This window comes from Nocardia sp. NPDC058058 (assembly GCF_042885355.1).
GTDB lineage: Bacteria > Actinomycetota > Actinomycetes > Mycobacteriales > Mycobacteriaceae > Nocardia.
The window spans coordinates 56993-168354 of the sequence record NZ_JBHVSA010000003.1; the positions used below are offsets into that span (position 1 = coordinate 56993).

Sequence of the window (111362 nt, forward strand, 5' to 3'; positions counted from 1 at the left end):
GAACTCATGGTCTTCGATGCGCGGAATCTGGCGGGCGGGCCGCTGGCGCGGGTGGTGATCCCGTTCGCGATTCCGAGCGGGTTCCACTGCAATTACTACGCCGTGGACAATCCGCTTTATGGCCAAGCCATGCCCGGTGTGGATCAGATCCGATGAACAGCGACAAGAGCGTCGCCCTGTTCGATGTGGTGAATCCTGCCGACGGCCGCCCGGCCGGACAGGCGATCGACCATGGTGCGAGCGCGGTAGCGGAGACCGTCGCCGAATTGCGGCGGAGCCAAGTCGAATGGGAGCGGATCGGCGTCCGCGCCCGCGCGAAATGGTTGCTGCGCTACCAGGATTGGCTGATCGACAATGCGGCCCGGCTCACCGATACGGTGCAAGCCGAGACGGGCAAGACCCGGTTCGACGCCGAGATCGAGGTGCCCGCGGCCATCGACCTGCTCAAATACTGGGCGAGCCATGCCGAACGGTTCCTGGCCGACGAGCACCCCACACCGCACAGCCCGATAGGCATCACCAAACGCCTGCTCGCGACCTACCGGCCGCATCCGGTCGTCGGAATCATCACGCCCTGGAATCTGCCGCTGCTCAACCCGTGTTTCGACATGTTCGCGGCGCTGATGGCCGGATCGGCGGTGCTGGTCAAACCGTCCGAGGTGACGCCGCTGAGCGCAGTCGAATTGGCGCGCGGCTGGACCGAAATCGAGGCGCCACCGGTGTTCTCGGTGCTCACCGGCCACGGGGAGACCGGGCGGGCGGTGGTGGACACGGTCGATTTCGTGCAGTTCACCGGCTCCACCCGCACCGGCCGGGCCATCGCGGTGGCCTGCGGCGAACGACTGATTCCGTACAGCCTCGAACTCGGTGGCAAGGACCCGGCCATCGTGCTCGCCGACGCGAATATCGAAAGGGCGGCGGCGGGCATCGTCTATGGCGCGCTGTTCAATTCGGGGCAGGCGTGCATTTCGGTGGAGCGGGTGTACGTCGAAGCGCCGGTATACGACCGGTTCGTGACCACGCTGGTGGATCGCGTGCGCGCGCTTCGTCAGGGCGCGGACGGCCGAGACTTCGCCTTCGACATCGGGGCGATGGCGACGGGCACGCAACTCGATATCGTGCGCGGCCATATCGAGGACGCCCGAGCCAAGGGTGCGCGAATCCTGCTCGGCGGCAACGCGACCGGCGCGGGCCTGTTCTTCGAGCCGACCGTGCTGGTCGACGTCGATCATTCGATGCGCTGCCTCACCGAGGAGACATTCGGCCCGATCATTCCGGTGATCAAGGTCCGCGATGCAGCCGAAGCCATTCGGCTGGCCAATGATTCGGACTACGGCCTGTCCGCCACGGTGTGGACCGGTGACCGCGTTCGCGGCGAACGCATCGCTCGTCTGCTGGAGGTGGGCGCGGTCAATATCAACGACGCATACGCGAACCTGATGAATTTCGCCCTGCCGATGGGTGGTTGGAAATCCTCGGGGATAGGCGCGCGCTGGGGCGGGGCCGGGGGCATCCGCAAATACTGCCGCCGGCAAGCGATTACCGCACCCCGCGGGCCTTTGCTCGCCCGTGAGCCACTGTGGTATCCGGCCTCGCGGTTCCGCTCACGCCTCGTCACGACCGTGATGCGCGCGGTGGACGCGCGCGGATGGCGGCGTGTGTCGTTGCCGCTCCGGCGCGGTCGCTGATCGGTGCGCCCATGCTCTACAGACTCCTGAAATCGACAGTGTGGCAGTACTGTCTGCACGGATTGGTTGCCCTCGCCGCCGAGTCGGCGATCCCGGCCGAGGTGTGCGCGGAATTCGAACGGGATCGCCGGTGCGCGGTGGCGCGCTGGGACTGGTCGGTGCCCGAGCGCTGGCTCGAACAGTCTCGGCCGGACCCGCGGGGCTAGCGGGTCAGATGGGTGCGCAAGAAATCGAGGGAGTTCGGCAGTGAGGCCAGGAATGCTCCGCTGTGATCCTGGCCCGGGTACTGGGTGACGGCCACCTCGATTCCCGGGTTGATCGTTCGGAGGTGTTTACCGAATTCCTCTGTGTAAGTGGGCGGTACATCGATATCCGCGGTGCCGTAGCCGATGGACACGTCTACCGGGAAGCTGTCGGTTCGAAAGCCTGCCAGGGCGGCGATATCGGCTTCGAATGTCGGTGTGGGGGAGTCGGGGTCGGCGACCAGTGCCGCCGGACGTCGCCCCTGCGCCGCGGCGGTGAGGTTCGCCAAACAGGTGGAAGCCGCCTGCGCCACGAAATCTCGGCCGAAATCCGAGAGGAACGGTGTCACCCGCTCGGGATGCAGCTGTTGCATTGCCGCCAGATAGTAAGCGGCGTAGGAGATTTGGTTGGCCGAGCCGGTCGAGGTGCGCTGGAACATGGTGCGCAGACTCGGTCCGGGGTCGGCGCGCAGTCCGGTGACGACCGCACCCCGCAGGCCCCCTGCGCGCCCGGTGGGATCGTAGAGCGAGACCGCGCTCAGGGCCGCGTGTGAGCCTTCGGATTGGCCGATGACGACCCAATCGCGGGACAGCGGAACGGGTGTCGCGCGGATGGCCGCTACGGCGTCGAGGATCGAACTGCCCTCGACCAGGGTGTTGTAATAGCTGAACCCGCCGCCGGTCCCCAGCCCCTGGTAGTCCGGTGCCAGTACGGCGTAGCCGTTGTTGAGGATTTCGTCGAAATAGGTGCGGTTGCGCTCGGATTGGGGCTGGCGCGAGGGTGCGCAGGCGTCGGCGATTCCGGTCGTGCCGTGTGCCCAGACCACCAGCGGCCAGCCGCCTGCGGGCGGCAACCCGGGCGGCAGATACAGCCCGGCCGAGGCGGGCGCTGCTCGGGCGTACTGATTCGTCGTCGTGTACCGGAGTTCGATCGCGGCCGCGGCTGCCGGGAATGACCATGCCGAATCGAGTAGTCCGAGCCCGGTCAGTTGGCCCATCCCCGCTTCCTCGGCGGTGGCCGCGGGACTGACGAGACCGGCCGCGAGCGCCAAGCAGGAAGCGGCCACAATGTAGGCCGCCTTGCGCAACGACAGTGCGAACATGCTCCATAACGGTAGTTCCCGAGCCGCTCATAAAGCCGCCACCGCTGAGAAACACGGCGCGCCGGATGGTCGCGGACACAGCTGATACCTTGCGTGGAAGCTTATTTGGACTGGTGTCCGAATTGGATTGCCGCCTCGAAGGAGACAGCCGCATGCACACGGCCGCACAGTGGTTCACCGGCCCGAACAGGCGTCGAAGCTGGATCGCGGTGCTGGTGGTTGCCGTCGTCGTGGGTGTAGCGGCGTTCGTGGTGGCGGACCGATCACCGAAGGCGTCCCAGCAGGCAACGCCGGTGGTGGGCGGCAAGTTTCGTATCGAGCCCGTACTCGACTCCGCACCCGCGCCACGCTGGACCGTGCGCGCCGCCGATCTGTCCACGGACCCCGGCGCGGTTCTGCTGTCGGTTCCGCACGGTCTGGACGTCTACTACGGGAACGGCACGCCGATGGACGCCGGGACCACGATCGTGGCGGCCACCGGGGTGCCGGAAAGCGCAGGCGCCGGGGCCGGGCGGCCGGTCCCGGCGGTGCGACTGCACGGAATCGACCCCGATACCGGAAAACCGCGCTGGTCAACCGATATCGGCGCGATCGACACCTGCGCCGAAGAGGTCTTCCAAGGCCTGCTGAGCTGTTGGGGCACCCATCGGGTCCTGATCGTGGACAGCGCGACGGGCGCGATACGCACCGACCACACCACCGATTTCGAGGTGCAGGAGGTAGATGCCCGCGACGGTGTCGTCACGGTGGCGGGGCGGACGGAGGATAATCAGACCGCCGTCTTCACGCGCGGAACCGTTTCCGATACCGCGGCGAACTGGCGCAAGACATTTCCCACGGTGGCTCCCGGGCAGCCGGTTCTTCCCACCCTCTTCCCACCGGACTACTTCCGATACGGGCGCGACGGCAATGAGCAGCTCTACGATTTGCGTACGGGCGAGCCGCTTTTCGCCGGACCGGTCAGCTATGTCTTCAACGGTGGCGTGATCGCCTCGCAGGTGATCGATCGCAGCGGCACCGCGGGAAAGGTCGTCCTGCTCGGTCGCGATGGGCACCGCATCACCGAGGTCGACAATGCCAGTTTCCTGCTCGAGTGGTATCCGGTCGCCACCGCGTCGCCACTGCCGATCATGACCGGCCAGAGCGCCTACGACCGCACCACCGGTGCGATCCTGTGGACCAACCCCGATATCGGCATGTACGACACGGCCGGGCGCAAGGGCGCGATCGAGGGTGTGGTGCGGGATTCGGTGATCGTCCGATCACTCGATGGCACAGTGCTTTCCGGGCTCGATCTCGCCGACGGGCATCGAATCTGGCAGCGGCCCTCGCCGTTCGAACACGCCACCAGGTTCACCAGCTACGACGGCATCACCGACGCGACCCATCTCATCCTGACCGACGGTGTCACCGTGCAGGCGATCGACGGCGTCGACGGAACCGCGCTGTGGTCGATACCGTTGCCGCCCAGCGGGGATCCCAGAATCCGCCCGCAGGTGCGGGCACTGGGTGGGCGCATGGTCACCACCACCGCGCAGGACTTCACCGGATACGGTGCGTGAGGGCATGGGACTCGATCTGATCGTCGTCTCGACCGAACTCGAACCGATCGAGCACGCGGCCGTCGCGGCGCTCGAACAGCGCCTGGGTGTCGCGCTGCCCACCGGATACGCCGAGATCATGGCGACCTACGGCCAGGGCAGCATCTGCAATATCTTCGATGTGTGGGGGCCCGCGCGAATTCTGGACAGCCTCGACGGGGCGCGCGAACTGTTGGCGGAGTACTGGTTCTGGGAACATCCGGAGCTGGTGCAGGCTGATTTCGCCGATGCCGTGCCGGTGGGCGGGTCGTCGAACGGTGACCAAATGGTGTTGGTGCCGGGACGCGGTCTCGTGGTCCTGCCGCGCCATGCGACCGACGCGATCGACGTGGGCACCTCGTACACCGATGCGGTGCGCTGGTTCTGCACCTCCGGGCGACTCGTGGCGGCGAGTGCGGTGCTGTGGTTCGAGTCCTGGACTCGGCTGAGCTGCTATGAGAACTGGGCGGGCGGTGAACTCGGGCGGGTGCGGGAGGCGATCTCGGCACTGGGGTTGCATAGCGCGCTCGATGAGTCCCGCCGGGACACCGGAACGTTCCTGATCCCGGCCATGGGCGGTCACGTGTCCGTGCTGGAAACCTCCGGTGATGGGGACTTGTATGTGCATGTGCGCTTCGAGCCGGAATTCACCGCGCTTCACGCGCGGATCGAAGCGGCGCTGATCGGAGCCGATGTGCGCCGACTTGCGCGCTGGGGAGCGGAACCGGTGATCTAGGCTCCCTTGGCCGTGCACCGCGGGCGCACGGCCGAGGACTCTGCTCAGTGCGCTCCGACGGCGACCGCGGGTAGGAATCCCGATGCCGTGAACTGCTCGAGATAGTGGTTCAGCACCGCTCGATCGATGAGCGGGCAGTGGATGTTCTTCTCGCGCAGTGCCTCTCGGGTGTGAGCGTCATCCCATCGAGTGTGTCCGGCGAGATCGCCGAAGGTGGCGGCCAGCACTGCCGCGCGGGCGAGGGAGTCGTCGCCCCCGGCCGCGCGGGTGGCCGACTGCCGATTCAGCTCGGCCAGCACGAAGTCCATCGACCGTTCCCGGACCAGATAGCCTTGTTCGCGTAGGCATTCCAGCACCTCACGCACCGCGAGCGGGGTGTGGTTGACCTGGTGGAAGACGGTCTGCGCGCGGGGACTCGACGCGATCGCGACAATCGCGCGGACGACGTAGTCGACCGGGACCAGGGAGACGGTGGCGGCTCCCACGTCGGGCGTCACGCCGAGCACCGCGGCGGCGCGCACCATATTCCAGAAGGCGTCATCGGGATTGTTGACGCCGGTGCGGGTGTCGCCGCAGATGGTGCCCGGCCGGTGGATGCTCACCGGTACCCCGCGCGCACCGGCCTGCCGAATCAGTTCCTCGCCAACCCATTTCGAGGTGAGGTAGCCGTTGGATTGGAGTTGATCCACGTTCAGTCGGTCATTCTCGCCGACGACCTCGGGAACCGCGCCCGCCGGGATCGCGGCTCCCAGGGTGGAGATGTAGTGCACCGCCTTCACCCGTGCGGTGGTGGCCAATTCGAGCACCGCACGCGTGCCCTCGACATTCGCCGCGCGCAGCCGCTCATACGGATCGACATGGTTGACCTTGGCGCCATTGTGATAGATGACGTCGATTCGTTCGGCGAGCAGTTCGAACTGCATGGCGTCCAGGCCCAGGTGCGGCGCTGTCAGATCGCCGCGCACGGCTGTCACCCGGTCGGTGACGCCGTCGGTGGGGAGTCGGAACCGTGCCAGGGCCAACAGGATTCGATCCAGCGGGTCGTCGTCACCCTGCGTGCGCACCAGGCACCAGATTCGAGCCCGGGTGCGGGTGAGCAACTCGTGCAGCAGATGCGCGCCGAGGAAGCCGGTCGCGCCGGTGAGCAGGATATCGTCCACGGTCCGCCGGGCGAGCGCGCAGCCCGCGAGCGAGATGGCCGGATCGAGAACCGCATCGGTGGCCGGAGCGTGCGCCGGAAGCGGTTGGCGGACGCCGCTCACATACGCCGCGAGTCCGGCCACAGTCGGTGCGGCCAGGATCGCGGACATCGGGACGTCGCAGTCCAATCGCTCCGAAAGGCGCTGGTGCAGTATGAATATCAGCAGTGATGAGCCGCCGAGTTCGAAGAAGTCCGACCCCGAGCCGACGCTCGAAACGTCGAGAATCTCCGCGAATACCTCCGCTATCGCCATCTCCAGCGGGGTGCTCGGCGCGATCACGACCTCGTCGGCGAACACCGGTGCGGGCAGCGCGGCCCGGTCGACCTTGCCGCTGGTGTTCACCGGCAGCGAGTCGAGCACCATCACCGTCGCCGGGACCATATAGCCCGGCAGCAGTCCGGAAACGCTGTGCCGCAGCGCCTTCGGCTCGATGGTGACGCCCGCACGCGGCACCACGTAGCCGATCAGCCGATCGTCCTGACCGTCGCGGCGCACGGTCACCACGGCCTGGGCCACGCCGGGATCATCGAGCAGCGCGGATTCGATCTCACCCAGCTCGATGCGATGGCCGCGCACCTTGACCTGAAAGTCGGTGCGGCCCAAATACTCCAGCACTCCATCGGGCCGGAACCGCGCCAGATCGCCGCTGCGGTACATCCGTGATCCCGGTGGCCCGAACGGACTGGCCACGAATCGACTCGCCGTCAGTCCCGGGGCGCGATGGTAGCCGCGCGCGAGCTGATCGCCCGCCAGCACGAGCTCACCGGCGACGCCGGGGAAGAGCCCATGCAGTCTCGCATCGAGCACACCGCATTGCGAATTCCACGCGGGCACCCCGATCGGCATGACCGCCGCGTGCCGATCTGCCTCGGCCACATGGTGTTCGGTAATACTGACCGCGGCTTCGGTGGGTCCGTAGAGGTTGTGCAGTTCGGCCCCCGTGACCTCGGCGAACGCCTGCGCGGTCTCGGGCGCGAGTGCTTCGCCGATGACGAACACCGCGCGCAGCGTCTCCAGATCCGCGGAGGTCGCCGCACGGGCCACCAGGGTGAGCATGGTCGGCACGAAATCGGTCAGTGTCGCACCGTGATCCGCGATCAACCGGCAGATGGCAGCCGGGTCTCTATGTTCATCGGGTCCGGCCAGCACCAGTCGCGCACCGGCACCCAGCGGCAGGAAGTAGCCCCACAGCGAGACATCGAAGGTGGCGGCGGTCTTGTGCAGGTAGACATCCCGCGCTTGCACGTCGTAGCGAACGCGCATCCAGTCGAGCTGGTTGACGATCGCGGTATGGGTGACGACCACACCCTTGGGTTTGCCGGTCGATCCGGAGGTGTAGATGACATAGGCGGGGTGATCGCCCCGCAGCGGTGTGGTCCGCTCGTCATCGCGGACCGGACCGGCGGAATATGCCGTGACGTCGACGGTATCGACGGCGCAGGGGTCGCCCAGGCTGAATCCATCCCGAGTTGTGGTCAGAACACAGTGCGGCGCAGCGGAATCCAGGATGTATCCGATGCGGTCGGCGGGATGGTCGGGATCGATCGGCACCCACGCCGCGCCCGCCTCCGCGACCGCGTACAGCGTCACGACCTGTTCGATGGATCGGCGCATCGCCACCGCGACAAGGGATTCCGGACCGATGCCCTGCGCGATCAGCCAGCGCGCGCGGCGGGTGGCGCGATCGTAGAGCTCGGCGAAGGTGAGGGACTCGTCCGCGCCGACCAACGCCACCGCGTTGGGCCGCTCTGCCACCTGGCGCGCGATCGCGGCGGTGAGATGCTCGCGCGCGACGGCCACATCGCCGCCACGCCGCACATCACCATCGTCGATCATCGCGAGATCGCCGACCGCCGTCTGCGGGCCGGACAGGATCGATTCCAGCAGCCGGGTATAGGCGTCCACGAACCCTTGAACCGTCGAACGATCGAAAAGATCTGTGCTGTAACCGAATCGCAGCGCGATGGGACCGAGCGCGCCCTCGGCGTCGCGGGTGTCGATCACGCCGATATGCATATCGGTCTTGACCGTATCGGCTTCGATCTCGAAGACCGACATATCCGTCGCGGTCATCTCCAGATCCGCCGGTGTGAAGTTCTGGAACGCGAATCCGATCTGGTACAGCGGATGTCGCCCCGGCGAGCGCACCGGGTCGACCGCGTCCACGACATGTTCGAACGGCACATCCGAGTGCGCGAAATTGGCCAGGTCGCGATCTCTGGTGCGGGCCAGCAGCGCGTCGAAGCTCTCCGCCGCATCCACTCGGGTGCGAGAAACGGTGGTATTGACGAACATTCCGACCACGCCTTCGAGGGCGGGCTCGGCGCGATTGGTCATCGGCACGCCGATCGCGATGTCCTGGGTGCCGGACAGGCGCGCGAGCAGCACCGCGAGCGCGGTGCGCATAACCATGAATACGCTCGCATGCCGTGCCCGAGCGAAGCTCAGCAGTTGCTCGTGGGTGGTGGCGGGCAGCAGTTGATCCAGCGTCGCGCCGCGCAATGACGCGATCGCGGGCCGCCGCCTGTCCGTCGGCAGATCCAGCTGATCGGGCAGCCCGTGGAGCTCCTCGGTCCAGTACCGGAGCTGTTGCGCCAACAGCGATTCCGAGTCCGCACGGGAACCGAGCAGGGTCTGCTGCCACAGCGCGTAATCGGCGTACTGCACCGCGATAGGACGCCAGGCCGGAGCGGTGCCGCCGCAGCGCGCCGCGTACGCCAGTCCCATATCCCGTGCCAGCGGAGCCATCGACGACCCGTCGGCGCAGATATGATGCACCGCGCAGACCAGCACCTGCTCGGTCGGCGTGCGCAGCAGCCGCATGCGCAGCGGCACCTGCGCGGTGACATCGAAGCCTTCGCGAATCACGCGATGCACTCGATCGGACAGCTCGTCCGCGGCGATATCGTGCACGGCGAAGCCGTCCATCACCGCGTCCGCGTCCACAATCTGCTGGTACGGGCCATCGGCATCGGCCGGATAGCGGGTGCGCAGCGCCTCGTGCCGGGCGATCACATCGCGCAGCGCCCCGCGCAGCGCATCCACATCCAGGCCGGTGAGCCGCAGCGCGAATCCGATATTGTCCACCGCCGTGGCCGTATCGAACTGATTGCGCAGCCAGAACCGAAGCTGGTTCGGCGACAATGGAATTCGATCCGGGCGCAATCCCGCCAACAGCGTCGGCCGCGCGGTGTCGAACTGCTGCGAACGAATGGCCTTGGTCAGGGTGGCGACGATCGAATGGTCGAACAGCAGCTGCGGTGGAATCCGCACCTTCCAGATCTCGCTGAGCCGGGCGGCCGCCTGCGTGACCAGCAGCGAATTGCCGCCTGCCGCAAAGAAATCACTGTCCGCGCCGACCCGCTCGACACCGAGCACCTGCGCGAACACCTCGGCGACCAAATCCTCCCCGGCACCGGTCACGCGGCGCCGGCCCGACTGTCGCACCGTCAGGGTGCGCAGTGCGCTCCGGTCGATCTTGCCGGATTCGGTGAGCGGGAACTCCCGCACCACCACAACGGCATTGGGCAGCATGTAGCCCGGTAGTCGCGTCGCCAGACCCGCCAGCAGATCCGCGCTGTGCGGGTGCGCATCGGGATCGGCCAGCACGAAGGACACCAATTCGGTGTCTCCGGTGGGGGTTTCGCGGTCCACGGTCACCGCGCTCGCGACCCCCGCCGAATCGGAGAGCGCACTGTCGATTTCCCCGAGCTCGATGCGCAGACCACGCACATTGACCTGATGATCGACCCGTCCGACATACTCGAGCTCATCTCCGCCATTGCGGCGCACCAGATCTCCGGTGCGATACATCCGCGTCCCCGGCCCGCCCTGCGGATCCGCCACGTAGCGCGCCGCGGTCAGCCCGGGTAGTCCCGGGTATCCGCGCGCTACTCCGGGTCCGGCGACATACAACTCGCCCACCGATCCGATGGCGACAGCACGCAGCCGTGCATCGAGGATTCGATGTGTCGCCCCTTGCACCGGTCCGCCGATCGACACGGGGCCCTCGGCCGACAGGGGACCGCTGAGACTGGCCGCGACGGTGGTCTCGGTGGGGCCGTACGCGTTGTGCACGCGCCGCCCGCCGGTCGCCCATCTGCTGATCAACGCCGGGGGAGACGCCTCCCCTCCCACCACGATCGTGCCGAGCCCCTCGAGCCCGGCCGGTTGTACGGTGGCCAGCACCGAAGGCGTCAGGAAGGCATGGGAAACCTTGTGCCGGTGCAGGAATTCCGCCAACTCGCCGCCACCGATGATCGCGGGCGGCGCGATGACCATCGTCGCGCCCGCCCCGATCGCGAGCAGTAGCTCCAGCACCGACGCATCGAAGCTCGGCGAGGCGAAGTGCAGGCATCGGGACTCGGCGGTGGTCGCCAGAGTCGTCTGGAGATCAGCGCACAGCGCGGCCAAACCACCGTGCGTTACGGCGACCCCCTTGGGCTGCCCCGTCGATCCCGACGTGTAGATCAGGTACGCGATATTCGAATTGCGGACCAGCGCGGTTCGATCGAGATAGGAGATCGGATTCGGCGATTCCTCGGCCAATTCGGCCAGCACCTTCGGATCGTCCAATGCCAGCCAGAGCACATCCTCGGGCAGCTCACCCTGATGATCACGATCAGTCACCCCGACCACGCTCCCGCTGTCCCGGAGCTGATACTCGATCCGCGCCCGCGGATACGCCGGATCCAGTGGCACGAACGCGGCCCCCGTCTTGGCGATCGCCCACACGGCCGCCACCGACGCGATCGACCGCGGCAACGCGATCGCCACTCGATCCTCCGGCCCGACCCCGAGCTGAGACAGCATGCGCGCCAACCGATTTGTACGCGCATCCAACTCGCGATAACTGACCCGCACCCCATCGGCGACAACCGCGACCCCGTCGGGATTGCGCTCCACCGCCGCCGCCAGCAACGCCGCTAGACTCCGGCCACCGGTCCCGCTGTCGCGCCGACGTCGAGTCGAGCGTGAAGAGGGAACATGGCTGCCGTCGCGCATAGGTGTCCTGCCGTTCGGGTCGAATGCTGGGATGATGCTACGACTACCCCGATACCCTTGCCACAGCAGAGAAATGGACAGTTGACCTGACCGTCGCCGACCGACTCCGGCTCTGCGATCGCGACGGAAGGTTGCTCGGAACGTTATGAATCGGACCGGAGTAGAGGTCAATTCCTGACCTCTACTGCCGTCAAGATCGGATGCATCCGGAAATCCTCCGGAAGACATCGATCAAGGAGAGCCCATGACCGTCGCCGCTGTCACCCATCTCAACTTCGCCGGTGAGGCGCGTGCCGCGCTGAGCTTCTACCAGCAGGTATTCGGTGGTCAGCTCACCGTGGCGAGTTACGCGGACTTCGGCATGCCCAAGGACGTGCCCGGTGCGGACAATGTGGTCTTCGGCCAGGTCGTCGCCGAGAACGGGTTCGCCATCATGGCCTATGACGTACCCGGCCAGACCGATGCCCCGGAGCCCGCGTGGACGCGCCGCGAAAACGGCACCACCCTCACGAACTCGCCGTTCTTCGTCTCCCTGCGCGGCGAGACCGTCGACGAGGTCTCGGCCCTGTGGGCCAAACTGTCCGACAACGCCAAGATCATCGAAGACTTCGGCCCCGCCCAGTGGGCCCCGGCATTCGGCATGCTGACCGACCGCTTCGGCGTCACCTGGATCCTCGACGTGGCCGCAAGCTACTGACCCGAACCAACCAGCGATGGCGGGGCCGGGTGACCGGACCCGCTATCGGCGGGGGCCGCGTTGTATGCGGGCGATCATCCAGTCGACGTAGCGGGCGGTGAGTTCCGGTGCGGTGGTGGTGATTCGGCGCAGGATGCGGGTGGCGAGGTTGGGGAGGACGGTGGGTTTGCCTGCGGCTGCGCCGATGAGGAGGGCGCGGGCTACGGCGTCGGCGGTCATGGGGGTGCCGGCGGAGAGGGCAGAGAGTTCTCGGGGTTTGGTTGCGGCTTCGGCGGCCAACTGGGGGGTGTCGACGTCCGGGGGATAGACGACGGTGACGGTGACGCCCGTGGGCTTGAGTTCTTGGCGTAGGGCTTCGGCGGCGGCGCGGACGAAGAGATGGCGGTGATGCTGGCTCGGTCGGCGGTGAGCATGTCGGGTAGGGCTTCGCGGATGGGGGTGAGGGTGCCGAAGTAATTGACTTCCATGTGGTTTCGGAAATCGGATTCCGAGAGTTCGGTGAAATAACCGGGTTTGGCGATTCCGGCGCAGGCGATGACCGCGCCGATGGGTCCGTGCTGAGAGCGGGCACCGTTGAGCGCGGCGCGGATCTGGTCGGGTGAGGTGACATTCGCGGTGAACGTCGCGAGCCTGCCGTCGTACTCGCCGGTGCGGGCGGCGAGCGCGGTCATGGCGGGGTCGTCCAGGGCCAGCACGCTGACCCGGGCGCCCGCGCCGAGCGCCAATTCGGTTACGGCGAGGCCGATTCCGCTGCTGCCGCCGGTGATGACCACGTGGCGGTCCGCCCAGTACGCGGCGGTGGCGGCGGGCAGCTGGACCCGAGTCGAATCATTCTGCTGTACACGAGTATTCATGACCGTCTTCCATTCACTCGATGGTTGCTTCGTCAGATACGTGCTTGATAGCGGCGGCCCGGGGTGCGGAGGCTGCCGATCTGGGCGGTACGAACCGATTGCGTACGCGGGCACCGATATTCGCGTCGAGCCGATCGGCGCGCCGGACGCGCCGGGTGCGAACCGGGACATGGGTGAGGAACCACAGCCCGCGGGTGGGGTAGGGCGATACCGCGGCGATGATGTCGACCGCGCCGCGAATGATGAGCCAGCAGCCCATCCATTCCAGCGAGGTCCACACCGTGGTGTTCGGCCGCAGTAGCGCGTTCAGCCCGACACCGATGCCGAATATCCGGATCCCGAACGTCGTCGATACCGTCCACGACTCCTCGCGCAGAGCGCCGTGGTCGGCGCCCAGCCCGGCCAGCAGAGCGGCGATGCCATCGACCAAAAGGTAGGCCGCGGTGATCACCAGAGCGGTGATCACGGTGTCATCGGTCGACAGCGCCGCGAGCAGTCCGAGCCCGAGTGCCGCCATACCTTCGACAACGAAGGCGCGGATCATGCGGCGCGATCCGGTCATTGCTTCCTCCTGTCGTCTCGGTACCGCACCAGTATCAAGTCAATCGATCGACTAAGTCAAATGACCAAGTTGAGTGAATCTCCCTCTCACGCCGTCGGAATGGCCGGGACCAGCTGATATAGTCAAGTCGATCGACTGATCAAGTCGATCGATCCAATCCTGGAAAGGACGGTATGGCCCACGTGCCCGCCGCGGTCCGCCGCGCGCAGATCGTCGAAGCGGCAAGCGCGGTCATCGCCCGCGACGGCGTCGCCGGAACCACCACCCGCGCGATCGCCGGGGAAGCGGGGTTATCGCTGGCGACCCTGCACTACGTGTTCGCGGGCAAGGACGAAGTGCTGGCGGCAGTACTGGAAGCGCTGCTGGCAGAGGGCAAACAGGCCCTCGAAGCCAGCACCCCGCAGGCCGACGACGCCCCCATCGGACTGTCCGACGCGCTCTACCACCTGGCCCGCACCTACTGGCAGGGGATCCAGAGCGACCCGGGAACCCAACGCGTGCAATACGAACTGACCCTGTACGCCATGCGCACCCCCCAGGCCGCCCACCTCGGCCGCGCCCTGTACGAGTACTACCTCGACGCCACCGAAACCCTCATCCGCGACGCCTGCGACCGCGCCGGCGAGACACCCCGCACACCGGTGCGCGACCTGGCCCATCTCGCGGTATCGGGCATCGACGGAATCCTGCTGCAATACCTGGTCCTCGGCGACGACGAGCAAGCCCGCCGCAGCCTGGACAACCTCATTCACGGCATCCTCGCCCTGGCCACCGCGCCGGATTCGAGCGATCAGCAAATCTGACAGCCGAACCGCGCCGACCTCATTCGTTCGCGCCGAGACCGCGGAAGAACGCGCGCACATCCGCGACGAACAGCTCCGGCTGCTCCATCGGCAGGAAGTTGCCGCCGCGCTCGAGCTCGGTCCAATGCGTCACCGGCGCATCGCGTTCGGCGAAGCGGCGAATGGTGATATCGGTGGGGGCCAGGGCGACACCCGTCGGCACGGTGCCGGTCGGCCGGGGCGTCCACGCGTCCGGGTTGTGCCCGTTCTCGTAGTACAGCCCGGCCGAGGATCCGGCGGTGCCGGTGAACCAGTACAGACTGACATTGGTCAGCAGGTTGTCCCGGCCCACCGCGTCCTCGGGCAGTTCGCTTGCGGGATCGGTCCATTCGCGGAACTTCTCCACGATCCACGCGAGCTGTCCGACCGGGGAGTCGTGCAGACCGTAGGCCAGGGTCTGCGGGCGGGTGGACTGCTGGATGGCGAAGCCCATCATGTCGTCGCGGAAATGCTGGAGCTTGCCCAGGCGGCGCATCTCGTCCTCGGTGAGGCCGTCCATTTCACCATCCTGCCCGAGCGGAAAGGTGACGTGACCGTTGACATGCACGCCGACAACGCTTTCCGGGGCCTGGCGACCCATCTCCACCGCGTCCCACGCGCCGCCGCCCTGTCCCTGCACGCCGTAGCGCGAATATCCCAGGCGCGACATGAGTTCGATGAACGCACCGGCGATCTTGCCCGCGTGCCAGCCGGTGCTGGTCAACGGACCGGAGAACGCGATGCCCGGAATATTGGGGATGACAAGGTGAAAATCCCGGGACAGCGGTGCGACGACCTCGCGGAAGATCATGAACGAGGCGGGCCAGTCATGCAACAGCAACAGCGGTACCGCATTCGGGTTATCCGAGCGCACATGCGCGAAATGCAGAGTCTCGCCCTCGATTTCGGTGGTGAACTGGGGCAGCTCGTTGAGTGCGGCCTCCTGCGCGCGCCAGTCGTACTCGTCCGCCCAGTAGCGGGCGAGCTGCTGGAGGTAGTCCAGCGGTACCCCGCGATTCCATTCCTGGCCGGGAACCTCGCCGGTCCACCGGGTGCGGTGCAGGCGATCACGCAGGTCATCGAGGTCGGACTGGGGGATGTCAATCTTGAATGGCTGAATTTCGGTCATATGAGTAGTGTTCGCCGGGCAGGTGCTCGGCGGCAGTGTCCGGTGCAGCAATGCGGGTGCAAAATGCACATTCCTGCGCGATGGTTACGGCTGGTTCTGGAGGCGAGCGGTGGGCCGACAGCCCGGATGGATACTTGTCGCGGTCATGCTCGCCGGGCAGCTGGTGGCCCGGATCGGCGAACTGATCAGCGGGGCATCACGATTCACCCTCATCGGGTCCGCTGTCCTGGTGGTGATCATCGTGCTGCAAGGTCTGATCAGCATCGGCCGCTGGCATCCCAGGCTGTTGCTGGGTGTGCAGGCGGTATTGGTGTTCGCGCCCTATCCGTGGCTCGGCACGGCGTGGGGTCCGGTCGCGGGTCTGCTCGGGGCGGGCATCGTGCTCACGCTGCGGCCGCGTCTGGCCTGGCCGTTGTTCGGTGCGGTGCTGATCGCCGATATCACGTGGAATCTATTGCTGGACAGTGCGTTTTCCGCGGTCACCACCACCGTCGTCGATCTCAATGTGGGTTTCACCTTCTTCGCCGCGGTCTATCTGGTCCGGCAATTGGAGCGCACGGCTCGTGAACGCGAGCGCGTGGCCGCCATGGCCGTGACCACCGAACAGTTGGACACGGCGGCACGGTTGCATCAGACCCTCGGCGCGGAGCTCGGTGCGATCATTCGGGAGATCCGGCGGGCACCCGGCCGCGCGGATCTGATTCGAATCGCCGAGTCGAGCAGATCGGCGCTCGGTACCGTTCGATCGGTCGCGGACGCGCAGCGCGCCGTGATGCCCGCGCCCGCCGACACCGCGCAGCAGCCCTCGCAGGCTCGGTTCGCCTGGTGGTTTCTGCTGTTCCTGCTGCTCAATTGCAGTGCGATGCCCTTGGCCAATCTCACCCAGCTCCATGTCGATTGGCGCGGTTTCGCGCTGATCACCGCACTGATGATCGTCTCGGGCGCGCTCCAGCTGCATCACGGCGCACCCCGGGAATCCGATGCCGAACCCCGGGCCTGGCGCTGGACGCTCGCGCTGCACGCGGTGGTCGTGGTGCTCGCGCTGGTGCTTCCGTCGTGGCCCGCGGCGTCGACGATCGCACCGTTCTTCCTGATGTTCGGTGCGGTGGTGGTTCGAATCCGGACAGCTTGGGCGTGGGCGTTGATCGTGGCCTGCACGCTGGTGGCCGCGTGGACGTTCCAGTGGCACGGTATTCATTTCGGGTGGCGCATCTATTGGAGTGTGACCTCGGTGGTGGCGGCCGTGTACGTGTATGTGCTGTGCCGCATCCCCGAAGTGAATCGGGAGCTGTATCGGACCCGGGCGCGGGCGCTGCGGATGGCCGTGGTCGCCGAACGGCTTCGCATGGCCCGCGATGTCCACGATCTGCTCGGGCAGACCCTGTCGGCGATCACCCTCAAAGCCGAACTGGCGGCGCGCCGATCCGAGGATCCCACCGAGGCGTTGCGCGAGCTGGGACAGCTGGCCGACCAGGCGCTACAGGAAGTCCGCTCGATCACCAGGGGACCCGCCGAGCTGTCCTTGGCCGCGGAGATCGCCACCGCCCGTTCAGTTCTGGAGGCGACGGGGATCGAGGTCGATGTGGACGTGGCCCCTGCCGCGTCGGACAGTCGGGTCCTGGCCATCGTTCTGCGGGAGGCGGTGACCAATATCGTGCGTCACTCCGAAGCGGATCGGGCGTCGATTCAGGTGCGCGCCGATGCGGGTTCGATGCGGCTGGTTGTCACGAATAATCGCGTGTCACCGGGCAACGAAGGGTCAGGACGTCAGGGCACCGGCCTGTCGAATATGTCTTCCCGGCTCACCGATTCCGGCGGAGTCCTTGCGACTGAACGAGATTCGGGCCGGTTCACCCTCACCGCCACACTTCCGCACGCGGTGGAGTCGGCGACCGGACAGGTCACAGCCAGCCCGCTGCTGTCGCGAGTTTGATCGCGTCCACCCGATTGCGAGCATCGAGTTTGGTCACCGCGGCGGCCAGATAGTTGCGTACCGTCCCATAGCCCAGGTGCAGGGTGGCCGCGACCTCACGCGGTGATGCGCCGGTGGCCAGTTCGCGCAGCACATCGGTCTCGCGTTCGGTCAACGGGCTGTCGGCCACATCGAGCGTCGCGTAGGCGAGCTGCGGATCCAGCACGCGGCCGCCGCCCGCGACCGTGCGGATCGCGTCGATGAGTTCCTGCGGGCGGGCATCTTTCAGCATGAATCCGGCCACCTGCGCGGCGATACCCCGGCGCAGATTGCCGGGCCTGCCGACACCGGTGAGGATGAGCACCCGGCACGAGGGCACCCGATCGCGCAGCAGCGCCGCCGCTTCCAACCCGTCGATCCCGGGCAATTCGATATCGAGTACCGCCACGTCGGGCCGGTGGGCCAGCACCGCGGGGACAACCGCGTCTCCGGTGTCCACCCCGGCCACCACCTCGATGTCCGGCTCGAGGGACAGCAAACCGATCAGCGCCTCCCGCAGGATGCGCATGTCCTCGGCGACCAATACACGAATCACCGTTGCATCATTCCCGACCGTGTTCGCGGTGACCGCAGGGCGTGGCGCTAGGACAGGACCGGCACGCGGAGGTAGCTGGGCTCGGCGTCCGGGGGGACGGTGCCGGCCAGGGTGAAAGGTGTCGCCGCCGATCGCAGTTCGATCAGTTGCCGGGCGTGTTCGTCGAGCGCGCGGTCTTCGTCGGACACCGGTTCCCAGGAGCGGATGGGCTGCGCTTTTCCATCCTCGGCCAGCGCCACGACGACGGCGAGTCCGTGGGCGGCGAGGGTCGGTTGATCGGAGAAGGTGTCGGTCGAGGTGACGTGGACGCTCATATGCATGCTGCGCGGACCGGTGTGGATCAGGCGTGCGGTCACCTCGATCACGTGGCCGATGGAGATCGGGCGGTAGAACCGGATGCCGCCGAAGTACGAGGTGATCACGGGCTGTCCGGCCCAGCCCGCGCCGCAGACGTAGGCGGCCTCGTCGATCCAACCCATGGTGCGCCCGCCGTGTACTCGGCCGCCCCAGTTGATATCCGACGGCGCGGCCAGGAATCGCAGGGTGGCGTCCGGGGCGGTGCCCGCGCTGGTGTAGCGCTGCGCGCTCATCGCCTCCTCGATTCGGCGGCGCACCGAAATGCGTTCGCGCGCTTGGCGACTGCGCTGCTGTTCGAGGATGGTCGTCGGATTCCATTGTGGGACTTCGACGGCGCGACGGTGGTCGTCCATCGCGACGAAGATCATCAGGCATTGGGTGGTCTGAATCGGTTTGGCCCGGGTGGGATCGGTCGAATAGACCGTCACCAGAATGTGCATGCTGGTGCGCCCGGTATGAACCAGATTCGCGTGCAGCTCAACCAGTTCGCCCACCGCGATCGGACGGTCCAGGTGGATATTGCCGACATAGGCGGTCACGCAGTACCGGCCGCTCCACTGGGCCGCCGCGGCATAGCCGACCTTGTCGATCCACTCCAGCAGCCGCCCGCCGTCCACGGGCCCGGCGATGCCCGCATCGTCGGGTTTGACGAGAAGTCGATGGATTGAGCTGGTCACCGTCGGATCCGTTCGGTAGCACCTGTCGCGTACGCGCTTGCTCGACCGCGTTGTCCCGCAGCACGATAGGGCTTCGCCGGGTTTACGGGCGAGTAGCGGTATTCCCAGACGGTCTGGTCAGCCGACGGCCGGTTCGATATGGCGGCGTTTGATCAGCAGGATGATCGCGAGCAGCGGGTAGACCAGGATCGGCAGCAGCGTGCCGGGATAGAAGGTCTGGTCGGCCAGAATCGCGGTCCCGGACAGCAGCGTGAAATCGAAGAGCCCGTGAATGATCGAGTTCGCGGCATTGCCCCGTGACCCGCCGGATCAGATAGAAGAAGTACCCCGCCAGGCTGACCATGATCGCCTGCGGCAGCGCCGAAGCGCCGTGGCTGATGGCATTGGTCAGGTGCACCGCCCCGAAGATGATGCTCGACCAGAGCGCGACCCGGCCTTCGGTGAGACCGTGCTCGCGCAACATCACCACCCCGATGCCGCGGAACATGCCCTCCTCGCCCCAGCCCACGAACTGCGTAGCGATAAGCAGCACAACGACATACAGCCACCCCTGCTGCGCGAGCGCGCTGTACGCGATGCCCCCGGCGATGGCGACCAGGAAAACGATCGGCACCACGCGCACCCACGACCGCGTAGGCCGGTCATCACGCAACACCGGCCGCAGCCACCCGAGATAGCCGATCACCCCGTACGTGAACGCCAACGCCACACCGAGCGGAATGATCATGCAGTAGAACACCGCCCGGGTGGACAGGAAATCGTCCTCCCCGGTGAGGTGCTTCATGAGAAGCCCGCCGCCCTGGATGAGGGCGAGGTAGATGACGACGATGACAGCAAACATGGGGTACGACAGGCTCCGGCCGGTGCCGACGGCCGAAGTCTGCGTGTGGGGCGCGCTCATGAGCCAAAAGTAGTCGCGTTCACCCCGTCAAGTCGGACATTTCGCGCTTGCTCGCCATTCGCTGCATGGAGCGTGCGGTAGCCGTAGTAGTACACGGTCAGTTGCAATGCCCAGGTGGACAGAGCCCCGATGTAGAACAGCATGTGGTCGGCATCATCGCCGGGGATGTGGACCATGTCGTAGACAACAGCGACCACCGCGCCCAGAATTGTCGCGATGAGCGCCCAAATCGCCTGTGCGCGTGCGTTTATCGACCACAGTCGTAGCGCGAAATAGAGCAGATAGATCGTGGTGAGGAGATTGACCACGATGTAGAAGACGGCCCAGCCGAAGGGGATCGGCTGATGCAGCCGCGATAGGAAGAACCCGGCGACGATCGCGAGCGCGAACACTCCGATATCCACCGCGAGCGAGGGCCGATAGCGGTGCGTGACGGTCATCAGTCCGAGCACCAGTATCAGCGTGAGGCCGACCGCACGGGAGAAGGCGTCGAAGAACAGCATCAGGTGGTAGCTGCCACTGTCGTGGTGAATGCCCGTCGCGCCGAGCACCACCACATTGCTGCCCGAGATCGCGACGACCAGCCATTCCAGGCCGAGTAGATAGTTGCCGAAATTCCGGATGAAGCGGATGCCGTAGACGAAACCGGCGTACACCATCGCGAGATTCGCGACGCCCAGGAGAACTACGCGGAGGTCCATGATGACTGCTTTCGAACAGGCGAGGGCACATGGTCGAGGGTGCGACCGACCTGCTCGGCCGCGCGCTCACCCGCGCTCACCGCCCCGTCGATATAGCCCTGATTGAGAGTGGCGGTTTCGGTTCCGGCCCAATGGATGCGCCCGACGGGCCGGCGATCGGCATCGGTGTACTGGGTGATCACACCGGGCGGACGCGAGCTGACGCAGCCGCTGATCCACGGCTCATGGGTCCAATCCTTCTCCAGATATGCCGTCGGATGCGCGGCCTCGGGACCGAACAGGGTGCACAGATCCGCCAGGTACGCGGTGCGGCGCGCTTCGGGATCGTCGAGGATCTCATCGCTCCAGTGCAGCCCGTAACCCGATCCGGCGGTGCCGAGGAAGGTGAGCAGAATGCCGACGCTCGCATCCGGCGGCGAGTTGTCCACGACGTAATTGGCCACCGGCAGATCGGTGATCGCCTGGCCGCTGAAACCCCTGTCCCGCCAGAAGGGCCGGTCGTAGATCGCGAAAAGCTTGCTCTCGGTGCCATTGCACCACCGGCGTTGCAGCATGGCGCGGCGCGTGGGCAGCTCGGGGGAGAAGCGGATGCGATTCGCGTCCGAGGGGGCCATCGCGACGATGACCTGGTCGGCGCGAACGTTCACGCGCGCCGAGCACAGCAGCACCCCCGTGTCCTCCTGGCGGATCTCGGACACCGGGGAGTCGAGCACAACCAGGTCCCCGAGTTCCTCGGCCATACGCAGCGAAATCAATTGCGTACCACCGACTACCCGCGATTCCTGCGCACCACCGGTGATATTGACCAGATGGTCGATCCCACCGCAACCCGCGATGCGGGTGAGCTGCACCAGCAGCGAGGTGCTGTGCAGATCCTCGCCATCGGTGACGGTGAACGCCAGCTTGAACAACAGCCGGACTTCCTTGGTGAGCGAGTTCGCGTCGATCCACTGCCCGAAAGTTGTACTGTCCCAACGTCGCGCGTTCGGGGCGGTCCAAGGTGCCTCGAGTGGAACGGTTTTCGCCATGCGCTCCAGGCGCAGCTGCATTTGCGCGTAATCGGCCAGCACGAGCGGATTCAGCGGCGGGATGGTGCCCCGGAACAGTTTGGTCCTGCCCTTGCGCAGGTAGATCGACTTGCCCTCGACGTAGGTCTTGAAGGTGGGCAGCCCGAGTTCGTCGAGCAGCGCCAGCACGCGGTCCTGCCCCGGGCCGACCCACTGCCCGCCCGCCTCGGTGATAATGCCCGGTGCGACATCGAGATTGAGGGTGCGCCCGCCGACCCGGTCATTGGCTTCGAGTACCAGCACCGAATGTCCGGCCTGGCGCAGCCGCCGGGCGGCGGTCAGTCCGGAGACACCGGCGCCTACGACAACGACGTCGACGATCTGCTCTGCGGTCATCGGGGATTCCTTTCGTTCGAGGCGTGCGCGCTGATCTCGTGGACGATGCGATCGGCGAGCGAATCGGGGATGTGGTGACCCATTCCGGGAATGACCAGGTGGCGTGCGCCGGAAATGGCGGCGGCGGTGGCGATTCCGCCCGAGGGATGCACCAGGGGATCGCGATCGCCGTTGATGACCAGCGTGGGCGCGGTGATCGTGCGCAATTCGGCGGTGCGGTCACCCGAGGCGCGAATCGCCTGCACCTGTCGTCGCATGCCCGCGGCGCCGTCGCCGGCGGTTCTGTCCCAGGTGCTGATCGCATGCGCGGTCTCGGCGGCGTCATCGATGGGGTAGGCCGCGCCCGCCAGGTGCGTGGTGAGTGTGAGATGTGCGCGCACGGCCTGCTGCCGTGTGCGCGGTGGAGCGGCCGCGAGCAACATCGTCGTTCCGAGCGAGGCCCGGCCCACTCCGGAACGACCGGTCGTGGAATACAGGGAGGTCAATGACCTTGTGCGACTGGGAAATTGGGCGGCGATGGTTTGCGCGATCATGCCGCCCATGGATCGCCCGGCGATATGCGCTCGTTCGATACCGAGATGGTCGAGCAGCCAGGCACAATCGGCGGCGATATCGGACAGCGTGTAGGCGTCGCGCCGCGGGCGGCCGCACAGCAGGCGAAGATTCCCGGGTGCGGGCGCGGAGACGAACGTGGACTTTCCGCTATCGCGATTGTCTACGCGCACAACAAGAAATCCGCGTGCCACGAGCTCGGATACGAAATGCCGCGACCAGGTGGTGAGATCCTCGCCGAGACCCCCGAGCAGCAGAACCGGCGGGTGCTCGCGATGACCGTCGAGGCGGTAGCAGAGTCGAATCCCGTCGCGCGGTCCGGTGAATCGGTCCCGCGATGTCGTGATCGGGTCAAACATGGCTGGATTCCGCTGTGACACTCGAGGGTTCGGTGATGCGCGAGAAATGCAGACTCTCGTCGAACAGCGCGCCGCGCAGCAGTTTGGCGTCCTCCGGATAGGAAAGACCCATGCGCCAGGGCAATTCGGTCCCTTGACGTGGGATCGTGTGCTCGGCGCGCAAGACGTAACCCGCACTCAGATCGAGTACCGGCCGCGTCGCCATCCCGGGCTCGGCCACGGCGACGGCCGCGTCGTAGTCGTGCGAATCCATGTGCGCGAGCAGATCGCAGAAGTACCGGCACATCAGGCTGATCTTCAAGGTCCACGACGAGGTGGTGTAGCCGACCGCCATCGCCAGGTTCGGAACCCCTGACAGCAGCATGCCCCGGTAGGCGATCGTCTCGGAGAGATCGACCGGGCTTCCGTCGACGCGCAGTTCCATCCCGCCGAACAGCTGCATATTCAGCCCGGTGGCCGTGACGATGACATCGGCGGGCAGCTCGCGGCCGGACTCCAGCAGAATCCCGGATTCGGTGAATCGCGCGATCCGGTCGGTCACGACCGATGCGTCGCCCCGGCGGATCGCGGCGAAGAAGTCCCCGTCCGGAGCCAGACACAAGCGCTGATCCCAGGGCTCATACGGCGGATTGAAATGCGTATCCACATCGAAACCCGCCGGCAGCAAACGTTTGTTGACGCGACGGATCAACGCGCGCCCGGCACGCGGGAACGTGCGCATACCTTTGACGACCCCGCGATCGAGCCAGATGTTCTTGAATCGCGTCAACGCGTACCCGCGCCGCTCGCCGAAGATCTTGGTCAGTGCCAGCGCGAGCGTGTCGACCCGGGGCAGCGACATCAGGTAGGTGGGCGTGCGCTGGAGCATCGTCACATGCGATGCCGCGCCGGGGCCCGAAACCATCGATGGCACAAGGGTTATCGCGGTGGCTCCGCTTCCGATCACCACCACGTTCCTACCGGAATAGTCATAGCCCTCGGGCCAGTGCTGCGGATGGATGACGGCTCCGGCGAAGTCCTCGCGCCCGGGAAAGCTCGGGGTGAAGCCCTCGTCGTAGCGGTAGTAACCGGTGGCCGCGAAGACCCAGTTCGTCTTGAGCACCCGGTGTTCGGCGCTGTCGCCGATCCGCACCCGCAGTGTCCAGGCCGCGTCCGCGGTGGACCAGTCGGCCCCGATCACCCGGTGCCGCAGTCGAATCAGCCCGGTCAACCCGTTCTCGTCCACGGCCTCGCGCAGATAGTCGCGAATGAGCGGAGCGTCGGCGATCGCCGCCCGGTCCTTCCACGGCTTGAACTCGTATCCGAAGGTGTGCAGATCCGAATCCGATCGAATTCCGGGATACCGGAACAGATCCCATGTTCCGCCGATATCGTCCCGGCTCTCCAGCACCACCACGCGCTTGCCCGGGAAGGCCGTCGTGACGTATCGGGCGGCGCCGATACCCGAAATTCCCGCACCGATGATCACAACGTCGAACTCTTCGTCGACGATCGACATGTTCATCGCATTCACCCCTTATCCGCTCGGTTAGGCGATGACCCACCCTGCTCCCGAACGGATGTCCGCGACTACGGCGTCGTGACCCGGTATGTGACCGAGGCCGGTGCACAGTGCACCTCGACCCGTGCGGGTCAGCGACCCTCGCGCAATTGCAGATACATCAGCGCCGCGACCACGCTGACCGCGTTGTCCACCAGCGGTTGCGGCAGCAGCCGATCCGCGCGGGACAGCCGCCGCTCGATCGTGTTGCGGTGCGTGAAGAGGCGTTCCGCGGTACTGGTGGCATTGAATCGCTCGCGCACGTAGGTGAGCACCGTTTCGCGCAGGACGGCGTCGGCGGCGGCGAGATCACCGAGGCTGTCGGCCACGAACTGCTCGGCCTGGGACATATCCGCCGACAGCGCCGCGACCAACTGCACATCCTCGTACCGCACGATCCGGCGTTCGGAGCCCAATCGCGCCAGCACCCGCTGCGCGGTGGTCGCGTCCAGGTGGGTGCGGCGAAAGCCGTCGATATCGCGGCCTGGTCGCCCCAAAGCCACTCGCACCCTTGATGATTCGCCCAGCAGCGGTTGCAGCACGGCGGGCTGGGGCGCGGTGGCGGTGGGGAACCACAACCACAGTGCGGCGGTGCTGGCGATCAGGGTCAGTCGCCGATCCGCCCCGCACGCCCGCATCACCTGCTCGGCGGCCTGTTCGAGAGCTCCGGCGTCCTCATCGGTATCGACCCAGATGACCGCCGCGACATGCTCTCCGGTCAGGGCATAGCCGAGCCGCGACTCGGCGCGCGCCCGGCTGATCGGCGCGCCCTCGAGCAGCAGTTGCACCGTCGCCTGCCGTTCGGCGTTGGCGCTGCGCGCCAGATCGGTGCGCTCGGCCTCGATATGCGCGGCCAGGGCCGCGATCGAATCATCGACGAAGGTGGTCATCGAATGCCCCGACACCTCGATGAGCCGGCGCAGCAGCTCGTGATCGGCGGTCGCGGCGAAACAGGCCTCGACCCAGCGCCGCCACGCGACGCGCTGGCCCCCGCGCCATGAACCGAGGTCGCCGATATCCATCCCGCGCCGCGCCAAATCCCTTCCGAATCGCAGGGTTTCGGGATCCACGCACGGCGGTACCCGCCGACCGGGTTCGTGCATGGTCGCGGTGAGCCAGTGCACCAGGTACGCCCTGCTCATCCGCCGATCACCGGTCGCCAGCACCGGATCATCGACGATGAATCGGAACGGCGTGCCGAGCTGGGCCGCCGAGAACACCTCCTCGGCCAGTTCGTCCGAGGCGGGCAGCACGCCTTCGGCGATGGTGCGCAGCAGGGCGCGCACACGTTCATCGGGTGCGGGCCACAACTCCTCCATGTGTGCACTGTGCACCATTTCTGCTCATCCGGTGGCTGATACGCGACGATTAGCCGCGTGACCGGGTATCAGCAGCTGTCGCAACGCGTGCCCGGCGGCCAGATCCGCGAGTGCCGCGGCGGCATCAGACAGCGGGCGGCGGGCCGAGATCATGGAGGCGAGATCTAGGCGACCCGCCATGACCTCATCCACCAGCGCGGGGATGTCCCGGTGCGGGATGGAGGAACCGTAGTTGCAGCCGAGAATGCGCTGATCGGCCTCGGCCAGTGCGAGCGGATCGAACCGGGCCTGCTCACCCTGGGCGGGCAGCCCGACGATCACCGCCGCACCGCCGAGCCCCAAAGCCGCGATGGCCTGTTCGGTGGTGCTGATCTTGCCGATGGCGTCGAAGACGTAGTCGTAGCCGTCGGGTTCGATCGAGCGCAGCGCGGCGACCGCGTCGGATGCGGCGGCGTTCACCGTATCGGTCGCGCCGAGCGCCGTGGCCAGCTCCAGTTTCTCGGCAACAACATCCACCGCCACCACGCGACTCGCCCCGGCCAGACGAGCGGCCTGCACACATGCCAGACCGACACCGCCGCAACCGATTACGGCGACCGTGGACTCGGGTCGGACCGCCGCGGTATTGCGCACCGCGCCGACGCCCGTCGCGATGGCGCAGCCGATGATCGCGATATCCTCGAGCGGAGCGTCCTTGCGAATCTTGATCGCCCCCGACACCGGAACCACGGCTTCCTCCGCGAACGAGGACACCCCGAGGTAGTGGTGGACCGAGCTCCCCGCCTCGGACAGCCGGGTGGTGCCGTCGTACAGCACGCCGCCGGGCGCGACAACCGTTGCCACCAGCGCACATTGAGCGGGTCGCCCCGCCCGGCAACTGCGGCAGCCGCCGCAACCGGGCACCCATGAGAGCACCACGTGGTCGCCGATCTCCAACTCGTCCACGCCGTCGCCGAGTGCGGTCACCACCCCGGACCCCTCATGGCCCAGCACCACGGGCCGGGGAATCCGCCACGCGCCGGTCAGGACGTGCAGATCGGAGTGGCACACCCCGGCCGCCGCGATGCGCACTCGCACTTCGCCGGGGCCGGGTGGCGCGAGGTCGAGATCCCGCACCCCGACACTCCCGTGCTCATCGAGCACGACGGCGCTGATGCGAGTGGCTCGCGAATCCGGAATCTGCTGTGGTCGCATGGGTTTTCCTAGCGTGAGGCGGTAAACGACTGCACGGCAACGTCACTCGCGCACGGCACGCACACGCGCGGGCACAGTCGTCTCGGACGTGCCGCCACTGTGCCCGCGATCGCCATCGGCCCGCCACACCTCGGTGCTCCTGATCGGGCCCGCGGGTGGTGCAGATAGCACCCTCGTTATCTCGCGGACGCCGACCTCATCGAGGTGCTGAACGACCTACGCTGAGGATTTCACAGCCCGTTACGCTCCCAATAGGTTCTCGGTACCCAGGAGCTCGGCGGTGTAGGAACCGGGTTCGGGCAGAAGTTCCCTGTCCCACAACAGGACTCGTGCGCGGATGGCGGTGGGGTCGGAGTCGCGAGCGGTGTCGATGCGCACCGAGATCGGTGCGGGCAGCGCCAGGAACGCGGTGACGAAGGGCAGTGACTCGACCAGGTCCCACAGGGTGCGGGTGCGCAGAACGCCGTGTTCGTGCGAACGTGCGCAAGTCACCGTCCAACCCGAGTGCGTCGCGTCGTCGAGTGAAACGCGCGAGAGCAGCAGCTCGGACACCGTCTCATCCACGCACTCGGCAACGGCGACCAACTGGCTGTCGGCGGGAAAGTCGATGCCGGCCTCCAAACCCAGTCCTGCGGTCACCTGCCGCTGTGTCCACGACTCGCGCAGCGTTTGGTCGACCTGTTCGACCCAGTGGTCGCCGGTGACTCGTTCCTCGAGCCCCAGCAGCCCGTCGGGCCGTTCGACCAGCCGCAATGTGCGCCAGCCGGACCGCACGGTCTGCCCGGCGGTGAATCGGGTGCCGTCGGCGATCGCGTCCTGAATGTCGTCGAGCGCCCACGCCACCCACCACGCCCCGGATTCTTCCGTCGAGGTCAGAGCGACCCGGGCGACCACATCGGGCAGACCCAATTGCTCACCGATCATGGTGCGGGTCAGCCCATCTCCGAAACTCCCGAGCCCGCGCCGTGCCCGCGCCATGGACAACGGTGCTCTCTGCGGCCCGAACCAGCTGCCGCCGTGAGTGATGTCCACGCCGTCGCGCACCACGGTGGCCAAGACGCTGCCCGCCAATATGACCGACGGTTCCAGGACCACGGTGGTGTCCGGCGGCAGCGCCAGGAACTGACGCAGATACGGCCACTCCGCCAACACATGTCGGAGCGACGAGTAGCCCACCGGCTCATGGTCGTGCTCGTCCAGGCAGACCAGGAACCAGCCCGACGTACCTGGTTCCGGGGTGCCCCCATGTCGGCGGAACCCGAGGGTGCCCGCGGTACGCACACATGGACGAAGAGCCACCATGTCGGTTCCGGCGACGCTGCCGTCGGACATATCCAATTCGAGTCTGGCGCAGACGGTCTGTTGATGATGCAGATCGGTGATGATCTCGTCGACCTGTTCCGCCCACACCCCGGGCGTGACCTCTTCCTCGAGTCCGAGCGTGCCATCCTCGCGCGCGATGACCCGCAACAGCCGACCGGCAATGGTGAACACCTGCCGCGGTTCGATCCACTGCCCACCGAGAACCATGTCACGCAACCAATCCAAGATGACCTGCACCATGGCGTTGTCGGGCACCGGCTCTCGCACGATCACCGTGAATTCGGCGTGGCCGGAGTCGGCGGCCGTCGTCGTTCGCAAACGTATCACCGCAGAGTTTCTACCCGCCGTACCGTCGCTTCCCAGTGGTGGGCAGCACGGCCCGACCGCAGCGCCGATGCGAGCCGATCGCTCAGGGACCGTCGTTCGCGACGGTGATGACCGTGTCCGGTGTGAGCGGCCGGGTAATCGTCCAGAATGCCCGGAAGTGGGATTTGGACATCTTCCACGCGCCGTTCTCGATGACATACTCGTCGTCGTATTCGCCCGTGGAAACGCTCTCGGTCCTGTTGATCAAATTGACCTGCCGGAACCGCAGCGTCCAGACGCCGTTCGCGGACGCGTCGGAGGTGAGGGTGATGTCGGGCAGCATGCCGTGATGCATATCAAGTATCACCGGCTTTCCGTCAATCTGTTGCAGCGCAATGGATTCGAAGACCTTCGCGATCCCGTCCGCGTCATCGAACCGACCCAGCATGCCGAAATCGATCGACGCGCCCTCGGCGATGAAGCACTCGCGGAAACCCTGCGGATCCTTGGCGTCGCACGCGCGCCAATACCGATGCTTGAGCGCCTTGATCGCTTCAACGGCTTCGATCCGCGCCACCCGCTCACGCAACTGCTCGACTTCGGTTGTCCCATCTTCACTCACGCTCGTGACGCTATCGCCCCGGCGCCGCTGACGCCGCGCCGCCACCGCCCGAGCTGTTTTCGCGTTGCGCCGCAGCCACTTCGAGCAGTGTGGTGATGAATGCTTGCAGCAGGACCGAATCCTTGCCGGTCGGCCGGATCAGGCTGTACTCGATCGGTGGAGCGTCGCGGAAGGGCACGAAGGCGATACCGGGGCGGGCGTAGTAGTGGCGGCCCCGCGCGGCCACCGGGGATACGCCGCGGCCCGCCGCTACGAGGGTGGGTATTTCCGTCCGGTAGGTCGCGGTCGGCCCCTGGGGAATGGGTCGGCCCCCGGGGGTGTGCGACGGCAGATGGAAGTCGAGCCAGTATGGCGGGACCGCGCCGCGGATGGAAAGCAGCGGGGTATCCGCGAGATCCTCCATCGATACGGTGTCCCGGTGTGCGAAAGGATGGCGTGCCGGGACCATGAGCGCGCGCGGTTCGGCAAGGATCACCGGTCCGATCGTGAGATCCGGTTCGCTGATCGGCAATGCGCTGATCTGCAGATCGATAGCGCCCGAACGCAGTCCGCCGAGTGGATCTCCGATCTGTATTTCGTGGATCTCGACCTCGCAGTCGGGACGGCAGCCCCGGAACGCATCGGCGGCCAGCCCGAGCAGGTCGGCCACCCACGGCGTGGAGTATCCGACGTGCAGCGTGAACCTGACGCCACGGCCGAATTCGATCGCGCGCGCCACCGCCTGTTGCAGGCTCTGATAGGCGGGACGCAGGTCATCGCGCAGCTGCTGTCCGGTCGTGGTGAGGGCCACCTGGCGGCTGGTGCGCTCGAACAGCGGTACGCCGACGCGACGTTCGAGCCGCTTGACCGTCTGGCTGACCCGGCCCGTCGACAATCCCAGTCGTTCGGAGGTCCGGCGGAAATGCAACTCTTCCGCCAGGGTCAGGAAAGTTTCGATTTCGTACCGCTCCATGGTCGTACTCCCCGCCCGCTCAGAGGATATGGACAAACTGGATCAGCCCCAGAGGGACGAGAGGAATCCGAAACGCGTCATGCCCGGCACCAGCACGTAACGCATATCGGCCGGCGCGGGTATCGGGCGGAGCCGCCGATCGAATAACCCATCGGGTTCCCATATCCGATGTATTTCGCTGCGGTGCAAGGTAAATGGGTCGATTCCCATTGCCCGCCGATGTCCGTCGCCACCGGTCGCGATGCCGCGCATGTGAACTCCTTGCCACCCGTCCGCGTCCACTCGAACGGGGCCGATACCGTCGGCCGCGCCTGCCGATCCAGGCGTCAGCTGTACGGACGGTATCCAGCGCAGGCGGGTGCCCGCTTGTCTCCGCACGCACGGTCATTGTCCGCATGCGCAGAGCTCGGAACGGGTGATCTCCGGCCGGGCTGCGGTCCGCGCGGGTTCGGCCGTAAAATCGGACCTCCAATTGGCTTGACGCCCATGGCACCGATGGTCGCCGAACCGAGAGATGGTACTGATGAATCACGTGGCTACGGCCGACTCCGTCACTACGAGTGTCGTGGATCCACATGAGCGGGCCGATTATTGGGCGCACGCGATCAATACGTATCAATGCCGACTCGGGTACCGGTTTCCCAGCCGCACCGATTTCCAAGGCCATTCCCAAGTGCGGCGCACCGATTCCTATCAGTTGATCGGATGGGAATCCGATGCGATCACCTACCTGCGCACCAGCAAACTCATCCGCGCCGATCCCGATGACAACTATCGGCTGATCATTCCGTTCACCGGACAGCTGAGCTTCGGGTCCGACGACGGGCACGGGATCCTCACCCCGGCGTCACTGCTGATGGTGGCCATCGACCAGCCCTTCGCGCTGTCCATGTCCGAGGTCACGCGCGGGGTGATCATCACCATTCCGCGCGACGAGGTGCGCCATCGCCTCAACCGCGTCGCGCCGCCGGCGGGCCCGATCGATCTCACGACCGGCCTCGGGCGCGTGTCCGCCGCAATGATCGACGGGCTGTATACCGAGTACGCCGCCCTCACCGATCGCGAATTCGACAGTGTCTCGGAACGTTTGGTGGATCTGCTCTGCATGCAGATCCTCGGCGACACCGCGAGCACACCCGGCTCGCTCGCCGACGTGGAAGCGGCCGCCCGCCGATACATTCGCGCCCACGCCGGCGACGCGGACCTCACCGGCGCGCGAGTGGCCGCCGCGCTCGGCTGGTCGCTGCGTCAAATTCAATTGGCGTTCAACGCCGTTGGCGCGACACCGAGCGAAGTCATTCGAGAAGAACGCCTGCACCTGGCCTGTGAGCGCCTGAGCAGCCCCGCCTACCAGCGGTGCAGTATCGCCGATATCGCCTCGGACCTGGGGTTCGGTTCGGCCAGCAGCTTCAACAAGGCTTTCCGTCGCCGCTTCGATGCCACCCCGAGCCAATTCCGCGGGGGAGTGGTGCGCGATATCGGTGCGCGGCTACCGGGTGTGGGCCAGTGCGCCGTCGTTCAGGATGGTGGTGAGGCCCCCGCGGTAGGGCTGTGAGGCCCGAGGGTGCCTAACACGGACGGTTCTGCTGTTCGACGTATGGGCGCAGGACCATGATCTCCTCGAGTCGGCGTATTCGGCGGTCGGTGAAGACGTGGTGCTGGTACTTGATAGCGAAAACCACGTGGGCATGCAACGCGAAACAGAAAGCGTGCCTGTGCGTATGGATTCGGTTTCGGTCATAGCCGAATGAGAGAATGTCGTTCGTGCAGTTGCGTTACCAGTACCGGGTGTATCCGAGTCCGGGCCAGCGGGAATCGCTGGCGCGGGCGTTCGGGTGTGCGCGGGTGGTGTTCAACGACGCGCTTGCCGCACGCAGGGCCGCGTTCACCGCAGGCCGTTCCTATGTCTCCGATGCCGAGTTGTCGACCCGGTTCACCGCGGCCAAAAGGACACCGGAGCGGGTTTGGTTGAGCGAGGTGTCGGCGGTGGTGTTGCAGCAGGCGCTGGCGGATCTGAATACCGCCTACCGCAACTTCTTTCACTCGGTGACCGGTAAACGCAAGGGCCCGAAGATCGCGCTTCCGCGGTTCCGGTCCCGCAAGGACAACCGGCAGTCAATCCGGTTCACGCGTAATGCCAGGTTCTCGATTACCGAGGGCGGCAAGCTGCGGTTGCCCAAGATCGGGGATGTGAGGGTCGCGTGGTCGCGGGAGTTGCCGTCGCAGCCGTCGTCGGTGACGGTGATCAAGGACGCCGCGGGCCGGTATTTCGCGTCTTTCGTCGTCGACGTCGATGAACAGCCGCTGCCACCGGTTGAGGCTGAGGTGGGTATCGACCTGGGCCTGACTACATTCGCGGTCCTGTCCAATGGCAAGCGGATCGAGTCTGCGAGGTTTCTGCGCCACGCCGAGCGCACGCTGCGCCGCGCGCAGAAGAACCTGTCACGCAAGCAGAATGGGTCGAACAATCGCACCCGAGTCCGTGTGAAGGTGGCGAGGGCGCATGCGAAAGTGGCTGACACGCGCAGGGATTGGGCGCACAAGCACACCACGGCGATAGTTCGCGAAATCCAAGCGATCTATGTCGAGGACTTGTGTGTGATAGCCCTGGCGCGGACCCGGCTGGCGAAATCGGTGCATGACGCGGGCTGGTCGATGTTCATCCGCCTGCTCGAGGAGAAAGCGGTCCGGGCGGGCCGGTATTTCGCGAAGGTGGACCGGTTCTATCCGTCCTCGCAGATCTGCGCGGTGTGTGGGCATCGGGACGGGGCGAAACCGTTGCACGTGCGGGTGTGGACGTGCCCACGGTGTGGTGTGGTCCTGGATCGTGATCTCAACGCCGCCACCAATATTCTCGCCGCCGGACGGGCGGAGAGACTAAACGCCTGTGGAGGGACCGTAAGTCCTGTCGCGACGGCGGCAGGCACGTCCCGATGAACCAGGAACCCACCCAGAGCGCCCGACAGGGCGTTGGCAGGAATCCCCGGCCTTCAGGCCGAGGAGGACGTCAATCGCGTGAGACCGGCTGAACGCGAACCCCGGCCGATGAACCATGTTCTGCTCGAGCGGAATTGCGGATCTGCTGAGGGGTGACCCCGAACCAGCGGCGCACCACGCGGGTCAGCGCGGACTGTTCGCGCAGACCGGCGAGCGCGGTGATCTGGCTCATCGGCAGATCGGTCTCGCGCAGCAAGCGGTAGACGGTATCGCGGCGGGTGCCGTCCAGGACATCGTTGAAGGTGGTGCCCTCGGCGGCCAGGGCGCGTTGCAGGGTGCGCTCGTGCATGATCAGCATGCGGGCGACGGTGGCGATATCGGGTTTTCCGGAGGTGATCAGCTGCTCGATCGCTACGCGAACCCGGGCGCTCATGGTGTGATCCAGCTCGGAATAGTTCCGAGTCAGGTAGTCGACCGAGATGGTGCGCAGGGTTTGATTGGTATTCGCGATGGGCCGGGCCGCCATATCCGCCGGAATCCGGAAGACGACGTAGGGGGCGTCGAAAACCACTGGCGCACCGAAGTATTCGGTGTAGGTCGACTCGGGGGCCACCGGCGGATGCGGTAGATGGATCGAGAGCAGTCCGTAATCATCGCCCGCCACCTGGCGCAGGGCTTTGTGAATCGTGCCCGCCGACAGTCCGGCGCCCTGCGCGAAGCCGGTCGCGGAGGCGGTATCGCGATATTCCAAGCCGATGATTCCGGACTGCCCCTGCGGGTCATCGATCAAGCCGATGGAGATGCCGCCGTTGTGGACGAACAGGAAGCGCGACGCGAACTCCAGCGCGTCACCGACCGTGGCCGCATTGGCCACCGCGATCGCCAGCGGCCCCAGCACATCCATGTCCTGCCGCGTGGCCAGCCGCAGGCCGAAATCCGGGCAATTCAGTTCGGTCGCAGCGACTTCCAGCGCCCACCCGATCGCCTCCGCCGGAATGATCGCGGCGTCATCGGTGACGGCGGCGACCGTGATGCCGAACCGCCCGAGCATGGCCGCACCATCGCCGCCCAACTCGTCGACCAACGCCGGATAGTCCCGCAGGCCGGCGGCTCGTGCCGTGGTCACCATGTCTGGATCGCCCTTCCCGAAGTCGACTATTCGCGACTGAGGACGTTAATGCAGATCGCCGATCCACCGCAATATCCGCAGCCGTGTCCGGGAACGCGGAATGCAATTAACATATTCTGCCAGCGTGCCCCGAAAAGTATGTCGCTCTGGGGTAAAAGACCACGTAGATCGCCGTGAGCTGCGGCTTGTGCGAGAAATCGAGCCCACGCGGGTTTGCCTGACCGAGGTGGTCGGCATTACTGTCCTTACTCGCCGGTAACCCGCAGTCGGCTAATGCGTCCGAACTCTGAAAAACACTCGCGTTTCGGAATACCTGAATGAATTGGGTGAGTGATATGAAAGCGAGGGCGGGAACATGAGCCCGAACAGCCTCCTCGGACCCGTGCGTCGCAAGGGGTACGCACGGTTCCGAGGGCCTTCGGCCGCGCTCGAATGGACGGTTCCCGCCACTCGTTCGTGACTACGCGCCGATCGCGGACCAGCCGTAGTAGGTCCCCGACGTATTCGCCGGGACGGTCGCGATCGGTTCGCCGGTGCAATCCTTGGATCCGAAGACCAGGAGGTTGCGGGAGCTGCGGTTCTCGAAGCGGATATCACGCGGGAAGCCGCTGGCCCAGCAGGAGTTCAGGTCACTCAGTTCCAGGGTGCCGTCGACGATCACGACCTGACGGCCGTCACCCGCCCCGAAGGAACCGGTGGGGAGTGCCGAGGCGGTCGGGGCCGCGATCGAAACCGCGGCGATGGCAAGAGCGCTTGCGGCAGAACGCAATACGAATGTCATGGGATGACCCTAACGAACTCGAGCCCTGCCCCGAGGATCAGGGGCAGCGAATCCTCGTGCCGCTCTTCGCCGAGATGTGAATCCTTTGGGCGATTGATCCCTCCTATTGGTGTGCGTCTGTTCGGGCGCACGTTGAGGAAGGGGTTCCCATGACCGTATGGATTGTCGCCGCGGCGATCGCGGCCGTATCGGTGTGTAGTTGTGTGGTGTTGGTGCGAAGGAGGCGGGCGCGTGGCTAGGTATGGCGCATGGCCGGGGGAGGAGGTGGTGGCGGCCGCGCGGGAGGGCGATGAGGCGTCGATCGCGGCACTGGTGTCCGGTGCGCATCCGCATGTTCGGCGGTTCGCGTTCTCGCTGTGCGCGAGCAGTCAGGATGCCGAGGACGCCGCGCAGGAGGCGCTGATCGTGCTGTACCGCAAGATCGGGACGTTGCGGGCGACCGGTGCGCTGGCCTCGTGGATGTTCCGGATCGTGCGCAATGAATGTCTGCGGCGGGTGGCGGATGTGGCGCGGCGGAATGAACCGGCGGTCGAGATGTGCGTTTCTTCGGCCGAGGACGATGTGCTGGCTCGGCTCGAGGTGGAGCGGGTGGCCGCGGCCATCGCGGCGTTGCCGCCCGATCAGCGGCGCGTGCTCATCATGCGTGATGTGCAGGGATTGCCCGGTGGCATGGTCGCCGACGCGGTCGGATTGAGTACGGCGGCAATGAAATCGCGGTTGCACCGGGCACGCGCGGCGCTGCGTTCGGCGCTCGATTTCCCGAGCGCGGAGACTCCCCGATGAGCGGCCCGGATGTCGGCGAGAAGTCGTTCGCCAGCACCTCTCTGTCCGCGCATCTGGTGCGCGGCCTAGTCGGGTTCGGCTCGCTCATCGGATCACTAGCGCTGACACCATTTCTCGGCGTCGGCGCGCTTCTGCTGCTGCCGGTCGGGATCATCGCGCTACGCGGTTGTCCCATGTGCTGGTTGATCGGCTTGGCGCAGACGATCTCCGGCGGTCGCCTGCGCCGATCGTGTACCGGTGACTCCTGCCGCCTGGTCACTCGATGAGCAGGGGATAGCGGCACCCTCGGGGCGCGCCGATTCAGCCCGGGATCTGCGCCCCGATGGCCGCACCGGCGCTCGCACCGAGGGTGGCGCCGATGGCCCCGCCCACCACGCCGCCGATCCCGACCCCGACGATCGTGCCGACCGGGCAGACGGGCGCGGTGACCGCGCAGGCGAACGCGCCGCCCAGCACCGCGCCCACACCCACCCCGACCACGGTTCCCACCACCGTGCCGACCTGCTCACCGACCAGCGACTGTGTCTGTCCCGCCGAAATCGGTTCGGGCGTAGGGGTTTCGGCTTGCGCGATTCCGGCTCCGGTTCCGATGAGCGCGGCGCTGATGGCCGCCGCGGCCGCGATCCTGCGAATCATGGTGCACTCCTGAGTTTTTCCGGCAGTGCACCGATCGTGAGCCGCGGATCACTCGGAGGTCCGGCGATTGCGCCTATACCGTGCGCCTGCACAATCGGTGACCGCCGACCCTTTTACGGCTCGACGCCGTGAATGATGAAGTCCGCGTGTGGATTGCCCCAGTAGTCGTTGAGGGCGGCGCGGATGTCGAAGACGGTGCCGGTGCTGTCGAGGATGAAAACGTAGATCTTCGGCGTGGTGGCGATTCCGGCGTTATCGGTGGTGTACGACGCGTAGCCCTGCTCGCGCTCGCCCTCGAAGGAGATCCGCATAACCCCGCCGTCCGGGTTGTACGCGGAGAAGTAGATTTTGACACCCGCGAAGGGAACTCCATTTCCCTTGCCGTACTTGACCGATAGCGGCGCGGTCGCCACCCAGTCGTGGCCGATGCCGCCGCCGTGCACGGTCTGATTGTTGCCCGCGATCAAGGTGAGCACGTTGTCGGTGGGATTGGCAGGTGCGGCGTTGTTCCACAGCGCCGCCACGGTGGCGTTCGGATCATTGCCGGAGTACACGGCCAGGGTTCCGTTGTCGTCGAGGTTGGCCACATAGCTGCCCTGCGCGCGGGCCTTGGCCGAAATCGCCCAGTACAGGCCTTGATTGTGTCCCGGATCGGTGCCCTTGTAGACGCACAGGTTGCCGTCGGTCTGCATGATCGCGAAGCAGGGGAACGCCGGTTTGGAGATCTTGTTGCTCCAGTACTGCTGCGTACCACCCTGGATCGGATTCCCCGGCTGAGTGCCGCACACCAGCGCGAACGTTCCGGTCTCGGTCAGCGTGATGCCGTATTTCCCGTTGGCGGAAGGCAATACGATGCCGCGCGAAATCCATTGCCCGGCTTGCAAACTGTGTCCGCTGGTAACCCGCTGCGCCTGATAGCTCTGCGCCGACTGCCACGTGATGAACGCGGGATTGAACCCGTTGTCCGGCACCACCCCCTCCGGAGCCGAACCGACCTGTAGGTTCCCATCCGGCGCGAACACCGCCCAGTACTTCGGCCCGGCCCCCTTCTGCCACGTATTCGTGGCCCAACAGGGTCCGTGGTTGTCGGAGGGCCCGGTGCCCCGATAGATCACGAAGTTGCCATCGTTCTGGATGGTCGCGAAGTACTGCCCGTTGGTTTGCGCCGGATTGAACTTCCAACTCTTGTCGATATGCGCCGCCCCCGCGTCCCCCACCACGGAGTAATACGGCTGATTCGGATCGATGTCCGCGTACGCGCCCCCGGTGGCCCCGGGCTTGGCGAAGTAGAACCGCAAGTCCCCATTGGCCTGCAACACCGCATAGAACCCGTTCAACGGACCCTGCTTGAAGAAATAGTCCCCGACCCGCAGATAACCCCCCATCGCCACCGCGGACCCCTTGTTGGCCCCCGCCGGAGGCAACAAATTCCCACTGTTCAAGCTGGTAGTACTCATCGGCATCTCGCTTCGTCCTCGCCGACCATGCTGGCCTTCGATGGTCCGGCGACCCGCCCGCCCAGGTCAAGATCCCCACCCGAAATCCCAGCCCGGACAAGGCAAGTCGCCCACGACGCGCCGAAATGTCGCCACCTGAATGAAATTGGTGCGTGAGTCAGGAGAAGCCCGTGCGGTGATCGGCGACCCACTGCGCATAGCTGCGGGGTGCGTGTCCGGTCAGCATCTCCACGAGGGTTACGAAGGGTGACCTCCCAGCGACCGGACAGTGCTGCGACCGTAGCGGCGGGAGCAGGTGAATGTGTGGCAATGTTCGGCGAAAAGCACTGTCGCATAGTCGTATTGGGCAACACTGGAAGTGGGTTCACCGTGGCTGAGAGTTCCGGTTGCCGACCGGTCGGTGGGCCAGGGAGGACGCCGAGATGGACATCTACAGCGCGGACCAGTGGAGTTACAGCGACAAGCTCATCGGTAGCGGGTACCAGCAGCACGAGTACAAGTGGGCGGTAGTCCTGCGCGGAGAGGACCCGAGTGACAAGACGTGGCCCGGTGTGTACCTCAAATGGACGAAAGGGGTGATCATCGGCGGGAGATGGAGTTACACAAGGGAAGCGGCCGTCCGAGGAAGCTTCACGCTGACCGATCCCGAGGGTCGGATCACCACGGGCGAGTTTCCGGCGGCGTCCGGCCCGGGTGAGGGAGGGGTACTTTCCTGGAGTCCGACTTCTGGGCTGTGCCGTTACGGAACCTGGAACCTGGCGGTATCGATAACCCTCGGCTCCTCGGCCTACAGCACCTCTACCGGCGGAATGATCGAGGTCAAGGTGGACCGGGAGTTCAGCCTGGTCTACGGGTGAGCATTCGACCGCGGCGAGCCCGCCGCGACTCATAGCCCCTAATTCGTTGTGGCACAGTGCCACCCGTGCTGGTTGAGGTGGCACCGTGTCATTACTTCATGCGAGCGCTACGCACTGCTGACGTTGCGTAGCGTGAATACGCCCCGGGTCAGGTGTGCGCAGAGTGCGCGGATTCGTAACCCCGGTCGTATCCGTCCCACTGCCCCTGCCGGTAGTCGCCGTTTCCGGCTAATTGCGTTGCGGCAGTGATGGCTTTGGGCAGATCGGCGTCGCCGTCCTTGAAGCCTGCCCGGTAGCCTTCGCGATAACCTCGTGTATATGCCGGTGTCTGCATATCGGCTCTCCTGGTTTGCGAGAATCGATCCCGGTATCGATGTGATCTGACAATGTGAAAAGCGCATATCGAACGGCCGCCTGTGGGTCAGCGACCCCGCGTGCAGATTCCCCGTGCACGGTATGCCACGTGCGATTCGAGTATCGCATAAATTCTGCGTGTCTGTCCCGGGAGTGGCGATGAATCAAGGCAATCGGTTGCGGCCGTAATGATTCCTGCCATCGGGGTTTCTCGGGGTGGCATCCCTCTGTAGGGGGATTCGGGGCCGGTGGCTGTTCGGTAGCTTCGGAACAGTGCGGTTGCCGTTGACATTTCGCCTACGGGGCGCTTGTTTGATCGTCGGGGTGGTGGGGATATGGCTGGGATCGGTGTTCGGGGCCGGACCGGCGCGTGCCGATGGCGCGGTGAGCGGGGGTGATGTGACGGTGGCGCAATCGCTCGGGGACCGGGAGCTGACGGTGATCGTGCGGCGCGCCGAACCCGGGCCGCTGCGAGTGGATGTGGTGACCCATGCCGGAACACCGCCGGGGAGGCTGACCCTCGGGGTGGTCGCCACCGATCGCGATGGTGCACCCGGATCGGCCACAGTGGAACTCACCGATCGGCTCGGTCCCTATCCGGTGACGCTGCGGGTGGATCACGCCGGGCCGTGGGAACTCACGATATTCGACGGGGAGCGCACCGCGCGCATTCCATTCCTGGTCTACGCCCGCGTGGTAACCCCGTGGGAGCGTGCGGCGTACGGCGGTTTCTGCACCGCCGGGGCCATGCTGCTGGTGGCGCTCGGCACGGCGTTGATCTCGCGGCGCGGCTGGGTGACGCTGGTGCCCGCCGGTGCGTTCCTGGTCGCGCTCTCGGTCGCGGTGACCGGGGCCGTGCTGTCGGGGCACGCGCCCGCACCGCGCCCGCCGGGCAGTCGGCTCGATCCGACCTCGGACAATGTGGGAAATCCGTTTCCGGAACGGGATCTGCCGCTGACGGTGAATTACTCACGGCCGCCGGTGAATATGACGGTGCTGGCGAACGGTCCCGCCGATATCCGTCTGGCGCTGACCGATTCGGCGACCGGCCGTCCCGTGGACGATCTGCTGGTCAACGATGACGCGCTGCTGCATCTGATGGTGGTGGGGCCGGATGGGCGGCTGTGGCATCGCCACCCGATCCGGGTCGCGCCCGGAGACTATCGAATCTCTGTGCGCGGCGGCGCATCCGGCGAATACGCGTTCGCCGCCGAGATCGCTCGCCGGGGTGGCGGCGTGCAATTACTGAGGGCCGCAGCGCGATTGGACGCGTCGGTTGCCGCACCCGCTATGCCGACCGCGTCCGGAGAACCCGGGACGGCCGGGCCAGGTGATCCCATCACGCCTGGGCCTGGTAATCCTGCCACGCCCGGTGTGAAGCTCACTGCGAGCGATCCGGTAGCGGGCGAACCCGCTACTCTCACCGCGCAATTCGGCGGCGGAGCCGATCTACAGCTGTGGCTGGGTATGGTCGGCCACCTCATCGCGGTCGGTCCACTACCTGATCGGACACCGACCGGCACTGCCGCCGCGACCGCGCCGATCTGGGCGCACGCGCACGCAATGGCCCCGCTCCCTCCCGCGGGTGCGCAGCCCGCCGACGAGACGGTCGCGAAGTACGGCCCGACAATCGATTTCACCTTCACCTTCGCGCAGCCGGGCCGATATCTGGTCTGGGCGCAGGCCGAACGCGACTACAGCGTGCTGACGCTGCCCGCGGTCGTCGATGTTCGGACGGGAGGACCGCGATGACCGCGCGCCGGTGGATACTCGCGGTGGCTGCGCTGCTGGTCGCCGCACTGGCGGTCTGGTGGCTGTGGCCCGACAGCGGCGGCGCCTCGCCCTCGCGAATGACGGCCGGACCGTATCGAGTCGCATTACAGGTTGCCGGGGATGGCGCGCGCGTCGGCGACAATACCGTCGATCTCGAAATCGACACTGCGCAAGGCGATCCCGCCGTACCCGAGCGCGTGATCGTGGCCCCGGCCATGCCCCAGATGGGTCACGCGCTGCCGACCGTCACCGCCACCGCCACCACCCCTGGCCACTACCGCGCCGGGGTGAATCTGCCCATGCCCGGTCAATGGGAGATCACCGTCCAGCTGTCCGGCCCGCAGGGACCGGGTTCGGCCACCTTCTCCCTGCGCGCCAATTGATCTCCCAGCCAACCGATTCCACCCGCCGATCGATCACTTCGAGGAGACCGCAATGGATCTCACCGCCGACGGTCGCGGGCGCACCGCCGCCGCGTCCGCCCCACTCACCGTCAAACCCTGGTTACCCGCGGCGATCCTGTTCGCCGCCACCGCGACCTTCGCCATCGGATCGACCTGGGATATCCAGTGGCACGCCGATGTCGGACCGGACACCTTCTTCACCCTGCCGCACCTGTTCATCTACGCCAGCGCCGCGGTCGCCGGATTCACCGGTCTCGCTGTCATTTTGCACACCACGGCGGCAGGACGAGCCGGGCGCGGCATGGACCCCGCGCTGGGCGGACCGGGTATCGGGGTATTCGGCCGCACCTTCACCGCACCGCTCGGGTATCTGGTGGCCGCGCTCGGAGCGGCCTCGTTCCTGCTGTACGGACTGTGGGATCTGTGGTGGCACAGCCTCTATGGATTCGACGCGGTGATCGACTCACCCCCGCATATCGGACTCTTCCTGTCCAGCACCGTGATCTCGGTGGGCACGGTCATCGTGTTCGCGGCCGCGCGCGGACAGCGCTGGGGTGAGATCGGCGCGCTGGTCTCGCTGGCGCACCTGCTCACCTCGAGCACGGTCACCGCGCTGGCGGTACAGCGGCTGAGCCAGGGCACCGTGCGCTGGACCGTCGCGGTCACCGCGTTCATGGCGATTCTGCTGCTCATCGCAGGCGCGGCTTTCCGACGCGGCGGAGCTACGGGCGTGGCCGTGTTCGCCTCCGCCATTCAGGGCGTGTTCTGGTGGTTCGCGCCGTGGGCCGCGCGCGCCTACGCCGATTTCGTGGGATTGCCCCTCCGCGAACACATTCGGGGCATCCCGACCACCCCGGCGCTGATTCCGTTCTGCCTGATCCCGGTCGGTATCGTGCTCGATCTAATCCTGCGCCGCACCACCGCCCCGGCCCGGCTCCTGCCGCTGCTGGCCGGTGCGATCGGCGGCGCGACCATCGGGGTGCTGTCGTTCGAGCAGAACTCTCTCATCTATGACGCGCACTGGCCGCTGTCGTCCATCGTCACCGGAACCACCATCGCCGGAGCCGTTTTGGGCGCGCTCGGCGGCTTTCTCGGACACCGTTTCGGCGCGATGCTGCGCCTGACCGCTCCCGCACCGGAGGTGCACGCATGATCCGCCGTCTGGCTCCCCTGGCCGCGTTCGCGCTGGCGCTGTGCTGCGCGCTCATCGCGGCGACCGGCACCGCCGCCGCCTATCAACCGGTCAATATCGTGCACACCGAGAATGTGCGGGTCGGCCCATACAACCTGACCGTCGGATTCAGCGAATGGCCTTTGCGCGCAATGCAATCGCTGGATTTCACCTTCGTCCCCGACGGCGGCACCGACGGCATGACCGGCACCCTCACCACCGTGCAACCCAATGGCAAGGTCCGCCGCTCGGAACCGCTATCGCACCACCCGCGCAAACGCGAGGACTGGGGCCTGGACGTGCGCTCCCTGGACAAGGACGGCAACTGGACCTTCCGCTTCACCCTCGACGGCCCCCGCGGCCACGGCGAAGGCGAACTCCGCGACCTCGCCGTCCTACCCCAGCCCGGCCCACCCCTGGGCGTGAGCTGGGCAGTGAGCGCCCTACCCCTACTGGGCCTGATCACCTTCCTGACCTACGCCTGGCGTCGCACCCGACCCGCGCTCGTCCGGACGCGGAGTCGGTGAGCGACGGCGTGCATCACCTCACGGCGCGGTCATGGCGACGTGGCCGCTGCTGCCGGCTGAGCCGAGGTCGAGGCGGTTGAGCAGGTTCTGGATCACGACATAGGGATTCATCGGTTCGCGCTTTCTGGGGTGTGGAAGGTGTTGCGCCGCAATCGGTTGTGATGGCGGTAACAATGTGCTGTCATGAAGATACAGGGAAACGCTGATTGTGTCTCTGTATCTCTCTCGACGATGAGGAACCGATGATGGACGCACACCACCTCAGCCGCCGCGACGCATTGCGCACGGGCGGAGGGCTTTTGGGTGTGGTCGGCGCAATGGCGCTGACCGCGCGGACCGCCCGCGCGGAACCGTGGAAATGGTCGCCCGCCGATTCGGTGGTGGGCAGCGGCGACGGCGCCGACCCGATGACGATGTTCGATCCGGACGCGGATTCGGTACTGGCCGATGTCATCGACCACGCCGATGTGCCCGAGGTCAACCGGCTGCTGGCGACCTGGGTCTACAACGATCAGCCGGTTCCCGCCGGACTGCCGAAAGGGTTGGCGGACTTCATCGAATCGGCTCGGCAGCTGCCGTCCTGGGCCGATCAGGGCAAACTGGCCAACTCCTTCGAATTCACCAAGAAGCGCGGGCTGTACCTCGGGGTGCTTTACGCGTTCGCCAGCGGCATGATGTCCACGGTCATCCCGCACGAGGCGCTCGCGGTGTACTACTCGCGCGGCGGTTCACATCTGAAGGATCGCATTGCCAAGACCGCGAAATTCGGTTACGACATCGGCACCGTCAACGCCTACGGTGCGGGCGGCGAAATGATCGTGACCTGCGTGAAGACCCGAATCATCCACGCGTCGGTGCGGCATCTGCTGCCGCGCTCGCCGTACTGGCCCGACGGGGTCACCCCCATCAGCCAGGACGATCTGATGGTCACCTGGCACAGTCTGGCGACCACCATCATGCGCACCCTCACCGCGTGGCGCATGCCCATGCCCGTCGCGGAATCCGATGGCTACCTGCACAGTTGGCAGCTGGCCGGGCATATGCTCGGCATTCGCGACGAATACCTGCCCGCCACCTGGGAGCAGGCCAATGTGCAAGCCGCACAGCAACTCGACCCCATCCTCGCGCCGACCGCCGAGGGTAAGGATCTGGCCAATCAGCTGCTCAACCTCGGCGCCAACCTCGACCTGAGCCTGCTGAGCCGAGGAGTGCTGGGCGCGTTCACCCGATTCATCATGGGGGACAAGGTCGCCGACTGGCTCGCCATCCCGCGCGAACCGGTCTGGAGTCCGCTACTGGAAGTCGCGTGGGGCCCGTTCGTCGCCGTGCGCGAGGGCGTGCTGTCGGTCGCCCCGATCGTCGATGCCCCGTACTGGATGTTCGACGAATTCCTGCGCCAATTCGCCCTGTGGTACCTGGCCGAGCTGCGCATGCCGCTGAGCATCGAGATCCCGCTGACCAACCGGTGAGCCAAAGCGCCTGCGCCTCCGGCGATTCACCGGCGATGCAAAGAAACGGCTAACGTAGCCGCGTACCATCGCGAGCGGTCTACAGGAGGACACCGTGGAAGCTGTGCCGCCCGCGGCCGGGAAATCGCTCATCGAGCGCGCGTATCTGCAGGCGGTGCAGCCGAGCGACACCTCCGACAAGATTCGCGTGCGGGTGCTGGACGCGGCCGCGGAACAGTTCCGGCACTGGGGAATTCAGCGATCGACCATGGAGGATGTGGCCCGGCGCGCGGGGGTTTCACGCATCACGGTCTACCGCCGTTTCGCCACCAAGGAGGATCTGGTCGAACAGGTCCTGCTGCGTGAGTTCCGCGGTTACTTCGACACCTTCCTGGTCGATATCGCCGCCGCGGCCACCCCGGCCGATCGTGTCGTCGCCGGTTTCGTGAGCTCGCTGCGCACTCTGCGCGGTAACCCGCTGATCGGCGCGCTGATCACCGCCGAACCCGATCAATTCACCAGTTCGCTGATCGGCGACGGCGGCCGGGCGGTGGCGATGGTGCGCGAATTCGTCGCCGTTCAGCTCGGTCAGGAACAGCGCGCGGGCACCATCTCCGCGGATCTGGACACCCGGCTGATCGCGGAGGTGATGGTCCGAATCTGCGCGTCATTCCTGGCGATTCCGAGCCAGATCGTCGATCTCGAGGATGAAGAGCAGCTCACGCGGATCGCCCGTCAGTTCCTGGTTCCCATGCTCGAGCTGTGACCTGGCGCACGATTCTTCGATCGCTGTCATAGCCGCTGCGTACACTGCGGTAATCCGGCCGGAGGTGGTGCGGGCGGACGTTGATCGATACAGCAGGAGGTTTCGTTCCGCACCGAGGGGGCTGGACGTGCTATTTGATCTGCGATTGATTCGTGACTGGTGGCGTGAGGACGTCGACTACCAATGGGTGGTCGATGCGATCGCCGCGCGATCGGCGTTGGGTGGGCTGCGGGTCGCGGTGGGGCTGTGCGGTTTGGCCGCACCGATCATCGCGGTATTGACCGTGCTGTCGCCGGTGCGGCCGATGGATTCGACATCGCGAATGCTGCTGTTGCTGCTCGCGGGAGTCGGGGTGGTGTGGTGTGCGCGCTGGTGGGTGCGGCCGTGGCCGGGGGAGACCGAATCGCTGATCCTGATCGCCATCGCCGATGTCTGCGTCACCGCGGTGTGCGCGGTGAGTCCCGGCTATGTCGTGCGCGCGGTCGGCATGATGATGCTGTTGATCATCGGCATCTACGTGAGCGCGCTGCACAATCCGAAAGTGCTTGCGGTGCAGACGGTGTGGTCGCTGCTGGCGGTCGTGCTGCTGTCGATTCCGCTGCTGCGCGGCGGTGACATCACCTCGGCGTTGATCATGCTGCTGGGGATGTCGGCCGCGGTCATCGTGCCGCCCGGCCTGCAATTCTGCTATTCACTGCTGCGCGGTGAAATGCTCTCGGACCCGCTCACCGGACTGCTGAGCCGGCGCGGCCTGGATTACCACGCGGCCATCTGGTTCTCCCGCCGTGCTCCGGGTCCCACCTGCGTTTTGATGATCGACCTGGATCGGTTCAAAGCCGTCAACGACACTCACGGCCACTCCACCGGTGATGAGGTCCTGATCTCCACGGCCGATCGACTACGCCGTACCGCTCCCGCCGACAGCATCGTCTCGCGTTTCGGCGGTGAGGAATTCGCGATCATCGTTCGACTACCGATCGATCCGGCGGTCGAAGTGGCCGATCGCCTGCGCCGCGCGGTCGCCGAACCGCTCGGATCCATCGCCGTCACCGCCAGCATCGGCCTGGCCGCCTTCCCCGCCCGTGTCACTCCGACCCGCGACTGCGATCTGGTCCGCCGCACCCTCGGCTCGGCCGACAGCGCGATGTATCGGGCAAAACAGCAGGGCGGCAATGCAATCGTGACGGCCGAGAATTCGCTGACCTATCCCTGATATGGCAGCACTGGCCGAAATCCGCACAAATATGGCCGCGTCTTACCGGCTGAACATACTGGTCGGGCTCTAATCTGATGCGTGGTGAGCCGTCCCCACCCGGGACGGTGTGTTCGGTCTTCAGACACGTGGGCCGAACCGGAGCGATCCCGGGTTTCCGACTATCCGAGGGGAGATCACGATGAGCACCGAAAACGGTGGCGCCCTGCACCTGATGGCGCAGATCCTTTCCAGCTACAGCAGCCTCGACGAATTCCTCGCCACCCTGCACCGCGAACTCGAAGCACCCACCCAGGAACTGCCCCGCATCGACCTCATCGACTCAGCCGATCCGGCCGCGGCCCAGTGGGCCGAGGCGGTCAACCGACTCGGCGCTGCCCGCCACGGTCGCCACGCCGCCACCAACTGAGGATCGTCGTTGCCGCGCGGGGCGGCAACGCGATCGTCATCGCCGAATCGGTGACCCGGAACCCACCGGGTCCGGGAATTACGGCGCTACCTTCTCATCCTCGAGCATCCCGAGTAATTGTTCGCGCAATTCCGGGCCGTCCTGATGCTGGTGGACCGAGACCGCGTGCTCGGCCGCTGCCCGCAGGACCTCGTCTTCCTCGCCGGAAATAGTCAGCGTGCAATTCGCTTCGCTGGGAAACCGACGACAGTCAGCTGTCTTTCTCGTCATCGGGAGAACCTCCTCGCAGATCAACAGTGGTCCCCTCTTCCACGATAGACCCGGGAGCACCCCGCGATGATCGAATCGGGACGCCCGATCGCGCCACTTCAGTCGAAGTCGTACACCGTCACCGCGACCTCCCGAACCAGCAGTTGTTCGGCGATGATCGGCTCGATCCGCTCCCAGCGCCCGCCCGCCAGGCCGCAGCCGATGCGCGGCATATGCACACTCGCCCCGAGCCGCAGCGCATCGTCACCGACCGCCCGCAAACATCGAGCCACCGCGTCATAGCGAATGGGCGGACCGGCACTGCCCGTGCGCATTCCGTGCTGGCCGATCATATTGGCCACCCAGATATCCGCGCGAACCTGAATCAGTTGCGTTGCCCCGAGCCCGAAGTCGTTCCCCGCGCGTTCGCGATGCCAGCCGCGGTAGGCGCGCTCCGGCTCGGGCCACCGCTTCGAGATCGCCAGCACAAACCCCTTGCCCCACCCGCCGAGATCATTGCAGACATGCGCAATGATCTTCGGCCCCTTGGCCTGAGGGTTCGTCGCATCCCCTTTGATCACTCGCAACGTCGACACCTGGCGATGCTGGCACCGGCCACCCCACGCGTCAATCGGGTTTCCCTCACCCGAAGAGCACTGCGCGACCGCGACTTCCACCTCTCAGGTGTGTCTGCCCGTATGCCCGTGCTTGTCCTGAAGGCACCCGCAATACTGCGAAAACCCACCGGTGTCGAACCGAACAATAGTGGTCTGCGCCCGCAGCCCACGCCTTTCCAAATCGGCCCTACTAACCGGCCGAACCCAATGCTCCCGCCGCTCGACATCGGTCGTCTCCAGCATCATCTCATCCTCCCCCAACTGAAAATGACTGTGCAACAAAGCAACCCCGAACCGATCCAAATTCCCGTACTTCTCCAACACCCCCCGAATCTCCTCCAAACAAGCAGCATCCCCATCACCGATAGGCCGAACCCCATCGATATCCTCGAGACTGTTCCACTGCAAGGCATTAAGCGCGACCCGACTCATATCGCCACTCCCAAACACTCGACCCAAACCGTTCCGCCAGATCGTCCCGCCCCACCCACGATCCCCACTAGGGCAGAAGGTCACTGTCCGAGGCGAACGGACGCTGTGTGGCTTGTGCTCAGCAAGGCCAGCTCGCCGTTCTCACGAGCGAGGGTGTGGTTGCCGACGTCTACGCCTGAACTGGCGCATAGCGATTGCACCGTCTGTCGATGTCCATCCGCCAGCAGTAGTTCTGCGAACTCACCATCGCGTTGCCACGACCGCGCCGCTACCCGAGCGGTGGCTGCGACGAGTTGTCCGAAGACCGGCAGAAGGATGAGTGGTCCGCCTACGGCCACGGTCGCCCTCCTGCCTGTGGCATTTACCTTTTTGTTGCTGTCAGCGACCCGCGCGTACATATAGTCCACGGATTGCGCGTAAGCCGTCTGCAGGTACTTGTACGCCTGGTCGACGTTGCCGATCTCCGCGTAAACCGCGGCAAGGCGAAGGCTGATCTGACTACGCATCATGTCCAACGGTGCACCATCGGGGATTGAGGTGGACTTCGCTGCTCCGGCCACCGCCAAATAGCGCACCTCGGCTTCGCTGAGATAGGTCAGTCGCCGATCTGGATCGGTCCCTGGCTCTTGCGCTTTGCCGATGAGCTCGTCACCCGCGCATAAGGCGATGTCGAGCTGCCCAAGAAGTGAGGACTGTTGCGCTTGTCGCTCCCGGTCGGCTGCGCTCTTGAAACCAAGGAAGCCCGAGAGTTGCTCGACACCCGGTTGGGTCGCCTTCTTGACGAGCAACGATCCGAACGCTTTGAGAGCGAACGTAGCGACGGTCGCAGTCGTTACGGGTTCCATCTTCCGCCTTTGTTCGAGCGTGTAGTTCGTTGCGCCGGAACGAGTGTCACGCTCAGTCCTTTCAAACGCCTTAAGAAACAGCGTCTTTGACCGTCCGACCCGGCCCGCCTGGCGGGCGAGGCTCTTGTCCACGGCATGGGTCGAGGGGTTACTCGGGGGCGGTGCCGTAGATCGAGTGGTATTCCTTGGCGAAGGTGCGGCGGCCGAGGAGGTGCCAGGCGAGGCGGGCGGGGAATGGCATGTCGGCGAGGAACTTTCGGCGGGCGGTGGGTGGGACGCCTTGCAGGACGAAGCCCAGGAAGATCAGTTGGCGGTTTTTGGGGATGGCTGCGCGGCCGCGTTCGCCGAGGGCCTCCCATTCGGGGGCGGTCATGACCTGGGCTACGAGGGGCAGGATGGTGGCTTCTTCCTCGGTCATGTGTTCGTCGAGGGCGGCGGCCAGTGCGGACAGGGTGAGGGCGAGGGGTTCGCGCGTCCGAGGGTTCGCTGAGGTGGCGAATTCGGTGGCTTGGCGGTCTGCCCGGGAGATCAGTTCGGCGATGCGCTCGTGCTGTTCTTCCATTCGAAGGATCAGTGCGCCATCGGTTTTCGCGCGCTCGAGCAGGAGCGGCCACATCAGCTCGTCTTCGGCGGAGTGGTGGTGATGCAGGCCGGTGTCGAGTTCGGTCAGGAACTCCACGATGCGGCGGGCGCGGGCGGTGTCCCCGTCGGCGACGCCGCGCACCAGGTCCGGCAGGGCGTCGAAATGGCGGCGGAAGGCGCGGTGGACGAGCACCATATCGGTGGTATCGGGGCGTTCGATGGTCTGGGCTGTGGCGTTCATGGTGCCCACTGTGCGTGGATCCACTTGTAGGACACTTGCAATAGAATCTGCCGCCATGGTGCGGATTCAGGTGCTCGGTTCGCTGACCGCTCAGACCGGGCGTGGCAGTGTGGATCTCGGCGGCCGCCGCCAGCGCGGAGTGCTCACCCTGCTGCTCGTCGCGCGCGGCGCGGTCGTACCGGTCGATCGGCTGATCGATGATCTGTGGCGCGGTGAGCCGCCCACTCGCGCACTCGGCACCTTGCAGGCCTACATCTCGCACCTGCGCAAAGTGCTCGAGCCGGATCGGCTACCCCGCGCACCGGCCACCATTCTGGTCAGCCAGGCTCCGGGCTACGCGCTACGGCTCGCACCCGAAGCGGTGGATGCCTGGCAGTTCGAAGCCGAACTACGCAGCGCGCCAGCGGATCCCGTAGAGCGCAGACGCGCGCTCGAACAAGCTCTGGCCCGATGGCACGGCCAGGCATTCGCCGAGTTCCGCGATGAATCCTGGGCTCGGCCCGAGGCGCACCGACTCGAGGAACTACGCCTTGCCGCTCGCGAACGCCTGGCCGCGACCCTGATCGACCTCGGTGACCCGACCGCCGCCGCCGTGGAAGCCGATGCCCTGACCAGCACCCATCCCTTGCGTGAGGAGGCATGGCGCATCTCGGCGCTGGCCCGGTTCCACGCCGGTCGGCAGGCGGACGCACTCGCCGCGCTCCGCGCCGCCCGGGACATCCTGGCCGATCAACTCGGCATCGACCCCGGCCCGGCCCTGCTCCAACTCGAGGCCGACGTACTGGCGCAACGCATTCCCGTCGAGCTACCCGCACCGGTTCCGCTGCCCGCACCGACCATCGAACCCACCGAGATCCATTCCGAATTCGTCGGCCGGACAAGAGAACTCGATGAGCTCATACGCGCGGCGGTAACGGGCTCACCTCGTGTCGCGGCGGTGATCGGCGAAGCGGGCAGTGGCAAATCGCTTGTGCTCCAGCGATTTCGCGCCGAACTGCTGGCCACCGGCTGGCGCGTGATCACGGGCCGCTGCCCCGAAGAGGATGGCGCACCACCGGCCTGGGCATGGGTGGAGGCGCTGCGCGAACTCACCACCGAAGCCGATCCCGGCGATTACGCCGCCCCGCTGGCGCCTTTGCTGACCGACCGGCGCATCGGACGCGACGCCGACGCCTCGGTCGGCCGATTCCTGCTGCATCGCGCCGTCGGCGCATACCTGGACGAGACAGCGCGGGCACGACCGCTCGCGGTCATGCTCGACGACTTGCACCGCGCCGACCTGGAAACTCTCACCCTGCTGGGCAGCGTGGCGAAGGCGGCGTCAATCCTGATCGTGATCGCCTACCGCCCCGACGAGATCGGCACGCCCCTGGAAGACGCGCTCGCCTCCCTCGCGACCGCGACAGCGACCCGAATACACCTGCGCGGCTTGGATTTCGACGACGCGGCAACCCTCATCCGCGCGGTCGCCGGACATGATCCCGCGCGCACGACAATCGAGGCACTGACCGAGCGCACCGGCGGAAATCCCTTCTACCTCACCGAAAGCGCTCGCCTACTCGCGAGCGAGGGCGCGCTGGTGGCGACTTCGGAAGTACCGCAGGGCGTGCGAGATGTGCTGCGGCGCCGCTTCGCTCGACTACCCGAGGTGAGCGTGTCGGTCTTGCGGCTTGCCGCGGTGATCGGGCGCGAATTCGATATCGAGGTGCTGGTGGGCGCGGCCGAAATCGGCGAGGACGAGGTCCTCGATGCGGTGGAGGCCGGTGTGCTGGCCGGACTGCTCGAGGAACCGGGCTCCGATCACGCGCGATTCACCCACGCGCTCATCCGCGACACCCTGATCGGAGACCTCTCACGCATCCGGCGCAGCCGCTGGCACCTGCGCATCGCAGAATCGATCGAGCGGACCCGGCCCGGCGATCTCTCGGCGCTGGCCCACCATTTCGGGGAGTCGCTCACCGCGGCGACGGCACGGCGCGCCGCGGACGCCGCGCACGCGGCAGCCGACCAGGCCGAACGCCGATTCGCCCACGATGCCGCGGCCGAGAACTACGGTCGCGTCGTCGCCGCGCTCGAGCGGATCAGCGGTGTGAACACTGCCGCCGAGCGAGTCACCGCGCTCTCGCGAATGAGCAGCAGCTACCTCGCCGCGGGTTCAGGCTCGCAGGCGCGCGATGCCCGGGATCGGGCGGTCGCCGCGGCCGATACGCCCGAACTGTCGATCGAGGCGCTCACCGCCTGGGATACACCCACCCCGTGGCTGAATCGCGCCTACGGATATGTCGATCACCGGATGGTCACCTCGATCGAGACCGCGCTGCGCACCGCCGATCTCACCCCGCAGGCGCGGTGCAGACTCCTGGTCGCGCTCGTACGCGAGATCGGCGGCGAGCTGCACGAACGAGCGCGCGAGGCCGCCGCGCACGCCGAGTCCCTGGCACGCGAACTGCATGACCCTCGACTGCTGGGGCTGGCCCTGCAGGCGCGAACCTCGGTGTACGACACCTCGATTCCGCTCGCCGACCGCGACCGGCTCGCCGCGGAATTGATCAGCCTCGGCGAGGACAACTCGCTGCCCGCGTTCTCCCTGATCGGCCGGAACGCCGCACTTCAGGTCGCCGCGGCCGGCGGCGATGTGGACCGCGCGAAAGCCGAACTCGCGGCCGCGACGGTGCTGGCCGACCGCTACCACTGGGCGCAGGCGCGCGCCGCGAACACCATGGGCCTGGCCATGATCGCGCACCAGACGGGGAATCTCGAAGCGGCGGAACAGTATTACGTACAGGCGCACGAAATGTTCAAGCGCCACGGGGTCTTCGACTCCGACGGCAACCTGCTGATCGCGGTGCTGACCATCCGGCTCACACAGGGGCGGATCGGTGAATTCACCGAGCTACTCGCCGAATCCTTTGCGCACCTGGACACCTCGGGCAACGACCTGGCCGTCGACCCGTACGCCCTGGCGCTACTGGCCTCCGGTGACCGGCGCGGCGCGCTGGCGGCGACGCGGGCTCGCCGACCGCTGCGCGACGACTTCTTCCGCTCACTGTTCCTCACCGTGCGCGGTATGGCCGTCGCGGGTCTCGAACAGCGCGCCGACGCGGAACAGATCTACCCGCAGCTGCTCGTCTACTCGGGCCAGATCGCAGGCTCGGACACCGGAGCGCACGCCGTCGGTCCGGTCGACACCGTGCTCGGCGACCTGGCCGCACTGCTCGGCAAACCCGAGCTGGCGGCCGAGCACTACGCGTCCGCCGAACGCCTCGCGCGCCGCTGCGGCTGCCGACAGTGGATCAGCGCCGTGCAACAGCGCATCGGTTTACAAGCCGATCACTAGTCGAATCCGGACGCTGGGTGACACATCATCCAGCAGAAGGAGCGTCGCAATGCCCACCGACCGGCAACTCAAGACCGTCAACACCATTCACCGCGCGGTGATGAAGTTCAGCGGCGGCATCCTCGGCACCACCTTCAAAGGCATGCCGACGATCAAGCTCACCACCATCGGCCGCAAATCCGGCCGCGCGCACACCGTCGTGCTGACCGCACCGATCATCGACGGCGACACCATCGTCATCGTCGCCTCGCGCGGCGGTGACCCCACCGATCCGGCCTGGCTGCACAATCTGCGCGCCAACCCCGCGGTCCGGGTCGCCCGCGGGCAGGGCCCGGATCTGCCGATGACAGCGCACGTGCTGTCACCGGCAGAACGAGACACCCTGTGGCCCGAGGTGATCGCCGCCCACCCCGGCTACGCCGACTACCAGGCGATGACCACCCGCACGATTCCGCTGATCACCCTGCGTCCTCGCACGGACCCGAGGTAGCTACTCCTGACGGAAACAGAGTGTGCCCCATTGGAATCCGGCCCCGATGGCGGAGAGCAGGAACGTATCTCCGGCCTCGATGAGATTCTCACTGCGCGCCCGGTGCAGTGCGGTGAGCACCCCGGCGGACCCGGTATTCCCGAGCGTGTCCAGGGTGACCGGCGCTCGCCGCATCGGCACCCCGAGATCGGCCATGGCGGCGGTGAGAATATTGAGATTGGCCTGATGCAGGAAGAAATGGTCGATATCGGTGACCGCCAATCCGGCTCGATCGACGGCAGCGCGAATGCTGTGCGGCAGCCAGCCGGTCGCGGTGTCCCACACCGCCCGACCGTCCATGCGGAGATAGTGCTCACGATCCGCGACGGTCTGCTCACTGGTCGGCAGCCGGGATCCACCGGCCCGGATTTCCACGCTGTGCGACAGCTCGGATCCGAAGTCCCAGGCCAATATTCCCGCATCGGGGGTGTCGGTGCGGGTCAGCACGATCGCGCCCGCCGCATCACCGAAGAAGACGCCGGTGGTGCGGTTTCGCGGATCGGTCACCCGCGACGCGCAATCGGCCGCGATGACCAGCACCGCGCGCGCCGAGACCTGCAATAGGTGCGCGGCGAGCAGAATCGCTTGCAGCCCATTGGCGCACGCGGCCTGAGTGATGTCGATCGGCAGCGCGCGCCGCGCACCGATGCGATCCTTGACCATCAACGCGGTCGAGGGCAGCGGCTGATCGTAGGTGTAGCTGGCGACGATGACGGCGTCGAGTTCGCCGGGCAGGACGCCCGCCTCCGCGAGCGCCGCCGGAGCCGCCGCCACGCACATATCCGATACCGCCAATTCCGGTGCGAGCCGCCGTCGTTCGCGAATGCCGGTCCGACTCCGGATCCACTCGTCGGAGGTATCCAGCGTGCTGCTCAGATCGGCGTTCGTGACGATGGTGGCGGGCAGATGAACGCTCGAGCCGGCCACCGTCACCGGCAGCGGGCGGGCGACCGGCCACCGAACGGACGACGGACGCGGCTCGACCACCATGCCCGTCACGCGCGGACCTCGCCGGGTGTGACTGCGGTGTTGTATTCGGGGCTGATCAAATGGTCGAGATCGACATAGAACCGCCCCGATTCGCACGGTGTACCGAGCAGAATGCGCCGTGCGGCCGCGGTGACCAGCGCTCCACCGAGCGCCACATCGGACGCCAATTGCGGCCAGCTGCTCAGTGTCCGGCCGATCTCACCGAACGAGGCCGCCAGCTCGGGGCTGATCCGTTCGGCGTCGACCATCGCCAGAATGAGATCCGACTTGGCCTGAGCGGTGAGCTCGGGCAGATCTGCGGCGCGCAGATCGCCGATGCGACCGTGCAACAGCGGCCGGTCGGGCTCGAGATCGAAGCGTTCGATATCGAGCATGCCGCGGTCGTTGCAGTCCATGATCACCGGAATGCCCAGTGCGCGTGCGTATTCCCGGGCCGCGATCTTGACGTACGGGGTGTCGCATTCTTCGACAAGCAGATCGATCGGGGTGCCGTCGCCGTGGAAGAACTCGGTCATGGTGTCATCGGTCAGCCCGGAGGTGATGATCTCGATATCCAGATACGGGTCGATCTCGTACATCTGGCGCGCGCACAGCACCGCCTTGCCCACGCCGAGGTGATGTACGCCCGCGCGCAGCCGGTTCATATTCGACAGACTCAGATCGTCGAAGTCCGCGAGCCGGAACGCACCGCCCACGCCTTCGAGCGCCAGGGTGATGGCGGCGCTGTTGCCGACGGACAACCCGATGATTCCGATCCGATGCTCGCGCAGCTGACGCTGTTGCGGGCGTTCGATTTTCCCGCGATTGCGGTCGGCGCGCACCAACCGGAACTCCTCGCGCGGCAGCACATGAACCAACCTGCCGGACCACGGATACCAGAACCAGCTGCCGTATGCCCACGGCTCGACCCCGGCGAGCTGCGCCTCTATCTTTCGTTCGAGTTCGGGGCCGGTGCTGCGCAGATGCGGTTCGCGGCAAGCGATCAGCTCCGCCAGCTGGGTGTCGATGGTGTCGTACACCGCGGTGATGTGATCCGATTCCAGCAGTGCGGTCAGGGTCGCGTAGTCCGCGGCATGGCACGGCTCGAGCAGCACCGGCTGCCAGACGTCGTGATCCGGTGCGCCCGCCGAGGTGAGAGCCGCTGGTACGGGCGGGTTTTCGGATTCCGCCGCCGCCCATGCGGCGGAGGAGTCGTTCGCGAGCGCCGGGAATCGGTCGCGCAGTGCGCCCACCAGGTCGGTGTACTCACCGGCGCCATCGGCGGTGCGGTGCAGCAGGATCACCACGTCCTCGGTGTACCGCTCGACATAGCAACGGGTTCCGGGCACAGGCGCGAATCCGAACCGGCCGTGGAAGCGATCCTGGCCGTCCTTGGTTCCGGAGGTGCCGATCATGAGCTTGGCACCGAGATGGTGGGCCGCGCCGATCGCGACCGCGTTCAAATACACGCCCAACCCGAGTTTGCGAGCACGATGCTCGACCACCAGCCGACTGTGTTCATAAGTATCGTCGACCCCGGCGCCTTCGGCGGCGAGCAACTGCATGTACTGCTGTTCACCCAGGTGCGCGCGCGATTGGAACAGCTCACCGGTCTCGGGCGTCGACAATCGGATATAGCCCAGCACGGGACCCTGGGCATGCTGGCGGGCAATGAAATGCCATGCGCCGTAATCCAATTCCTGGTCGTCGACGTGTGCGCCGCAGTCGTCGCGGAACTCGGGCCGCCTGCCGTTGTCGTACAGGATGCGCGCCCGCAGTTCTCGTAATCGGCCCACCTGATCCGCGACATCGGCACCGCTGCGCGGTAACCGAAACGCTGAAACATGCCACCGCACATCATGATCGAGGTTGCGGATTTCACGTCGTTCGACAGGCATGCGGGATCCATCAGATGCCGACACGGGCATGGAACCTTTCCGGGAATTCGTGTGAGTGGGTGGCCTGGCGTGAGCGAATGCTTGTGTGTGGGACCGAACGGTGCCGCAGCGCTGATCAGCACTGCGAATTCGGTTGCCAAATAATAGCTTGGGTGAGATGTGAAGTATCCGTAGCGCAGATTCGGCGCGGCGCAGGTGACCCGTGGCATAGCCGCTAAATGGCGATTTTGTCCCCGAATAGTCGGGCTGGAGCCCGATAACTGTGCAATTGCTATGAAGTAGCTGTCTGGAAGAAGATGTATTGGCCGAATATGGTCTGTTGCTTTCGCATTGACATCCACGGTTCGAGTGTTCGGCGATTACCACAGCGAGCCTCGGCCCACAAGGTCATTGAGGTCCGTTTGTGCGGGTCGGTTGCGGCTCGCAGCAGGAGGGTTGCCCGATGGTGGCTGACCAGACTGGTCAGGACTATCGAGGAGAGGGATCGACCGAATGAATGTGGTGAAACGACGGAGCAAATCGCTCGTCGGGCTGGTGATCGTGACCGTCGCGGTGGGTGCCGGGACCGGTGGGGCAGTGGTGACCCGGGTCATCGACGATCGCCGGGCGAGCGCCAATGCTTTGCCGGGCGATCCTGATGTTCCCGTCGTATGCGCGGACAGCCGCCCATCCAAGGTCGATCCCGGCAGCTACGGCATGCAGAACGACGGGTCGTTCCTGCATCCGGCACGCACCTACGTGAACGAGGAGGAACAGCATCCCTTCCCGGGCGGCGGCGAAGACCTGTTTCCCGCGACCGGCGGATACGACCCGAATACCTACAAGAGCGACAATGTGACCGTCGAAGCGCACTACCCCGGCAAGCGGTTCACCCCCGATCCATTCCATTCGTGGCAGAACATCGTGGATTTCGACGGCCGCCGATACATGTTCCAGTACGACCGCAGCGAGGCGCGGGTGTACGACATCACCGACGTCAAGAATGTGCAGGTCGTCGAATCGCTGAGCCGCGACGATGTCGCGGACGCCGCCGGGAACAATGAGGCCGTCGCCGGAAAGGATTGGGCCGCACACGATTTCTGGGGAGCCTCCACGATTCAATGGAGTCCGCGGTACAACGGCTACATCATGGTCCAGAGCTTCGAGATGCGCCGTCAGGTGCCGTTCTGGATGGGCGACACCCCGGACAAGAGCAAATACGCTGCCGCACAAGGCGTTGCCGACGCGCGCGCCGATACTCAGCTCAAAGGCTTCAAAGTCTACAAACTCAACGGTCCCCGCAAGAAGGACTGGGAACTGCTGGCAACGGTGAGCACCGATGAGACACAACAGAATCCACTCGCCCCCGATATGACCAAGCCGCAGCAGGGCTCGGGATCCCTCGACGTGCCGCAGTGGAACGGCGGGCGCTACATGTTCCTCTCCACCGCGCCCGGCGACGACTGGTCACATCAGGAGTATCCGACGTACTTGTACGCCAATGGATTCCAGGTGTGGGACATGGCCGACCCAGCGACGCCCAAGCTCCTGGACACCTGGCATCGCGAAGGCATGCTGCGCGGGGAAGACGCCGCCTACCGCGACAATCCGCGCTGCGGCAACCGCACCTCGTGGATGGGCTCGCGCAACCCGCTCTACATTCCGACCCCGATCGAGGAAGGCGGCAAATACGGTTTCGCGGCCATGGGCGGGTTCGGGCTCTCGATCCTGGACATCTCCGATCCGGCGCACCTGCGCGAGCTGGGCCATCTGGACATCCCCATGTCGGTGTCCGGCACAGAGGCCGACAACGTCGACGTCTCGCAATTCGAAGCGACCGGCATGGTGTACCTGAGCGGCTATCCACTCTCGGAGGACTGCTACGAGCCGTACAAGGACATCTTCCAAATCGACGCCTCGAACCCGTCCAACCCGCGCATCGTCGGACGCCTGCCGCGCCCCAAGCCGCCGACGGGCGCACCGGTGACCGACTACTGCCAGCGCGGCGGCAGCTTCGGCCCCAAACGCAGCGGCTACTACACCTCACCCGGAAACCCGAAAAACGGCCTGCTCACCTACGACTTCTACAACGCCGGCGCACAATTCTTCGACGTCTCCGACCCGCGAAACCCCAAGATCGCAGGCTATTTCGCCCCACCCACCTTCGGCCCCGAAACCGAGGACTGGGCCCGCAGCAACCCCACCCACGGCGTCTACATCGAATACGACCGCAATATCGCCTGGCTCATGACCAACGACGGCATCTACGCCCTCTCATCCCAATCCCTGCTCGGCACACCGAATCTCAGCGCACCCACCGAGCCCTACCGCACCAGCTCACGCTGACGCCGGGTCATCGACTACGTCCTGGAGCGCGTCGATCCGGTCCTGAACCACTTCGGCGCGCGCCACCAACTCGACGCGATCGGGTTCGGTAAGACTCTCGGCTCCAAGCTTCTCGTACACGCACGAGAGCGCGGACCGCAGATTCTCGAGCTCCATCCCTGACTCCACGAACCCACCCTACGGCCGGTTGCGCTCGCGGCTTCACTCGTACGCGTTCGATGGTGCCGGCCGGGTCGGGACCGAAGTGATTCGCACATCGGTCGCGATACCAAGCTGCCCCAGCGTGAGGGGCATCATGCAGTCGCGTACGGGATGGGTGAAGATCGGGTCGAGGTTCGAGTCGGTACGTATCGCCGCGGATTTGAAGTAGGGCCCGAACGGTTGTCCGCCGGACACACTCACGCCGAAACAGTCGACCTCGAGAATGTAGGTGCCCTCGGCGCAGTGTGCGGAGGCTCCGCTCCACCACCGATCGAGTGTGCAGCCTTGCGGGTCGGCGTGTGCCGAGGCCGCCCCGACCGTGGTCGTGGTTGCGGCGGTCGCGATCAGGATTGCTGTAGCGAGGATACGGCGAACAACTGTCATATGATCTCTCCGCTTCCACGGCCGGAAGTGCTTCTCGGCCACAGACGCTAGTGCGTGGCGCGGTTCGACCGGCGAAAGACACGAGCGTTGAGACGATTAGCGGCCGGGAATTCGGTTATGCCGCTTCGGAGACAATGATGGAGAGGACCAATGCACTTCAGACCGAAGCACGTCTTAGCGGCCCTTGCCATTTTGGCAGCCACCTCCGGCACCACCGTCGCCACCGCCCAGCCGCCTGCCAATGAGCCCACCGCCGAGGCGGACGTAACCCAAGCGGTCCGTGACCACACCCGGCACATCGGTGAGCGCTTACCGGTGTTCGGGCACGTCTATTCCGATCTCCCCGCATGGCCCCTGGCGTTCGTCACCGCCGACCCCCAGGAGTTCTACGATCTGCACGGTGTGCGCGTGGAACTGACCGGCCAGGGCGCCCAGACGCTCGCCGCCGGCGACATCTTCACCGGGACGATGACCATCACCGGTCGCACCGGCGTGACGGATCCCGTTGTCTCCCTGGACGATGTACATGTCATCGACCATCGCCCGGCAGGCTGGGGCTGAGGACGACACCCTCACCGAATGAGACCGGTTGTCGCGCACAGCGATAGCGTTCTTCTCGCAGCGGATCGGGTCAAAATGATGAGCCGGTGCCGCCGAACGGGAGGTACGCCCGAACCACGCGCGAGGATCCGAAACCACAGTCCGAGACCACATCCACGCGATAGGTGTCATCGGTGTCATTGCGGCACCAGAAGTCGGTGCACGACACCCAGGGCGCGAGCACGACCGTCGCCGCGGCCGCCGGGGGAGCGGTGACACCGAGCGCCATGGCGACCACCGGACCGGTGATGCCCAACAAGGCTCCGGGCATCGGCGACCGCGGCAGCGGTGGTTTGCTCATCCAGCCCAAGTGCCACGAACTTCGGGCTTGCCAGGTAGATACTCAGACCTCGGCAATGACTCGATCGTGCCGTCCTACCTGTGGCGCAACTGCGAAAACCGCTTTCGCCAAGTATCTTTCGACAGTAGATTGCTCAAACATGGCTGAGCAGCCTGAGGATTCACTGCAGAATCCACACGACACCTACTTCCGACACGTCATGTCCGAGGCCACCGCCGCCTCGGGCGAACTGCGCACCGTCATACCGGAATCGGTTGCGGCGGACATCGACTGGTCCACCATGGAACAACAGTCGTGCAGTTTCGTGCCGAAGGAATTGCAGTCTCGTTTCACCGACGTCCTCTACCGACCCGATGGAAGTGCCGCGACGCCTTCGTCTTCATCCTGATGGAGCACCAGAGCAGATCCGACCAGTTGATGGCGTTTCGAATGCTCGAATACATGGTCGCCATCTGGAACCGCTACCTCCGCCTCAACCAGGGCGCCCGCCGCCTCCCCGCGGTGATTCCCGTAGTCGTGCACTGCGATCCGAACGGCCTCCGCTGGCGCGCCCCCACCGAACTCTCCGACCTACTCGACATCGACCCCGCCGCCCGCACGTCCCTGGGCGACCACCTACCCCGACTCCGTTTCATCCTCGACGACCTCGGCGCCACAGACGTAGCAGCCCTACGCGCCCGACAACTGAGCCCAGTCACCAAGGTGCTGTTGATAACCCTGAAAATCGCCCCCGGCAACGCCCAACTGGGCCACGACCTGCTGCCCCTAGCCCATGAGCTGCGCCTGCTACTCGAACAACACCCAGCCGAATTCGACCAGGTAATGACGTATCTTTGGGGAGTCGGCAAAACCAATCTCGATGGGTTCGAACCGCTGATCGACCAGCTCGGTCCACGCGCGAAGGAGAAGATGATGACCGCCGCCGAACAATTCCGCATCGAAGGTCGCGCGGAGGGCCGCATCGAAGAACGCGTGGAGATTTTGCTCGACCTACTGGCATCCAAGTTCGGAACGGTGCCCGACCGGATCATCACGCTCATTTCTGGAGCTGAGCCGGCGCAGTTACGGAAGTGGTGCACGCGGGTACTCGCCGCGAACACGCTCGACGAGGTCTTTGCCGAGTAGTGCCTTGCATTTGCCGGGACGGCTTCTGCGGCGCGCACGTGTGGCGATGACGTAGGGGAGAAGGTTTAGCGTCGTGTCATCTGTCGCATCCCTTGTCGCAGCCTGTGTCGTAGATCTTGTCCGAGGGAAAGTCGTAGCCGCTCGGCTCATAGGGTCTCCGTGCGTAAACCGGGGTCTGGTTCGGGGTATCCCCTGATGCGGAGGCGGCGCGCCGTGGGCACGATGGTGTGAAAGCTGTTCGAGCGCTCCGCATCACCGTGCCGGGCGTATCGGCATGAGGAGGAATGATGACCGCGGGCGGGTACTACTACGGGCAGGATTCGGGGCTGACTGCGGGCGGGAATCCGGCCGGGATCGGTGGTCGCGCCGCGGCCAGGTTCATCGATTGGATTATCGCGGGCATCGTGGGCGCGATTCTGTTTTGGGTGATGGGCTTGATTCCGGGGGTCCCGGGGTGGGTCGATGTGCTGCCCGGGGCCGCATTCGGGTTCTTGTACTTCGTATTCTTCGAGGTGTCGAGCGGTGCGACGCCGGGCAAACGAATCCTGGGTCTGCATGTCAATGGCGCCGGTGCTTCCGCCAAGCCGAGTGTTGCCGAGTCGGCCAAACGTAATGCCTACATGCTGCTGAATCTGATTCCGTGGATCGGCGGGCTGCTGTGGTTCGCCTCGGCGATCGCCATCGCGGTGACGGTCAGCGGGAGTTCGACCAAACAGGGCTGGCACGACAACTTCGCCGGCGGTACGCAGGTAGTGAAGTCCTGATCCGGGCGTCTCGGCCGGATCGCGTTTATCCGGCCGAGACCGAAAGGTCACGAATCGGGCGCGGCGCAATGGCCATCGATTGAATACTCCCGCAAACCATTGCTGAGAAGTTGCGGGAAGGCGTAGTTTCAGATTCCGTCGATCGCGACAGTGGCAGTGCGAACACGAGGTCTGCGCCATTCCGGCGTGAACGCGACGCGGATCAGGGTCGGGGACCCGCTGTGGAGGATCGACAATGAGCCAATATCCGCGTCCGACAACAGAATTGACAATTCCACGGGACCGCGTGGAAACCCGATTCGGCCGAGTCCTGATCGTGGAGACCAACCCGGCGATGGCCGAACTCGCGGTCCTGGTCCTCACCAAAGCCGGTCACGAGGCATTCGCCACCGCCACCGCCCAGGACGCACTCACGGTATCCCGTCAGTGGCACCCGGACCTGGTCCTGCTCGAGCTGGCCCTGCCCGACTTCTCCGGCACCCATCTGTGCCGCCAGCTGCGCCGCCAAGCCCCGGTCCCGGTCATCGCCTCCTCCCTGGACAGCGACCCCAGCGAAATCAGCGCCGTCTACGCCGCGGGCGCCTGCGCCTACCTCCCCAAACCCTTCCGCGTCAGCGCGCTACTCGACCATATCCACACCTGCCTCGGCCCCACCGCTCGCGCGTAATCGCCACCCGCCAAACGCTAATTCGTAGCGTTGGTTACGTGTGCCGCAAACGAAACTAACTAAACCAAATGAAACCCGCCTGACCGCCGATAAGTGAACCTTATCGGAGGTTGTACTCATGCTGATGATTTGAATAGCCCTGTCGGGGTTTGCTTCTCGTGTACCACCGCGTCGCCAGAAGCCATGGCATAAGGGGCGCTGTGAGCTTGGTCCGCGCGGTCGGCCGGGCACCTTGCCCGACCGGTGATGTCACGTGGCGCAGCGGCCCGAAGAGTTGGAACCGGTCGGCATCTCACTGCGTGGCGGGGCCATGGTTCCAGATGGCACATGAGCCGAATCCAGACCTCAACCCTCCTGTATCAAGGGTCCAAGTAGCCGAGTTGAGTGCTCCATGTTGAGGATATTTGGACTGTGTGTCATGTCGTTGTGATTCGTTTGCCGCTTGTCGGATTCGATTGCGCGGCATGACGTCCGGCCGACACAACTCGTCGACCACGCGCACCGACCGGGCCAGAGTGCGGTGTTCACTACCGTGGTGTATGTGCTGACCAGCGGTTCTGCATGGCGTATGTTGCCGCCGTCGTTCGATGTCACCGTGTCGACCGCGCATCGCCGGTTCACCATGTGGACCAAGGCCGGATTGTGGTGGCGTCTACACCGCGTTGTGCTCGACGAGCCGTGATCGACTGGTTCGCTGACGTGGTCGACGTAGCGTCGGTGCGGGCGAAAAGCGGGGGGGAGATCGTGCGCTTTCTGACACTCGCCCTAGTGCTTACCTTGCTACAAGAAACTGACGAAGTCGAAATCGATGACATGAAACACGGTCTTAGCCCCAATCCCAGGTGTCTGGGTGGACGCGCAGGAATGCTTCGATGCACCCGTCCTGGAAACCCTGTGCAGGTGCGTATCCAAAGAGTCGACCACCCGTGCCGATATCGCGAAATAGCGCGTGCATCCGCACCAGCAGGAGTGGATTGTTTGTCCAGTATTCGCTGGTGACAGTCATCGCGGCGGTCAGCAGCGGCCACGGGAATACGTCAGGCCAGGAATTGATGTCGTTTAGATACCTCATCGCATTCGGTAACAACAGGTCGAGGCCCTGACCATAGGTAAGCAGTACAGCAACGCCGCCATCATCGAGTGATCCGATGGGAACCGCTCGAAGCGCCTGCACACGACTCACAAGCTCCTTCGTGAGTTCGGGCTCCGGTGTCCATGGCTGCTCTTCCAACTGATCGAGCGACAGTTCCTGCTCGGCGTCCCCACAAATGGTCCAGCGACCACTCTCCCGACGTAGTGTCATCACCATGACCTCGTCGCTTCTATATTGGTTGGTGATACGCCCTAGCGCGAGATTTCCGAACACCTGGACACGTTGCACTTCGATCTCGGGCAATGCAGCGAAGGTGACTACTTCGTTCGGATCAGGAAACTCGTCCAGAAGATTTTCCGCAGCATTTGAGCACAGGGTCGCTGCCATCATGTGCGGAGAACCCGCGGCCGCAGCATTTGAGAACGCAAATAGAAGTTCCCGGATCTGTATTTCGTCCGCGCTCTGCGGGGTCATCGGAGTTCCTCTCAGCCTGCATCCTTGTCGGTGAAGAGTAGGGAGCTGACCCACAGCAGCCAGGTGCGGACCTCGGTCGCGGGTAGATGCTACGGGTTGGCGGCGGCGAGTCGTCCTGACGGGTCCACCGCCGTCTTCGCGAGTGTCGGCGACTACTGCCGTGACCTGCGTTGGGCTGTGCCGGGAAAGAGCCACTGGTCGATCAAGTTTCAGATGCAAGTTAGTCGCTACCCCAGAATTGGTGGTAGCTGTCGTCGAGGGGTCCGACGAATCCGCCACGCACCGGTATTGCGAGCAGAACACCGATCATCGCGCGGGCGACGGGCCGCTGTTGACCTGTGCGCTGATGCTACTCACGTCGGCACCGGCGATATCGGCCAGAAGGCGATCCTGACGGCGGAGCAGTTGTAGCAGTGCCACGGCTATGTCGGTGAGTGTCACCGTGCGACCGTGAGCGGCGGTAACACTCTCGATGATCAGGGCGTTAAGGCTGTCGGCGGCGGCGAACGTAGCGTCGTTGAGGTCCCATACGCGCGAGGTCTGGCCCTGGTAATCGTGGCCGTTCGTCAGTTTTGCGGTGAATACCGGATGTGATGAAGTGCCCTCAAATTTGTCGCTGGTGCCGGGAATCGCTATTGCGATGACCTCCAGGAACTCCGCGAGTGTCGGCACTGCATCAAGGTCGTCGTGCACTGCGGTGACTATTTCGTGGAGGTGGCTAGACGCCTGTTCGCAGGCGTGGAGTGGGAGTATATCTCTCGTCATTTTGATCCTCCAGCGCTGCGAGGGCCTGCGTACATCTCGGTCACGACCAGTTCACGAATCGCGACGGAATCTGTTTATGCACAAGTGGTATTGTCCGACCTGTGTTGGGAGGGTGGTGGGCGCAACGCAGTGCCGACACACCCACACGTTGATCCAGTGATGCTCCCTGCGGACAATTTACCCACCGTTCAAGGTTGGGAAGTCCAGTGCAATAACACACCCGATGACGTTCCGAAGAATCGAGTTGCTCAGCGGCAGTAAACAAACGGCTCCTTCTCGTAGTTTGACTGCGGGCGAAGCGTCGGGACATCATCAGGATGATCGACCAGGTGACCCAAGCTTGATGGTGTTTGGGGAGTCGGTCGTATGTATGCGCCGCCGGCCTAGATCAGGACGATCGCTGTGAACAGCTCTTACCGCGCGTGAGGGCGGCGCGGGCTTCGTCGCGGCGGTTCTGTAGCCATGGCCAGACACACAGGGTGATTCTGTAGACGACCGCAGACAAACCAGGCAGCGGATCGGAATCGGCGAATGGCACGGACAGGCCCTGCATCGCGGGCGCGAATTCGACCGGGACTACGAGCACGGTCGGCGGAATGGCATTGGCTGCGGATCGGGAAACCATCAGCACCCGATCAGCGCCGAATGAGGGTCCGACACACTGTTTTGATTACACCCATGTATCTCAGCTGCTTGCCGTACGAACATCAGGGCTGGACAGGGAACATTCAGGGCTGGACAGGGAACATACCGAGCAGCCCCGCTGCGAGGTTCGGGACGGCGATCAGGCCGTGACCTTGAACGCGGGTGTGCGGTCCGACTGCTGTGGGATCTACCGATCCGTAAGCGGCGACCGCGGCAGGGCCACAACGTGGCCGACCATCGTCATCTTCGTCGTAATCGATGTCCGCGCGCCATGTCAGTATCGCGTCCACTTCAGCCCGATGTGGCTCACCAATGAATGTATCGCGCTCCAACGCGTCTCCAAACATACACAGCCGCACCAATTTGCCGTTCTCAGCCATAGCCCACCCGTCGCAACCGTAGTCCGCGCCGTACCAGTGGGCGGCGCCGAATCGAAGACTCAGCTGTTCCAGCTCGGAGGGTGTGGATCCAGTGGAACCTATTGAAACCGCATGACCGTAGATGAGTGTCCAGCCATCCCATTGCGGAGTCACATACACAACACCCGAACCGGACGCGGCATCGGCGAGGTCCTGGGTCGCGGGGATCGACCAGGTGAGGCCAAGTTCATCAAGCAATGCCGCGTGGTCCCCAGTAGGCACGGCCACCCAGTTGCAGAGAAGATCACCGTTGTTCTCGCTGAGCGGACGAGGTGCCTCAGCCGCGCTCAAGTCTCGCAGCATCTGTTGCAACGTCCCCTGGTCGTCAACATCTAGGGCGCGCCAGCCGCCCAGATCGGCCACTGCGGACAGGTCTCCAGTGGCGAGTCGACGCGCGATCGAGGTCAAGGTCTCGTTCTCGGGCATCGCTTATCAATACACGCGTGAAGCATCGGTGACCAGTCTCCGATTATTGCCAACTCTGGGAAGGCGCACCCATGCGTTGAATGTTGCGTACCGCCGATCGCCTCACATGCTGGATTGATTTGCTCGGAATAAGGGCATCCTCGGTTGGCTCGCCGACCACGACCTCACGTTACCGACCTGCGGTCAAGCCGATATCGACGCCTGCTTCATCGAGCAGCATCCACACCCGAAACTTCCTGCGCGCCTTTCTGTATTGGTGTATGGGCCGCAGACTCAACAAGCGATTCCGGCTTCCGCCCGCAGTGAAACGTGAGGGTATTCCGTTGCCGCAGCAGCGCATCGAACTGCTCGGGCGCCTGCTGGTCAAGCACGACAAACCCTTCAAGCCCGCCCGGCAACGGCGATCATACTGCTCTCCGCCCAACCGCACGATCGAGGACTTGATCGCTAAGGACGACCAAGTCCTACTCCGGCTTGGCGAGCCGGCATCCCCGGTCCCCGGACCGGTCGCGGACCTGCTGCTGGAATGGGGCACTAGCCGGACTAACATGAAGACTGCGGCCAACCGCGAATCACACTGGTTGCTTTCCGGGCGTCGCGCCAGCCAGCCGATGCACCCTCAAACCTTGTCCGCCACCTCGGAATTCCCAACGACGCGGCCCGCATAGGGACGCGGCGTCAACTCGTCCTCGAAATGCCCGCCCCAGTTGCCGCCGACGCCCTCAACTACCACTACACCACCACAACCAGACTCCGCCGCCCAGACCGGCGGCGACTGGAGCCGCTATGCCAACGACGCCCGCCCAAGATCACCTAGGGGTTGGAAGCCAGACACATCCCGCGACAGTTGATAGGTGACCTCACCAGTCCGGATTCCCTGATGCTGGGCAACGAGCCGAGGGATGGGACGAGTCCAGGACGCTCCAGTTGTGAAGCACGTCGGAATCGGGCGATCAAGGCTGCTCGTCATCCGAAGCCGCACGGATTCCCCATGGTCGACGTGTAGTCGCCGCCGGGCCACTGGAAGTAGTAGAGGGTCTCTTCATTGGCTATCGGCCAGATCATAAGGAAGCAGATTGCTACTAGGGAATAGACGATCAACGCCCACCAGGGAGCCACCGCACGCTGTAGCAGCAGGATGCCGATCGCGGTAACGGGAACCAGGGTGTAGATGATCGTGCCGCACAGCGCTATCCAGAAGGGGTAGCCCTTCGAGTAGTGCACCATTGATTCGGGAGATGGGTGGCCCCCGTGCCAGTGGGCTTTTGCTGCGGTGCACGCATCGTGGGTGGCATTGTCAGCTGAGGACTGCAATGAATCCATCCATGCATGGAATCTCTGCGATGCGAGAAACAGAAGGACAGGTAAAGGCGTCACAGACCATCGCAGCCCATGCCAACGAATCTGATTGCTCAAAATCCCTCGATTACGGTTTGTTGTCGATCAAAGCAACCTCAGCAACCAGCACCATCGCCTATCCTGCGGCCCTGTACGAAGTGCCCGCAGCATGACGTCATTCAATCAAATCGGGTAGCTGACCACTGTTCCCAGCAGTGGCTGCCCCTTCGCCGCCGCGACCACGGTAGGTTCGGGCTTATTCTGGATCCGGCCAACGGTATTGGATCTCGGCTGCGAAGACCTCACGCATCATCTTGCGATTGATGCTGCCGTCGCAGCTGACCAGCCACCGTTTCGGGATCGCCGGGTTCTTCATGATGTCCACTGTCATCCCCGGTCGCTGGATTCCATCAGGACAGTCAGATAGATAGCTGGTGCGGTGGCCCATTGCAACACCAGCACAAGAACCGGGCCAAGAGACGACGGGGCGTTGCGGGTCTGCGATCGAGGGTGTGGAACGCCCACGCTTCGCCCTGCCGCAGCCTCGCGAGCGCAGCAGGTGGTCGAGGGGATTCACGCCGGCGAAGGCGACCCGAATCAGCACCTCATCGCGACCGCGGACCGGATCGGGTCGATCAAAGAATTCCTGCACCTCGGGCCCACCGTATCTGCCGAAACCCAGGGATGACGCGTTGTGAGCTCTGATGAATCTCCCGATCTCGTTCGCCTGCATGATGATTTGCGTGTCGAGTACGGGCAACTCCTCTATCGTGAATCGCACGGAAGCCGTTACCGCACAGGGGCTTTCGAGACTGGTTCCGACACCGGATGTGTTGTTCACGGTGGAGCGGGAGGGCTGGTTCGTGATCGTGTTCGACGCCGTCACCGGTCACCATCCGCACCTGGATCGACCCGAGGAGTTGGCCTCGGTCCTGGCCCTTCTGGATCGAATGGCGCAGGTGTTGACGTCCTGCCCTCTGCCGAGCGTGACCGCCGTGTCTCAGGCGTACGGAACGAAGTTGCGGTGCTGGGGCCGCATCGCCCAGGACCGGGTGCCCGCGGACCTGGACTCGTGGGCGATCCGCAATTTGGACCGACTGGTCGAGCTCGAAACACGATGGCTGGACTGGGCCGACGGGGACACGTTGCTGCACACCGATCTTCGCCAGGACAATCTGCTGGTCACCGCAGGCGGGTCGGTGGTCGTCGTGGATTGGGGGTGGCCGTGTCGTGGTGCGGCGTGGGTGGATCTGGTGTCGCTGGCTCCCGCGATCGCTGCCGCCGGAATCGACCCCGATCCGATCCTGCTCACTCAACCCGCGACACGGGATCTGGACAGGGTCGCGGTGGACTCGTTCCTATGCGCGCTGACCGGGTACTGGACTGTGCAATCTCGCCGACCGGGGCCGCCTCGCTCGCCGGGTTTGCGCGCCTATCAGGCACGCGCGGCTCGGACGACGCTTACCTGGCTCGAATCCCGGCTCGCTTGGTCCTAGCGCCGGGCTGGTGACCGTCGGGAGCTCGTCCCGCGATCTTGGTCAGGGAGGCTTCGGCGCCGGCGGAGTTCGGGTTGCACGCGATGGAGCTGGCGCGGTCGCGCGGATCCATCGCCCATATCTCCCGCGACCGTACGCGAGGGCTCGCATGAAGGTGGTTCACGCGGCGCTGTCGTGGACGCGCGATTGGCACAGTGTCATGGATCACCGTGGTGAATCGGCGCGATCGACAGGCCGTTGAGCTGTGGAAACCCAGGCGATGAGTGGGTTTCCATCGGGGTGTGACAGGCACAGCGCTTCCGTTGCCAGTGGTGTTCCAGCTCTAGTTGCCGAGTCGGATCGACCCAGTGAGGTTCCGATCGCAATCGGCGTCCCGGATCTCGGATTCGCCAAGGATCGGCACCCTTCCCGGAAAGTGAGCTGAAATGCGTATTCGTGCCATCGTCATGCTGACGACCGTCTCGGCGAGCGCAGCGGTACCCCTGTTCCTGGGCTCGGGCGCGGCGTCGGCGGCGACTCCGTTCGCCGGTCCCGGTGCCGCCGGGGTCATCCTGTCACCGAGTGAAACCGCTTCCTTCGCGGCCAGCCCGATCCCGGGAGCGATCGACGCACTGGTGCCTGCGGGTGTGCAGCGCGTAGACCTGGAACCCGGTTCCGTGCTCGCGGCACCTGACGGCAGCACCTTCGCCAGCACGTATGAGATCGCCGCGGAGGCGGCGGCGCACCCTGGCGGCGGGGCCTTTCTCACGGTGTTGAATCCCTTCGATGCGCAGGATCCGGGCGCTGTGCTCGCCGTCGGCCAGTACTGGTAGCCGCCTGGGCCCTCCTCTACGCGGCGATCGTGAGGTGATGAAGCCGCTGGACGCCGGACGGTCCGCCGATCAGGCGTCCAGCGGTCTCCCGGGAGACCGGACTCGGCTCATTCTCGGTTGTGTTCGCCCCCATGCTTTTTCGCGCATGCCGACGGCCCAGGGAAGGAAAGTCGATGCTCGAAACCCCAGTGACCCTTCAGGCAATCGGCGATGGCGTCCGCGGCCTGTTTCGCAGAGCCCGGCGGATGTGGGCGGCGGTACCGCTGCTGGCGGGGTTGTGCATGGCGAGCATTCCGATCTCCGATGTCGACCCCTTATGGCTGTGGGGGCCGGTGTATTTCGCGATGGGATTCGGAATGGGAGTGTTCTTTCGCAGGATCAATACTTCGCACCGATTCGGTATCTGGGAATTGCAAGTCGATTTCTATGCGGCACAGGACAATCGCCGCCTTCCCGTCCACGCGTATCCACCGTTTTGGCAGCGACTCATTCTCGCCGAACAGCTCCGAATGCAGACACAGCGGCGCTACGCGTGGGTGCCGATCATGTTCGGTGTCGCCTCGGTGCTGCTGCTGGTGGCCCATGTCTCGATCTCGGGATTTCGGCTCCTGCCGACCGGGGTTCTCGTGGTGTACAGCGCGGTATGCGCTGGTTACGTGCTGTGGCACCGCCTGATGACGCCCTGGCTGGTCATGGACCTCGACGAACTGGCGCGGCAAATCAGGTTCCGCGAGTTCGGCACCACATAAGCGCGGTGAGGCCTGCTCCGAGTCGTTGAGAAGCTCGTCCACACAACGCCGATCCCTCCCTGCGCGTGCAGCGTCGCCGGGTTCGGGCGGGTCTGTTCAGAAACGGCGCTCCGGTCGAAACCGGATGCCGCACAGGCGGAAACGGAGTGAACCTATGAGAATCTCACAGCTGGTCCCGGCGACTGTGGCCGCGGTGACCATGATCGGCCTCGGGGTGAGCAGCGCGCATGCCGCACCCCCGACCGCGGTCCTGGGCGGCAGCTCCGGCATCGTGCTCGGCGCGTCCTCGGGGTGCTCGCTGGCCTCGATCGGGTACGACGGAGACGGCCGTCTGGTCGGGCTCACCGCCGGGCACTGTGCGCCCGTGGGCGCACCGGTGCGTGCGGAGAAGGCCCTCGATATCGGAGTCCTGGGCACGGTCGCGGTCTCGGATCGTGGCACCGGCCTGGACTACGCGGTGGTCGAATTCGATGCTTCGAAGGTCACCCCGGTACGCAGTGTCGGCGCGACCACCATCTCGGGTATCGCCGCGCCCCCGGGCCCGGGGGCGACGGTCTGCGCAAACGGACGCTCGAGCGGATTCGACTGCGGCGTCGTGTGGGGCTCGCTCAACGGTCAAGTCATCACCCAATCCTGTTCGGTGCCAGGTGATTCCGGCGGACCGGTAACGATCGGCGATCAATTGGTCGGCATGAACCTGGGACGCCTGACCGGACTGGGGCCGGTTCAGATGAATATCCCGTGCGTCGATGCCGCGATGCCGGTGCACGCGCCCGAACGATTCCGGCCCATCGATCAGATCCTGCAAGCCCTGGACGCCGGCGGGGGAGTCGGAGCCGGATTCCGGCCCGTCTAGCCCCACCACCAGCCGAATCCGCGACCGGGCCGTGCACGGGCCTGGCCGCGGTCGAGCGTTCGGCTCGACTACGAGGAGAACACGATGCCCTACGCAGCCGTCGGACTGATCACTTTGGCGCTGTGGGTGTACTGCCTCATCGACATCATCACCTGCGACGATGCCGGTGTGCGCCACCTACCGAAAGGAGGATGGCTGCTGATCGTCCTCTTCATCCCGACCATCGGCGCTCTGCTGTGGTTGCTCCTGGGACGGCCCGAGCACCAGGGACGCGGGCCCGCGCCGACAACCCGCTATGCCGAATACGACCGGCCGGGACGCTACATCCCCCAGGACCCCGCCGCCGATGAGGCGTTCCTGCGGGAACTGCGCGAACGCGCCGAAGCCCAGCGCGCCGAAGCGCGACGGCAGGAAGCGGCGCGGCAACGCGAACTCGATCGCCGACGCGAACAAGGCGAACAGATCTGAGCGGATTCGCCGCTGCTCACCGCTGCTCACGAACCGGAGGAGGCCGTGCCATGGCGCTGTACAAGCTCAGCCCCGAGGTGCACGCCGATAACGCGGACAAGACCTGGGATGCCACGACCACTCCTCGGACCTTGCTTACCGCGGTGTTCTCGGTGCTGTATCCGATCACCACCGAATTGTTCTCCTCCGGAATCGGAGGTCTCTACGGCGTCACCGAATCCCTGGCCGCCGCGCTGGCGGCGACCGACCTCACCGGCTACCGGCTCGTGCCCGCCACCGGTCGCCCTTCCGAATTCGCCGACGATTCCGACACTTTGACCATCCCTGCGGTCCTATACGCCCTCGACATCTATGGCCGCGGCGGCATCGACGACATCGCCCGACCCCAGGGTTTCGTACTGTCCCGGCGCGCTGCGGACTTCTTCTGCGATCGCGATCCGGACCTGGCGACAACCCGGCGAGAGGTCGACGCCGAAGCCTGGGTGGTCCGCCGCAGCATCTTCTAGCCGCCCGAACCGACCAACCAGTTGCCCCGGACCCTTAAAAACGGTAACGTACCCGTCTGGGACAGTTGAGTGCGGTGACGTATATCAACCCCTCGGCGGTGCGTGGAAGACCGCCGCATTCGATCGCAAATATTCACGCGGACACCGGAGTTCGCATGGGAGGTCGCTGAAATGACCGTCGAGTCCCCACATCCCGGCGAGCAGGATGTGCACATCTCCGTCCAACTCGCCGGTATCCGGTTCGACTTCGCAGCATGCCTATCGGCCGCGCTGCTATTCGTCCACGAATGGCTCACCTTGCACTATCCCGAACACGTGACCATCGTTCGAGGCAGCACCGCAGGCCTGCCACGCCTACCCAACGAGCGCCTCTACCTCGACAGCTGACAATCTACGATCGCGATCCGATGGCCGGGTACGCGCCGAGGGTCCCATAGCTGCGCTGTACGACGAACTGAACCTGCTGCGCGCGGAATTGGAAATGCAACAACGCAAGCCGAGCGGTCGATGAAATCCTGCACCTGAAGGTCGGAGAAGTCGGCGATGACCTCAGCCCTACGCAGCTCACTGACTCACGATCGCTCTCGCTGATGGGTCCATCCATGACGAATCGAATCAGAATGCAGTCGTTCTCAACGGATCGCAGTCACATGTCCGCGCGGGCGAATGCCTCGGCTTCCATTGCGGCGATGAAGGCGGTGACGTTCGAGCCGTAGATGCCCCAGCTGTTCACGCCGCCGAGCTCGACGAGACGGAGCACGCCGTCAGGACTGACACCGACATCGACGGTGATCATGGTGTAGCCGTGAGCGCGTAGTCGCTTTGCCGCGGTCTCCGCGAACGCGCGTACTTGATCGGGGACGGGGAGGTACGGCTCGTTCGGATACGAGCTTCCGCAGACGAAGCGGCCGTCGCGGCAAAAGCAGCGATACTCGATTTCGAAGGGCACGACCTCGGATACGACGACGAGTTCGTCGCGGTACCGGTCGTAGGTCTGGAGCCAGCGATCCAGCTTCGCAATGTTATGAACGCCTGCGGGGAACAGCTTGTAGTTCGTATCGCTGCGAATGAAGACCTGGTCACTGCCGAACATGCGCCGAAGCGGTAGATCCGGAACCGCCGAGAAGGGAACGAAAATCGCGGTGCGGCCCAATAGGTCGTAGACGTGCCGGTAGTAGGACGTGCAGCGCAGCATCGCGTAGTCATCGAAGACCGCTTCCCCGAGCCGCGGCACGCGGCACAGGCTCCGCATCGTCTGCATCGTTCCGTACCCGACGAGGGGGCGGCCATCGAGGACGACCGGCCAGCGCCCCATCATCGCATCGTGCGGCTCGACAATCAGCGCATCATCGAGCGCGGCCGCCACGACAGCAGAGCCGGGGAATTCGTCGTGGAGGTCGATCAGCCATTGTGCTCGCATGGGTCGATGCTATCGGTGTCCAGCAAGGCAATTGCGGGGTACATGCGTTCGCTGCATCGCAATCAGGTTGGGACAGAACATGGTTCGATATCGCCGATGCGCCTAAGTATTAGCAGATTTCGTGCGCGGTGGGAAACCCCCAGATTTGGCGGCAGCGGCCTGGTTAATCACGATCGAGGCGTGGCGCGATGTCATAGATATGAAAATCCGCAGGATGGGTGTCGCTCAGGCTGTTGTGGCGATCGGGATGATGATGGTGGCCATCTCGGGATGCGAGACCGACGAGGACCGGGCAACGGTCAGCTCTCCGTCGAAATCAACTGATGTGGAGGATGATTCACTGGTTTCGGCGACTCCGAAGACACAGACAACATCGAAAACGCAGACAACGCCAAAGACGCAACCCACCGGCACGAAGACCGGGACCGTGGTGTTGCAAACGGTGACGCCACGCGGAACGGCGATTCCCTATGTGCCAGTGTCGATTCGACGCTACGAACCGTGCGATGTGAGCAAGCGTGATCTGCCCGAGAGCGCTTCCGAGGTGGGGAGTTGGGAAGGAGTCACCGATCTGACCGGGCAGGCCGCATTCGAGGGTATGCCGGTCGGGTGCTATCGATTCGGGATGGAAGCACCGACCGGGACCAATCCGGTTCCGGAGGGAATGCACACCCTGTTCGTGGAGTCAGCGGGGCAGAAGGTGAACGGGCGATTGCGATTCCAGGATCCCGCACCCGTACCTACGTGTGCGGCACAGACGTTCCTCCACGACCTGAACGTCGAACAGTCACTGCGGTCCGCGACCACGCAGGTCAGAGTCTGCGAGGACTTGTGGGCAGTAGTCTCCTGGGATGTGCCGGGGGACAGCCAGCGAGTCGTCTCCCGCACCACCGTGGGCCCGTGGCGGGACTACGTTCGCTTCCCGCACAATGTGTGCTGGTCCAAGGCGAAATCCGACGGCGCCCCGAACACACTACAGAAGTACTTCACAGCCTGCTGAGCCTCCAGTGCAGACATCTACTCGAGCACGTCCGCGAAGTCCTCGGCGTAGCCGATGAGCAGAATCCTCTGCCCGCACAGCACTTTCGCCAGCTGTGGCCAGAGGGCGGAGTCCGGCTCACCGTACAGGAAGGCCAGGTCCTCGACCACCGCGCCGGCCTCGGTCTCGGTCGGCGGGCTGGGGCGGTCGAAACCGAGAAGCGCTGCGCCGGTGGCGATATGGCGATACCCGTGCGCCGCCATCCGCCGGATCACGGCCTGGTTCTGGAAGGTGTTCCAGTCGTCGATGAAATAGCCATTCGGGATTCCGGCAATCGCGAGGTCGTCCCGGGGGACCGGGACACGCTGAACTATCACCACATCGTCGACAGCGCGATCCGGTTCTCGATTGATCTCGACGAGGGCCTCGAGATCGGTCCGGGACGCGCCGCGCGTACCACCGAGCGCCCCCCACGCGATACGCGAGTCCGGAGCGTCCAGCAGCGCGGCGATGTGAGCAATTCGGGCATTGTCGGCAGAATGCGCGGCGGCGAGGTCGTCACCGTACTCAGGCTCATCGTGGTCGAGCAGCCCACTGTAGGACGCATGCATGCTGGTGTACATGCACTGATTCACATTGTCGAGCGTGCACAACAACCTTGCGGGCGCGTACTTTTCGCGCAGTGATTCCACCGCAGTCAGCAACTCCGACAGCGACTCGACCTCGTCGAATCGAGCCACCGTATTGGTATCCCACCGTTCTCGTGTGTCCGAGCCTGCGGGTTCGTAATGTGTCACGCGCACACCACGAATTGAAGCACCTACGAGGTCACGACTCCGAACTGGTCGCGTCGAAGATGTCCGGCTAAGTGTCCATCCCTACAGCTCGGGGCCACGATTTGACATAACGAACATTATCGGAGAATGAAACAGGCTGTTCTGCAGCAGTTTTCGCACGGATCCAGGACTCCATAGGGGAGGGCCTACGACCAATTTCCCAACCGAACACGCCGCCGCATCGTTCCTATGGATACCGGCAGACAAACAACAACTCGACCACGCCAACTGACGGAATGTGCGCATAGGAAATTTTGCTGTCCATCGACTCACTCAGCCGGGGGTACCTACGCGGATTCTTCGATCGCGGGCGCGAGTGATGCGCATCGGGCAGCCGCGAGAAAATTCGTTGGCGCCCAACGATATGCGCATATTTACGTCACAGTGACGTATTGAGCGCATAGTCCGGGCCATCCGAACATCCGGGGTTTAGGATCGACCAGCCCATTTTCAGAGGAAGCTGAGCAGTACTGGGCTACTACGCGACTCGAGTGCCACTCGGGCTGTGCGCCAAGCAGTCTGGCGGCCCAACGGACTTCTCTGGGTTCTGCCGCGCCGAATCCTGTTGCGCGCCAGCTTGCTTAAGCGCACCGATAATATACCTTATGTAAAGTTCTATTCAGTAAGGGCTCCCCGACCTCCCGATCGTCACCGACAGAGTCCGGCTCATGCAGTGCCAATTTACTTGAGCCGCAACGAGAGTCGTAAGCCGAGCATGGCAGCAAATGCTCTGCGGCATCGCCCTGGAGCAACCGCACACCGGGCGCTCTCGCACAGGACGCCTCAAGGGTTCCGTTGAGCTGTCCATGGGCTTGCGGCAGGTGCGGATTGCACGTCCATCTCCGATGGCGAGCAAATCAGCGCGTAATGTGTGGCGAATCGAAGCGGTCGTCGACGAGGAGGGTGAGTGTTGCATCCCGTGCACGAAAATCTGACGCCCGAACTCGTCTGCGCATGAGTTCTCCTGGGCGGGAGGTGGACTCGCGGTCTTTGCGGATGGCACGGGCATATATCGGGCGGACGGTGGAGCTCATCATCGACCGGCCGTATGGGAGTCTGCATCCGACTCTCGGGTTTCGCTATGACGCGAACTATGGGTATGTGCCCGGCACTATCGCGCCTGATGGCGAGGAGCTGGATGCCTATTTTCTGGGTGGTCCGGAAGCACTGCGGACCGCTTGTGGGATCTGCGTCGCCGTCGTGCACCGCATGGGAGACGATGACGACAAGCTCGTCGTTGTCCCGGTTGGGTACCAGCCCGACGACGCCGAAATCATTGCCGCGGTGGCGTTTCAGGAGATTCCGGGGCGATATCGGATTGTGCGACGCTAACTGAGTTGCGCAGGGCTTCTTCGCAATCCATACGCAGAGGAGAACCCCGATGACCGGATCGACACCGTCGGAAGTGATGCGTGGTCTCGGCATCGTTCAGGCCGGCGCTCCGATACTCGACTCCCCCACGCGAACATTCGACCTTCCTGCCGAGCGAGGGATCGCGGCAGCGGTGATCGAGGATCTGATCGCGGCGATGAACCGGGTCGCACGTGTTCATCCCTTCGCTAAAGGTATGGGCATCGCAGCGCCGCAGATCGGGGTTGATCGCAGCGCGGCGGTGGTTCGACCCGTCGACTCCCCCGACTCGGTGATCGTGCTGCTCAACCCCAGTATCGTCGCCAGTTCGTTGGAGTGCGACGAACAGTTCGAGGGCTGTTTGAGCTTCTTCGATGTTCGCGGCCTGGTGCCGCGGCCGCTGCGGATTACCGTCCAAACCGCAACCCCGAGTGGCGAACTCGTCTCGGCCGAGTATGACCGGGGTCTGGCTCGGCTCATCAGCCACGAGGTCGATCACCTCTCCGGCCTGCTGTACCGCGCCCGGATGTGCGAAGGCGTTGAACCGATTCCGATCGAGCTCTACAGGCAGACCGGGCAGCAATGGACCTACGAACACTGACGAGGCGATTGCAGTACTCCCCCACCTCGGGCAACCACTGGCTCGGTCGGCTTCTCCAGGCTTGGTTCTTCTTTATGACTGTTGCTTGATTGCCTTTGCCTCGAACGACAGAGGGCTTTCTGATGCGTTGATGCGCATATTGCCGTACACGTACATAATAAGGCCGAGATCTGAGACCTGGCCATCGACATGAGGAACCAATCGGGTCGATGCGCGCACTTCACTTGCCGCGGAGCCACATTGGGAGGTGTCTCACCCGGTCGACGGCCGCTCCCCTGCATCGTGCAACGCTGATCGGCATGCATCCTGATGTGACGGCGACGAAAGCCCTCCTCGATCGTCTGGATTTGGGGCTTTCGGGTGCAGCTCCGGAGGCTACGAACGCCGAGTACGGAGCGTTCGTAGCTCGCGTCGGGTGCGGAATGGTGAGGTTCCGGGTGGGCAGGCTGACACCGACGAAGGTGGGGTTGTTCGTCGCGGTGTGGCGACGGGCAGCGGATGGGTCGACCGAGCCGTTCACCGCGGAGGACGGTATCGACCTGTTGGTGGTCATGGTCCGCGAGGGAGAACGGTTCGGCCAGTTCGTGTTTCCGTCGGCCGCCTTGGTCCAGCACGGAATCGTTTCACTGGCGGGTGGCGACGGCAAGCGTGGGTTTCGCGTGTATCCGCCGTGGTCCGCGACTGCGAACAAGCAAGCGATGCGATCGCAGAAGTGGCAGTGCGAGTATTTTCTCGACCTTCGCGATGCGCAGACAGTTGAACTTCCGCGGGCACGCGAACTCTACGACCTCGTACGACAACCGAGGTCTGTACCGCAATGAGTACGCTCGACGACCTTCAGGTGTTCTGCCGGTTCGCGGGATTCTCAGGTTCAGGGGTGGTTTGGCGTGAGGTTCGGGTTGTGGACTGGCCGAAGCTGATGCGTCGATGACAGGGACTGCCATGCAGGATGTTTCGCCTTCCGGAGTTGAGCTGTGTTTGCGCACGGCGGCCAATTACGTTGTGGCAGCGGGGTTGGTGTGGAGTAATCATCGGCTGCGGGCGATGGATTTGGATGATATGCAAGATCGGTTGAGTGTTCTCGATGCCAGTGGCGGGGATGTGGTCCGGCGGCTGGTGTGGGAGTTGCGGGGTGAGGAGTTGTCCTCGGGTGATCGGACCGACTTGTACAGGGTGGGAAGTCTTTTCGAGCATGCGGTGGATCGGCTCGCCACCGCGGGGCGGGTGGCTCGGGATTATGGGCTCGTGGTGCTGTCGGATGAGTTGTGTGTATTGATCGATCTGGTGGTGGATTGCGCCTGGATTACCGCGCAATCGCTTCCGCCGCTGGGGGTTTCGGGGGTGGTGCGGCCGTACTGGGTCGAGGTCGGGGATTTGGCGGTGCGAGCGGAGGTGGCTTTCGACGTGTTGTCGGCCCGGCATCCTGTCGACAGCATTTTCCTGAGTGCGAATGGCGCTATTCGTGCGATCGGCACCGAGTTGCTGGCGGCCATTCGGAATCTCGACTCGGCGGGCCGCACGATGGAATTGTTGATATCGCGCCGCGACGCTGCGCTGGTATCGCCCCGACCTTTTTCAGGGCTCGCGACACGCGGCCCCGCCTCAGGGTCACGGGTTTGCACCGCCGCCATTGATATCACTTGGATATGACTCCGGTCTTACTGCGTCTATTGGGGGCAGTTATCGGCGGAATCTCGTTGGTCATCGGCGCACCCGTGTTGCTGATGGCGCGACTGGCGGTGGTACTTCCGGGAGCCCCGGTCGCGGTGCGTAATAGAGCTCGGCTGTTGGTGCTCGCGGCGGCCTTTCTGCTGGTGTACGAACTGGGCGGGAGCGCGGCCGAGCCCGGGCACCGCCCGGGACGTCAGGGCGGATGCGATCGCCTGGCAGCGTTGAACCGGCGGTTCTACGGATGGGGTTTCGCTGCCGCCGGGGTGAGGCTGACTTGCGCGCCTCCCCCGCAGGTGGCTCCGGATCGGCCGGTGATCGTGTTGGCCCGCCATGCCGGTGCGTTCAACAGTGCTTTGATGGCGCATCTCATCGCCCGCGATCTGGGTCGCGACACCTACACCATCGCCAAGCGGTGCGCCGCGCTCACGCCGGGTCTGCGGCGGGCGTATGAGGCCTCGGGGGTGGTGTTCTGCCGGTTCGACGAGCAGGGCAAAGCTCGAGCGGTGCAGCGACTTCGGGACCAGGCCGTCGGTGCGCTGCCGACCGATGCGTTGCTGCTGTTCCCGGAGGGCACCAATTATTCGGCCAAACGCTGGCGCGAGGCGATCGCCGCGTTGCGTGCCAAGGGTCGTGAGGCTCAGGCGTTGCACGCGGAGCAGTGTCCGCATGTGATGCCTGTTCATCCGGCGGGTGCGTGGGCTCTGGTCACCAGCGCTCCCACCGCGGATGTGGTGGTGCTCGCGCAAACCGGGCTCGAGGATTTGGCCTCGGGGACAACGGGTTTGGGCTATCCGCCGAGCGGGCGCGGTGTGGTGGATGTCGGCTGGTGGCATATTCGCGCCGATCAGGTACCTCGTGACCGTGACGCCTTCGCGCACTGGCTGGGTGAGCAATGGCGCGAGGTCGATGCGTGGATCGCCGCGGCCCGACGTGGCGACCATGTCACCCAGCCCGCGCCGGCCGAGCATGCGCGGACCTGATACCGCTCCCCCGGAGGGAACAGCAATGGCAGAGGTCATCCCGAGCACGTCGCGAGATTCCGTGCCGCACACCGCTTTTGTGCTCGGTGGCGGCGGCATGCTGGGCGGCTATCAGGTGGGTATGTTGCGTGCGTTGCTCGAGCACGGCATCATCCCGGATCTGATCATCGGCACTTCGGTCGGATCGATTCAGGGCGCGATCCTGGCCGCAGATCCGTCCCCGGGTGTGGTGCACGCGCTGACCTCGTTCTGGCATGACGCGCTCACCAACAAGGTGATGGGTGTTCCGGTGCGTGCGTTGCTGGCGAATCTGGCGCGCTTGCGGCCGGCGCTGGCGACGCAGGATGCGTTGCGCGAGGTGCTGATTCGCCATATCGGCGCGCACACCCGCATCGAGGATCTCGAGGTGCCGTTCCAGTGTGTGGCGGCCTCGATCGAGCGGTCCACCGCGCGCTATTTCGATTACGGTCCGGTGGTTCCGGCGTTGCTGGCCTCGAGTTGTATTCCGGGGTTGTGGCGGCCACTGCGGGTGGGGGCCGAGCACTATATCGACGGTGGCGTGGTGGAGACGGTGCCGCTGACCCGCGCGGTGTCGTTCGGCGCGAGCGAGATCTACGTGTTGCGCCTGCGTCAGCGCGAATTGGCGTTGAAGTCTCCGCGTTTGCCCTGGCAGCTCGGGCAGACGGTCTTCGAGGTGTCGCGGCGTCATCGTCTCGGCCAGGTGATCAATATGCGCCCGGCCGGGGTCACGGTGCATTTGCTGCCTACCGGTGAGGATCAGCTGGAGCCGCCGGATACGGGCCTGCACACCTCGGTCGCGCAGCAGTTGGAGGTGTTCGCCCGGCGGGTCCAGGCCGGATATGAGAGCACCGTCGCCTATCTGGAGGCGACCGAGGAACGCAAGACCGCGGTCATCCGGTCGCGGACCCGGCGACGTTCCTCGCGCCGGCGGATCGACTCGTCGCGGTCTCCGCTGGTGCGCGCCAAGCTCACTCGATTCTTCGATCTGTTCGATCTCGATGGTGATCAGCGGGTCACCGATCGCGAATATGTGAAGGCCGCGGACCGGATCTGTGCCGCGTTCGGTGTCGCGCCCGACAGCGGTATCGGTGCGCGCGTGCATGGCGCGTTCAAGGAGTTCTGGACCGGGCTGTGCCGTGAGGCCGGTGTCGCGGATTGTGCCGAGCTCGATCGCGACCGGTATGTCGAGGCGCTGGCGCGGCTCACCACCGATGCTGCCGGGTATGAACAGAATGTGCTGCCCGCGATCGCGGCGATTCTGGCCGCGGCCGATCAGGATCGCGATGCGGTGCTCAATGTCGAGGAGTTGCGTGCGTTGCTGACCGCGTTGCGCGTGGACACCGCCGATATTCACGCGGTCTCGTTGCGTCTGGACACCAATAATGACGGCGTATTGAGCCTGGATGAGCTGGACGAGGCGTTCTGCGACTATTTCACCAGCGACGAACCCGGAGCCCCGGGAAACCTGCTGTTCGGTGCCGCGTACTAGCGCTCGCGCTCTCGGCTCTACACTCGTTCTGACAAGATCGCGTTACCGCAGTTCCAGGCATCGACTCTATCGGTCATGAAATGGAGCGGACGATGATCACAGCGGGAACTCTGTTGCCGGACACCGCTTTTCGCGCGGGCACCCTGATGCGCAGTGAGGATCTCCCGGCCGCGTTCCGGCCCGCGCACACCGCGGCGGCCTATCGCGTCTGGTACCAGGGGGTCGGCTACGACGGTTCGGGCCGCATTGTCTCGGGCTCGGTGTTCGTGCCCGAGGGTGACGCGCCCGCGGACGGCTGGCCCGTGGTCAGTTACGCGCACGGCACGACCGGACTCTCGGACTCGACCGCCCCGTCGGTGGCGGGCCTGTCGCGCCCGGAAGCGCGCCACGTGGGCATGTGGCTGCACGCGGGATATCTGGTGACGGTCACCGATTACGAGGGCTTGGCCTCCCCCGGCCCGCACCCGTACTTCAACGGTGAGGCCGCGGCCGATGATGTGGTCGATATCGTGCGTGCCGCTCATCAGCTCGGACATCGGCTGAGTCCGCGCTGGGTCGCGGTCGGGTTCTCCCAGGGTGGGCACGCCGCACTGTTCACGGGCCTGATGGCCACCAAGTACGCTCCCGAACTCGACTTTCGAGGCACGGTGGCACTCGCGCCACCGGTGGAGCTGCCGATGATCATCGATCTGCAAACCGCCGATGACACCGCAGCGGTCACCCTGTTCCTGCCGTATCTGCTGGCGGGGTTGCGCAGCACCCGGGGTCTGGCCACCCACGATTTCATGACCGGTCTGGGCCAGCGGCTGATCGAATTGGCCGAGCACGCTCCGGTCCGCGATATCCATTACGCGGTAGCGGTTTTGACGAACCAGGACATCGGTACCACCGGCCTGAGCGCGCGTCCGGGCATCGACGCGATGCTCAGTGCGTGCCGAGTCCCTTCGGCCCGCTTCGATCAACCGGTCCTGCTGGCCGCGGGCACCGCCGATGCGGTGCTCCCGATGGCCGCGGTCGATCACTACGCCGCCGAAATACGCAGAGCGGGAACCGATATCCAGCTGGTGTCCTGCGCCGGAGCCGACCACACCGGCATGTTGTCCGCCGCCCCGGAAGTGCTCGCCTGGGTGGCCGAGCGCATGAGCGCCGCGAGTCGTCCCCGAACACCCAGCGCCCGAAGAGGTTTCGGACTCTTCGATATCACCGGCGACGGCTACCTGACCATCGACGACTACGAGGCCTTCGGCCTGCGCCTGGTGCAGGCCTTCGGCGAAGCTCCCGGCTCGCCCCGCGCCACCGCGGTCCGTGAGGGCTACCGCGCCCTGTGGCACTCCATGGCCGCCCGCGCCGACACCAACCGCGACCAGCGCATCACCGCCACCGAATTCCTGATCTGGCTCGAAACCCACTGGGATGACGAAGGATTCGACCGGGAGATCACTCCCTTGGCGCAAGCGGTCATCGACCTGGCCGACACCGACCGCAACGGCGTCCTGGACCGAGACGAATTCATCGCCCTGCTCACCGGCTGCGACCACTCCCCCGCCGAAGCATCGGCCCTGTTCGACCGCCTCGACATCGACCACTCCGACACCATCACCACCGACGAACTCATCACCGCCATCCGCCACTTCTGCCTCGACCCCACCCCCGACAAACCCGGCGCCTGGCTTTTCGGCCGCTTCGGCTGACAGCGTGCCCGCACCAACCGGCTCATGGAATCACCGGATGGTCTGCGACTCCCGACCCCGCGCAGCAGCTCAGGAATCGTCATAGCGGGGTGGTGAGAATGCTGTTGCCTGTCGCTGTTCGAGCGCGGATCTGGTACACCTGAGCTATGTCCGATGATTCTGACCTGAGTCTCGACGCGATCAGCGCGTCCCTGGCGCAGCTGAACGTCGACCCCGAGGCAGACTTGGCCGCCGCCCTCGCGGCCCAGCAGTACCTCGCAGCGGCCGAGGCCGACGCCCGGCGCCGCTCACGCGACGCCGCATGACCCGAGGCGAAATCTGGCTCCACGCACCAACTCTCGGCAATACACCCTCACCTCGCCGTAATCTGGTAGTCATCATCTCCGATCAGATGATCATCGAAAGCCCCTACCGGTGGCTGCACGTGGTCCCGATCAGCGACGCCGACCCCGGGCACGTACTGGCCACCCTGACCAGCCACGGCTGGGCCGATGTCCTCGAACTCACACGCGTCTACCGGCCCTGGGTCATCGAGAAGGTCGGCGAGCTCACCGACCAAGAACTCGACGCCCTCGATGCGCGGCTACGCACCGCACAAGGACTGAACCGCCCCGACTGACGGTCGACGGAGCGTTGCGACCCGCGATCGTGGCGCGAATGCCCTTACTTCACCCTGCCCTGCCCTGGGCGGGCGGCGTCGGAATGCGGGACGGACCGCCCGGCTCGTATCCGCCGCATTCTCGGGCTGCAGATGCACGCCGTCGCGGATCAGCGGGCGAGTGAGATGGCGAAGGGGGCGAATCCGGTGGATCGGATTACGTGGGGGACGAACAGGATTGCGGCTTCGGGGGCTCGGGCGGTCTCGATTCCGCCGAGGTCGGTGATCCAGTCGCGGTGCCAGCCGAGGTCGGTGAGTAGGGCTTGGACGATTTGTTTGGATTGGGGGTCGTCGCCGGAGAGGAATGCGGTGGGGGGTTGGGTGAGGGAGGTGGGGGCGGTCATTACCGAGAAGAGCATGGTGTTGAGGGTTTTGACCACGTGTGTTTCGGGGAGTGCCTGTTGGAGTTGCTCGGCGAGGCTGGAGCCGGGGTAGAGCAGGTCGGCGGGGAAGCCGTCGGGGCCGTCGATGGTGGCGTTGGAGACGTCGATGAGGATCTTGCCGCGCAGGGGCTCGCGTAGTGCGGTGAGTCGATCGAGGGAGCTGTCGCCCGGTGTGGCGTTGATGATGATCTGCGCGGTGCGGGCGGCGTCGGCGGCGGAGTCGGGCGAGCGGTCGGCCACGGTGACGTGGTGTCCGGCGCGGGTGAGGGCGGTGGATAGGCTGCCGCCGACGCGGCCTGCGCCGAGGATTGCGATCTTGCTCATGGTGAAAGTCCTTGTGGTTGTTGGGTTCTGGTCAGCGGGTGAGTGTGGTAACCGCATCGGCGTGCACTCCGGGCGCTGCGGCCAGGAAGCTGTCGCTGGCCAGGGTCCAGGGGCGGCCCTGGGCGTCGGAGATCTGTCCACCGGCCTCGGTGACCAGCAGCGCTCCGGGCAGCAAATCCGCACGGCCACCGGCGAATTGCCAGAAGGCGTCGATGCGACCGGCGGCGACGTTCACCAGGTGCAGGGTGGCGGGCACGGCGATGCGCACCACTAGCGCGTCGATGAGCATCTCGGTGATCGAAGAGCCGACGCGGCGTACGACCGTCTCGTCCTCGTCCGGGCGGGCCTGGCTCGTGGCCACGATGCTCAGTCCGAGGTCCGTGGTCTCCGAGACGTGCAGCGGGCGGCCGTCGAGGTGGGCGCCCGCACCGGCAAGTGCGGTATAGGTCTCGCCGGTCAGCGGTAGGTGGACCACGGTGAGCACCGGCTGGTTATCGCGGACGAGGGTGGCGGTCACCGCCCACTCGGGCAGGGCGTGCAGGTGGTTGACGTTGCCTTCGACCGGATCCACGATCCACCATTCGCCGGGCGGCAGCGCACCGCCGTCCAACTCCGCATCCACCCAGCGGGCGTCCGGGCGCAGGGCCGCGAGGCGAGGACGCAGGATGTCCAGAACCGCGTCGTCGTTGGCGGCGAGCGCGTCCATCAACTCTTCGCGGGTGCGGTATCGGACCACATCGCCGAAGCGCTCTCGCAGCACCGCACCCGCCGCGCGTACGGCGGTCTCGGTCTGTGCGAGCAGGTCGGCGTCGGCGGCGAAAGGTGTTGCAACACTGGTGTTCCGAATTGTTTCAGACATGGCGGGTGCTCCAATCCGAGCAAGGGAAATGAGATCAACCGGGCGAGGAATCGTTGTGTTCCGCACCCGCACCTCGAACATTAGGGGCGGCCATCATTAACATCAAGTGCATGTAAAGCACGGCTAGCATTACTCTCATGCAATTGGATTTGAATCTGCTCGCCGCGCTCGATGCTCTCCTCGAGGAGGGCAGTGTGGCCGGGGCGGCCGACCGCCTGCACGTCACCGCTCCTGCGATGAGCCGGAGCCTCGGCCGAATCCGGCGCACGACGGGCGATCAGATCCTGGTCCGCACCGGACGCACGATGACCCCGACGCCCTACGCGCTCGCGGTCCGCGAACAGGTGCACGAGCTGCTGCGGCAGGTCCAGGGCGTGCTCGCGCCGAGCCGTGAACTCGACCTCGAAACGCTCGACCGCACCTTCACGCTGCGCTGGCATGACGCGTTGGTCGCCCTCAGCGGCCCCGCACTGCTCACTGCCGTGCGCGCACAGGCACCGGGCGTGCGGCTGCGCTTCATCGCGGAATCGAGCATCGACACCCCCGAGCTGCGGCGCGGCGAGGTCGACTTCGCCGCGAACGCGGACCGCCCGACCGCACCCGAGATCCGCTCCACCCGGGTGGCCGAGACCCGCCAGGTCATCGTCGTGCGGCGCGAACACCCGCTCACCCGCGTCGAGACCGTCACCCCCGAGCGCTACGCCGCCGCCGAACACGTCACCGTCTCCCGGCGCGGAAAGCTCGGCAATATCCTCGACGAGGCCCTGGCCCGCCTGGACCTCACGCGGCGCGTGGTGGCGACCGCGCCCACCGAACGGGCCGCGCTCGAATTCGTGCGCGGCTCAGACCTTCTGGTCACCACCCCCGAATCCACGGCGCGTTCCATCGCCGCGGACCTCGGCCTGGTTCTGCTTCCACTCCCCCTCGACCTGCCGCCGGCCCGGGTGTACCTGTCCTGGCATCAGCGCTATGACTCCGACCCCGCACACATCTGGCTGCGCAATCTGGCCCGGACCGCGCTGACCGAGACGATGACGGGACCGGGCCGGACAGACGCAGACAGTTAGGCAGGCTTCAAACACGGACGCGCACCGGCCATTTGGCGCAGCAGCGGCCCGATCGTCCCAGGTGGAAGCTCCTGCCCGATCCCGCGCGCGGCGAGATCCGGTGATCTACAGTGCTGTAGGGCCGTAGTCCGCCTTCGTTCGGGAGAGCACGGGGTACGGGTAAACAGGGGATCGGCATGGACTTGCGCGCGGGGACGAACTTCTCCGGGTTCACCATTTGCAGGCTGCTCGGGCGCGGCGGTATGGGCGCGGTCTATCTCGCCGGTCATCCCCGGCTGGATCGGCAGGTCGCGCTCAAGGTGCTCAATGAGGTGCTGGCCGCGGATCCCAAGGCCCGCAACTCCTTCGAGCGTGAGGCGCGCCTGGCGACTCGGCTCGAGCATCCCAATATCGTCGGCGTGTACGACCGCAGTCATCCCGGCGATGAGGAACTGTGGCTGTCGATGCGGTTCGTCGAGGGCGGTGATGTGAACGCGCTGTTGTCCGCACAGCCGCAGGGGCTGGAGGTGGCGCGAGCGGCTCGGCTGATCACCGATGCCGCGCACGCCCTGGATTACGCACACTCGCACGGTGTCCTGCATCGCGATGTGAAACCGGCCAATCTGCTCATCGACCACGACGTTCGCTCCGGTGAGCGCGCGGTGCTCACCGATTTCGGCATCGCCCGCACCCTCGATGACACCGCGACCCTGACCAGTGTTTCGGCGACCCTGGCTTATGCCGCGCCGGAACGGTTTTCGCGCATGCCCGCCGATCACCGCGCCGATATCTACTCCCTGGGCGCGACCCTGTACCAATTGCTGACCGGGCAGCCGCCGTTCCCCCGCAAGGATCAGGCCGCGGTGATCGCCGCGCATCTGCTCGAGGAAGCACCGTCCCCGCGTGAGCTGCGGCCCGAGTTGCCCGCCGGGCTCGATGCGGTGCTGGCCGCGGCGCTGGCCAAGCGGCCCGAGGATCGTTATCAGAGTTGCGGTGCGCTCGCCGACGCGGTGGAACGTGTCCTCGGAACTACCGGGCCGGGTGCGGAAAGCGTTGCGCCGGTGCGTGAATCGGCTCCGACGCCGCGGTACACGCCACCACCTGTCACCGGACCGACGACGATCACCACACTCGACCCGGTCGATGCGCCGGATGATCTGCCGCTCGATCTGCACGAGGCCCCACGGGGAAGCGCTTCGGGTTCTTCTTCGACACCCCTTATCCCGGCGGCTTCTCCCGCACCGCCACCCGTCGCTTTGCCGTGGGAATCGACACCTGCTGCGCCACAACGCGATTCCGCGCGCCGGACCCGGAGAGTCGCGATCGCGGTTGTCGTGGTGTCGGTGATCGCCGCGTCGACGCTCATCGCGGTCAAAACACTCAGCGGGCACGGCGGCTCGGCGAACAACTCGTCCGCGACCGCGGGGGCCGCGCCGGGTGTGGCACTGACCTTGCAGCCCAAGGCAATCGCAGTCGATCCCGGAACACACGCGGTGTACGTGACGACCTCGGACAACAGTGCGCGCCTGGCTGTCCTGGACCCGGTCAGCGGTGCGATGACCGCGACCATCGCCCTACCCGCCGATCGATCCAAAGTCGCCGTGGATCCCGTCTCGCACATGGTCTTCACCGCGGGAACCGATGGCGCCGACCCGGTCGTCGACATCATCGATCCGGTCGCCAAGGCGGTCACCGCGACGATCAAGGTCGGACCGCCCAAGGCGGGCCGGATGGCCGACTACCCCAGCGGCCTGCTGGTCGACCCCGGGACACACGCCGTCTACGCCTTCAACACCCTCGACGCCTGGCTCTCGGTGGTCGACCCGAACACGCGGACCATCACCAACACCCTGAAGGGCTCGTTCGAATACGCGGTCGATGCGGTCAATCACCGCCTGGCCGGGGTCAACATCGCCAGCTATACCGCCTTCACGATCGATCCCGCCACCGGTGCGGCCGCCGATCAGACCAAGGTCGAGAACTGCTGCTCCGGGTCGACCGTTTTCGATCCCGTGAATCGAATCCTCTACGGAGACGACACCTACAACTCGAAAATCGTGGTTATCGATATGGCGAACCATCGGGTGACGACCAGAATCGACACCCCCACCCAGGGCTTGGGCTCGGGCACACTCGCCATCGACCTCGATACCCGCGCGCTGTACGTGCCCAACGGGCAAGCCCGATCGGTGTCGGTGATCGACCTGTCCCGAAACATCATCACGGCAACGATTCCGGTCGCGGACACCCCCGACGCGCTCACCCTGGACACCTCCACTCGCACGGTGTACGTGATCAGCGAAGCGGCCAAGACACTGCGAATCCTGCATCTGTGATCCACCGAAGCGACCCGCCGGTGCACCATGAGCGGTTCGAAGGGCCGCGAACTGCGAGACTCCTGGAATGGGCCGAACCGAATCCCCGACGTCGCGATGAGGCTGCCGGACACCGCGTACACCACCCGGCCGTGGCGAATCCATGAGATAGCGAACGACTTCCGGCTCGAGGACGTGTGGGTGCTGCCCACGCCCGGCGACGCCGACGACTTCCCCCGGCTGGTACGCCAGCTCACCGAAGGCACCGGCGCGCACCGTTCGCGGATCGTCCGGATCCTGTTCGGACTTCGCTGGAGACTCGGAAGGCTGTTCGGCTGGGACCGTCCCGATTTCGGCGTCGGCACCGGGGTACCGACGGTGCGCGACCGGCTGCCCGCGGACCTGCGATCCGCTCCGCCCGGTCCGGACCTGCACACGATTCCGTTCACCTCGGTGTACCTGACCGACAACGAATGGGCATCCGAGAGCGCCAACCGGACCGTGCACGCGATGCTGCACATCGGCTGGGTGCCCGACGAACGCACCGGCCGATACCACGGCCAGATGGCCATGCTGGTCAAACCCAACGGCGTTCTCGGAGCCGCCTACCTGGCCGCGATCAGGCCGTTTCGGCGTCTGATCGTGTGGCCGTCGATGATTCGAATGATCGGGCGCGACTGGCAGCGCTCACCATAAGCGGAGATCACGATAGACGGGGATCACATTCGACCACCGATGTGAGTCGCTCACGCCAGGCTGTGCTGTCGATCCCATCTCGTTGCCTACCTACGACACGCGAACCTACGCTCACAAAAGGTCTGTAGGTTCCGAACGACGAAGGGCGGTACACCATGACAACGCTCATCCTCGCGGGTATTGCGACTGTCGGAGTTTTCGGGTTCTTCCATAACCGCGACAATATGGACTTCCGCGCACGCGAAGTCGCCGAATACCGCCGCCGCAAGTAGCGCCGGGCCCGCGCACCCTGAGCCAGAGTGGCGCCGCGATTCCCAGCACCGCGACCAGTACAGCGATCGCACCGGGAATCGCGCCCAGGGAGTTCCACGACGTCGCCACGATGCGCAGATTCGATGGGACGGCATCGAACGACAGGTAGAGCGGTTCGCTCTCGTCGACGATCTCGTCGGTGTCGGGGTCGTGCACGATGACCACCAGCGACAGTTCGTACGACGTGGCAAGTGTCGGTCGAAGCTCCCACGTCCAGCTCGTATTACCATCCGCCAGAAGAGGTTTGGCCGAGGTTCCGCGTTCGCGGATCGAGAGTTCTTTGCGTGCGGTCAATTCGATTTCCACCGGGTGCCCGGCGGGGACGTCTTGAAGCCGTAGCGGCTGCCTGCTCAGCGCGGACTGTAGATCGCAGGTCTTGCTGTTCACGGTCGCTGTGAAGTCGAAAGTCCTGTCCAGGTCGACCATTCCGGGCGAGGGCGCGATCAGGAAGCAGCCCTCGGCCTCATGCGGTGCGCCCCGGCTGTCGGGGCTGACTACCAGACCCACCACGATGAGCGCGCAGAACCACCCGACGCATATGGCCAGTGCCGTCGCCAGGTTGGCGGCAATGTCCCGCAGCACCCCGCGCCCCGGCATCGCACGATGCCGAGGCGGCGAATTATCGATGTGCCCGGAGCGAGCAACCCCGGTCCTGCGAGACCCCACAAATTCAAGGCTATGCAGCTCAGGCTACGTAAACGCGCACAGGATGGTCTCGAACGGTTTGGTCCGGCACCGGTTTCGGGAGATCATGGGCGCGTGTCGAGCGTTGCGGGTGAGGGCCCGAAGCGGCGAGTAAGTGTGTCGCCGCGCAGGGTTTTCGCGGAGCGGCTGGCCGCGCTGTTCGAGGCGGCCGGGAATCCGACGTTGCGATCCGTCGCGTCCGCGGCGGCCAAGCGGATGGCGGGGGCCGCTGGGGGTAGCCCGGCTACGATGCAGCGGATCAGTGATTGGCGGACCGGGAAAGCCGTTCCGGCCGAATTCGATTCGTTGTTGCCGGTGCTGCTCACGTTGATCGAGAAGGCGTCCGAGGCGGGCACCCCAGCACCCGAGCTGATCAAACTCGCCGCGTGGCGGACGATTTGGCGGGCAGCGCAGGCACGCGGGGCCGAATCCGATGCCGCGTGCCCGTATTTGGGGTTGGCCGCGTACGGGGCCGGGGAGCGGGAGTGGTTCTTCGGCAGGGCGCGGGCGACAGCGGAGATCGCGGAGCTGGTGCGCCGGACGGTAGCCGGACCGGATGCGGGGCCGGTGGTGGTCATCGGGGCGTCGGGGGCCGGTAAGTCCTCGGTGCTCCACGCGGGCGTGATTCCGGCGCTGCGGGCGGATCGGGAATGGAACCTGGCCGCGATGACTCCCGGTGTGCGGCCGGGTAAGACGTTGGCCGAGGCGCTCGAGCCACCGGGTGGGGTACGGCCGGATCTGGTGGTCATCGATCAATTCGAGGAGACGTTCACCCTGTGCCGGGACGAACGCGAGCGCGAGGGCTTCCTGCGCGAGGTCGCCGCCCTGCACGAGAACACCGGCACCGCGGTGGTATTGGCGGTGCGGGCGGACTTCTATCCGCAGTGCCTGGCCTACCCGGTGCTCGAGGACGCGATCAATGCGCGGTGTTACGCGCTGGGCCCGATGCGGGTCGAGGAACTCGGTGAGGCCATCTCAGGACCCGCGCGGGTGACGGGGTTGAATTTCGAGCCGGGCCTGCCCGAATTGGTGGTCACCGAACTGTGCGGGCTGGGCGCGGGTCATGATCGGCGCAGCTACGATCCCGGTGGGCTGCCGCTGTTCTCGCACGTGATGGCCGCGACCTGGCAGCATCGCGCGGGTGCGCGGTTGACGGTGGCGGGATACCGCAAGGCCGGAGGGGTGGCCGGGTCGGTGGCCGCCACGGCCGAGCAGGCCTGGCAGGGCTTGAGTCCGGCCGAGCAGGGCGCGGCCAAGGAACTACTCCTGCATTTGGTGACGGTCGGGGTCGACAGCCGCGACACCCGGCGGCGAGTGCCACGCGCCGAACTGCTCACGCGCACCGGCAATTCCGATGCCGCGCAAACCGCGCTGACGCGGTTGATCGATGCGCGGCTGATCACCGCGGACGCCGCGGGAGCTACCGAGTCCGCCGGTCCGGGCGGATCGGCGGTTGACGCGGAACCCGAGAGCGGCGGTGCGCGCGAGATCGTCTGGTTCACCCACGAGATCGTGCTCGATGCCTGGCCGCGCTTGCGCGCCTGGATCGACGAGGGACGCGTCGATCACCTGATTCGTCAGCGACTCGAACTCGATGCCGCCGAATGGGTTGCGGCCCAGCGTGATCCGGCCCTGCTGTATCAGGGTGCGCGGCTGAGCACCGCCGAGCAGGCCGGTGGGACGCCCGGCGGGATGATCGGCGAGTTCCTCAGCGCCGCGCAGGCCACCCGCACCCGTACCCGCAGGCTCGCCGTGGCCACCCGCACGGTGCTGGCGCTACTGGGTGTGGGCGTGCTCGTACTCGGTATCGCGGCCTACGCCCAGACCCGACTGTCCGCCCAGGAGCGCGACAATGCCGATCTGGTGGCGACATTGGCCGAGGCCGACAGCGTGCGCGCCACCGATCCGTCACTCTCGGCTCAGCTCGAACTGGTCGCCGACCGGCTGCATCCGGGCGATCCCGATATCCGCTCAGGTCTGTTGCGCACCCAGAACCTGCCCTTGGCCGCGCCCCTGGCCGGGCATCACGGTGCGGTGACACAGGTGACGTACCGGCCCGACGGGCGGGTGCTGGCCTCGGCGGGACAGGACGGCACGGTCCGGCTCTGGGATGCGGCCGACCCCGCTCGCGCCGCGCCGCTGGGCGCGGCACTGGCATGCGTGAATGGTTCGGCCGCAACGGTATTCAGCCCCGACGGGACGCTGCTCGCTGCCGGGTGCGGCACCGAGATCCGGCTCTGGAACGTCGCCGATGTGGCGCATCCGGTGCAACTGGCCGCCTCGGCTGCGGGCAAGGTGAGCGGGCTCGCCATGGGACCGGACGGAAAGTCCCTGGCGGTGACCGACGGCACGGGCGTCACCCTGTGGCGAATCGACAACCCTTCCGCACCAACTCAATCCGTGCGACTACCCGGCGCGGGACCGGTGTCGGGAATCGCGTTCGGACCGCGCGGTGAGCTGGTGGTGGCGGGCACGCACACCGTGCAGCTGTTCTCCCCCGGTCCCGCTCCCGCCGCTGTCGGCGCGCCGATCACGGTGCCCGGCCCGCAGATTCAAGCCATGGCCCTGAGTCGCGACGGGACGACCCTGGCGGTCGGCGGCGGCGATGACGCGTTCGTGGCGACCGGCAACGCCGATGCCACCCTCACCCTGTGGGATCTGACCCACCCTCAGCCCATCCAGGTCGGCAGCCCGCTGGTGGTGGCGACCAAATCCGAATTGCGTTCGCTCGCTTTCGATTCCGAGGGCACCATCCTGGCCACCGGCGACCGTGACTCGGTGACGCTGTGGACCATCGTGGACCGCGCCCACCCGACCCGCCTGGGCGAGCCGCTGGCCGCGCCGTCACCACCGTGCCCGGACGCCAATAGCTTTCAGCCCTGCCGCGACAGCCCGAGCACCCTGGCGTTCGCCGCCGACGGGCACTCGGTCGCGGTCGGCGGCGCGCAGGGCGGGTTGCGGCTGTGGTCGCTGCCGCCCGCGGTAATCGGCGGCCGTATCGGCTGGTCCGCCAATTCCGGGGCGACCAGTGCGGTCGGCACCATGGCGACCAGCGTGGTGGACGGCCGAATCGAGTTGTGGGACATCCGCGATCGGCAATCGGTGCGCCTGCTGGCCGATCTGGGTCCGGGTCCGGGCCGGGACTTCACCGGCACGCCCTCGCTCAGCGATGACGGTCGGCTGACTATCACCACCGCCGGACCGCATCAGGGCATCCAACTGCTCGATGCGAGCGACCCCGCGCACATCCGCCAGCTGTACCGGTTCCCCGACGCCATCGCGGGCTGGTTCGGCCAAGGCGGGCGCGTCATGCTGACGTTGCAGTCGCTGTCGGACGCGCGAATATGGGATCTGTCCGATCCCGCGCATCCGGTGGCGGTCGGCCAGGCGATCGACGTGGGTTCGGCCCCAACCGGTTTGGCGGCGGTCGCGGTCCCGCACAGCGGGCGGCTGCTGGTGTCGCTGGCCCCGGACAAGAACGCCGGTGGTGACCCCGAGTATCGGATCAAGCTCTGGGACATCTCGCACCGCGGCAGCGCGAACGAGATCCACCGCATCGCAGGCGATCGCGCGCACCCGCTGGCGGGGTTCGGGCTCACCCTCGATGAGCGCACCATGGTCGTGTTGTCCGCGAACACCTTTCGGGTCTGGGATATCAGCGATCCCGCACGCGCGCATCCGCTCGGTGATCCGATCATCGGGCACGCTTTCAATATCCAGTCGGTGGACTTCAGCCCGGACGGCACTCTCATGGCCACGGCGGGCGCGGATTCCACGGTGCGGCTGTGGGACTTTCGCAATCGCGCGCATCCACGCCCCATCGGCCAGACCATCACCATGCCCAGTCGCACGAACTGGAATCTGAGTTTCGATCCCGCCGGTGGGCGGCTGATCGGGGTCGGCAACAGCGTCATGAGCATCTGGGATCTCGACGAAGACCAAGCCCGCCGGCGCATCTGCGCGGTCACCCGCGGTGTGCTGACCCGCGAGATCTGGGCCGCGCATCTGCCCCGACTCCCCTACCAGCCGCCGTGCCCAGGAGCGATATGAGCCGAATCCCCTTGCTGGCCACGCTGTTCACCGCCGTGCTCGCCGTCACCGGCACCGCCGTGGCCACCGCCGACGTTCCGGCCCCGCGCACTCGCGTCCAGGTCGGCGGCGGCACGGGATTGGCCCTGCTGTGGGGTGCGCCCTTGACCGAGCACGCCATCCTGCACGTGTGCACCCTCACCGCCATCGGCTACGACGCGGCGGACAACCTCATCGGCCTGACCAACGCGCACTGCGAATACGACGGCGACCGTCAATGGCCGAATGATCTGGTACTCCTGGAATCCGAGGCCTTCGCCCCCGGCGCGAAAATAGCCGACCTGCACCTGCTCGGCCGCATCGCCTACATCAGCGGCGGCAACCCGGTGGTCCCCGGCCCGAACGGCCCCGGCCTGGACTACGCCGTCATCCTCTTCGACAAATCCCAGGTCGAACCCGTCGCCACCGTCGGCGACACCACCATCCGCACCCTCTCCGCCCCACCCCCCACCGGCACCCCCGTCTGCAAACAGGGCGCCACCACCGCCCGCACCTGCGGAGTCACCCTCACCACCGCCGGCCCCTACCTCCTGACCACCGTCTCCGAATTCCCCGGCGACTCCGGCTCCCCGGTGGTAATGGGCGACACCCTCATCGGCAACCACTGGTCTTGGGGCGCAGGCACTTCCATCACCGCCATCCTCACCGACCTCAACCGCCGCGGCGGCCTCGGCGCGGGCTTCCACCTCTGAACCACAGGCGGTTGCGGTCGGGTCGCGTGTAGGACACCCGCACACACGAGGAACTCGCCCGTATCGCGGGGCTGGTTGCCCTTACCACCCCCCTTCGGCGGTGAGAGCAACCAATCCGCCGCCGACATGAGGTGGCGGTCCCGCCCGTGCGGTGAAAGGGTATGTGCGCGTGGATGATCGGATCGACCGGATGTGCGACAGTTGCCCTCCGGATTTGCGACACAGGGGTACGAATGGCCGAGATGACGTTGCTGAGCGGCTCCACCGCGGAGGTTGACGCGGATGACAGGCCTGCCTTCTGGCGTCATCACGTGCACAACAATCACGGCGGTACCCGCATTCGCTACGCCAACTCGCGAGGCTTCTCGGGAGCGACGGTCGTCCAGCGGCTCAGCAATTATCGGCTCGGCGATTTCCAAGCGGTGGACTTCACCTCCCAGGAAGTCTCCTATGAACGTGATAGCGCACATATCGGCAATGACGGTGATCGCAGCGGTCGGCTACTGATCCCACGCCGCGGGCTGCTCGGACTGGCGCAGGGTGACAGCACGGTGCAATTGCGGCCCGGTCAGCTGGGTGTGGTCGATTGGGGGCAGCCGATGACACTGGCCCACAGCGATCAGGTCCGCGCCTGGATCCTGACCGTTCCGGCCGGCGTCATACGGGCTGTGCGTGGCAACCGCCCGCACTTGGCTCTCGAGGCATGTGATCCGCTGCTGGGATCAGTCGTGGCACTGGCCGAGCAATTGCACCGCCACCGCGCGACACTCACCGCCCAGCAATTTCTGACCACCAGTACCCATTTGGTCGGCCTGCTCGCCGCCGCGCTCGACGAGCGCCGCGCCCCGGAAAGCACACGGCTGGCGGCTATTTCACGCGACGCCCAGCGTCACATTCGCGCGTACTCCGATGATCCGCGCCTGACTGTGGACACACTGGCCGAGAACCTCGGGATCACACGTCGCCAGCTCGAACGTGCGATGCGGCTCGCACAGACCACTCCCCACGCCTTTCTGCTGAAAGCCCGAGTGCAGCGCGCCGCCGAGCGGCTCACCGACCCGCTCTGGGCGGGCAGGACGGTCACCGATATCGCCTTCGAGTGCGGGTTTTCCGCAATGTCCGTCTTCAACAAGGCATTCCGTGACCATTACAAGCTCACGCCCGGCGAGATGCGCCGAGGCGCGACCCGAAGGTGATGCCCGAAATCAGTAGCACCGCAAAGGCAATGGGCGCGAACATCTGATATCCGACCCAGACCTCACCTCCGAAGCCTGCGCCCTGCCATGCCAGCAGCAGACCGGCGCTCGCCGCGAGTACCCACCCGCTGTCATACGCGACCATGAGAGCCGTATACCTCCGTGCCGGACGCCTGGTCACGTACCTGATCTCCACCCCGCCGCCGATCACCAGCGCGCCGCCCGCGACCACCAACATCCATACGGGCACGCCGAGCAGACGCCCGAGCGTTGACGCGCCACCGAGCGCCCCTACTCCCAACAGCACTTTGAACGCGCCGTCAGCGATGATTCCCGCAGTCCTGATCCGAGTCGATTCCATGGTCTGGGTCATGACCGATCCTCCTGAAGCCTGCCGGGTTGTTTCGTAATCAGATTACGGTAATAATCTAATTATGCGAATGACGAGGGCGGAGACCAAGGAGCGGAATCGGCGGGCGCTGCTCGATGCCGCGTTCCAGATCGTGTCCCGCGACGGGTACCGCGCCAAGCTCGAGGAGATCGCCGTTCGCGCCGAGGTGACCACCGGGGCGATCTACTCCCTGTTCGGCAGTAAGAACGGACTGGTGGTCGCGATGATCAGCGACTATCTGACTCCGCATTACGACGAGATCGAACGGACGATCTCCGCCGAGATGGACCTGGTCGAGGCGGTCGATGCCTTCGCACGCTACTACCGGGGTACCTGCGACGGCCCGGACGCGCTGTCCGGACTGACGTTGCAGATCACGTTGCTGGACATGGCCGTTCACGATCACGAGCTCGGCTCCCAACTGGCGGAATCCATTCGCGAACAGGAAAGCCACCTGATCGCGCTGTTCACGGGACGAAACCACAACGGGCGCAGGGTAACCCCGCAGCACGCGCAACGCCTGGCAACGGCATTGCGCGCGCTGTTCGTCGGCATGAGTCAGGGCGTCATCCTCGGCCTCGCTCCCGATGCCGACGAGCAGTACTTCGCCGACGCCGCACGCGCCCTGGCCGCCGGTATGGGATAGATCCCGGCCCGGAGTTATGCCACCGCATTGGTAGAGTCCGGAGACGAAAGGGCTGGGGTGGGATCGACTACACGACAAGAAAATTCGGCAGGCGCGGTGGTTCGACGGCGAGCCCGGGCCTCAGTACTCCTATTCGCGGGGCTTGCGGTGGCGTTCACGATGGTGCTGGCGATTGTTGTCACGGGCTGCGTATCGGTGCTGTCCAAAGTCAATCTGAAGGATCTGACGGTTGATGATTACTATGTGACGACCCAGCTGTCCGATGGACAGGCCAGGGCCGATATGGCGCGGATTTTTCATCTCCACGTCCCGGACAATTGGCCGATGGTGCAGATGCGGACGAACTGCAACGTCGGGACGACGCTCAATACCTGTTCGTATACCGGCTCGTTCAGCGGTCCGGCAGCCGAATTCGACCGGTACCCTTCACTTTTCCTGGCTCAGCCGCCCGAGACCTCCGACCTACCCCCGGCCCGACCCGTCACATGCAAAGACCTCGCAGACCGATCGATGCTCGGGCTGGTGTCCGAATTCGGCATAGACTGCGCCGCCTCACAGCGATTGCTGCTGAGTGAGTTGAGGGCGGCTCGCACGGTGCTGATCACCGGTACCGACGCCGCGGTCACCGTGTATGTGCGAGCCATGGTCTGAGGTTCGCACTGGCGCGCCGGTGCGGGCGCGGACCTGTTCGATGGTGACCTCGGGGGCGAGTTCGACCAGGGCCAAGCCGTTTTCGGTTACGTCCAGCACGGCCAGGTCGGTGATGATGCGGTGCACCACGCCTACGCCGGTCAACGGCAGAGTGCAGTGTTCGACGATTTTGGGGGTGTCGTCCTTGGCGGTGTGCTCGGTCAGCACGATCACTCGGCGCGCTCCGTGCACCAGGTCCATGGCCCCGCCCATACCCTTGATCATCTTGCCCGGGATCGACCAGTTGGCCAGGTCACCGGTCTCCGACACCTGGATGGCGCCCAGGATCGCGACGTCGAGGTGCCCGCCGCGAATGATCCCGAACGAGAGCGCCGAGTCGATGTAGCTCGCGCCCGGGCGCAGGGTGACCGTCTCCTTGCCCGCGTTGATCAGATCCGGGTCCTGTTGTCCGGCAACGGGATACGGTCCGACTCCCAGGATGCCGTTCTCGCTGTGCAGTACGACGGTGATGTCGTCGGGGACATAGTTGGGCACCAGGGTCGGCAAGCCGATCCCGAGGTTGACGTATTGACCGTCGGTGAGTTCGGCAGCGGCGCGGGCGGCCATCTCATGGCGGGTCCAGGGCATGGGTGTTCCTCGAATGTGTAGGTAGAAGGCGGGAAGCGGGCTCAGGCCGAGATTGGCTGGCGCACAGTGAGTTTCTCGATGCGCTTGTCGACGGAGGCGACCGGAACCACACGCTGCACGAAGACCCCGGGCACATGCACCTGGTCGGCCGGAATCTCACCGGGTTCGACGAGCCGCTCCACCTCGGCGATCGTGATCTTTCCCGCCATGGCACACAGGGCATTGAAATTGCCTGCGGAGGCATGGAATACGAGATTGCCGTGCCGGTCGCCGATCGCGGCGTGCACCAGAGCGTAGTCGGTGGTGATCGCGTGTTCGAGGATGTAGTCGCGGCCTTCGAACGTGCGCATCTCCTTGGCGGGCGCGTGCACGCCCACGGTGCCATCGGCGCTGTAGCGCAATGGCATCGAGCCGTCGGCGACCGGCGTGCCCAGTCCCGCCGGGGTGTAGAACGCCGGGATCCCGCACCCTCCGGCGCGCAGCCGCTCGGCGAGGCTGCCCTGCGGGGTCAGCTCGACTTCGAGCTCACCGGCCAGATACTGCCGCGCGAATTCCTTGTTCTCCCCGACATAGGACGCGGTGACCCGCCGGATGCGCCCGGCCGCGAGCAGTCGCCCCAGCCCCCAATCGTCGACTCCGCAATTGTTGGACACGACATCCAGATCGCCCACCCCGGCGGATTCGAGTGCCTCGATGAGGGTTTCGGGGATACCGCACAATCCGAAACCACCCACGGCGAGTGTCGCCCCCGCGGGGATATCGGCGATCGCGGTCGCCGGATCTGTGATCGTCTTGTCCATCACGGACGTTCTCCTTACTCGATATCGGCCTCCGCCGAATTCGGTTGATCGGGTGCGCAACTGATCAACAGCTGCGCGGTGTGCGCGATGTGATCGCGCAGAAGCTCCTGTGCCAGTTCGGGATCGCGGCCCACGGCCGCCTCGAGCAGCGCGCGGTGCTCGGCGGGCAGATCCCGCTCGGGCTCATTGCCGAACGAGACCGACCACTGCAAATACAGTTCGGCTTCCTGCCGCAGCGCCCGCGCGGTGTCCAGCAGGCGGCGGTTGCCGCAGCCGTTGAGCAGCGCGATATGGAACGCCGCGTGCGCGGCGGACCACTCATCGGTGGGATGGTCCGGATCGGCCGGGTCCCGGAACGGCGTGCGCTCCAGCAGATGGTGTGCGGCAACGGCATTGGCTTCCCACTGCATATCGCCGTCCTGCACGGACAGCTTCAGCACCAGGGATTCGACCTCGACCCGGGCCTGGGTCAGATCGGCCAGGTCCTGATGCGAGAGCGGGCGCACCAGATACCCCTGATGCGCTTTGGTCGTCACCAGTCCCTCGGCGGTCAGTTTGGTCAGCGCCTCACGGGTCGCCCCGACACTGACCTTGTACCGCTCGGACAGGTCCGGGAACTTCAGCCGCTCGCCCGGTACCAGGCGGCCGCCGAGGATGTCGGCGCGTAACGCCTGGTAGATGCCATCGGTACGGGTCGTTCCGCCGCTCTTCGCCATGCAAACACGGTATCACTATACGAAACAATCTTGCAGAATCGAAACTATACGTCTACTTTCGAAAGTGATCCAGTGCACAGGCCCGCGTCGGGCCGCATTCTCGAAACAGGAGTTCCCCCGTGCGATTCGCCAATATTTCCGATCGATTGACCCTGGTCACGACCTCGGACCGCGTCGTGGATATCGAGCAGGCCAGCGGTGGCACGTTCGGCTCGGGGATACAGGACGCCTACCCGCGCTGGGATGAGCTCCTGCGATTCTGCGGCGATCTCGATGCCGAACCCGGTGTGCCGCTGGCCGATATCGCACCCGCCGACTTCGGCAATCCCGCCCCCGCGCCGCGCCAGGTCTTCGCCATCGGCCTCAACTACGCCGATCACGCCGCCGAATCCGCGTTCGCGGTGCCCGAGGAACCGCCGGTGTTCACCAAGTTCGCCTCCTCGCTGGCCGGGCCCTACGGCACCGTGACCCTGCCCCCGGGCAAGGTCGACTGGGAGGTCGAACTGGTCATCGTCATCGGCAGGCCCGCACACCGGGTCGCGACCGCCGACGGCTGGGCACATGTCGCCGGAATCTCAGTGGGACAAGACCTTTCCGAGCGCAACCGCCAGCGCGTCGGCCCGGCCCCGCAATTCAGCATGGGCAAGTCCTTCCCCGGCTTCGGCCCCATCGGCCCGCTGCTCGTCACCCCCGACGAGTTCGACAACCCGGACGACATCGAATTGGGCTGCCTGATCAACGGTGAGCAGATGCAGAAGGGCAGGACTCGCGACATGGTCTTCCCCGTCACCGAACTCATCGCACGCCTGTCGGCCATCACCCCGCTGCTCCCCGGCGATGTCATCTTCACCGGCACCCCCGCGGGCGTGGGCCTGGGCCGCACGCCCGAACGCTATCTGGCGCCCGGGGACGAATTGGTCAGCTATGTGCGCGGCGTCGGCGAGATGCGGCACGTCATGGTCTCCGATCACTGAACCGCACAACGCTTTTCGAAGGAGCCAGGCAATGGCGCTGCACGCACTGTCCTCGGTCACCATCGGGGTGCCCGACCCGAACGCCACCCGTGACTACTACACCGATTTCGGCCTCGCCCCGCGCCCCGATGGCTGGCTGGGCACCCGCGACGGCGGCAACCAGCTGCGGCTGGTGTGTACGCCGACCCGGCGACTGGTCGAAATCTCCTTGGGCGCAGACGATCCCGATGATCTCGACGCGATCGCCGCACGCCTGCGCCGACTGGATCTACCGGTGACCCGCACCCCCGATGCGCTCACCACCGTGGAACCCATCGCCGGATTCACTGCGGTGGTGCGCGTGGCCGCGCGGCTCACCCAGCCCGAGACGCTCGCCACCGCGTACAACGGCCCGGGCCGCCTCGAACGGGTCGGAGCCCGCGCGCCCGGTGTACTGCGCACTGAACCGGTTCGCCCGCGCAAACTCGGGCATGTGGTGATGGGTTCGGTCGATTACGAGGCCACCCGCCGATTCCTCTGCGACGGACTGGGATTCAAGCTCAGCGACGAAATCAAGGGTGAGGGCGCGTTCCTGCGTTGCTCCACCGATCATCACAACGTGCTGGTACTGCGCGCCCCGGTGAACTTCCTGCACCACACCTCCTGGCAGGTCGAGGACATCGACGAGGTCGGGCGCGGTGCGAGCGCCATGCTCGACGGCAACCCCGAACGGCACGTATGGGGCCTGGGCCGCCACCACGCGGGCTCGAATTTCTTCTGGTACCTCAAGGATCCGGCGGGCAACTTCTCCGAGTACTACTCCGATATGGACGCCATCGTCGATGACCAACTGTGGAAACCCGAGGTGTTCGAGGGCGCGCAGGGCCTGTTCAATTGGGGCCCGCCGCCGCCACCGTCGTTCCTGCACCCCGAGGACCTCGCGGCCCTCATGACCGGCGCACACCACGCCGGCTGAGGAGAAAGAACCGAGCAATGCCGGACAAGATTCACGATGTGGCCATAGTGGGCTTCGGCCCGGTCGGCCAACTGCTCGCCATCCTGCTGGGTCGCCAGGGTCACGAGGTGCTCGTGCTCGAACGCTGGCCCGAGCCCTATCCCAAACCACGTGCGGTGCACTTCGATCACGAGATCGGGCGGATCTTCCAGGCCGCCGGGGTCGCCGAGCAGGTCATGGCGATCACCGATCCGGTCCCGGACTTCTATGAGTGGCGCAATACCTCCGGGGAGTCGCTACTGCGCATCGATTGGAGCGGGATCGGTGAAAGCGGTTGGCCCACAGCCAATTTCTTCTCCCAGCCGGATCTCGAACTCGTGCTCGCCGAGGCTGCGCAGTCGATCACCTCGGTTACCGTACTGCGCGGACACGAGGTCATCGATATCGCCGAACACGCCGACCATGCCGAGATCACCGCTGCCACCCCCGAGGGCGAACGAGGCTTCGCGGCCCGCTGGGTCATCGGCGCGGACGGCGCGAACTCCTTCGTGCGCCGCGCCATGGGTGTGGCGACCACCGATCTCGGATTCTTCTTCGACTGGCTGATCGTGGACACCATCCCCCACGATGATCAGCGGTGGTCGCCGATGAACTGGCAACTGTGTGATCCGGTGCGCCCCACCACCATCGTCTCGGGTGGACCCGGTAGGCGGCGTTGGGAGTTCATGCGGCTGCCGCACGAAACCGTCGCCGAGCTCAACACCACCGAGACCGCGTGGCGGCTGCTCGAGCCGTGGGGCCGCAATCCCGACAACAGCAGCATCGAACGGCACACCGTCTACACCTTCCAAGCCCAATGCGTGGACACCTGGCGTTCGGGGCGGCTGCTGCTGGCCGGTGACGCGGCGCATCTGATGCCGCCCTTCGCCGGACAGGGGATGTGCTCGGGGCTGCGCGACGCGCTCAATCTGTCCTGGAAACTCAATCTCGTGCTGCACAATGTGGCCGATCCGGGGCTGCTGGACAGCTACTCCACCGAGCGTTCGGCTCACGTGCGCCACGCGATCGATATGTCCATCGCGCTGGGTGAAGTGATCTGTGTGCTCGATGAACACGTTGCCGCACAACGGGATCTGCGCATGATCGCCGGTGAGGCCGATCCCGCGCGGGTGCTCCCGCCGGGCGCGCCGCCGGTGCTCGGCGACGGTGTGCTCCATCATGACCGCGACCACGCCCTGCCCGGCAGTGTCGGACAGCTGGTGCCGCAACGGCGCATCGCGCAGGGCACGGCGGTCGGGCTGCTCGACGATATCGCCGGATCCGGGTTCAAGATCCTGACCGACGGTCCCGTCGCCGATATCGTGCTCACCGACGATCAATGGGCGTTCCTCGACGAAATCGAGGCCGTGGTCCTGCAATTGAGCACCGATGGGCGCTACGGCACCTTCGCGGATCTGGACAACGAGTATCTGCCCTGGCTGCGCGAGCGCGACGCGGTCGCGGCTGTGCTGCGTCCGGACTTCTACCTCTACGGGATGGCTTGCGCCCCGATACAACTCGGCGAGCTCGTGGATGAGCTGCGCGCCCAGCTCCGGCCGGACTTCCGGTCGGTACCGCCGGTGACCGGTGAGTTCGCGCAGCTGCTTCAGCGCCGGAGCACCGAGTCGCGCTAGGCGCGTCACCCAGCATCACCCCAGGAGATAATGATGTCCGACAACGAAATCTACGACGTGGTGCAGATCGGCTACGGCTCCGTCGGCCAGACCATGGCCGCACTTCTGGGCCGGACCGGGCATCGCGTCGCGGTTTTCGAACGTCGGTGCTCGCATTACCTCGGTCGAGAGTCGTGCATCGACACCGCGCTCTATGGAGCAGTACACGACTCCGCCAGCGTGCCAGCGTATTTCGGTTGGGAGGCCGCAGGAATCATCCGCTATCACGACCATGTCGAAGTGCGGCTGCGCTCGGCACGCATCGATGAGCGTGGCGGTGTCGTGCGTGGTGAGGTGGCTCGCACGGTGCGGACTCGATATCTGATCGGCGCGGACGGGGCCGCCAGCCTCGTGCGCGACCACATCGGTGCGGGCCTGCTCCTCATCGAATTCCACGACGGCGCTCACACTTTCGAATGCAAGCTCGCGGAGCGCTGGCGCGACGGCCGAATCTTCCTGATCGGCGACGCGGCACACATCTTGCCGCCCGCCGTGGAACGGCGGACAACCCAAGGGGTACGCGACGCGCAAGCGCTGGCGTGGCGACTCGACCTGGCGCTGCGCGGGTTCGGCGGGTCCGCGCTGCTGGACTCCTACGAGAGCGAACGCGTACCCCACGTCCGCGCGCTCATCGACAGAAAGGCAAACGGCATGGGATACAACAGCTTCGACGTCGATGTCATAGTCATCGGAACCGATCCGCCCGGGCTGACCGCGGCCGCGGAAATCGCCTCCTCGGGCGCTCGCGTCCGCATCCTGGAACAACGCCCACTCGATCCCGCATCTGCCCTTCCCGAATGGGCGGGCAAGCACGGCGTAGATATCCGCTTCGGCCGCGAAGTCGTCGGAGTAGACGACAACGGCGTCCGAGTCACCGTCACCTCCAAGGACCCCCAGGGCCGCAGCTACCTGACCACTGCCCGCCGGTACGTTGCACAACCATGACCATGACTCCCCGGCAACGCGCGGTCTACGAGGCAATAGTGCACGGCCAACGCGCCTCCGGCCCCCAGCACTTCCCCCTCCTCGACTCCCAAGGCCGCCTACAGGGCCCCTTCGGCCTCATGGTCGAAGTCCCCGAAGTCGGCGACCCCCTCCAGGAACTCGGCGCAGCCCTGCGCTACCACACCGCCCTGACCGCCCGCGAACGCGAAATCGCCATCCTCACAGTATCCCGCTGCACCGCAAGCAATTTCGAACGCTACGCCCACGAGGCAGTCGGCCGCGCCATCGGCCTCACCGACCCCGAACTCACCGCCCTCCGCGAAGGCACCTTCACCACCCCCGACCCCCGAGAACAAGCAATCGCAACCCTCTCCGAGCACCTGACTTTGCGCCCCGTCGCCACCCCTGGTGATCTACCACCGGCTGGGATTCTCGACCGAGCCTCAGTCATCGAGATCACCACGCTCGCCGGTTACTACCGAACCCTGGCCCAGCTCATGGGCGTATTCGACATCGGCGCACCCGAGTTGGCCGAATAGCCCACTAGCACAACGCTTTCAGCCTCGGCGACCAACTCCGAAGTGGCCGGGCGAGGACGGCATCTCACCCGGCCACTCATCGAGCCAGGCGGACGTCACGGGCAGCGACATCCATCCGCCAGCTCAAACGGGCACCGGTTCCTGCGGAGTCGAACACCCGATGCCCCATCGGCCGCACCACGACCGACACGATCACTCTGCCCACCCGTCCTCGGGCCAACCGCCGCCGAAACTGGCAATCGGCTGGGAACCGGGGCAAACCTTTGTGCCGTCTCCTTCACTGACTTCTGTCCTCATCCTCGACGCGCTGACGAATCGCCCGCACGGTTCGGTCTTTCGGGATCCGTGCGGGCCAGCAGATCACCGTGACGACGACCGCCAGAGGAAGTCCGAGCACGATCACCCACCCGAGCGTGATCCAGCCGCCGCTCATCGAATCTCACTGTCTTTCACTGAGATCGCTTGCACTTCGATAGTCGGCATCATCGGGCGGACGACCGCGATCGTGATGTGGGAGCGCAATTCGTCGGAATCGACTTCCCACCCGTCGTCGCCGACCAGTCCCCATGTCCCGTCGTGATGGACGAGTAGGCGTCCGCCCTCGGTCGGTGCCAGCGCCAGTTTCCAAGCATCCTCGTCGTCGTGTTGTGCAGGAAGGTCCATCGCCTGCCCCTTCGCTTTCGCCACGGTAGGCACCCACCTCCCCGAACCAACCGGACACGGTGCCGACCAGGAGGGGTGCTGAAAATTACGCTAGGCGTGGGTGGATACGGTCGGCCGCGATACGGTGTTGACAACGTGTTTGCTGGTAGGCCGAGGCTGGAGTAGCCGAATGGAATCAGGCTCGCTGCTACGCGCCGCGCGGGAGGCGGCGGGGGTCGGGCTGCGCGAAATCGCGGCGCTGACTCACTACAGCCCGTCATACTTGTCACTCATCGAGTCCGGGAAACGGACCGTTCCCGCCGAGGTTGTCGCCGCCTACCAGTGTGCGCTCGGCGAGTCAGCGGACGGGGAACAGGCTGGGGCGGAATGGATTCAACGCGTGGCCGCGTCGGATATCGGCGGTGACGCCCTCGATCGTCTGGAGGCGGCCGTCGATGACCTGGCTTCGGCGTACCCCACGACTCCACCCGCCGTGCTGCTGGCCGATATCCGTCAGCACCTGGGGTACGCGGCCCGGCTGATGGACAGCCGCAAGACACTGACCCAGCACCGGCGCTTGCTCGTCACGGTCGGGTGGTTGTCGCTGCTGGCGTGCACATGCCATATCGACCTGGGTGAGACCGCAGCCGCTGCCGCGCGCGGTCACGCTGCCCGGGATATCGCAGAGGAAGCTGACCACCCGGAAATATCGGCGTGGTGCCTCGAGACCCGCGCCTGGCAGCTCCTGACCGCGGGGAACTTCGTAGCGGCGGCGAAAGTATCGCGGGCCGCACAAAGCGTGGCCCCGCAAGATAGTTCGGTGTTCATTCAATCCACCGCTCAAGAGGGCCGCGCATTGGCGCGGCTCGGAGACACCACTGGCACACACGACGCGCTGCGCAGAGTCGCGCGGCTGGTGTCAGGCCTGAGCACACCCGAACGTCCCGAACACCACTTCCGATACGACCCCGCGAAGTCCGATGCCTACGTGGCGACCACACTGGCGTGGCTGGGTGATCCGGCTGCCGAGTCCTACGCCCGCCATGTCCTGACCGACCTGGCAGCGGCTGCGACTACCAGGCCACGCCGAATCGCCTCAGCGAACCTGGATCTCGGGTTGGCGTTGGTGGCCGCCGACAAGCCCGACGAAGCCGCGAACGTCGCCTTAGTCGCGGTGGAATCGGGCAGGCTGGTCCCGTCGAATTATTGGCGTGTGGTGGAGGTGGTTTCGGGGATCGACAGCCATGGCGCACCCGACGCCGCCATTGTTCGTGAGGCGTTCCGCGACACTTATAGGGCTGCGGATCGCCTGCGCCCGGGGACGTTTACGATCCCCAGTTGATTTCTCCGATTCCGTTCTCGCCGAATTCGATTCCCTCGAAGAAGATGTGGTGGACGTCGATTCCGTCGAACCAGGGTTGCTGGTGGCGGGTGGCTCGTTCGGTTTCCGTTACGGCGGTGAGTAGGTCGTCGACGGTGAACCATTGGCCGTTGGGGGCTTGATGGGTGATGGGGTCGCCGAGGCCGCGCAGGGTTACTTCGGGTTGCGACAGTGCGGGTTGGGTGAGTTCTTCGGAGGTTGGGGCGCGGAAATCCGCGTTTCCTTCCCAAACCTGTACGGCGAGGGTGAGTTCGGCAATTTCGGCGGTGGGGGTTGCGCGTTGGTTCGACAGGTTCGGGGAGATGTCTTCGGGGGGTTCGGAGAGGGTGATGTTCAAGGTGCCGGACAGGCTGTTGAAGAACTCGAGGGACACGCGGGGGCACCTTATTTCGATGTCGGGCGGCTGACGGGGAGTGGACGACCGGTCTCCAGTAGGGATTTCAGGTCGCTCAGCATGAAGGGGTAACCGCCGCCGAAGCCTTCGGATTCCAGGTCGCCGGAGATGATGATCGAGATGAGGGGGGCGCCGGAGACGTCGTGGATGACGGTGAGGGCGCAGGTGTCGTCGCCTCGGTCTCGGATCTCATAGCGCAGATAGGTTTCCGGTTGGGTGACCAGGTTTTCATCACCTAGGAAGTGGATGCGGGCGGCCCAGAGGTTCGGTGGGGCGTAGTCGGTGATCGTGCCGCGGATGATGATCTCCGGGTCGGTGTCGATCGGGCGAGGGCCCGAGGGGGCGAAAACCGTGAAGGCTCCGCCGATTCGGGGTTCGATGATGCTGCGGCCGCCGAAGCCGTAGCGCACGGTCCAGTCGGGATCGGTGATTGCCTGCCAAATGCGTTGTGCCGGTGCGGCAATGATGACGCGATGGATCTGCGCCGTTTCCGGGCGGGCGCGGGAGAGGATGTCCTGCAGGCTCACGATTCCAGGTCCTTCTTGAGGTCGGCCAGGGCGGTGATCTGCTGCTCGGTGAACTTGTCGATCCAGCGGTCGTGAATCAGCCGGATCGGCACCGGGTTCAGATAGTGCAGCTTCTTTCGCCCGCTGCGCACCACCGTCACCAGACCCGCTTCCTCGAGCAGGCGCAGATGTTTGCTGATGCCGAAGCGCGTCATCTCCACATCGGTCTCCAACTCGGTCAGCGTCTGCCCGTCCCTGGCGAACAGTGCGTCCAGCAGGTGCCGCCGGGTGGGATCGGCCAGCGCCTTGAACACCGCGTCCTCGTCCACAACCCCCACCCTATACGAGACCAAAAGGTCACATGACCGTTGACATGTGACCTTTTGGTCACCTATCGTTCGAAACCATGACCAGATACATAGTTCTGTACCTCGCACCCCTCTCGGTCGCCGAACGATTCGCCCAGGCCACACCCGCCGAAGCCGCGAAAGGCATGCAGTTGTGGGTGGATTGGAGCACCCGCATCGGCACCGGCCTCATCGACGGCGGCAAACCCCTCGGCAATGCCCGCCGCATCACCCCCACCGGCACCTCCGAAACCGACAGCGGCGTAATCGGCATGTCCATCCTGCAAGCAGACTCCATGGCTGAGGCGCTCGAACTCGTCGGCGATCACCACCACCTGCACTGGGCCGAACAGTGCGAGATTGTCGTCTTGGAAGAACAGCCCATTCCCGAACTCCAGCACTGAACAAGCGGGATAGGACGCGCGTGGTGTGCCCGGCGGACGGCGTTCAGGCCTGGACCACGGGAGCTAAAACGAGTTCGCACCATTCACGGAAGCTGGTCGGGGTGGTGGTCGCGTCGGTGCGGGGGACGGCGTTGTCCAGGCCTTCGTTCTTGGCGCGCATCATGTCGACAAACGCCGTCGCAATCGCGTCGCTGGCCCCTCGCGCGGTGAGAGTGGCACGGAAGTCGGCGAGAGACTCTCGCTCATAACGGATTTCGCGACCGAACACCTCGGAGAGTGTGTGCGCCATATCGTTCGGAGACAGGTCCTGCGGCCCGAGGAGTGCAACTTCGCCGGTGCCGGACCAGGAGCGGTCCACGAGCAGACGGGTGGCCGCAGCGGCGATGTCGCGGGTGGCGACCATCGGGGCCGCGAAGTCGTCGGGTGTGGTGCCGGTGAAGACGCCCGCGTCCCGGATCGAGATCGCTTGCCACAGCAGGTTATCCATGAAGGAGGGGTTAGCCAGCGCTCGATAGGCCACGCCCGTGCTGGCGATGAGGTCATCCATGGCCAGCGAGGCCGTCACGTGTCCGGCCGTATCGGCGACGGGAGTTCCGCGACCCAGCGCCGAGATACCGACAACGTGCCCGACCCGGTGGACGGTGAACGCCTTCGCCGCCGCGCGGGTGAATCCGGAGAACGCGGCGTCCAGGCTCGGGGCTTGCATATCGGGCGGGATGAGCCACAGCACCGCGTCCGCACCGGCGAAGGCGCGGTCCACGGTGTCGGGATCGCGATGTGATCCGGTGACGATCTCGGCGCGGGCGCGGACCTCCGCCGGGAGCTTGCCGGGATCGCGCGCGATGACGCGCAATTCCTCAGTGTAAGTGGGGGTTTCGATCAGGTTGCGCAGGACCTGGCTGCCAATGCTGCCGGTGGGAGAGGTAATGACGATCATGATTCGAGTCTGGTGAGAGAACGCCGCGCCGTCCAAGACCCTGTCCGTCGATTGATACCCTGGGGGTATGGATCTGGATCTGCGCAAGCTCCGCTACTTCGCCGCAGTGGCCGAGCACAGGCATTTCGGTCGAGCGGCGGACAAGCTCTTCATCGCCCAGCCGGTGCTGAGTCGTCAGATCAAGGCATTCGAGCAGGAGCTCGACTGCGAGCTGCTGGTGCGAACCACCCGCAGCGTGGAATTGACCGCCGCCGGGGAGCAGCTCTATCGGGAGGCGCAGCGGATCTTCGATACCGTCGACACCGCGGTTCGGCGTGTGCAGGACGCCGACCTCGGCGTGCGCCGACTGGTGGTCGCCTTCTCGACCGGACTCCATGTCTCCGAGGCGATTCGGGAATTCTCGCTGCGCCACCCCGAGGTGGAGACCGACGTGGT

The 111362-nt window shown here is 65.5% G+C and carries 115 protein-coding genes and 1 pseudogene (2 of these 116 running past the window's edge); 64 read left to right on the plus strand and 52 right to left on the minus strand.

What is annotated here, in order from left to right:
- The 3 genes in view from ACFVUS_RS23815 to ACFVUS_RS23825 are tightly spaced (at most 11 nt apart) and all read left to right on the plus strand, a layout consistent with a single transcriptional unit that may run on beyond the window.
- A protein-coding gene (locus ACFVUS_RS23815; RefSeq protein ID WP_387770360.1) for a carotenoid oxygenase family protein crosses the window boundary here: on the plus strand, positions 1-156 show its final stretch. It extends 1311 nt beyond the left edge of the window; only the last 156 of its 1467 coding nucleotides appear in the window; its start codon lies off the left edge, out of view; its stop codon occupies positions 154-156.
- Positions 153-1688: an aldehyde dehydrogenase family protein gene (locus ACFVUS_RS23820; protein WP_387770363.1), complete on the plus strand. Its 1536-nt coding sequence runs from the start codon at positions 153-155 to the stop codon at positions 1686-1688. Before ACFVUS_RS23815 ends, ACFVUS_RS23820 begins: the two co-directional genes overlap by 4 nt.
- An 11-nt stretch (positions 1689-1699) precedes the next feature.
- Positions 1700-1894: a hypothetical protein gene (locus ACFVUS_RS23825; protein ID WP_387770366.1), complete on the plus strand. Its 195-nt coding sequence runs from the start codon at positions 1700-1702 to the stop codon at positions 1892-1894.
- Here ACFVUS_RS23825 and ACFVUS_RS23830 read toward each other — a convergent pair.
- Positions 1891-3033 (minus strand): alpha/beta hydrolase family protein, encoded by a 1143-nt coding sequence (locus tag ACFVUS_RS23830; protein ID WP_387770369.1) that lies wholly within the window; start codon positions 3031-3033, stop codon positions 1891-1893. The two genes, ACFVUS_RS23825 and ACFVUS_RS23830, sit on opposite strands and share 4 nt — an antisense overlap.
- 152 nt (positions 3034-3185) lie before the next feature.
- Between ACFVUS_RS23830 and ACFVUS_RS23835 the strand changes: the two genes are divergently transcribed.
- Together ACFVUS_RS23835 and ACFVUS_RS23840 are read left to right on the plus strand one after the other, a co-directional pair.
- The gene (locus ACFVUS_RS23835; RefSeq protein WP_387770372.1) at positions 3186-4595 is read left to right on the plus strand and encodes a PQQ-binding-like beta-propeller repeat protein; all 1410 of its coding nucleotides are present in this window, start codon (positions 3186-3188) and stop codon (positions 4593-4595) included.
- Positions 4596-4599: 4 nt separating this feature from the next.
- Complete coding sequence (locus tag ACFVUS_RS23840; RefSeq protein WP_387770375.1) at positions 4600-5349, plus strand: hypothetical protein; 750 nt, start codon at positions 4600-4602, stop codon at positions 5347-5349.
- A 44-nt stretch (positions 5350-5393) separates the two neighbouring features.
- On the opposite strand, the gene ACFVUS_RS23845 is transcribed toward ACFVUS_RS23840, so the two are convergent.
- Positions 5394-11471: an amino acid adenylation domain-containing protein gene (locus ACFVUS_RS23845; RefSeq protein ID WP_387770378.1), complete on the minus strand. Its 6078-nt coding sequence runs from the start codon at positions 11469-11471 to the stop codon at positions 5394-5396.
- 328 nt (positions 11472-11799) lie between these two features.
- Between ACFVUS_RS23845 and ACFVUS_RS23850 the strand changes: the two genes are divergently transcribed.
- On the plus strand, positions 11800-12252 hold the full coding sequence (locus ACFVUS_RS23850) for a VOC family protein (protein ID WP_387770381.1): 453 nt from the start codon (positions 11800-11802) through the stop codon (positions 12250-12252).
- A 42-nt stretch (positions 12253-12294) separates the two neighbouring features.
- On the opposite strand, the gene ACFVUS_RS23855 is transcribed toward ACFVUS_RS23850, so the two are convergent.
- From ACFVUS_RS23855 to ACFVUS_RS23865, 3 genes are read right to left on the minus strand one after another with little or no spacing between them, the layout of a single operon-like run.
- Positions 12295-12471, minus strand: coding sequence for a hypothetical protein (locus ACFVUS_RS23855; protein WP_387770384.1), 177 nt, complete (start codon positions 12469-12471; stop codon positions 12295-12297).
- Complete coding sequence (locus ACFVUS_RS23860) at positions 12468-13106, minus strand: SDR family NAD(P)-dependent oxidoreductase (protein ID WP_387770387.1); 639 nt, start codon at positions 13104-13106, stop codon at positions 12468-12470. Before ACFVUS_RS23860 ends, ACFVUS_RS23855 begins: the two co-directional genes overlap by 4 nt.
- Before the next feature lie 13 nt (positions 13107-13119).
- Complete coding sequence (locus ACFVUS_RS23865; RefSeq protein ID WP_387770390.1) at positions 13120-13668, minus strand: DUF308 domain-containing protein; 549 nt, start codon at positions 13666-13668, stop codon at positions 13120-13122.
- 173 nt (positions 13669-13841) lie between these two features.
- Here ACFVUS_RS23865 and ACFVUS_RS23870 point away from each other — a divergent pair, with 173 nt between their 5' ends.
- The gene (locus ACFVUS_RS23870) at positions 13842-14471 is read left to right on the plus strand and encodes a TetR/AcrR family transcriptional regulator (protein ID WP_387770393.1); all 630 of its coding nucleotides are present in this window, start codon (positions 13842-13844) and stop codon (positions 14469-14471) included.
- 19 nt (positions 14472-14490) lie between these two features.
- On the opposite strand, the gene ACFVUS_RS23875 is transcribed toward ACFVUS_RS23870, so the two are convergent.
- Positions 14491-15618 (minus strand): epoxide hydrolase family protein, encoded by a 1128-nt coding sequence (locus ACFVUS_RS23875; RefSeq protein ID WP_387770396.1) that lies wholly within the window; start codon positions 15616-15618, stop codon positions 14491-14493.
- A 109-nt stretch (positions 15619-15727) separates the two neighbouring features.
- Between ACFVUS_RS23875 and ACFVUS_RS23880 the strand changes: the two genes are divergently transcribed.
- Positions 15728-17551, plus strand: a complete 1824-nt coding sequence (locus ACFVUS_RS23880; RefSeq protein ID WP_387770399.1) for a sensor histidine kinase — start codon at positions 15728-15730, stop codon at positions 17549-17551.
- Here ACFVUS_RS23880 and ACFVUS_RS23885 read toward each other — a convergent pair.
- The 12 genes from ACFVUS_RS23885 to ACFVUS_RS23940 all read right to left on the minus strand — a co-directional run bounded on the left by ACFVUS_RS23885 (position 17520) and on the right by ACFVUS_RS23940 (position 30331).
- Entirely contained in the window at positions 17520-18125 is a 606-nt protein-coding gene (locus ACFVUS_RS23885) for a DNA-binding response regulator (RefSeq protein WP_387770402.1), read from the minus strand. The two genes, ACFVUS_RS23880 and ACFVUS_RS23885, sit on opposite strands and share 32 nt — an antisense overlap.
- 47 nt (positions 18126-18172) lie before the next feature.
- On the minus strand, positions 18173-19159 hold the full coding sequence (locus tag ACFVUS_RS23890; protein ID WP_387770405.1) for an acyl-CoA thioesterase: 987 nt from the start codon (positions 19157-19159) through the stop codon (positions 18173-18175).
- A gap of 82 nt (positions 19160-19241) precedes the next feature.
- Positions 19242-20060, minus strand: coding sequence for a CPBP family intramembrane glutamic endopeptidase (locus tag ACFVUS_RS23895; RefSeq protein WP_387770408.1), 819 nt, complete (start codon positions 20058-20060; stop codon positions 19242-19244).
- Positions 20057-20761, minus strand: coding sequence for a transporter (locus tag ACFVUS_RS23900; protein WP_387770411.1), 705 nt, complete (start codon positions 20759-20761; stop codon positions 20057-20059). Before ACFVUS_RS23900 ends, ACFVUS_RS23895 begins: the two co-directional genes overlap by 4 nt.
- Positions 20746-22164: a flavin monoamine oxidase family protein gene (locus ACFVUS_RS23905; protein ID WP_387770414.1), complete on the minus strand. Its 1419-nt coding sequence runs from the start codon at positions 22162-22164 to the stop codon at positions 20746-20748. The genes ACFVUS_RS23900 and ACFVUS_RS23905 overlap by 16 nt, the downstream gene beginning before the upstream one ends.
- Positions 22161-23075: an alpha/beta fold hydrolase gene (locus ACFVUS_RS23910; protein WP_387770417.1), complete on the minus strand. Its 915-nt coding sequence runs from the start codon at positions 23073-23075 to the stop codon at positions 22161-22163. The genes ACFVUS_RS23905 and ACFVUS_RS23910 overlap by 4 nt, the downstream gene beginning before the upstream one ends.
- Positions 23068-24579: a flavin-containing monooxygenase gene (locus ACFVUS_RS23915; RefSeq protein ID WP_387770420.1), complete on the minus strand. Its 1512-nt coding sequence runs from the start codon at positions 24577-24579 to the stop codon at positions 23068-23070. The genes ACFVUS_RS23910 and ACFVUS_RS23915 overlap by 8 nt, the downstream gene beginning before the upstream one ends.
- Positions 24580-24707: 128 nt before the next feature.
- A complete protein-coding gene (locus ACFVUS_RS23920) occupies positions 24708-25934 on the minus strand; it encodes a PucR family transcriptional regulator (protein ID WP_387770423.1) in 1227 nt (408 codons plus the stop codon).
- Positions 25935-25958: 24 nt separating this feature from the next.
- Positions 25959-27128, minus strand: a complete 1170-nt coding sequence (locus tag ACFVUS_RS23925) for a zinc-binding dehydrogenase (RefSeq protein WP_387770426.1) — start codon at positions 27126-27128, stop codon at positions 25959-25961.
- A gap of 240 nt (positions 27129-27368) precedes the next feature.
- Entirely contained in the window at positions 27369-28769 is a 1401-nt protein-coding gene (locus ACFVUS_RS23930) for a hypothetical protein (protein ID WP_387770429.1), read from the minus strand.
- Between the two features lie 91 nt (positions 28770-28860).
- Complete coding sequence (locus ACFVUS_RS23935; protein WP_387774657.1) at positions 28861-29346, minus strand: nuclear transport factor 2 family protein; 486 nt, start codon at positions 29344-29346, stop codon at positions 28861-28863.
- 43 nt (positions 29347-29389) lie between these two features.
- Positions 29390-30331 carry a LysR family transcriptional regulator gene (locus tag ACFVUS_RS23940; protein WP_387770431.1) on the minus strand — a complete coding sequence of 314 codons (942 nt, stop codon included), beginning with the start codon at positions 30329-30331 and terminating at the stop codon, positions 29390-29392.
- A gap of 523 nt (positions 30332-30854) precedes the next feature.
- Between ACFVUS_RS23940 and ACFVUS_RS23945 the strand changes: the two genes are divergently transcribed.
- Together ACFVUS_RS23945 and ACFVUS_RS23950 are read left to right on the plus strand one after the other, a co-directional pair.
- Entirely contained in the window at positions 30855-31886 is a 1032-nt protein-coding gene (locus ACFVUS_RS23945; RefSeq protein ID WP_387770434.1) for an AraC family transcriptional regulator, read from the plus strand.
- A gap of 200 nt (positions 31887-32086) precedes the next feature.
- Positions 32087-33268 (plus strand): RNA-guided endonuclease InsQ/TnpB family protein, encoded by a 1182-nt coding sequence (locus tag ACFVUS_RS23950; protein ID WP_387770437.1) that lies wholly within the window; start codon positions 32087-32089, stop codon positions 33266-33268.
- 70 nt (positions 33269-33338) lie between these two features.
- On the opposite strand, the gene ACFVUS_RS23955 is transcribed toward ACFVUS_RS23950, so the two are convergent.
- Both ACFVUS_RS23955 and ACFVUS_RS23960 read right to left on the minus strand, forming a co-directional pair.
- Entirely contained in the window at positions 33339-34397 is a 1059-nt protein-coding gene (locus ACFVUS_RS23955; RefSeq protein WP_387770440.1) for an AraC family transcriptional regulator, read from the minus strand.
- A 460-nt stretch (positions 34398-34857) separates the two neighbouring features.
- Positions 34858-35178: a hypothetical protein gene (locus ACFVUS_RS23960; protein WP_387770443.1), complete on the minus strand. Its 321-nt coding sequence runs from the start codon at positions 35176-35178 to the stop codon at positions 34858-34860.
- Between the two features lie 231 nt (positions 35179-35409).
- Between ACFVUS_RS23960 and ACFVUS_RS23965 the strand changes: the two genes are divergently transcribed.
- Both ACFVUS_RS23965 and ACFVUS_RS23970 read left to right on the plus strand, forming a co-directional pair.
- The gene (locus ACFVUS_RS23965) at positions 35410-35961 is read left to right on the plus strand and encodes an RNA polymerase sigma factor (RefSeq protein WP_387770446.1); all 552 of its coding nucleotides are present in this window, start codon (positions 35410-35412) and stop codon (positions 35959-35961) included.
- On the plus strand, positions 35958-36227 hold the full coding sequence (locus ACFVUS_RS23970) for a hypothetical protein (protein WP_387770449.1): 270 nt from the start codon (positions 35958-35960) through the stop codon (positions 36225-36227). The genes ACFVUS_RS23965 and ACFVUS_RS23970 overlap by 4 nt, the downstream gene beginning before the upstream one ends.
- 34 nt (positions 36228-36261) lie before the next feature.
- Here ACFVUS_RS23970 and ACFVUS_RS23975 read toward each other — a convergent pair whose 3' ends face one another.
- Together ACFVUS_RS23975 and ACFVUS_RS23980 are read right to left on the minus strand one after the other, a co-directional pair.
- Complete coding sequence (locus ACFVUS_RS23975) at positions 36262-36597, minus strand: hypothetical protein (protein WP_387770452.1); 336 nt, start codon at positions 36595-36597, stop codon at positions 36262-36264.
- A gap of 113 nt (positions 36598-36710) precedes the next feature.
- Entirely contained in the window at positions 36711-37988 is a 1278-nt protein-coding gene (locus ACFVUS_RS23980) for a hypothetical protein (RefSeq protein ID WP_387770455.1), read from the minus strand.
- A gap of 488 nt (positions 37989-38476) precedes the next feature.
- On the opposite strand from ACFVUS_RS23980, the gene ACFVUS_RS23985 reads away from it, so the two are divergent.
- Positions 38477-38911, plus strand: a complete 435-nt coding sequence (locus ACFVUS_RS23985; RefSeq protein WP_387770457.1) for a hypothetical protein — start codon at positions 38477-38479, stop codon at positions 38909-38911.
- 148 nt (positions 38912-39059) lie between these two features.
- Here ACFVUS_RS23985 and ACFVUS_RS23990 read toward each other — a convergent pair whose 3' ends face one another.
- A complete protein-coding gene (locus ACFVUS_RS23990; RefSeq protein ID WP_387770460.1) occupies positions 39060-39245 on the minus strand; it encodes a hypothetical protein in 186 nt (61 codons plus the stop codon).
- 347 nt (positions 39246-39592) lie between these two features.
- On the opposite strand from ACFVUS_RS23990, the gene ACFVUS_RS23995 reads away from it, so the two are divergent.
- The 8 genes from ACFVUS_RS23995 to ACFVUS_RS24030 all read left to right on the plus strand — a co-directional run bounded on the left by ACFVUS_RS23995 (position 39593) and on the right by ACFVUS_RS24030 (position 46976).
- Positions 39593-41017 carry a hypothetical protein gene (locus ACFVUS_RS23995; protein WP_387770463.1) on the plus strand — a complete coding sequence of 475 codons (1425 nt, stop codon included), beginning with the start codon at positions 39593-39595 and terminating at the stop codon, positions 41015-41017.
- Complete coding sequence (locus ACFVUS_RS24000) at positions 41014-41421, plus strand: FixH family protein (protein ID WP_387770466.1); 408 nt, start codon at positions 41014-41016, stop codon at positions 41419-41421. The genes ACFVUS_RS23995 and ACFVUS_RS24000 overlap by 4 nt, the downstream gene beginning before the upstream one ends.
- Before the next feature lie 52 nt (positions 41422-41473).
- Positions 41474-42595, plus strand: a complete 1122-nt coding sequence (locus ACFVUS_RS24005) for a hypothetical protein (protein WP_387770469.1) — start codon at positions 41474-41476, stop codon at positions 42593-42595.
- The gene (locus ACFVUS_RS24010; RefSeq protein ID WP_387770472.1) at positions 42592-43140 is read left to right on the plus strand and encodes a hypothetical protein; all 549 of its coding nucleotides are present in this window, start codon (positions 42592-42594) and stop codon (positions 43138-43140) included. Before ACFVUS_RS24005 ends, ACFVUS_RS24010 begins: the two co-directional genes overlap by 4 nt.
- 245 nt (positions 43141-43385) lie before the next feature.
- A complete protein-coding gene (locus ACFVUS_RS24015; RefSeq protein ID WP_387770475.1) occupies positions 43386-44609 on the plus strand; it encodes an oxygenase MpaB family protein in 1224 nt (407 codons plus the stop codon).
- Between the two features lie 94 nt (positions 44610-44703).
- A complete protein-coding gene (locus ACFVUS_RS24020) occupies positions 44704-45354 on the plus strand; it encodes a TetR/AcrR family transcriptional regulator (protein ID WP_387770478.1) in 651 nt (216 codons plus the stop codon).
- Positions 45355-45481: 127 nt separating this feature from the next.
- Complete coding sequence (locus ACFVUS_RS24025) at positions 45482-46567, plus strand: GGDEF domain-containing protein (RefSeq protein ID WP_387770481.1); 1086 nt, start codon at positions 45482-45484, stop codon at positions 46565-46567.
- Positions 46568-46748: 181 nt separating this feature from the next.
- Positions 46749-46976 (plus strand): hypothetical protein, encoded by a 228-nt coding sequence (locus tag ACFVUS_RS24030; protein WP_387770484.1) that lies wholly within the window; start codon positions 46749-46751, stop codon positions 46974-46976.
- A gap of 78 nt (positions 46977-47054) precedes the next feature.
- On the opposite strand, the gene ACFVUS_RS24035 is transcribed toward ACFVUS_RS24030, so the two are convergent.
- From ACFVUS_RS24035 to ACFVUS_RS24050, 4 genes are all read right to left on the minus strand, one after another.
- On the minus strand, positions 47055-47246 hold the full coding sequence (locus ACFVUS_RS24035) for a DUF1059 domain-containing protein (protein WP_387770487.1): 192 nt from the start codon (positions 47244-47246) through the stop codon (positions 47055-47057).
- A 98-nt stretch (positions 47247-47344) separates the two neighbouring features.
- Positions 47345-47821, minus strand: a complete 477-nt coding sequence (locus ACFVUS_RS24040) for a macro domain-containing protein (protein ID WP_387770490.1) — start codon at positions 47819-47821, stop codon at positions 47345-47347.
- Positions 47822-48354: 533 nt separating this feature from the next.
- Positions 48355-49251, minus strand: a complete 897-nt coding sequence (locus ACFVUS_RS24045; protein ID WP_387770493.1) for a hypothetical protein — start codon at positions 49249-49251, stop codon at positions 48355-48357.
- Between the two features lie 16 nt (positions 49252-49267).
- Positions 49268-49942: a hemerythrin domain-containing protein gene (locus ACFVUS_RS24050; protein WP_387770496.1), complete on the minus strand. Its 675-nt coding sequence runs from the start codon at positions 49940-49942 to the stop codon at positions 49268-49270.
- Positions 49943-49997: 55 nt separating this feature from the next.
- Here ACFVUS_RS24050 and ACFVUS_RS24055 point away from each other — a divergent pair, with 55 nt between their 5' ends.
- On the plus strand, positions 49998-53279 hold the full coding sequence (locus ACFVUS_RS24055) for a BTAD domain-containing putative transcriptional regulator (protein WP_387770499.1): 3282 nt from the start codon (positions 49998-50000) through the stop codon (positions 53277-53279).
- Positions 53280-53328: 49 nt separating this feature from the next.
- Positions 53329-53769, plus strand: coding sequence for a nitroreductase/quinone reductase family protein (locus ACFVUS_RS24060; protein ID WP_387770502.1), 441 nt, complete (start codon positions 53329-53331; stop codon positions 53767-53769).
- On the opposite strand, the gene ACFVUS_RS24065 is transcribed toward ACFVUS_RS24060, so the two are convergent.
- Together ACFVUS_RS24065 and ACFVUS_RS24070 are read right to left on the minus strand one after the other, a co-directional pair.
- Entirely contained in the window at positions 53770-54798 is a 1029-nt protein-coding gene (locus ACFVUS_RS24065) for a 3-oxoacyl-ACP synthase III family protein (protein ID WP_387774660.1), read from the minus strand.
- A 5-nt stretch (positions 54799-54803) separates the two neighbouring features.
- Positions 54804-56675, minus strand: coding sequence for a ThiF family adenylyltransferase (locus ACFVUS_RS24070; protein WP_387770505.1), 1872 nt, complete (start codon positions 56673-56675; stop codon positions 54804-54806).
- 492 nt (positions 56676-57167) lie between these two features.
- Here ACFVUS_RS24070 and ACFVUS_RS24075 point away from each other — a divergent pair, with 492 nt between their 5' ends.
- Complete coding sequence (locus tag ACFVUS_RS24075) at positions 57168-59000, plus strand: hypothetical protein (protein ID WP_387770508.1); 1833 nt, start codon at positions 57168-57170, stop codon at positions 58998-59000.
- On the opposite strand, the gene ACFVUS_RS24080 is transcribed toward ACFVUS_RS24075, so the two are convergent.
- A complete protein-coding gene (locus ACFVUS_RS24080) occupies positions 58992-59156 on the minus strand; it encodes a hypothetical protein (RefSeq protein ID WP_364650784.1) in 165 nt (54 codons plus the stop codon). The two genes, ACFVUS_RS24075 and ACFVUS_RS24080, sit on opposite strands and share 9 nt — an antisense overlap.
- Before the next feature lie 45 nt (positions 59157-59201).
- Positions 59202-59585: a hypothetical protein gene (locus ACFVUS_RS24085; protein ID WP_387770511.1), complete on the minus strand. Its 384-nt coding sequence runs from the start codon at positions 59583-59585 to the stop codon at positions 59202-59204.
- A gap of 150 nt (positions 59586-59735) precedes the next feature.
- Here ACFVUS_RS24085 and ACFVUS_RS24090 point away from each other — a divergent pair, with 150 nt between their 5' ends.
- Positions 59736-60146: a hypothetical protein gene (locus ACFVUS_RS24090; RefSeq protein WP_387770514.1), complete on the plus strand. Its 411-nt coding sequence runs from the start codon at positions 59736-59738 to the stop codon at positions 60144-60146.
- 70 nt (positions 60147-60216) lie between these two features.
- On the opposite strand, the gene ACFVUS_RS24095 is transcribed toward ACFVUS_RS24090, so the two are convergent.
- Positions 60217-60486, minus strand: coding sequence for a hypothetical protein (locus tag ACFVUS_RS24095; protein ID WP_387770517.1), 270 nt, complete (start codon positions 60484-60486; stop codon positions 60217-60219).
- A gap of 139 nt (positions 60487-60625) precedes the next feature.
- On the opposite strand from ACFVUS_RS24095, the gene ACFVUS_RS24100 reads away from it, so the two are divergent.
- The 5 genes and pseudogenes from ACFVUS_RS24100 to ACFVUS_RS24120 form a co-directional block, all read left to right on the plus strand.
- Positions 60626-60874 carry an Rpn family recombination-promoting nuclease/putative transposase gene (locus ACFVUS_RS24100; RefSeq protein ID WP_387770520.1) on the plus strand — a complete coding sequence of 83 codons (249 nt, stop codon included), beginning with the start codon at positions 60626-60628 and terminating at the stop codon, positions 60872-60874.
- Positions 60874-61611 (plus strand): Rpn family recombination-promoting nuclease/putative transposase, encoded by a 738-nt coding sequence (locus ACFVUS_RS24105; RefSeq protein WP_387770523.1) that lies wholly within the window; start codon positions 60874-60876, stop codon positions 61609-61611. Before ACFVUS_RS24100 ends, ACFVUS_RS24105 begins: the two co-directional genes overlap by 1 nt.
- A 287-nt stretch (positions 61612-61898) precedes the next feature.
- Entirely contained in the window at positions 61899-62375 is a 477-nt protein-coding gene (locus ACFVUS_RS24110) for an RDD family protein (protein ID WP_387770526.1), read from the plus strand.
- Positions 62376-62661: 286 nt separating this feature from the next.
- The gene (locus ACFVUS_RS24115) at positions 62662-63042 is read left to right on the plus strand and encodes a response regulator transcription factor (RefSeq protein ID WP_387770529.1); all 381 of its coding nucleotides are present in this window, start codon (positions 62662-62664) and stop codon (positions 63040-63042) included.
- 517 nt (positions 63043-63559) lie between these two features.
- A pseudogene (locus ACFVUS_RS24120) lies at positions 63560-63786 on the plus strand (transposase); the annotation flags it as partial.
- A gap of 82 nt (positions 63787-63868) precedes the next feature.
- Here ACFVUS_RS24120 and ACFVUS_RS24125 read toward each other — a convergent pair.
- The 4 genes from ACFVUS_RS24125 to ACFVUS_RS24140 all read right to left on the minus strand — a co-directional run bounded on the left by ACFVUS_RS24125 (position 63869) and on the right by ACFVUS_RS24140 (position 68187).
- Positions 63869-64609 (minus strand): contact-dependent growth inhibition system immunity protein, encoded by a 741-nt coding sequence (locus tag ACFVUS_RS24125; RefSeq protein ID WP_387770532.1) that lies wholly within the window; start codon positions 64607-64609, stop codon positions 63869-63871.
- Between the two features lie 306 nt (positions 64610-64915).
- Entirely contained in the window at positions 64916-65302 is a 387-nt protein-coding gene (locus ACFVUS_RS24130; RefSeq protein WP_387770535.1) for a hypothetical protein, read from the minus strand.
- 800 nt (positions 65303-66102) lie between these two features.
- Positions 66103-66864: a hypothetical protein gene (locus ACFVUS_RS24135; protein ID WP_387770538.1), complete on the minus strand. Its 762-nt coding sequence runs from the start codon at positions 66862-66864 to the stop codon at positions 66103-66105.
- 966 nt (positions 66865-67830) lie between these two features.
- Positions 67831-68187, minus strand: a complete 357-nt coding sequence (locus ACFVUS_RS24140) for a hypothetical protein (protein ID WP_387770541.1) — start codon at positions 68185-68187, stop codon at positions 67831-67833.
- Positions 68188-68207: 20 nt separating this feature from the next.
- Here ACFVUS_RS24140 and ACFVUS_RS24145 point away from each other — a divergent pair, with 20 nt between their 5' ends.
- Positions 68208-68375: a hypothetical protein gene (locus tag ACFVUS_RS24145; RefSeq protein WP_387770544.1), complete on the plus strand. Its 168-nt coding sequence runs from the start codon at positions 68208-68210 to the stop codon at positions 68373-68375.
- Between the two features lie 83 nt (positions 68376-68458).
- Here the strand turns inward: ACFVUS_RS24145 and ACFVUS_RS24150 are convergent, their stop codons facing one another.
- Positions 68459-68962, minus strand: coding sequence for a hypothetical protein (locus ACFVUS_RS24150; RefSeq protein ID WP_387770547.1), 504 nt, complete (start codon positions 68960-68962; stop codon positions 68459-68461).
- Positions 68963-68972: 10 nt separating this feature from the next.
- Here ACFVUS_RS24150 and ACFVUS_RS24155 point away from each other — a divergent pair, with 10 nt between their 5' ends.
- The 7 genes from ACFVUS_RS24155 (at position 68973) to ACFVUS_RS24185 (ending at position 73476) form a co-directional block, all read left to right on the plus strand.
- Positions 68973-69698: a phosphotransferase gene (locus tag ACFVUS_RS24155; RefSeq protein ID WP_387770550.1), complete on the plus strand. Its 726-nt coding sequence runs from the start codon at positions 68973-68975 to the stop codon at positions 69696-69698.
- Between the two features lie 425 nt (positions 69699-70123).
- Positions 70124-70510: a hypothetical protein gene (locus tag ACFVUS_RS24160; protein ID WP_387770553.1), complete on the plus strand. Its 387-nt coding sequence runs from the start codon at positions 70124-70126 to the stop codon at positions 70508-70510.
- Positions 70511-70629: 119 nt separating this feature from the next.
- Positions 70630-71259, plus strand: coding sequence for a hypothetical protein (locus tag ACFVUS_RS24165; protein WP_387770556.1), 630 nt, complete (start codon positions 70630-70632; stop codon positions 71257-71259).
- 154 nt (positions 71260-71413) lie between these two features.
- A complete protein-coding gene (locus ACFVUS_RS24170) occupies positions 71414-72115 on the plus strand; it encodes a S1 family peptidase (RefSeq protein WP_387770559.1) in 702 nt (233 codons plus the stop codon).
- Positions 72116-72199: 84 nt separating this feature from the next.
- Positions 72200-72583, plus strand: a complete 384-nt coding sequence (locus tag ACFVUS_RS24175; RefSeq protein ID WP_387770562.1) for a PLDc N-terminal domain-containing protein — start codon at positions 72200-72202, stop codon at positions 72581-72583.
- Positions 72584-72633: 50 nt separating this feature from the next.
- Positions 72634-73089: a hypothetical protein gene (locus tag ACFVUS_RS24180; RefSeq protein ID WP_387770564.1), complete on the plus strand. Its 456-nt coding sequence runs from the start codon at positions 72634-72636 to the stop codon at positions 73087-73089.
- 171 nt (positions 73090-73260) lie between these two features.
- Positions 73261-73476, plus strand: a complete 216-nt coding sequence (locus ACFVUS_RS24185) for a hypothetical protein (protein ID WP_387770566.1) — start codon at positions 73261-73263, stop codon at positions 73474-73476.
- 259 nt (positions 73477-73735) lie between these two features.
- On the opposite strand, the gene ACFVUS_RS24190 is transcribed toward ACFVUS_RS24185, so the two are convergent.
- Positions 73736-74509 carry an ATP-grasp domain-containing protein gene (locus ACFVUS_RS24190; RefSeq protein WP_387770569.1) on the minus strand — a complete coding sequence of 258 codons (774 nt, stop codon included), beginning with the start codon at positions 74507-74509 and terminating at the stop codon, positions 73736-73738.
- Between the two features lie 145 nt (positions 74510-74654).
- On the opposite strand from ACFVUS_RS24190, the gene ACFVUS_RS24195 reads away from it, so the two are divergent.
- Complete coding sequence (locus tag ACFVUS_RS24195; protein WP_387770572.1) at positions 74655-75509, plus strand: hypothetical protein; 855 nt, start codon at positions 74655-74657, stop codon at positions 75507-75509.
- 17 nt (positions 75510-75526) lie between these two features.
- Here ACFVUS_RS24195 and ACFVUS_RS24200 read toward each other — a convergent pair whose 3' ends face one another.
- Positions 75527-76291, minus strand: coding sequence for a hypothetical protein (locus tag ACFVUS_RS24200; RefSeq protein ID WP_387770575.1), 765 nt, complete (start codon positions 76289-76291; stop codon positions 75527-75529).
- Between the two features lie 1056 nt (positions 76292-77347).
- Between ACFVUS_RS24200 and ACFVUS_RS24205 the strand changes: the two genes are divergently transcribed.
- From ACFVUS_RS24205 to ACFVUS_RS24245, 9 genes are all read left to right on the plus strand, one after another.
- Positions 77348-77656: an inorganic diphosphatase gene (locus tag ACFVUS_RS24205; RefSeq protein ID WP_387770578.1), complete on the plus strand. Its 309-nt coding sequence runs from the start codon at positions 77348-77350 to the stop codon at positions 77654-77656.
- 49 nt (positions 77657-77705) lie between these two features.
- On the plus strand, positions 77706-78275 hold the full coding sequence (locus tag ACFVUS_RS24210; RefSeq protein ID WP_387770581.1) for a peptide deformylase: 570 nt from the start codon (positions 77706-77708) through the stop codon (positions 78273-78275).
- A gap of 299 nt (positions 78276-78574) precedes the next feature.
- Entirely contained in the window at positions 78575-79096 is a 522-nt protein-coding gene (locus ACFVUS_RS24215) for a MepB family protein (RefSeq protein WP_387770584.1), read from the plus strand.
- Positions 79097-79217: 121 nt separating this feature from the next.
- Positions 79218-79925: a hypothetical protein gene (locus tag ACFVUS_RS24220; RefSeq protein ID WP_387770587.1), complete on the plus strand. Its 708-nt coding sequence runs from the start codon at positions 79218-79220 to the stop codon at positions 79923-79925.
- Positions 79922-80926: a 1-acyl-sn-glycerol-3-phosphate acyltransferase gene (locus ACFVUS_RS24225; protein ID WP_387770590.1), complete on the plus strand. Its 1005-nt coding sequence runs from the start codon at positions 79922-79924 to the stop codon at positions 80924-80926. Before ACFVUS_RS24220 ends, ACFVUS_RS24225 begins: the two co-directional genes overlap by 4 nt.
- A gap of 25 nt (positions 80927-80951) precedes the next feature.
- Entirely contained in the window at positions 80952-82436 is a 1485-nt protein-coding gene (locus ACFVUS_RS24230) for a patatin-like phospholipase family protein (protein ID WP_387770593.1), read from the plus strand.
- Positions 82437-82528: 92 nt separating this feature from the next.
- On the plus strand, positions 82529-84127 hold the full coding sequence (locus tag ACFVUS_RS24235) for a lipase family protein (protein ID WP_387770596.1): 1599 nt from the start codon (positions 82529-82531) through the stop codon (positions 84125-84127).
- A 146-nt stretch (positions 84128-84273) separates the two neighbouring features.
- Positions 84274-84432, plus strand: coding sequence for a hypothetical protein (locus tag ACFVUS_RS24240; protein WP_387770599.1), 159 nt, complete (start codon positions 84274-84276; stop codon positions 84430-84432).
- Positions 84429-84746: a hypothetical protein gene (locus ACFVUS_RS24245; RefSeq protein ID WP_387770602.1), complete on the plus strand. Its 318-nt coding sequence runs from the start codon at positions 84429-84431 to the stop codon at positions 84744-84746. Before ACFVUS_RS24240 ends, ACFVUS_RS24245 begins: the two co-directional genes overlap by 4 nt.
- A gap of 149 nt (positions 84747-84895) precedes the next feature.
- Here the strand turns inward: ACFVUS_RS24245 and ACFVUS_RS24250 are convergent, their stop codons facing one another.
- The gene (locus ACFVUS_RS24250) at positions 84896-85492 is read right to left on the minus strand and encodes an NADPH-dependent F420 reductase (protein WP_387770605.1); all 597 of its coding nucleotides are present in this window, start codon (positions 85490-85492) and stop codon (positions 84896-84898) included.
- 31 nt (positions 85493-85523) lie between these two features.
- Positions 85524-86351: an inositol monophosphatase family protein gene (locus ACFVUS_RS24255; protein WP_387770608.1), complete on the minus strand. Its 828-nt coding sequence runs from the start codon at positions 86349-86351 to the stop codon at positions 85524-85526.
- 137 nt (positions 86352-86488) lie between these two features.
- Between ACFVUS_RS24255 and ACFVUS_RS24260 the strand changes: the two genes are divergently transcribed.
- The 3 genes from ACFVUS_RS24260 (at position 86489) to ACFVUS_RS24270 (ending at position 90408) form a co-directional block, all read left to right on the plus strand.
- Complete coding sequence (locus tag ACFVUS_RS24260; RefSeq protein ID WP_387770611.1) at positions 86489-87418, plus strand: LysR family transcriptional regulator; 930 nt, start codon at positions 86489-86491, stop codon at positions 87416-87418.
- A gap of 176 nt (positions 87419-87594) precedes the next feature.
- Positions 87595-89733 (plus strand): serine/threonine-protein kinase, encoded by a 2139-nt coding sequence (locus ACFVUS_RS24265; RefSeq protein ID WP_387770614.1) that lies wholly within the window; start codon positions 87595-87597, stop codon positions 89731-89733.
- 27 nt (positions 89734-89760) lie between these two features.
- Positions 89761-90408, plus strand: a complete 648-nt coding sequence (locus ACFVUS_RS24270) for a DUF2867 domain-containing protein (RefSeq protein ID WP_387770617.1) — start codon at positions 89761-89763, stop codon at positions 90406-90408.
- A gap of 165 nt (positions 90409-90573) precedes the next feature.
- Here ACFVUS_RS24270 and ACFVUS_RS24275 read toward each other — a convergent pair whose 3' ends face one another.
- Entirely contained in the window at positions 90574-91317 is a 744-nt protein-coding gene (locus ACFVUS_RS24275) for a hypothetical protein (RefSeq protein WP_387770619.1), read from the minus strand.
- 162 nt (positions 91318-91479) lie between these two features.
- Here ACFVUS_RS24275 and ACFVUS_RS24280 point away from each other — a divergent pair, with 162 nt between their 5' ends.
- The 3 genes from ACFVUS_RS24280 (at position 91480) to ACFVUS_RS24290 (ending at position 97381) form a co-directional block, all read left to right on the plus strand.
- Entirely contained in the window at positions 91480-95454 is a 3975-nt protein-coding gene (locus ACFVUS_RS24280) for an NACHT and WD repeat domain-containing protein (protein ID WP_387770622.1), read from the plus strand.
- Entirely contained in the window at positions 95451-96185 is a 735-nt protein-coding gene (locus ACFVUS_RS24285) for a hypothetical protein (RefSeq protein ID WP_387770625.1), read from the plus strand. The genes ACFVUS_RS24280 and ACFVUS_RS24285 overlap by 4 nt, the downstream gene beginning before the upstream one ends.
- Positions 96186-96358: 173 nt before the next feature.
- Positions 96359-97381, plus strand: a complete 1023-nt coding sequence (locus ACFVUS_RS24290; RefSeq protein WP_387770628.1) for a helix-turn-helix domain-containing protein — start codon at positions 96359-96361, stop codon at positions 97379-97381.
- On the opposite strand, the gene ACFVUS_RS24295 is transcribed toward ACFVUS_RS24290, so the two are convergent.
- Complete coding sequence (locus tag ACFVUS_RS24295; protein WP_387770631.1) at positions 97341-97754, minus strand: hypothetical protein; 414 nt, start codon at positions 97752-97754, stop codon at positions 97341-97343. The genes ACFVUS_RS24290 and ACFVUS_RS24295 overlap by 41 nt on opposite strands.
- A gap of 67 nt (positions 97755-97821) precedes the next feature.
- Here ACFVUS_RS24295 and ACFVUS_RS24300 point away from each other — a divergent pair, with 67 nt between their 5' ends.
- Together ACFVUS_RS24300 and ACFVUS_RS24305 are read left to right on the plus strand one after the other, a co-directional pair.
- A complete protein-coding gene (locus ACFVUS_RS24300; protein WP_387770634.1) occupies positions 97822-98418 on the plus strand; it encodes a TetR/AcrR family transcriptional regulator in 597 nt (198 codons plus the stop codon).
- 147 nt (positions 98419-98565) lie between these two features.
- Positions 98566-99069: a hypothetical protein gene (locus tag ACFVUS_RS24305; RefSeq protein WP_387770637.1), complete on the plus strand. Its 504-nt coding sequence runs from the start codon at positions 98566-98568 to the stop codon at positions 99067-99069.
- Here ACFVUS_RS24305 and ACFVUS_RS24310 read toward each other — a convergent pair.
- Genes ACFVUS_RS24310 through ACFVUS_RS24320 form a run of 3 tightly spaced genes read right to left on the minus strand, consistent with a single transcriptional unit; the run spans position 98971 to position 101212 of the window.
- On the minus strand, positions 98971-99696 hold the full coding sequence (locus ACFVUS_RS24310; protein ID WP_387770640.1) for a CoA transferase subunit B: 726 nt from the start codon (positions 99694-99696) through the stop codon (positions 98971-98973). The genes ACFVUS_RS24305 and ACFVUS_RS24310 overlap by 99 nt on opposite strands.
- A gap of 41 nt (positions 99697-99737) precedes the next feature.
- Positions 99738-100496: a CoA transferase subunit A gene (locus tag ACFVUS_RS24315; RefSeq protein ID WP_387774663.1), complete on the minus strand. Its 759-nt coding sequence runs from the start codon at positions 100494-100496 to the stop codon at positions 99738-99740.
- Between the two features lie 14 nt (positions 100497-100510).
- Positions 100511-101212: a GntR family transcriptional regulator gene (locus ACFVUS_RS24320; protein ID WP_387770643.1), complete on the minus strand. Its 702-nt coding sequence runs from the start codon at positions 101210-101212 to the stop codon at positions 100511-100513.
- A 119-nt stretch (positions 101213-101331) separates the two neighbouring features.
- Between ACFVUS_RS24320 and ACFVUS_RS24325 the strand changes: the two genes are divergently transcribed.
- The 5 genes from ACFVUS_RS24325 to ACFVUS_RS24345 are packed head-to-tail and all read left to right on the plus strand — an operon-like array spanning position 101332 to position 106316.
- Positions 101332-102186 carry a fumarylacetoacetate hydrolase family protein gene (locus tag ACFVUS_RS24325; RefSeq protein WP_387770647.1) on the plus strand — a complete coding sequence of 285 codons (855 nt, stop codon included), beginning with the start codon at positions 101332-101334 and terminating at the stop codon, positions 102184-102186.
- 31 nt (positions 102187-102217) lie between these two features.
- Positions 102218-103141, plus strand: coding sequence for a VOC family protein (locus ACFVUS_RS24330; RefSeq protein ID WP_387770650.1), 924 nt, complete (start codon positions 102218-102220; stop codon positions 103139-103141).
- A 17-nt stretch (positions 103142-103158) separates the two neighbouring features.
- Entirely contained in the window at positions 103159-104793 is a 1635-nt protein-coding gene (locus ACFVUS_RS24335; RefSeq protein WP_387770653.1) for a bifunctional 3-(3-hydroxy-phenyl)propionate/3-hydroxycinnamic acid hydroxylase, read from the plus strand.
- A 33-nt stretch (positions 104794-104826) separates the two neighbouring features.
- Positions 104827-105777, plus strand: a complete 951-nt coding sequence (locus ACFVUS_RS24340) for an FAD-dependent monooxygenase (protein WP_387770655.1) — start codon at positions 104827-104829, stop codon at positions 105775-105777.
- Complete coding sequence (locus ACFVUS_RS24345; protein ID WP_387770658.1) at positions 105774-106316, plus strand: carboxymuconolactone decarboxylase family protein; 543 nt, start codon at positions 105774-105776, stop codon at positions 106314-106316. The genes ACFVUS_RS24340 and ACFVUS_RS24345 overlap by 4 nt, the downstream gene beginning before the upstream one ends.
- Before the next feature lie 277 nt (positions 106317-106593).
- Here the strand turns inward: ACFVUS_RS24345 and ACFVUS_RS24350 are convergent, their stop codons facing one another.
- Together ACFVUS_RS24350 and ACFVUS_RS24355 are read right to left on the minus strand one after the other, a co-directional pair.
- Positions 106594-106749, minus strand: coding sequence for a hypothetical protein (locus ACFVUS_RS24350; RefSeq protein WP_387770661.1), 156 nt, complete (start codon positions 106747-106749; stop codon positions 106594-106596).
- Positions 106746-107003 carry a hypothetical protein gene (locus tag ACFVUS_RS24355; protein WP_387770664.1) on the minus strand — a complete coding sequence of 86 codons (258 nt, stop codon included), beginning with the start codon at positions 107001-107003 and terminating at the stop codon, positions 106746-106748. The genes ACFVUS_RS24350 and ACFVUS_RS24355 overlap by 4 nt, the downstream gene beginning before the upstream one ends.
- Before the next feature lie 145 nt (positions 107004-107148).
- Between ACFVUS_RS24355 and ACFVUS_RS24360 the strand changes: the two genes are divergently transcribed.
- Positions 107149-108300, plus strand: a complete 1152-nt coding sequence (locus ACFVUS_RS24360; RefSeq protein WP_387770666.1) for a helix-turn-helix transcriptional regulator — start codon at positions 107149-107151, stop codon at positions 108298-108300.
- On the opposite strand, the gene ACFVUS_RS24365 is transcribed toward ACFVUS_RS24360, so the two are convergent.
- From ACFVUS_RS24365 to ACFVUS_RS24375, 3 genes are read right to left on the minus strand one after another with little or no spacing between them, the layout of a single operon-like run.
- A complete protein-coding gene (locus tag ACFVUS_RS24365) occupies positions 108284-108712 on the minus strand; it encodes a hypothetical protein (protein WP_387770668.1) in 429 nt (142 codons plus the stop codon). The two genes, ACFVUS_RS24360 and ACFVUS_RS24365, sit on opposite strands and share 17 nt — an antisense overlap.
- 11 nt (positions 108713-108723) lie before the next feature.
- Positions 108724-109260 carry an SRPBCC domain-containing protein gene (locus ACFVUS_RS24370; RefSeq protein WP_387770671.1) on the minus strand — a complete coding sequence of 179 codons (537 nt, stop codon included), beginning with the start codon at positions 109258-109260 and terminating at the stop codon, positions 108724-108726.
- Positions 109257-109568, minus strand: coding sequence for an ArsR/SmtB family transcription factor (locus tag ACFVUS_RS24375; RefSeq protein WP_387770674.1), 312 nt, complete (start codon positions 109566-109568; stop codon positions 109257-109259). The genes ACFVUS_RS24370 and ACFVUS_RS24375 overlap by 4 nt, the downstream gene beginning before the upstream one ends.
- Positions 109569-109645: 77 nt before the next feature.
- Between ACFVUS_RS24375 and ACFVUS_RS24380 the strand changes: the two genes are divergently transcribed.
- A complete protein-coding gene (locus ACFVUS_RS24380) occupies positions 109646-109990 on the plus strand; it encodes a hypothetical protein (RefSeq protein ID WP_387770677.1) in 345 nt (114 codons plus the stop codon).
- A gap of 43 nt (positions 109991-110033) precedes the next feature.
- Here ACFVUS_RS24380 and ACFVUS_RS24385 read toward each other — a convergent pair whose 3' ends face one another.
- The gene (locus tag ACFVUS_RS24385; RefSeq protein WP_387770680.1) at positions 110034-110927 is read right to left on the minus strand and encodes an NAD(P)H-binding protein; all 894 of its coding nucleotides are present in this window, start codon (positions 110925-110927) and stop codon (positions 110034-110036) included.
- Between the two features lie 67 nt (positions 110928-110994).
- Here ACFVUS_RS24385 and ACFVUS_RS24390 point away from each other — a divergent pair, with 67 nt between their 5' ends.
- Positions 110995-111362, plus strand: partial view of a LysR family transcriptional regulator gene (locus ACFVUS_RS24390; RefSeq protein ID WP_387770683.1) — the 5' end (the start) only. 439 nt of this gene lie beyond the right edge of the window; the window shows 368 of its 807 coding nt (coding positions 1-368); its start codon is at positions 110995-110997; its stop codon lies off the right edge, out of view.

What these genes read in the sequence shown, in the direction of transcription:
- ACFVUS_RS23820 (WP_387770363.1), top strand. Translation starts at nt 153, where the DNA reads ATGAACAGCGACAAGAGCGTCGCCCTGTTCGATGTGGTGAATCCTGCC.
- ACFVUS_RS23825 (WP_387770366.1), top strand. Translation starts at nt 1,700, where the DNA reads ATGCTCTACAGACTCCTGAAATCGACAGTGTGGCAGTACTGTCTGCAC.
- ACFVUS_RS23830 (WP_387770369.1), bottom strand. Translation starts at nt 3,033, where the DNA reads ATGTTCGCACTGTCGTTGCGCAAGGCGGCCTACATTGTGGCCGCTTCC.
- ACFVUS_RS23835 (WP_387770372.1), top strand. Translation starts at nt 3,186, where the DNA reads ATGCACACGGCCGCACAGTGGTTCACCGGCCCGAACAGGCGTCGAAGC.
- ACFVUS_RS23840 (WP_387770375.1), top strand. Translation starts at nt 4,600, where the DNA reads ATGGGACTCGATCTGATCGTCGTCTCGACCGAACTCGAACCGATCGAG.
- ACFVUS_RS23850 (WP_387770381.1), top strand. Translation starts at nt 11,800, where the DNA reads ATGACCGTCGCCGCTGTCACCCATCTCAACTTCGCCGGTGAGGCGCGT.
- ACFVUS_RS23855 (WP_387770384.1), bottom strand. Translation starts at nt 12,471, where the DNA reads ATGACCGCCGACGCCGTAGCCCGCGCCCTCCTCATCGGCGCAGCCGCA.
- ACFVUS_RS23860 (WP_387770387.1), bottom strand. Translation starts at nt 13,106, where the DNA reads ATGAATACTCGTGTACAGCAGAATGATTCGACTCGGGTCCAGCTGCCC.
- ACFVUS_RS23865 (WP_387770390.1), bottom strand. Translation starts at nt 13,668, where the DNA reads ATGACCGGATCGCGCCGCATGATCCGCGCCTTCGTTGTCGAAGGTATG.
- ACFVUS_RS23870 (WP_387770393.1), top strand. Translation starts at nt 13,842, where the DNA reads ATGGCCCACGTGCCCGCCGCGGTCCGCCGCGCGCAGATCGTCGAAGCG.
- ACFVUS_RS23875 (WP_387770396.1), bottom strand. Translation starts at nt 15,618, where the DNA reads ATGACCGAAATTCAGCCATTCAAGATTGACATCCCCCAGTCCGACCTC.
- ACFVUS_RS23895 (WP_387770408.1), bottom strand. Translation starts at nt 20,060, where the DNA reads ATGAGCGCGCCCCACACGCAGACTTCGGCCGTCGGCACCGGCCGGAGC.
- ACFVUS_RS23900 (WP_387770411.1), bottom strand. Translation starts at nt 20,761, where the DNA reads ATGGACCTCCGCGTAGTTCTCCTGGGCGTCGCGAATCTCGCGATGGTG.
- ACFVUS_RS23905 (WP_387770414.1), bottom strand. Translation starts at nt 22,164, where the DNA reads ATGACCGCAGAGCAGATCGTCGACGTCGTTGTCGTAGGCGCCGGTGTC.
- ACFVUS_RS23910 (WP_387770417.1), bottom strand. Translation starts at nt 23,075, where the DNA reads ATGTTTGACCCGATCACGACATCGCGGGACCGATTCACCGGACCGCGC.
- ACFVUS_RS23915 (WP_387770420.1), bottom strand. Translation starts at nt 24,579, where the DNA reads ATGAACATGTCGATCGTCGACGAAGAGTTCGACGTTGTGATCATCGGT.
- ACFVUS_RS23920 (WP_387770423.1), bottom strand. Translation starts at nt 25,934, where the DNA reads ATGGAGGAGTTGTGGCCCGCACCCGATGAACGTGTGCGCGCCCTGCTG.
- ACFVUS_RS23925 (WP_387770426.1), bottom strand. Translation starts at nt 27,128, where the DNA reads ATGCGACCACAGCAGATTCCGGATTCGCGAGCCACTCGCATCAGCGCC.
- ACFVUS_RS23940 (WP_387770431.1), bottom strand. Translation starts at nt 30,331, where the DNA reads ATGGAGCGGTACGAAATCGAAACTTTCCTGACCCTGGCGGAAGAGTTG.
- ACFVUS_RS23945 (WP_387770434.1), top strand. Translation starts at nt 30,855, where the DNA reads ATGAATCACGTGGCTACGGCCGACTCCGTCACTACGAGTGTCGTGGAT.
- ACFVUS_RS23950 (WP_387770437.1), top strand. Translation starts at nt 32,087, where the DNA reads ATGTCGTTCGTGCAGTTGCGTTACCAGTACCGGGTGTATCCGAGTCCG.
- ACFVUS_RS23955 (WP_387770440.1), bottom strand. Translation starts at nt 34,397, where the DNA reads ATGGTGACCACGGCACGAGCCGCCGGCCTGCGGGACTATCCGGCGTTG.
- ACFVUS_RS23960 (WP_387770443.1), bottom strand. Translation starts at nt 35,178, where the DNA reads ATGACATTCGTATTGCGTTCTGCCGCAAGCGCTCTTGCCATCGCCGCG.
- ACFVUS_RS23970 (WP_387770449.1), top strand. Translation starts at nt 35,958, where the DNA reads ATGAGCGGCCCGGATGTCGGCGAGAAGTCGTTCGCCAGCACCTCTCTG.
- ACFVUS_RS23975 (WP_387770452.1), bottom strand. Translation starts at nt 36,597, where the DNA reads ATGATTCGCAGGATCGCGGCCGCGGCGGCCATCAGCGCCGCGCTCATC.
- ACFVUS_RS23985 (WP_387770457.1), top strand. Translation starts at nt 38,477, where the DNA reads ATGGACATCTACAGCGCGGACCAGTGGAGTTACAGCGACAAGCTCATC.
- ACFVUS_RS23990 (WP_387770460.1), bottom strand. Translation starts at nt 39,245, where the DNA reads ATGCAGACACCGGCATATACACGAGGTTATCGCGAAGGCTACCGGGCA.
- ACFVUS_RS24000 (WP_387770466.1), top strand. Translation starts at nt 41,014, where the DNA reads ATGACCGCGCGCCGGTGGATACTCGCGGTGGCTGCGCTGCTGGTCGCC.
- ACFVUS_RS24005 (WP_387770469.1), top strand. Translation starts at nt 41,474, where the DNA reads ATGGATCTCACCGCCGACGGTCGCGGGCGCACCGCCGCCGCGTCCGCC.
- ACFVUS_RS24010 (WP_387770472.1), top strand. Translation starts at nt 42,592, where the DNA reads ATGATCCGCCGTCTGGCTCCCCTGGCCGCGTTCGCGCTGGCGCTGTGC.
- ACFVUS_RS24015 (WP_387770475.1), top strand. Translation starts at nt 43,386, where the DNA reads ATGGACGCACACCACCTCAGCCGCCGCGACGCATTGCGCACGGGCGGA.
- ACFVUS_RS24030 (WP_387770484.1), top strand. Translation starts at nt 46,749, where the DNA reads ATGAGCACCGAAAACGGTGGCGCCCTGCACCTGATGGCGCAGATCCTT.
- ACFVUS_RS24035 (WP_387770487.1), bottom strand. Translation starts at nt 47,246, where the DNA reads ATGACGAGAAAGACAGCTGACTGTCGTCGGTTTCCCAGCGAAGCGAAT.
- ACFVUS_RS24050 (WP_387770496.1), bottom strand. Translation starts at nt 49,942, where the DNA reads ATGAACGCCACAGCCCAGACCATCGAACGCCCCGATACCACCGATATG.
- ACFVUS_RS24055 (WP_387770499.1), top strand. Translation starts at nt 49,998, where the DNA reads ATGGTGCGGATTCAGGTGCTCGGTTCGCTGACCGCTCAGACCGGGCGT.
- ACFVUS_RS24060 (WP_387770502.1), top strand. Translation starts at nt 53,329, where the DNA reads ATGCCCACCGACCGGCAACTCAAGACCGTCAACACCATTCACCGCGCG.
- ACFVUS_RS24065 (WP_387774660.1), bottom strand. Translation starts at nt 54,798, where the DNA reads ATGGTGGTCGAGCCGCGTCCGTCGTCCGTTCGGTGGCCGGTCGCCCGC.
- ACFVUS_RS24070 (WP_387770505.1), bottom strand. Translation starts at nt 56,675, where the DNA reads ATGCCTGTCGAACGACGTGAAATCCGCAACCTCGATCATGATGTGCGG.
- ACFVUS_RS24075 (WP_387770508.1), top strand. Translation starts at nt 57,168, where the DNA reads ATGAATGTGGTGAAACGACGGAGCAAATCGCTCGTCGGGCTGGTGATC.
- ACFVUS_RS24080 (WP_364650784.1), bottom strand. Translation starts at nt 59,156, where the DNA reads ATGGAGCTCGAGAATCTGCGGTCCGCGCTCTCGTGCGTGTACGAGAAG.
- ACFVUS_RS24085 (WP_387770511.1), bottom strand. Translation starts at nt 59,585, where the DNA reads ATGACAGTTGTTCGCCGTATCCTCGCTACAGCAATCCTGATCGCGACC.
- ACFVUS_RS24090 (WP_387770514.1), top strand. Translation starts at nt 59,736, where the DNA reads ATGCACTTCAGACCGAAGCACGTCTTAGCGGCCCTTGCCATTTTGGCA.
- ACFVUS_RS24095 (WP_387770517.1), bottom strand. Translation starts at nt 60,486, where the DNA reads ATGAGCAAACCACCGCTGCCGCGGTCGCCGATGCCCGGAGCCTTGTTG.
- ACFVUS_RS24100 (WP_387770520.1), top strand. Translation starts at nt 60,626, where the DNA reads ATGGCTGAGCAGCCTGAGGATTCACTGCAGAATCCACACGACACCTAC.
- ACFVUS_RS24105 (WP_387770523.1), top strand. Translation starts at nt 60,874, where the DNA reads ATGGAGCACCAGAGCAGATCCGACCAGTTGATGGCGTTTCGAATGCTC.
- ACFVUS_RS24110 (WP_387770526.1), top strand. Translation starts at nt 61,899, where the DNA reads ATGACCGCGGGCGGGTACTACTACGGGCAGGATTCGGGGCTGACTGCG.
- ACFVUS_RS24125 (WP_387770532.1), bottom strand. Translation starts at nt 64,609, where the DNA reads ATGACCCCGCAGAGCGCGGACGAAATACAGATCCGGGAACTTCTATTT.
- ACFVUS_RS24135 (WP_387770538.1), bottom strand. Translation starts at nt 66,864, where the DNA reads ATGCCCGAGAACGAGACCTTGACCTCGATCGCGCGTCGACTCGCCACT.
- ACFVUS_RS24140 (WP_387770541.1), bottom strand. Translation starts at nt 68,187, where the DNA reads ATGGATTCATTGCAGTCCTCAGCTGACAATGCCACCCACGATGCGTGC.
- ACFVUS_RS24145 (WP_387770544.1), top strand. Translation starts at nt 68,208, where the DNA reads ATGCGAGAAACAGAAGGACAGGTAAAGGCGTCACAGACCATCGCAGCC.
- ACFVUS_RS24160 (WP_387770553.1), top strand. Translation starts at nt 70,124, where the DNA reads ATGCGTATTCGTGCCATCGTCATGCTGACGACCGTCTCGGCGAGCGCA.
- ACFVUS_RS24170 (WP_387770559.1), top strand. Translation starts at nt 71,414, where the DNA reads ATGAGAATCTCACAGCTGGTCCCGGCGACTGTGGCCGCGGTGACCATG.
- ACFVUS_RS24175 (WP_387770562.1), top strand. Translation starts at nt 72,200, where the DNA reads ATGCCCTACGCAGCCGTCGGACTGATCACTTTGGCGCTGTGGGTGTAC.
- ACFVUS_RS24180 (WP_387770564.1), top strand. Translation starts at nt 72,634, where the DNA reads ATGGCGCTGTACAAGCTCAGCCCCGAGGTGCACGCCGATAACGCGGAC.
- ACFVUS_RS24185 (WP_387770566.1), top strand. Translation starts at nt 73,261, where the DNA reads ATGACCGTCGAGTCCCCACATCCCGGCGAGCAGGATGTGCACATCTCC.
- ACFVUS_RS24190 (WP_387770569.1), bottom strand. Translation starts at nt 74,509, where the DNA reads ATGCGAGCACAATGGCTGATCGACCTCCACGACGAATTCCCCGGCTCT.
- ACFVUS_RS24210 (WP_387770581.1), top strand. Translation starts at nt 77,706, where the DNA reads ATGACCGGATCGACACCGTCGGAAGTGATGCGTGGTCTCGGCATCGTT.
- ACFVUS_RS24215 (WP_387770584.1), top strand. Translation starts at nt 78,575, where the DNA reads ATGCATCCTGATGTGACGGCGACGAAAGCCCTCCTCGATCGTCTGGAT.
- ACFVUS_RS24220 (WP_387770587.1), top strand. Translation starts at nt 79,218, where the DNA reads ATGCAGGATGTTTCGCCTTCCGGAGTTGAGCTGTGTTTGCGCACGGCG.
- ACFVUS_RS24225 (WP_387770590.1), top strand. Translation starts at nt 79,922, where the DNA reads ATGACTCCGGTCTTACTGCGTCTATTGGGGGCAGTTATCGGCGGAATC.
- ACFVUS_RS24230 (WP_387770593.1), top strand. Translation starts at nt 80,952, where the DNA reads ATGGCAGAGGTCATCCCGAGCACGTCGCGAGATTCCGTGCCGCACACC.
- ACFVUS_RS24235 (WP_387770596.1), top strand. Translation starts at nt 82,529, where the DNA reads ATGATCACAGCGGGAACTCTGTTGCCGGACACCGCTTTTCGCGCGGGC.
- ACFVUS_RS24240 (WP_387770599.1), top strand. Translation starts at nt 84,274, where the DNA reads ATGTCCGATGATTCTGACCTGAGTCTCGACGCGATCAGCGCGTCCCTG.
- ACFVUS_RS24245 (WP_387770602.1), top strand. Translation starts at nt 84,429, where the DNA reads ATGACCCGAGGCGAAATCTGGCTCCACGCACCAACTCTCGGCAATACA.
- ACFVUS_RS24250 (WP_387770605.1), bottom strand. Translation starts at nt 85,492, where the DNA reads ATGAGCAAGATCGCAATCCTCGGCGCAGGCCGCGTCGGCGGCAGCCTA.
- ACFVUS_RS24255 (WP_387770608.1), bottom strand. Translation starts at nt 86,351, where the DNA reads ATGTCTGAAACAATTCGGAACACCAGTGTTGCAACACCTTTCGCCGCC.
- ACFVUS_RS24260 (WP_387770611.1), top strand. Translation starts at nt 86,489, where the DNA reads ATGCAATTGGATTTGAATCTGCTCGCCGCGCTCGATGCTCTCCTCGAG.
- ACFVUS_RS24265 (WP_387770614.1), top strand. Translation starts at nt 87,595, where the DNA reads ATGGACTTGCGCGCGGGGACGAACTTCTCCGGGTTCACCATTTGCAGG.
- ACFVUS_RS24270 (WP_387770617.1), top strand. Translation starts at nt 89,761, where the DNA reads ATGAGCGGTTCGAAGGGCCGCGAACTGCGAGACTCCTGGAATGGGCCG.
- ACFVUS_RS24275 (WP_387770619.1), bottom strand. Translation starts at nt 91,317, where the DNA reads ATGCCGGGGCGCGGGGTGCTGCGGGACATTGCCGCCAACCTGGCGACG.
- ACFVUS_RS24285 (WP_387770625.1), top strand. Translation starts at nt 95,451, where the DNA reads ATGAGCCGAATCCCCTTGCTGGCCACGCTGTTCACCGCCGTGCTCGCC.
- ACFVUS_RS24290 (WP_387770628.1), top strand. Translation starts at nt 96,359, where the DNA reads ATGATCGGATCGACCGGATGTGCGACAGTTGCCCTCCGGATTTGCGAC.
- ACFVUS_RS24295 (WP_387770631.1), bottom strand. Translation starts at nt 97,754, where the DNA reads ATGACCCAGACCATGGAATCGACTCGGATCAGGACTGCGGGAATCATC.
- ACFVUS_RS24300 (WP_387770634.1), top strand. Translation starts at nt 97,822, where the DNA reads ATGACGAGGGCGGAGACCAAGGAGCGGAATCGGCGGGCGCTGCTCGAT.
- ACFVUS_RS24310 (WP_387770640.1), bottom strand. Translation starts at nt 99,696, where the DNA reads ATGCCCTGGACCCGCCATGAGATGGCCGCCCGCGCCGCTGCCGAACTC.
- ACFVUS_RS24315 (WP_387774663.1), bottom strand. Translation starts at nt 100,496, where the DNA reads ATGGACAAGACGATCACAGATCCGGCGACCGCGATCGCCGATATCCCC.
- ACFVUS_RS24320 (WP_387770643.1), bottom strand. Translation starts at nt 101,212, where the DNA reads ATGGCGAAGAGCGGCGGAACGACCCGTACCGATGGCATCTACCAGGCG.
- ACFVUS_RS24330 (WP_387770650.1), top strand. Translation starts at nt 102,218, where the DNA reads ATGGCGCTGCACGCACTGTCCTCGGTCACCATCGGGGTGCCCGACCCG.
- ACFVUS_RS24335 (WP_387770653.1), top strand. Translation starts at nt 103,159, where the DNA reads ATGCCGGACAAGATTCACGATGTGGCCATAGTGGGCTTCGGCCCGGTC.
- ACFVUS_RS24340 (WP_387770655.1), top strand. Translation starts at nt 104,827, where the DNA reads ATGTCCGACAACGAAATCTACGACGTGGTGCAGATCGGCTACGGCTCC.
- ACFVUS_RS24345 (WP_387770658.1), top strand. Translation starts at nt 105,774, where the DNA reads ATGACCATGACTCCCCGGCAACGCGCGGTCTACGAGGCAATAGTGCAC.
- ACFVUS_RS24350 (WP_387770661.1), bottom strand. Translation starts at nt 106,749, where the DNA reads ATGAGCGGCGGCTGGATCACGCTCGGGTGGGTGATCGTGCTCGGACTT.
- ACFVUS_RS24360 (WP_387770666.1), top strand. Translation starts at nt 107,149, where the DNA reads ATGGAATCAGGCTCGCTGCTACGCGCCGCGCGGGAGGCGGCGGGGGTC.
- ACFVUS_RS24380 (WP_387770677.1), top strand. Translation starts at nt 109,646, where the DNA reads ATGACCAGATACATAGTTCTGTACCTCGCACCCCTCTCGGTCGCCGAA.
- ACFVUS_RS24385 (WP_387770680.1), bottom strand. Translation starts at nt 110,927, where the DNA reads ATGATCGTCATTACCTCTCCCACCGGCAGCATTGGCAGCCAGGTCCTG.